General features: G+C 59.7%; 100 protein-coding genes, 9 tRNA genes and 7 pseudogenes (2 of these 116 cut by a window edge). 74 read left to right on the forward strand and 42 right to left on the reverse strand.

All coding sequences use genetic code 11. The features are described 5' to 3' along the window. The 7 genes from ACA062_RS08970 to ACA062_RS09000 all read left to right on the forward strand — a co-directional run. Positions 1-204, forward strand: the 3' end of a protein-coding gene (locus ACA062_RS08970; RefSeq protein ID WP_497456066.1) for a flavin reductase family protein. It extends 303 nt beyond the left edge of the window; only the last 204 of its 507 coding nucleotides appear in the window; the start codon falls outside the window, past its left edge; it ends in the stop codon at positions 202-204. 108 nt (positions 205-312) lie between these two features. Beyond that, positions 313-2,976, forward strand: a complete 2,664-nt coding sequence (gene mdeB / locus ACA062_RS08975; RefSeq protein WP_497456067.1) for an alpha-ketoglutarate dehydrogenase — start codon at positions 313-315, stop codon at positions 2,974-2,976. A gap of 23 nt (positions 2,977-2,999) precedes the next feature. Beyond that, complete coding sequence (locus tag ACA062_RS08980) at positions 3,000-4,292, forward strand: 2-oxo acid dehydrogenase subunit E2 (RefSeq protein ID WP_497456068.1); 1,293 nt, start codon at positions 3,000-3,002, stop codon at positions 4,290-4,292. 31 nt (positions 4,293-4,323) lie between these two features. Then, positions 4,324-4,920 carry a VOC family protein gene (locus ACA062_RS08985; protein ID WP_497456069.1) on the forward strand — a complete coding sequence of 199 codons (597 nt, stop codon included), beginning with the start codon at positions 4,324-4,326 and terminating at the stop codon, positions 4,918-4,920. Positions 4,921-4,925: 5 nt separating this feature from the next. After that, a complete protein-coding gene (locus ACA062_RS08990; protein ID WP_497456070.1) occupies positions 4,926-5,786 on the forward strand; it encodes a fumarylacetoacetate hydrolase family protein in 861 nt (286 codons plus the stop codon). A 69-nt stretch (positions 5,787-5,855) separates the two neighbouring features. Next, positions 5,856-6,233, forward strand: a complete 378-nt coding sequence (locus ACA062_RS08995) for a nuclear transport factor 2 family protein (RefSeq protein ID WP_497456071.1) — start codon at positions 5,856-5,858, stop codon at positions 6,231-6,233. A gap of 64 nt (positions 6,234-6,297) precedes the next feature. Next, positions 6,298-7,650 (forward strand): outer membrane beta-barrel protein, encoded by a 1,353-nt coding sequence (locus ACA062_RS09000; protein ID WP_497456072.1) that lies wholly within the window; start codon positions 6,298-6,300, stop codon positions 7,648-7,650. Positions 7,651-7,723: 73 nt separating this feature from the next. Here ACA062_RS09000 and ACA062_RS09005 read toward each other — a convergent pair whose 3' ends face one another. The 3 genes from ACA062_RS09005 to ACA062_RS09015 form a co-directional block, all read right to left on the reverse strand. Next, complete coding sequence (locus tag ACA062_RS09005) at positions 7,724-9,085, reverse strand: outer membrane beta-barrel protein (RefSeq protein ID WP_497457386.1); 1,362 nt, start codon at positions 9,083-9,085, stop codon at positions 7,724-7,726. Between the two features lie 58 nt (positions 9,086-9,143). Then, complete coding sequence (locus ACA062_RS09010; RefSeq protein WP_497456073.1) at positions 9,144-10,478, reverse strand: MFS transporter; 1,335 nt, start codon at positions 10,476-10,478, stop codon at positions 9,144-9,146. A 115-nt stretch (positions 10,479-10,593) separates the two neighbouring features. Next, positions 10,594-11,169, reverse strand: a complete 576-nt coding sequence (locus ACA062_RS09015) for a nuclear transport factor 2 family protein (RefSeq protein WP_497456074.1) — start codon at positions 11,167-11,169, stop codon at positions 10,594-10,596. 113 nt (positions 11,170-11,282) lie between these two features. On the opposite strand from ACA062_RS09015, the gene ACA062_RS09020 reads away from it, so the two are divergent. Further along, the gene (locus ACA062_RS09020; RefSeq protein WP_497456075.1) at positions 11,283-12,191 is read left to right on the forward strand and encodes a LysR substrate-binding domain-containing protein; all 909 of its coding nucleotides are present in this window, start codon (positions 11,283-11,285) and stop codon (positions 12,189-12,191) included. Positions 12,192-12,205: 14 nt separating this feature from the next. On the opposite strand, the gene ACA062_RS09025 is transcribed toward ACA062_RS09020, so the two are convergent. The 7 genes and pseudogenes from ACA062_RS09025 to ACA062_RS09055 form a co-directional block, all read right to left on the reverse strand. Further along, positions 12,206-12,979 (reverse strand): ABC transporter ATP-binding protein, encoded by a 774-nt coding sequence (locus ACA062_RS09025; protein ID WP_497456076.1) that lies wholly within the window; start codon positions 12,977-12,979, stop codon positions 12,206-12,208. A gap of 37 nt (positions 12,980-13,016) precedes the next feature. Next, positions 13,017-14,626 (reverse strand): annotated as a pseudogene (locus ACA062_RS09030) (methyl-accepting chemotaxis protein). Between the two features lie 282 nt (positions 14,627-14,908). Next, positions 14,909-16,165, reverse strand: coding sequence for an MFS transporter (locus tag ACA062_RS09035; protein ID WP_497456077.1), 1,257 nt, complete (start codon positions 16,163-16,165; stop codon positions 14,909-14,911). 60 nt (positions 16,166-16,225) lie between these two features. After that, on the reverse strand, positions 16,226-17,587 hold the full coding sequence (locus ACA062_RS09040; RefSeq protein ID WP_497456078.1) for an outer membrane beta-barrel protein: 1,362 nt from the start codon (positions 17,585-17,587) through the stop codon (positions 16,226-16,228). A 68-nt stretch (positions 17,588-17,655) separates the two neighbouring features. After that, positions 17,656-19,275, reverse strand: a complete 1,620-nt coding sequence (gene mhpA / locus ACA062_RS09045) for a bifunctional 3-(3-hydroxy-phenyl)propionate/3-hydroxycinnamic acid hydroxylase MhpA (protein ID WP_497456079.1) — start codon at positions 19,273-19,275, stop codon at positions 17,656-17,658. A 114-nt stretch (positions 19,276-19,389) separates the two neighbouring features. Then, positions 19,390-20,310, reverse strand: coding sequence for a VOC family protein (locus ACA062_RS09050; protein WP_497456080.1), 921 nt, complete (start codon positions 20,308-20,310; stop codon positions 19,390-19,392). Between the two features lie 78 nt (positions 20,311-20,388). Further along, entirely contained in the window at positions 20,389-21,225 is an 837-nt protein-coding gene (locus ACA062_RS09055; protein ID WP_497456081.1) for a fumarylacetoacetate hydrolase family protein, read from the reverse strand. Between the two features lie 180 nt (positions 21,226-21,405). Between ACA062_RS09055 and ACA062_RS09060 the strand changes: the two genes are divergently transcribed. Continuing rightward, a complete protein-coding gene (locus tag ACA062_RS09060; protein WP_497456082.1) occupies positions 21,406-22,107 on the forward strand; it encodes a GntR family transcriptional regulator in 702 nt (233 codons plus the stop codon). Between the two features lie 275 nt (positions 22,108-22,382). On the opposite strand, the pseudogene ACA062_RS09065 reads toward ACA062_RS09060, so the two are convergent. Continuing rightward, a pseudogene (locus ACA062_RS09065) lies at positions 22,383-22,793 on the reverse strand (conjugal transfer nickase/helicase domain-containing protein); the annotation flags it as partial. Next, positions 22,783-23,221 (reverse strand): annotated as a pseudogene (locus ACA062_RS09070) (SulP family inorganic anion transporter); the annotation flags it as partial. The pseudogenes ACA062_RS09065 and ACA062_RS09070, both read right to left, overlap by 11 nt. 116 nt (positions 23,222-23,337) lie before the next feature. Between ACA062_RS09070 and ACA062_RS09075 the strand changes: the two are divergent. Next, complete coding sequence (locus tag ACA062_RS09075; protein WP_497456083.1) at positions 23,338-23,568, forward strand: hypothetical protein; 231 nt, start codon at positions 23,338-23,340, stop codon at positions 23,566-23,568. 781 nt (positions 23,569-24,349) lie between these two features. Next, positions 24,350-25,555: pseudogene (locus ACA062_RS09080) on the forward strand (tyrosine-type recombinase/integrase). Positions 25,556-26,628: 1,073 nt separating this feature from the next. Here the strand turns inward: ACA062_RS09080 and ACA062_RS09085 are convergent. Together ACA062_RS09085 and ACA062_RS09090 are read right to left on the reverse strand one after the other, a co-directional pair. Next, a complete protein-coding gene (locus tag ACA062_RS09085) occupies positions 26,629-28,065 on the reverse strand; it encodes an IS1182 family transposase (RefSeq protein ID WP_497456084.1) in 1,437 nt (478 codons plus the stop codon). A gap of 319 nt (positions 28,066-28,384) precedes the next feature. Beyond that, on the reverse strand, positions 28,385-29,539 hold the full coding sequence (locus tag ACA062_RS09090) for a DUF4062 domain-containing protein (RefSeq protein WP_497456085.1): 1,155 nt from the start codon (positions 29,537-29,539) through the stop codon (positions 28,385-28,387). Positions 29,540-29,950: 411 nt separating this feature from the next. On the opposite strand from ACA062_RS09090, the pseudogene ACA062_RS09095 reads away from it, so the two are divergent. From ACA062_RS09095 to ACA062_RS09115, 5 genes and pseudogenes are all read left to right on the forward strand, one after another. Next, positions 29,951-30,104 (forward strand): annotated as a pseudogene (locus ACA062_RS09095) (GNAT family N-acetyltransferase); the annotation flags it as partial. A gap of 96 nt (positions 30,105-30,200) precedes the next feature. Then, complete coding sequence (relB, locus tag ACA062_RS09100; protein ID WP_497456086.1) at positions 30,201-30,428, forward strand: type II toxin-antitoxin system RelB family antitoxin; 228 nt, start codon at positions 30,201-30,203, stop codon at positions 30,426-30,428. A gap of 58 nt (positions 30,429-30,486) precedes the next feature. After that, complete coding sequence (locus ACA062_RS09105; protein ID WP_497457387.1) at positions 30,487-30,666, forward strand: type II toxin-antitoxin system RelE family toxin; 180 nt, start codon at positions 30,487-30,489, stop codon at positions 30,664-30,666. Between the two features lie 136 nt (positions 30,667-30,802). Further along, positions 30,803-31,276: a tetratricopeptide repeat protein gene (locus tag ACA062_RS09110; RefSeq protein ID WP_497456087.1), complete on the forward strand. Its 474-nt coding sequence runs from the start codon at positions 30,803-30,805 to the stop codon at positions 31,274-31,276. A 188-nt stretch (positions 31,277-31,464) separates the two neighbouring features. Next, positions 31,465-31,896: a pilin gene (locus tag ACA062_RS09115; RefSeq protein ID WP_497456088.1), complete on the forward strand. Its 432-nt coding sequence runs from the start codon at positions 31,465-31,467 to the stop codon at positions 31,894-31,896. Between the two features lie 541 nt (positions 31,897-32,437). Here the strand turns inward: ACA062_RS09115 and ACA062_RS09120 are convergent. Then, positions 32,438-32,863, reverse strand: coding sequence for a DUF2628 domain-containing protein (locus ACA062_RS09120; protein ID WP_497456089.1), 426 nt, complete (start codon positions 32,861-32,863; stop codon positions 32,438-32,440). Positions 32,864-33,244: 381 nt separating this feature from the next. Between ACA062_RS09120 and ACA062_RS09125 the strand changes: the two genes are divergently transcribed. Both ACA062_RS09125 and ACA062_RS09130 read left to right on the forward strand, forming a co-directional pair. After that, positions 33,245-33,652, forward strand: a complete 408-nt coding sequence (locus ACA062_RS09125) for a hypothetical protein (RefSeq protein WP_497456090.1) — start codon at positions 33,245-33,247, stop codon at positions 33,650-33,652. Between the two features lie 107 nt (positions 33,653-33,759). Continuing rightward, positions 33,760-33,996 (forward strand): hypothetical protein, encoded by a 237-nt coding sequence (locus tag ACA062_RS09130; RefSeq protein ID WP_497456091.1) that lies wholly within the window; start codon positions 33,760-33,762, stop codon positions 33,994-33,996. Positions 33,997-34,003: 7 nt separating this feature from the next. On the opposite strand, the gene ACA062_RS09135 is transcribed toward ACA062_RS09130, so the two are convergent. Together ACA062_RS09135 and ACA062_RS09140 are read right to left on the reverse strand one after the other, a co-directional pair. Further along, positions 34,004-34,786 carry a transporter substrate-binding domain-containing protein gene (locus ACA062_RS09135; RefSeq protein WP_497456092.1) on the reverse strand — a complete coding sequence of 261 codons (783 nt, stop codon included), beginning with the start codon at positions 34,784-34,786 and terminating at the stop codon, positions 34,004-34,006. A gap of 194 nt (positions 34,787-34,980) precedes the next feature. Next, a complete protein-coding gene (locus ACA062_RS09140) occupies positions 34,981-35,685 on the reverse strand; it encodes a murein L,D-transpeptidase catalytic domain family protein (protein ID WP_497456093.1) in 705 nt (234 codons plus the stop codon). Positions 35,686-35,765: 80 nt separating this feature from the next. Between ACA062_RS09140 and ACA062_RS09145 the strand changes: the two genes are divergently transcribed. The 3 genes from ACA062_RS09145 (at position 35,766) to ACA062_RS09155 (ending at position 38,892) form a co-directional block, all read left to right on the forward strand. Continuing rightward, entirely contained in the window at positions 35,766-37,517 is a 1,752-nt protein-coding gene (locus tag ACA062_RS09145) for a L,D-transpeptidase family protein (RefSeq protein ID WP_497456094.1), read from the forward strand. Between the two features lie 47 nt (positions 37,518-37,564). Continuing rightward, entirely contained in the window at positions 37,565-38,356 is a 792-nt protein-coding gene (locus tag ACA062_RS09150; RefSeq protein WP_497456095.1) for a WaaZ-like lipopolysaccharide core biosynthesis protein, read from the forward strand. 137 nt (positions 38,357-38,493) lie between these two features. Further along, the gene (locus tag ACA062_RS09155; protein WP_497456096.1) at positions 38,494-38,892 is read left to right on the forward strand and encodes a hypothetical protein; all 399 of its coding nucleotides are present in this window, start codon (positions 38,494-38,496) and stop codon (positions 38,890-38,892) included. A gap of 194 nt (positions 38,893-39,086) precedes the next feature. On the opposite strand, the gene ACA062_RS09160 is transcribed toward ACA062_RS09155, so the two are convergent. Beyond that, positions 39,087-39,386, reverse strand: coding sequence for a hypothetical protein (locus tag ACA062_RS09160; RefSeq protein WP_497456097.1), 300 nt, complete (start codon positions 39,384-39,386; stop codon positions 39,087-39,089). A 449-nt stretch (positions 39,387-39,835) separates the two neighbouring features. Here ACA062_RS09160 and xth point away from each other — a divergent pair, with 449 nt between their 5' ends. The 3 genes from xth (at position 39,836) to ACA062_RS09175 (ending at position 43,228) form a co-directional block, all read left to right on the forward strand. Then, on the forward strand, positions 39,836-40,630 hold the full coding sequence (xth, locus tag ACA062_RS09165; protein WP_497456098.1) for an exodeoxyribonuclease III: 795 nt from the start codon (positions 39,836-39,838) through the stop codon (positions 40,628-40,630). A 111-nt stretch (positions 40,631-40,741) separates the two neighbouring features. Then, positions 40,742-41,569, forward strand: a complete 828-nt coding sequence (locus ACA062_RS09170; RefSeq protein ID WP_497456099.1) for an arylamine N-acetyltransferase family protein — start codon at positions 40,742-40,744, stop codon at positions 41,567-41,569. Positions 41,570-41,710: 141 nt separating this feature from the next. After that, positions 41,711-43,228, forward strand: a complete 1,518-nt coding sequence (locus ACA062_RS09175; RefSeq protein ID WP_497456100.1) for a nucleobase:cation symporter-2 family protein — start codon at positions 41,711-41,713, stop codon at positions 43,226-43,228. Positions 43,229-43,400: 172 nt separating this feature from the next. On the opposite strand, the gene ACA062_RS09180 is transcribed toward ACA062_RS09175, so the two are convergent. Continuing rightward, positions 43,401-43,476: transfer RNA gene (locus ACA062_RS09180), tRNA-Asn, on the reverse strand. Positions 43,477-43,703: 227 nt separating this feature from the next. On the opposite strand from ACA062_RS09180, the gene ACA062_RS09185 reads away from it, so the two are divergent. Continuing rightward, positions 43,704-43,934: a hypothetical protein gene (locus ACA062_RS09185; protein WP_008007186.1), complete on the forward strand. Its 231-nt coding sequence runs from the start codon at positions 43,704-43,706 to the stop codon at positions 43,932-43,934. Here ACA062_RS09185 and ACA062_RS09190 read toward each other — a convergent pair. Together ACA062_RS09190 and ACA062_RS09195 are read right to left on the reverse strand one after the other, a co-directional pair. After that, on the reverse strand, positions 43,931-44,140 hold the full coding sequence (locus ACA062_RS09190; protein WP_128870954.1) for a hypothetical protein: 210 nt from the start codon (positions 44,138-44,140) through the stop codon (positions 43,931-43,933). The two genes, ACA062_RS09185 and ACA062_RS09190, sit on opposite strands and share 4 nt — an antisense overlap. Positions 44,141-44,370: 230 nt before the next feature. Further along, positions 44,371-45,567, reverse strand: coding sequence for an amino acid aminotransferase (locus tag ACA062_RS09195; RefSeq protein WP_497456101.1), 1,197 nt, complete (start codon positions 45,565-45,567; stop codon positions 44,371-44,373). 339 nt (positions 45,568-45,906) lie between these two features. Here ACA062_RS09195 and uvrB point away from each other — a divergent pair, with 339 nt between their 5' ends. From uvrB to ACA062_RS09250, 11 genes are all read left to right on the forward strand, one after another. Then, complete coding sequence (uvrB, locus tag ACA062_RS09200; protein WP_497456102.1) at positions 45,907-47,922, forward strand: excinuclease ABC subunit UvrB; 2,016 nt, start codon at positions 45,907-45,909, stop codon at positions 47,920-47,922. Between the two features lie 819 nt (positions 47,923-48,741). Further along, entirely contained in the window at positions 48,742-50,223 is a 1,482-nt protein-coding gene (gene gltX, locus ACA062_RS09205; RefSeq protein WP_497456103.1) for a glutamate--tRNA ligase, read from the forward strand. A gap of 255 nt (positions 50,224-50,478) precedes the next feature. Then, a tRNA-Ala gene (locus ACA062_RS09210) sits at positions 50,479-50,554 on the forward strand. Between the two features lie 79 nt (positions 50,555-50,633). After that, positions 50,634-50,709 (forward strand) — tRNA-Glu (locus tag ACA062_RS09215). Positions 50,710-50,762: 53 nt separating this feature from the next. Continuing rightward, positions 50,763-50,838: transfer RNA gene (locus tag ACA062_RS09220), tRNA-Ala, on the forward strand. A gap of 80 nt (positions 50,839-50,918) precedes the next feature. Then, a tRNA-Glu gene (locus tag ACA062_RS09225) sits at positions 50,919-50,994 on the forward strand. Positions 50,995-51,176: 182 nt separating this feature from the next. Beyond that, entirely contained in the window at positions 51,177-51,716 is a 540-nt protein-coding gene (locus tag ACA062_RS09230; protein WP_497456104.1) for a TetR/AcrR family transcriptional regulator, read from the forward strand. A gap of 31 nt (positions 51,717-51,747) precedes the next feature. Further along, the gene (locus tag ACA062_RS09235) at positions 51,748-52,581 is read left to right on the forward strand and encodes an alpha/beta fold hydrolase (protein ID WP_497456105.1); all 834 of its coding nucleotides are present in this window, start codon (positions 51,748-51,750) and stop codon (positions 52,579-52,581) included. Between the two features lie 48 nt (positions 52,582-52,629). Then, positions 52,630-53,079: an acyl-CoA thioesterase gene (locus ACA062_RS09240; RefSeq protein WP_497456106.1), complete on the forward strand. Its 450-nt coding sequence runs from the start codon at positions 52,630-52,632 to the stop codon at positions 53,077-53,079. Between the two features lie 208 nt (positions 53,080-53,287). Next, positions 53,288-54,247, forward strand: coding sequence for a tRNA dihydrouridine synthase (locus ACA062_RS09245; protein ID WP_150765169.1), 960 nt, complete (start codon positions 53,288-53,290; stop codon positions 54,245-54,247). A 122-nt stretch (positions 54,248-54,369) separates the two neighbouring features. Then, on the forward strand, positions 54,370-54,816 hold the full coding sequence (locus tag ACA062_RS09250) for an Hsp20 family protein (RefSeq protein ID WP_140893592.1): 447 nt from the start codon (positions 54,370-54,372) through the stop codon (positions 54,814-54,816). 101 nt (positions 54,817-54,917) lie between these two features. On the opposite strand, the gene ACA062_RS09255 is transcribed toward ACA062_RS09250, so the two are convergent. From ACA062_RS09255 to ACA062_RS09315, 13 genes are all read right to left on the reverse strand, one after another. Continuing rightward, on the reverse strand, positions 54,918-55,850 hold the full coding sequence (locus ACA062_RS09255; RefSeq protein ID WP_497456107.1) for a phosphatidate cytidylyltransferase: 933 nt from the start codon (positions 55,848-55,850) through the stop codon (positions 54,918-54,920). A 1-nt stretch (position 55,851) separates the two neighbouring features. Then, entirely contained in the window at positions 55,852-56,472 is a 621-nt protein-coding gene (locus ACA062_RS09260) for a lysophospholipid acyltransferase family protein (protein ID WP_497456108.1), read from the reverse strand. Positions 56,473-56,481: 9 nt separating this feature from the next. Further along, positions 56,482-56,937 (reverse strand): hypothetical protein, encoded by a 456-nt coding sequence (locus ACA062_RS09265; RefSeq protein WP_497456109.1) that lies wholly within the window; start codon positions 56,935-56,937, stop codon positions 56,482-56,484. Beyond that, a complete protein-coding gene (locus ACA062_RS09270) occupies positions 56,927-58,261 on the reverse strand; it encodes a phosphatase PAP2/dual specificity phosphatase family protein (RefSeq protein ID WP_497456110.1) in 1,335 nt (444 codons plus the stop codon). Before ACA062_RS09270 ends, ACA062_RS09265 begins: the two co-directional genes overlap by 11 nt. Then, positions 58,261-60,015, reverse strand: a complete 1,755-nt coding sequence (locus ACA062_RS09275) for a bifunctional alpha/beta hydrolase/class I SAM-dependent methyltransferase (protein WP_497456111.1) — start codon at positions 60,013-60,015, stop codon at positions 58,261-58,263. The genes ACA062_RS09270 and ACA062_RS09275 overlap by 1 nt, the downstream gene beginning before the upstream one ends. Positions 60,016-60,025: 10 nt before the next feature. Continuing rightward, entirely contained in the window at positions 60,026-60,649 is a 624-nt protein-coding gene (locus tag ACA062_RS09280; protein ID WP_497456112.1) for a CDP-alcohol phosphatidyltransferase family protein, read from the reverse strand. A gap of 137 nt (positions 60,650-60,786) precedes the next feature. Then, positions 60,787-61,392 (reverse strand): hypothetical protein, encoded by a 606-nt coding sequence (locus ACA062_RS09285; protein WP_497456113.1) that lies wholly within the window; start codon positions 61,390-61,392, stop codon positions 60,787-60,789. Then, positions 61,389-61,583, reverse strand: coding sequence for a hypothetical protein (locus ACA062_RS09290; protein ID WP_497456114.1), 195 nt, complete (start codon positions 61,581-61,583; stop codon positions 61,389-61,391). Before ACA062_RS09290 ends, ACA062_RS09285 begins: the two co-directional genes overlap by 4 nt. Then, a complete protein-coding gene (locus ACA062_RS09295) occupies positions 61,580-62,197 on the reverse strand; it encodes a hypothetical protein (RefSeq protein WP_497456115.1) in 618 nt (205 codons plus the stop codon). Before ACA062_RS09295 ends, ACA062_RS09290 begins: the two co-directional genes overlap by 4 nt. Next, positions 62,194-62,772 (reverse strand): DUF2515 family protein, encoded by a 579-nt coding sequence (locus ACA062_RS09300; protein ID WP_497456116.1) that lies wholly within the window; start codon positions 62,770-62,772, stop codon positions 62,194-62,196. The genes ACA062_RS09295 and ACA062_RS09300 overlap by 4 nt, the downstream gene beginning before the upstream one ends. Further along, positions 62,729-63,466 (reverse strand): PAAR domain-containing protein, encoded by a 738-nt coding sequence (locus tag ACA062_RS09305; protein WP_497456117.1) that lies wholly within the window; start codon positions 63,464-63,466, stop codon positions 62,729-62,731. Before ACA062_RS09305 ends, ACA062_RS09300 begins: the two co-directional genes overlap by 44 nt. A 704-nt stretch (positions 63,467-64,170) precedes the next feature. Continuing rightward, positions 64,171-67,449 (reverse strand): EAL domain-containing protein, encoded by a 3,279-nt coding sequence (locus ACA062_RS09310; protein ID WP_497456118.1) that lies wholly within the window; start codon positions 67,447-67,449, stop codon positions 64,171-64,173. A gap of 75 nt (positions 67,450-67,524) precedes the next feature. Beyond that, complete coding sequence (locus tag ACA062_RS09315) at positions 67,525-68,415, reverse strand: LysR family transcriptional regulator (RefSeq protein WP_128869748.1); 891 nt, start codon at positions 68,413-68,415, stop codon at positions 67,525-67,527. A 148-nt stretch (positions 68,416-68,563) separates the two neighbouring features. Between ACA062_RS09315 and leuC the strand changes: the two genes are divergently transcribed. From leuC to ACA062_RS09490, 35 genes are all read left to right on the forward strand, one after another. Beyond that, positions 68,564-69,982 (forward strand): 3-isopropylmalate dehydratase large subunit, encoded by a 1,419-nt coding sequence (gene leuC, locus ACA062_RS09320; RefSeq protein WP_064676826.1) that lies wholly within the window; start codon positions 68,564-68,566, stop codon positions 69,980-69,982. Between the two features lie 11 nt (positions 69,983-69,993). Next, positions 69,994-70,638, forward strand: coding sequence for a 3-isopropylmalate dehydratase small subunit (leuD, locus tag ACA062_RS09325; RefSeq protein ID WP_497456119.1), 645 nt, complete (start codon positions 69,994-69,996; stop codon positions 70,636-70,638). A 138-nt stretch (positions 70,639-70,776) separates the two neighbouring features. After that, positions 70,777-71,544, forward strand: coding sequence for a class I SAM-dependent methyltransferase (locus ACA062_RS09330; protein ID WP_497456120.1), 768 nt, complete (start codon positions 70,777-70,779; stop codon positions 71,542-71,544). Between the two features lie 136 nt (positions 71,545-71,680). After that, positions 71,681-72,763 (forward strand): 3-isopropylmalate dehydrogenase, encoded by a 1,083-nt coding sequence (gene leuB, locus ACA062_RS09335; protein ID WP_497456121.1) that lies wholly within the window; start codon positions 71,681-71,683, stop codon positions 72,761-72,763. Between the two features lie 69 nt (positions 72,764-72,832). Then, on the forward strand, positions 72,833-73,945 hold the full coding sequence (gene asd / locus ACA062_RS09340) for an aspartate-semialdehyde dehydrogenase (RefSeq protein ID WP_064676830.1): 1,113 nt from the start codon (positions 72,833-72,835) through the stop codon (positions 73,943-73,945). 273 nt (positions 73,946-74,218) lie between these two features. Beyond that, complete coding sequence (locus tag ACA062_RS09345) at positions 74,219-75,229, forward strand: aspartate-semialdehyde dehydrogenase (protein ID WP_497456122.1); 1,011 nt, start codon at positions 74,219-74,221, stop codon at positions 75,227-75,229. A gap of 208 nt (positions 75,230-75,437) precedes the next feature. Continuing rightward, positions 75,438-78,257 (forward strand): motility hub landmark protein FimV, encoded by a 2,820-nt coding sequence (locus tag ACA062_RS09350; protein ID WP_497456123.1) that lies wholly within the window; start codon positions 75,438-75,440, stop codon positions 78,255-78,257. A gap of 420 nt (positions 78,258-78,677) precedes the next feature. Further along, a complete protein-coding gene (gene truA, locus ACA062_RS09355) occupies positions 78,678-79,502 on the forward strand; it encodes a tRNA pseudouridine(38-40) synthase TruA (RefSeq protein WP_128870266.1) in 825 nt (274 codons plus the stop codon). A gap of 63 nt (positions 79,503-79,565) precedes the next feature. Then, complete coding sequence (locus ACA062_RS09360; protein WP_497456124.1) at positions 79,566-80,189, forward strand: phosphoribosylanthranilate isomerase; 624 nt, start codon at positions 79,566-79,568, stop codon at positions 80,187-80,189. Positions 80,190-80,402: 213 nt separating this feature from the next. After that, the gene (gene accD, locus ACA062_RS09365; protein ID WP_128870262.1) at positions 80,403-81,323 is read left to right on the forward strand and encodes an acetyl-CoA carboxylase, carboxyltransferase subunit beta; all 921 of its coding nucleotides are present in this window, start codon (positions 80,403-80,405) and stop codon (positions 81,321-81,323) included. Beyond that, positions 81,320-82,627 carry a bifunctional tetrahydrofolate synthase/dihydrofolate synthase gene (folC, locus tag ACA062_RS09370; protein ID WP_497456125.1) on the forward strand — a complete coding sequence of 436 codons (1,308 nt, stop codon included), beginning with the start codon at positions 81,320-81,322 and terminating at the stop codon, positions 82,625-82,627. The genes accD and folC overlap by 4 nt, the downstream gene beginning before the upstream one ends. Beyond that, entirely contained in the window at positions 82,611-83,285 is a 675-nt protein-coding gene (locus tag ACA062_RS09375; protein ID WP_497456126.1) for an SPOR domain-containing protein, read from the forward strand. Before folC ends, ACA062_RS09375 begins: the two co-directional genes overlap by 17 nt. A gap of 98 nt (positions 83,286-83,383) precedes the next feature. Continuing rightward, positions 83,384-83,944, forward strand: a complete 561-nt coding sequence (locus ACA062_RS09380) for a CvpA family protein (protein WP_064676838.1) — start codon at positions 83,384-83,386, stop codon at positions 83,942-83,944. Between the two features lie 41 nt (positions 83,945-83,985). After that, positions 83,986-85,491, forward strand: a complete 1,506-nt coding sequence (gene purF, locus ACA062_RS09385; protein WP_497456127.1) for an amidophosphoribosyltransferase — start codon at positions 83,986-83,988, stop codon at positions 85,489-85,491. Positions 85,492-85,666: 175 nt separating this feature from the next. After that, the gene (locus ACA062_RS09390) at positions 85,667-86,878 is read left to right on the forward strand and encodes an O-succinylhomoserine sulfhydrylase (protein ID WP_497456128.1); all 1,212 of its coding nucleotides are present in this window, start codon (positions 85,667-85,669) and stop codon (positions 86,876-86,878) included. Then, the gene (locus tag ACA062_RS09395; protein WP_497456129.1) at positions 86,875-87,651 is read left to right on the forward strand and encodes an SDR family oxidoreductase; all 777 of its coding nucleotides are present in this window, start codon (positions 86,875-86,877) and stop codon (positions 87,649-87,651) included. Before ACA062_RS09390 ends, ACA062_RS09395 begins: the two co-directional genes overlap by 4 nt. Before the next feature lie 287 nt (positions 87,652-87,938). Next, a tRNA-Val gene (locus tag ACA062_RS09400) sits at positions 87,939-88,014 on the forward strand. Between the two features lie 54 nt (positions 88,015-88,068). Then, positions 88,069-88,145 (forward strand) — tRNA-Asp (locus ACA062_RS09405). A 93-nt stretch (positions 88,146-88,238) separates the two neighbouring features. Next, positions 88,239-88,315, forward strand: a tRNA-Asp gene (locus ACA062_RS09410). A 388-nt stretch (positions 88,316-88,703) separates the two neighbouring features. Next, positions 88,704-89,213 (forward strand): sigma-70 family RNA polymerase sigma factor, encoded by a 510-nt coding sequence (locus ACA062_RS09415; protein WP_497456130.1) that lies wholly within the window; start codon positions 88,704-88,706, stop codon positions 89,211-89,213. Then, positions 89,207-90,160, forward strand: a complete 954-nt coding sequence (locus ACA062_RS09420; RefSeq protein WP_497456131.1) for a FecR domain-containing protein — start codon at positions 89,207-89,209, stop codon at positions 90,158-90,160. The genes ACA062_RS09415 and ACA062_RS09420 overlap by 7 nt, the downstream gene beginning before the upstream one ends. A 67-nt stretch (positions 90,161-90,227) precedes the next feature. Next, positions 90,228-92,651, forward strand: coding sequence for a TonB-dependent siderophore receptor (locus ACA062_RS09425; RefSeq protein WP_497456132.1), 2,424 nt, complete (start codon positions 90,228-90,230; stop codon positions 92,649-92,651). A 348-nt stretch (positions 92,652-92,999) separates the two neighbouring features. Further along, positions 93,000-94,376, forward strand: a complete 1,377-nt coding sequence (locus tag ACA062_RS09430; protein WP_497457388.1) for a diaminobutyrate--2-oxoglutarate transaminase — start codon at positions 93,000-93,002, stop codon at positions 94,374-94,376. A gap of 214 nt (positions 94,377-94,590) precedes the next feature. Continuing rightward, positions 94,591-96,372 (forward strand): IucA/IucC family protein, encoded by a 1,782-nt coding sequence (locus ACA062_RS09435; protein ID WP_497456133.1) that lies wholly within the window; start codon positions 94,591-94,593, stop codon positions 96,370-96,372. Continuing rightward, positions 96,365-97,576, forward strand: a complete 1,212-nt coding sequence (locus ACA062_RS09440) for a type III PLP-dependent enzyme (protein ID WP_497456134.1) — start codon at positions 96,365-96,367, stop codon at positions 97,574-97,576. The genes ACA062_RS09435 and ACA062_RS09440 overlap by 8 nt, the downstream gene beginning before the upstream one ends. Then, on the forward strand, positions 97,573-99,000 hold the full coding sequence (locus ACA062_RS09445) for a DHA2 family efflux MFS transporter permease subunit (RefSeq protein ID WP_497457389.1): 1,428 nt from the start codon (positions 97,573-97,575) through the stop codon (positions 98,998-99,000). The genes ACA062_RS09440 and ACA062_RS09445 overlap by 4 nt, the downstream gene beginning before the upstream one ends. A gap of 21 nt (positions 99,001-99,021) precedes the next feature. Continuing rightward, positions 99,022-100,893 (forward strand): IucA/IucC family protein, encoded by a 1,872-nt coding sequence (locus tag ACA062_RS09450; RefSeq protein ID WP_497456135.1) that lies wholly within the window; start codon positions 99,022-99,024, stop codon positions 100,891-100,893. Then, entirely contained in the window at positions 100,887-101,660 is a 774-nt protein-coding gene (locus ACA062_RS09455) for an HpcH/HpaI aldolase family protein (RefSeq protein ID WP_497456136.1), read from the forward strand. Before ACA062_RS09450 ends, ACA062_RS09455 begins: the two co-directional genes overlap by 7 nt. Before the next feature lie 4 nt (positions 101,661-101,664). After that, complete coding sequence (locus tag ACA062_RS09460) at positions 101,665-103,512, forward strand: IucA/IucC family protein (protein ID WP_497456137.1); 1,848 nt, start codon at positions 101,665-101,667, stop codon at positions 103,510-103,512. Beyond that, on the forward strand, positions 103,505-104,425 hold the full coding sequence (locus ACA062_RS09465; protein ID WP_497456138.1) for an ABC transporter substrate-binding protein: 921 nt from the start codon (positions 103,505-103,507) through the stop codon (positions 104,423-104,425). The genes ACA062_RS09460 and ACA062_RS09465 overlap by 8 nt, the downstream gene beginning before the upstream one ends. Then, a complete protein-coding gene (locus ACA062_RS09470) occupies positions 104,422-105,411 on the forward strand; it encodes a FecCD family ABC transporter permease (protein WP_497456139.1) in 990 nt (329 codons plus the stop codon). The genes ACA062_RS09465 and ACA062_RS09470 overlap by 4 nt, the downstream gene beginning before the upstream one ends. After that, the gene (locus ACA062_RS09475) at positions 105,404-106,435 is read left to right on the forward strand and encodes a FecCD family ABC transporter permease (RefSeq protein ID WP_497456140.1); all 1,032 of its coding nucleotides are present in this window, start codon (positions 105,404-105,406) and stop codon (positions 106,433-106,435) included. Before ACA062_RS09470 ends, ACA062_RS09475 begins: the two co-directional genes overlap by 8 nt. A 12-nt stretch (positions 106,436-106,447) precedes the next feature. Then, complete coding sequence (locus ACA062_RS09480) at positions 106,448-107,239, forward strand: ABC transporter ATP-binding protein (protein ID WP_128870248.1); 792 nt, start codon at positions 106,448-106,450, stop codon at positions 107,237-107,239. Continuing rightward, positions 107,236-108,021, forward strand: coding sequence for an IucA/IucC family C-terminal-domain containing protein (locus tag ACA062_RS09485; RefSeq protein WP_497456141.1), 786 nt, complete (start codon positions 107,236-107,238; stop codon positions 108,019-108,021). The genes ACA062_RS09480 and ACA062_RS09485 overlap by 4 nt, the downstream gene beginning before the upstream one ends. 156 nt (positions 108,022-108,177) lie before the next feature. Further along, positions 108,178-108,810 carry an RraA family protein gene (locus ACA062_RS09490; protein WP_497456142.1) on the forward strand — a complete coding sequence of 211 codons (633 nt, stop codon included), beginning with the start codon at positions 108,178-108,180 and terminating at the stop codon, positions 108,808-108,810. Between the two features lie 282 nt (positions 108,811-109,092). Here the strand turns inward: ACA062_RS09490 and ACA062_RS09495 are convergent, their stop codons facing one another. Next, complete coding sequence (locus ACA062_RS09495) at positions 109,093-110,376, reverse strand: NAD(P)/FAD-dependent oxidoreductase (RefSeq protein WP_497456143.1); 1,284 nt, start codon at positions 110,374-110,376, stop codon at positions 109,093-109,095. Between the two features lie 183 nt (positions 110,377-110,559). Here ACA062_RS09495 and ACA062_RS09500 point away from each other — a divergent pair. Then, positions 110,560-110,636, forward strand: a tRNA-Val gene (locus ACA062_RS09500). A 207-nt stretch (positions 110,637-110,843) separates the two neighbouring features. Here ACA062_RS09500 and ACA062_RS09505 read toward each other — a convergent pair. The 6 genes and pseudogenes from ACA062_RS09505 to ACA062_RS09530 form a co-directional block, all read right to left on the reverse strand. Continuing rightward, the gene (locus ACA062_RS09505) at positions 110,844-111,056 is read right to left on the reverse strand and encodes a hypothetical protein (RefSeq protein ID WP_497456144.1); all 213 of its coding nucleotides are present in this window, start codon (positions 111,054-111,056) and stop codon (positions 110,844-110,846) included. A gap of 108 nt (positions 111,057-111,164) precedes the next feature. Continuing rightward, positions 111,165-111,353, reverse strand: coding sequence for a hypothetical protein (locus ACA062_RS09510; protein WP_497456145.1), 189 nt, complete (start codon positions 111,351-111,353; stop codon positions 111,165-111,167). Between the two features lie 63 nt (positions 111,354-111,416). After that, positions 111,417-111,626, reverse strand: coding sequence for a hypothetical protein (locus ACA062_RS09515; RefSeq protein WP_497456146.1), 210 nt, complete (start codon positions 111,624-111,626; stop codon positions 111,417-111,419). Between the two features lie 302 nt (positions 111,627-111,928). Next, on the reverse strand, positions 111,929-112,438 hold the full coding sequence (locus ACA062_RS09520; protein ID WP_497456147.1) for a hypothetical protein: 510 nt from the start codon (positions 112,436-112,438) through the stop codon (positions 111,929-111,931). A gap of 458 nt (positions 112,439-112,896) precedes the next feature. After that, a pseudogene (locus ACA062_RS09525) lies at positions 112,897-113,043 on the reverse strand (Fis family transcriptional regulator); the annotation flags it as partial. A gap of 10 nt (positions 113,044-113,053) precedes the next feature. Beyond that, positions 113,054-113,167: pseudogene (locus ACA062_RS09530) on the reverse strand (type II toxin-antitoxin system RelE/ParE family toxin); the annotation flags it as partial. Between the two features lie 235 nt (positions 113,168-113,402). On the opposite strand from ACA062_RS09530, the gene ACA062_RS09535 reads away from it, so the two are divergent. Continuing rightward, positions 113,403-113,597: a hypothetical protein gene (locus tag ACA062_RS09535; protein WP_497456148.1), complete on the forward strand. Its 195-nt coding sequence runs from the start codon at positions 113,403-113,405 to the stop codon at positions 113,595-113,597. A gap of 47 nt (positions 113,598-113,644) precedes the next feature. On the opposite strand, the gene ACA062_RS09540 is transcribed toward ACA062_RS09535, so the two are convergent. After that, positions 113,645-114,397, reverse strand: coding sequence for a carbonic anhydrase (locus ACA062_RS09540; protein WP_497456149.1), 753 nt, complete (start codon positions 114,395-114,397; stop codon positions 113,645-113,647). A gap of 215 nt (positions 114,398-114,612) precedes the next feature. Here ACA062_RS09540 and ACA062_RS09545 point away from each other — a divergent pair, with 215 nt between their 5' ends. Beyond that, a protein-coding gene (locus ACA062_RS09545; RefSeq protein ID WP_497456150.1) for a DUF2214 family protein crosses the window boundary here: on the forward strand, positions 114,613-114,616 show its 5' portion. It continues 452 nt past the right edge of the window; the window shows 4 of its 456 coding nt (coding positions 1-4); the start codon lies at positions 114,613-114,615; its stop codon lies off the right edge, out of view.

Here is a 114,616-nt window from a genome sequence, read left to right on the forward strand (position 1 = left end):
TTGCTGGACGGCAGTCTCGTGCACCTCGTCGCACGTACGGTCGACGTGCACCCGGCCGGTGACCACCTGCTCTACATCGGCGAGATCGAGCATGTGCGCATCGGCGCACAACGTAAGCCGCTGCTTTTTTATAGTGGTCGCTACCACCAAATGCACGCCCGCGCGCCAAGCGCCGAGTGGAGTGGTTGCGTCGACGTCTGGTGACGTCCGTCCGTAGCAATAGATAGGCGCCTGAAACAGCCCAATGGGGTATTCCGCGAGGAGTGCCCAGGGGCAGCTCATGCCGATTAAATGTAAACCGAGTGATTTGCCATGACCGCTAACATCCAAGATTTGCCTGTGCAAACAGACAACGACATCGATAAGCAGGAAACCCTTGAGTGGCTCGACGCGCTGGAAAGCATCGCCCTCAATGTAGGTTCCGAACGTGTGGATTTCCTTCTGCAACGTCTCGATGAACATGCCAGCCACTTGGGTGTGCGGCGTTCCGCCCACCCATATTCGCAATATCAGAACAGCATCGCCCTAGAAAAACAGCCGGCGTATCCCGGTGATCTGGCGATGGAGGAACGCATCACTTCGATCATTCGCTGGAACGCTCTGGCGATGGTGGCTCGGGCCAACAAGGCTTATGGAGAATTGGGCGGCCATATCGCCAGTTACGCATCAGCTGCCGAGATTTTCGAAGTGGGGTTCAACCACTTCTTCCGTGCCGATAACGCCGAATCCAAAGGTGACCTGGTCTACTTTCAACCGCACTCCGCGCCTGGCGTTTATGCGCGCGCCTTTCTCGAAGGGCACCTTGATGAGGCGCAATTGAGTCGATACCGCCAGGAAGTCGATGGAGGCGGTTTGTGCTCCTATCCGCATCCTTGGTTGATGCCCGATTTCTGGCAGTTTCCGACCGGTTCAATGGGCATCGGCCCGATCAGTTCAATCTATCAGGCACGCTTTCTGCGCTACCTGGAACATCGCGGTATCGCTGACACCTCCAAGCGCCACGTCTGGGGTGTATTCGGCGATGGCGAGATGGACGAGCCGGAATCCATTGCTGCGTTATCGCTCGCGGCGCGCGAGAACCTCGACAACCTGACGTTTATCGTCAACTGCAACCTGCAACGTCTGGACGGACCCGTACGCGGCAACGGTCAGATTATTCAAGAGTTGGAGTCGCTGTTCAGTGGCGCCGGCTGGAACGTGATCAAGGTGGTCTGGGGCTCGGATTGGGATGCGCTGTTCGCGCGTGATCGTAACAACGTTTTGCTACGCCGCTTCGCACACACCGTCGATGGCCAGTACCAAACCCTGGGTGCCAATGACGGCGCTTACAACCTCGAGCATTTCTTCGATCTTGATCCAGAGTTGCAGGCGTTGGTGTCGCACATGACGCCGCAAGAAATCGACGGACTGCGCCGTGGCGGTCACGACTTCCGCAAGCTTTACGCCGCGTTTGCAGCCGCCAAACAGCATAACGGCCAGCCAACGGTGATCCTCGCCAAGACGAAAAAAGGCTATGGCATGGGACTGGCCGGCGAATCGCGTAACACGTCGCACATGCAGAAAAAGCTCGACGTCGAGGCACTCAGGGCGTTTCGTGACCGCTTTGCGCTTCCGATGGACGACGAAGCGCTGGAGGAAATGCGCTTCTACAAACCCGCTGAAGACAGTGCGGAAATGCGCTATCTGCATGCCCGTCGTTCGGAGCTGGGTGGTTATATGCCGCGTCGCCAAACCCGGGCCGAACCACTGCCGGTGCCAGCGCTGTCCAGTTATGCGCAGTTCGCGCTGACCCCAGACGAGCGCGAAACGTCGACCACGACAGCGGTCGTCCGGTTGTTCACCAACCTGCTCAAGGACAAACAATTGGGCCCGCGCATCGTGCCCATTGTCGCTGACGAGGCTCGCACCTTCGGTATGGCAAACCTGTTCCGTCAGATCGGTATCTACTCACCCGTCGGGCAGCTGTACGAACCGGAAGATGCCGGGGCGATGCTCTACTACAAAGAGTCCAAGGACGGTCAGCTGTTGGAAGAGGGCATCACCGAAGCCGGTGCTATCTCCTCCTGGGTGGCGGCGGCCACGTCCTACAGCGTGAATGGCATCACCATGTTGCCGTTTTACATCTACTACTCGATGTTTGGCTTTCAGCGCATCGGCGACTTGATCTGGGCTGCCGCCGATCAGCGTGCCCGCGGTTTCCTGATCGGCGCCACGGCCGGCCGCACCACGCTGTCCGGTGAAGGATTGCAGCACCAGGACGGCACCAGCCAACTGATCGCTTCCACGGTACCGAATTGCCGCGCCTACGATCCGGCGTTCGCCAGTGAGGTCGCGGTGATCATCGATCATGGCAGCCGACGCATGCTCGAAGAGCAGCATGACGAGTTCTACTACCTGACGGTCACCAACGAGAATTACACCCAGGCGCCACTCACTGAAATTGAGTACGACGCGGTGATCAAAGGCATGCGCCGTTTCGGTGGCCGCGGCGACGAGGGCGTTGCCCCCGCAGTGCGACTGCTCGGCTCGGGTTCGATCCTTCGCGAGGTGATCGCTGCTGCCGAATTGCTCGCCGAGGATTGGGGCGTCAGCAGCGAAATCTGGAGTGTCACCAGCTTCTCCGAGCTGGCGCGTGAAGCCCGCGAGGTAGAGCGCAGCTCGCTGTTTGGCGGCGAACTCAAGGCGCAGAGCTACGTGCAGCAATGCCTGTCCGGCGACATGCCGGTCGTGGCTGCCACCGATTATGTGCGCGGCTATGCGCAACTGATCGCCCCCTATATCCAGGCACCTTACATCGCCCTGGGTACGGATGGCTTTGGCCGCAGCGACACCCGCCCGGCATTGCGCCGTTTCTTCGAGATGGATTGTCAGCACATCGCGGTCGCCGCACTGGCTGCCATTGATCCACAAAAAGCGGCACAAGCCCGTGAGCGCTACGGCATTGACGTCGCCCTCGACGCCCCGTGGAACCGCTGAATCGAGAACAAGGAGACTGACTTATGCAACAACTCATGGTTCCCGATATTGGTGATTTTCAGGACCTGCCGGTGATCGATGTACTGATCAAGCCCGGTGACAAGGTCTCGGTCGAGCAGGCATTGATCACCCTTGAATCCGACAAGGCGGTGATGGATGTGCCCAGCACCCGTGATTGCACGATTCGTGAGGTACTGATCAAACCCGGCGACATCGTTTCCAGGGGCAGTGTGATTGCCCATGTCGATTTTGCCGATATCACCGAAGTCCAGCCAGCGATAACGGCAGCACCCGTGACCACCTCGACGCCCGTTGCGGTGGCTCCAGTGAGTGCTCCGGTGGTTGCCCCGGTGCCATCGGCAGTCACACCGACGGAAGAGGTCGTTGCCAACGCCAACAAGCCGCGCACTGCGTCGATGGCCCTAGCCGGTCCCGCCGTCCGCAAGCTGGCCCGTGAACTGGGTGTTGATCTGGATGAAGTAAAGGCCAGCGATCCCAGCGGTCGAATTCAGCGTGACGACGTCAAGGCTTTCGTCAAAGCCCAGCGAGCCATGCCCACACCGACGGCTGGCACAGGCTCTGGCCTTAGTGTGCTGCCGTGGCCGGTGGTCGACTTCGCCAAATTCGGCCCGATCGAGCGCCGTTCGATGTCGCGTCTTAAGCGCATCTCTGCGGCCAACCTGCATCGCAATTGGGTGAGCATTCCGCACGTCACCAATCACAGTCAAACCGATATCAGCGATCTCGAATTGTTGCGTGTTCAGCTCAATCAGGAGGCGAGGGAAGGGCAGGCCAAGATCACTTTGCTGGCGTTTTTGATCAAGGCGAGTGTGGCTGCGTTACAGCGGTTCCCGCAGTTCAATGTGAGCCTGGAAGGCGAGGAAGTGGTGCACAAGCAGTACTTCCACATCGGTTTCGCTGCCGATACGCCCAACGGCCTGGTGGTCCCGGTGATTCGCGATGCGGATCGAAAAGGTATCGCGGAGCTCGCCGCTGAAATGGCCGAACTCTCGCAATTGGCACGCAATGGCAAGCTTTCCGGAGATCAGATGCGCGGCGGCTGCTTCACCGTTTCGTCGTTGGGCGGCATTGGCGGGGGGCATTTCACCCCGATCATCAACGCACCGGAAGTGGCGATTCTGGGCGTCGGCAAGGCATCCATGCAGCCCACTTGGGACAGCTCGGCATTCCAGCCGCGGCTGCAATTGCCGTTATCGCTGTCGTGGGATCACCGCGCCGTGGACGGCGCTGAAGCCGGCCGGTTCCTCGCCTATCTGGTAACTCTGCTGGCGGACTTCCGCCGTGTCTCGATCTGACTCATCACAACAAGAACAAGGAGAACGAAAAATGACTGCTCTGCAAGCAACCAGCCTCGATACCGGCGCTCAACGCATTGCGCCCTTCAAAATGGCTCACCTGGTCTACCGCTGCGCCGATCGCAAATCCATGGTCGAGTGGTACCGCAAACTGTTCCAGGCCGACCTGGTGTTCGAGGACGACATACTGACCTTTATCACCTACGACGATGAGCACCACCGCCTGGCCTTTTTCAACATGCCGGAGTTGCCGGAAAAAACCGACAACATGGTCGGTGTTCATCACATTGCTTACAGCTATCAGAGCATTGGTGAGGTGTTGGCTACGTATGAACGTCTCAAGGGGCTCGACATCTTGCCGGTCTGGACTATCAACCACGGGCCAACCACGTCGGTTTACTACCGAGACCCGGAAGGCAACGACATCGAGTTGCAGGTCGACAACTTCGTTGATGCCGCCGATGCCGCTGCCTTCTTTCATTCCGAGACCTTTGCCGCTAACCCGATTGGCACCGAATTCGACGCCAATGAACTGGTCGCGATGTGGCGTGCAGGCGCCAGCGACGAGCAGCTTTGCGCATTGGGCACCGCCGCCACTGGCGTAAACCTTGGCCCTCAATACAGGTAAACAGCATGAAACTTTGTACGTTCCAGATCCAGGATGACGCCCCTTCTGTTGGCTTGGTTGTAGGTGAGAAGGTTATTCGCATCACTGACCATTTCAACGCGGCACCCGGCAGCATGATCGAGTTGATCACAGCGTGGGCCGATTGGCGCGAGCCTCTGCAACAGTTGGCCGGGAGCGGTGCGAGGGGCATTGCACTTGATCAGGTCACTCTGCTGGCACCGGTGCCGCGCCCGGGCAAAATCCTCGGCATCGGCCTCAATTATGCCGACCATGTCGAGGAGTCGGGCATGGATATGCCGGCGGACCAATTGTGGTTCGCCATGATGAGCACGGCGGCCAATGGTCCATTCGCTCCTGTCGATTTGCCGAAAGTGTCCGAGGCCCTCGACTACGAAGCTGAAATGGTCTTCATCGTCGGGCAGCGCTGTCGCCATCTCACCCCGGAAACTGCGCGAACGGCCATCTTCGGTTACTGCGTTGGCAATGACGTCAGCGTCCGTGACTGGCAGCTGCGTACTTCGCAATTCACCTTGGGCAAGTCGTTCGACACCCATGCGCCATTCGGCCCGTGGCTTGTCACTGCCGATGACATCGAGGATCCCCATCAATTGGGTATCCGATGCTTCGTCAACGACGAGAAACGGCAGGACTCAAACACCGACCAGCTGATTTTCGACTGCTTCCAGCAAATCGAGCATCTCTCCAAGGTCATGACGCTTGAGCCTGGTGACGTCATTTTTACTGGAACGCCGGGCGGTATAGGCGCGGCAACAAAACCACCGCGCTGGCTGCGAAAGGGCGATCGGGTTCGCGTCGAAATCGACGGGCTCGGCGCCATCGAAAACGTGGTGCGCACCGAAGTCTGATGTGTGTAGAGCCAGGGCCGCGAACACACCGCCAGCGGTCCCTGGAATGTCCATCCAGGAGAACCAACCATGAATGAGCAAGCGATCGTAGACACCATTACGGAGCTGGAAAGTGCGCGTTGTCGTGCGCTGGTGGAAGGCAACCTCGGCACGTTGGGCGAGCTGGTCGATGACCAGTTGGTGCATATCCATGCCACCGGCCAGGTCGATGATAAGACCGGTTATCTGCGGCTGGTCGAGGATGCCATCCGCTTCCTGCGTGTTGAACGGCATGACCTTCAAGTGCGTGTTTATACCGACGTGGCGGTCGCCACCGGTCGTCTGTTGCAGAGCATCGAACTTCGCAACAGCGGTGAGCGTCGCGAGATGGATGTGATCACCACGCAGATTTGGTTACGCCGCGATAACGCCTGGCGCCAGATCAGTTTCCAGGCCACCAACATCTAACCCCATCAACGTTCCAGCCCACCCGTGACGGTGGGTTTCTGACAATAAAAACAAGAGACAGAAGATGAAAAACATCAAGGTGAAAGCACTTGGTGCGGTTCTGGCCGCCCTCGCGATTGTGAACTGCTATGCCGATGAATCTGAAAAGCCCGGCGAAGGCACGTTGTTTCGCAGCATGTTCGGCGACAGCCTAGAGCGCGATTACGGCATCACCGTATCCAACCTGCTGGATATAAGTTATTCGCGTAATAACCGCTCTATCCGAAAAGAACGAGAGGACGGGCTGAGCAATTTACCAATCACTGGCATGTCTGATGAAGGGGTGGAATTGGGTAGCCTTCACCTTTTCGTTGATAAACAACTCAAAGGCAATTTCATCCCGCGCATCTCTCCGTTACCGGGCCCAAAATCAGAAGATTTTTCTTTCGGTTTTACCGCCGAACTCAACTATGGTCGTAACTCCCAGTTCGCCAGGACTTATGGCTGGGATATGGCTCTGGACATGAACGAGCAAGTCAATTCCAAAGCACAGCGTGACAAAGATTATTTCCTCTCGATTCCCAATTCAGCCGTAGAGATGTACGTCCCTTATGGCCCTGGTGTCAGTTTCATGGCTGGCGTATTCGGCCCCGCCATAGGTTATGAAATCCCGCCCAATGTTCGCTTCGCGCGAAACCCTTTTGCCAGCAAAACTTACGCCTTTGTCAGCGAGCCCGGCACAGTCGCCGGGGTGCTCGCGAGTAGCCGTGTCTATAACGGGGACTTGGGTATCCTGGGGCTCGAAATGGGTGTGGTGCAGGGTTGGAATAACCTTCGCGACAATAACGACGACAAATCGCTGATGGGCGCGATGCGCTGGCGCACACAGGATATGAATACCTGGATCGATTATGAATTCATTGTCGGTAATGAACAGAATGACGACTTTAGTGATGTGCAGGCACCGCCCTCGCGAGTTGTTTCGCCGTCGGGGCAATTCAAGCAGCAACACTCGTTGAATGGCTGGCACAAATTTGACCAGCACTGGTCGATGGGCGCCGAAGTTGTTTATGGCCGTCAGAATGGGGATGGAAAAGCCTCGACTGTAGATGTCGTCAATGGTCCTGGTTTCGACGGCGCCTCCTGGTGGGGGGCCAACGCGGTGGTTACCTATCAGATTCAACCGCAGCTGTCCTGGTCCCTGCGGGGTGACCACTTCAGTGATCCAGATGGTTTTATCCTCTTCCCGACAACGACTGCCCGAGGTGACTTCAACGCTGTCACCACGGGTTTTCGTTATGACGTCAACAAATATCTGTCGCTGCGTCCGGAACTGCGTTACGACTGGTTCGATGCGCGAGATCATGACCGTCCATACGGCAACGGTCGCGATCGCACGCAACTGAGCACTATGGTCGAGGCGCTCTATTATTTTTAGTACTGCTTCAACGCCATCGCTCGTTGTCAAACTCACCGAGCGATGGTTTTTTGCGCCTGCTATCTGTCCCGTTTCAAAAGTACACCAGCGCTTCCACGGTAGCGGTCACCTGGTTACGGGCATCGCCTTGACCAAACGGATGTGCATCGTCGCGACCATCGAACCAGTCGTAACGCAGTTCCGGGCGCAGTGACAGATATTTGTTGATGTCGTAACGCACCCCCGTGGTGACAGCGTTGAACGCGCCGCGAGAGGTGGAGGAGGGAAACAGAACATAGCCGTCCGGGTCGTCGAAATGCTCGGCGCGCACTGAGAACGACAAATCCTTGCGCTGCTGGTAGGTCAGCACGACGTTGGCACCCCACCAATGCGCGCCATCAAAACCGGGTCCGGTGACGATGTCGACGGTGGAAGCCTTGCCGTCGCCGTCCTGATGGCCGTAGACCATTTCCCCACCCATCGACCATTGCTCATTGAACCGATGCCAGCCATTGAGCGAGTGTTGCTGCTTGAACTGGCCGTCGCTGGAGATCAGCCGTCCCCGGGGCGTTTGAACGTCGCTGCGGCTGTCATTCTGCGAGTCGCCGACAAGAAACTCATAGTCGATCCAGGTGTTCATATCCGGTGTGCGCCAACGCAAAGCCCCCAGCATCGCCTTGCTATCGTTGTTGTCGCGCAGATTGCCCTGACCCTGAATCACCCCCAGTTCGGCACCGAGTAACATGCTGGAGTTGTTGATCAGACGTTTACCCAGCAGGAAGCCGGAAACAGCCCCGGATTCGGTCATGAAGGCATAGGAACGGCTGGCGAACGGGTTGCGTGCGGCCCGTACGTTGGGTGGTATTTCGTAACCCAGTCCTGAGCCGAAGATGCCGGCGATCGCGGTGAAGCCACCTGCATACGGCAGGTAAGCCGTGGCGGCAATGTTGGGGACGGCGAGAAAGTTCTGCTTATCGCGGCGGGCCTTGTCTGCATCGTTATCGCCGGGCGAATTGATGCCCCAATGCATATCCCAGCCATACGTGCGGGCCTGTTGAGCATTGCGGCCGTAGGCGGCCTCAAGCGTAAAGCCGAAGGAGGCTTCGGTGGGCGTTGGACCGGGCAGAGGTGTCACCCGCGGGATGAAGTTTGCCTTCAACGCTTTATCGGCAAACAGGTGAAGGGTCGCGAGTTCAAAACCTTCATCAGAAAAACCTGCGATCGGTGTGTTGGTTTGCCCTGACTTGCGATCATCGTGGGATGAGTTGTTGTTGTGCGAGTAACCGCCGTCCAGCAGGCCGGATACCTTGATGCCGTAATCGCGCTCCAGCGAGTCGCCGAAAATGCTACGAAACACGGTGCCTTCGCCGACGTCGGCAGGCTGGCCGGCAAGACAGTGGCTTGTTGCGAGTGCGAGCAGAACCGCACCAAACGATTTGACGTTGATGTTCTTCATGGGGCTTCTCTTATTTTTATCGGGGAAGCGGCCACCCACTGGCCACTAGCTGCGGCCGTCAGTTGGTAGCGGGTATTCCCACCACTCGGTTCAGGCGCCAGAAGCTGAAGATGCCGAGCGCCGCGATGCCGGCGGGAATGGCGGCCGCCACCAGCAGATCACTCGTTGACCATTGTAGGTGCAGCAATGTGGCGCCAATGAAAGGTCCACAGATGCCACCCAGGCGACCGACACCCAGCGTCCAGCCAGTACCGGTGGCGCGCAATGCGGTCGGATAAAAAGTGGCGGTCATGGCGTTCAATGCCGCCTGACCGCCGAGGATGCCAAAGCCTGCGACAGCGATTGTTAGGTAAGCGAGATTGATCGAAGCGTAGAAATGGCTGAACAAAAGGATGGCGATGGCAGACACGATAAACGTGGGCACCAGCACGGCGCCGAAACCACGGCGGTCGACAAACCAGCCCAGCAGCCAGCCGCCCGCCAAGCCACCCAGCCACATAGATGTGCCAGCAAGCACCGCTTGCGAAGGGGTATGGCCTGCGCCGCTCATCAGTACCGGCGTCCATGAGGCGAGGAAGTAAACGCAGAGCATGTTCATAAAGTTGATCAGCCACAACAACAGCGTGCCCGGCAGCCGACCCTCGGCGAACAACAGAGAGAACGACAGGCCTTTCTTGCGCGGTTCACCGAGCACCAGGACAGTCTGTGGATCGATCTGCAGGCTAGGCTCGATGCGTTTGAGGATGGTCCTGACACGGTCGAGCTGGCGTGCACGCAGTACGCACCATTGCAGTGATTCGGGTAGGGCGAAAAACATCAGCACACCCAAGCACAGCGGTGCGATGGCGCCCAGGTAGAACACCGCTTGCCAGCCATACTGTGGAATCAGCGCGGCTGCGACAGCGCCGCCGACCAGGCCGCCGACCACCATGCCTGACGACACCAGGGTCAACAGCATGACGCGGTTGTGCCTCGGCGCAAATTCCGTCACCAGGGTAGCAACGTTCGGCACGATGGCACCCATGGCGATACCGGTGAAAAACCGTAGCGTCATCAGACCATCCACCGTCGTCGCGTGGGCGGTGAAAAACATCAAGACCGCCATCACCAGCGAGGCGGCTACAAGCACTGGCCGCCGCCCCACGCGGTCGGCCACCGAGCCCAGCGCAAGCGACCCGATCAACATGCCGAGCATGCTGATGCTGAACACCGGACCCAGGTTTGCTTTGGGAATACCCCAATCGGCAATGAGGCTGGGGGCTGCATAGGCCATGGCTTGAATATCGAAGCCATCGACGACCATGCACAGGAAGCACTGAACGAGCACAAGCAGCTGAAAGGCGCCCAACCGGCTTCTTTCGACGATCGCGCAGATGTCGAGTTGATTGTTCACAAGCAAATACCTCTGTTGTAATTATTTTCGGTAATAGCGGTGTTTGGTTTGCAATATCGGAACGAGTGGAGGGTGCGGATAAGCGCTCGGTTAAAAGGTTGGTAATCGCGGCGTGTCAGTCAGCGAGCCATGCGCGAGCTTCAGCCCGCATGCCTTGTTCAAGCTCGCTGCCGCGAGTGGCAAACAGACGATTGAGTGGAAAACCGCTCTTATCCAACAGATAGGCCAGTGGCGCGTATTCACGCGGATAACGCGCTACGAGGTCACGATCAATCTCGACCAGGCCTTGTGGGAAAGTGAAGCTACCCATGTCATAGATGCTTTGGCGCTTGACCAGCTTCCACAGGCCTTCGCGTTTTTCGGCCAGGTCATAAAAACGGTTGTGCACGCTGCACCCCAGACCCAGCTTGACGTTTTCGGCCACGATTACCGCGTTGGTTTCGACAATGGCTTTATTGCCGTTGAAGGTCACCACCGGGGTGCCGATCAAGTGTTTGGTGCGCAGGTCGGAGTTGCCCATGCGCTTGGACCCTTCGACAAACTCGGCGAACGGCCCTTCAAACCAGGTGATTTCAATGGTCCCGTCAGGATGAGCGAGGTTGGCCAACTCTTCCCATTGGCCCAGGTCGCGGTGAATCCAGCCGGTGATCAGGTCAGTGATTTGGAGACGGTCTTCGAGGTAAGTCTGCATGAGGTGTCCTTGGCAGGTAACAGAGTGTCGGATTCAGCATCGCCCTCTGGACAGATAACTTCAAATAGATTGATATGAAGGATCGATCATTAAATCTGATGAGGCTTACGGCAATGGATCTGCGGCATTTACGTTATTTTCTGGCCGTTGCCGAGGAAGGCCATTTTGGTCGGGCCGCTCAGCGTCTGCACATCGTTCAGTCCGCCCTGAGCATGCAAATCCGTTCCCTGGAGGAAGAACTCGGCGGGCCTCTGTTCTTGCGTACCAGCCGTCGCGTAGAGCTCACGGAGGCGGGTGCCCTGCTGCGTGCCGAAGCACAACGCACCCTCGATCAGGCGGCGCACGCCCAACAAGTGGTGCAGCGGTCTCTGCGCGGCGAAATGGGCACCGTACGGATTGGCTTCGCCGGCAACGCCGTGTTCAGTGGTAGGTTAATGGCCGACGTTCGCGCCTTTCGTAAGGCGTTCCCGGACGCGGAGGTCGTCCTGCGCGAGTTGGCGCCGCACCTGCAGGTCGAAGCTATTCAGAACGGGCAGCTGGATTTGGGTTATGCCCCGAGTCATGGCGGACAGGCCCTAGACAACGCACTGCTGTTTGAGCGGATTGGAACGTGGCCCTTGGTCGTTGCGATGCCTGAGGACCATCCGTTGGCGAATCAGCAGCCTTTGCGCGTGCCGATGCTGGGTGCCGAGTCGTTGATCGTCTATGCCGCCCACGGCGCGGATGAACATATGCTTGCTGCGCTTCGTAAAGCACTGGGGCGTGAGCCCAAGGTTCAGCGCACCACCAGCACCTTGAGTGTGCTGGCATTGGTGGCCGCTGGAATGGGCGTAGCACTGGTGCCCGCGCCTTTGATACAAGTCATGATTCCCGGCGTGATCTATCGAACATTCGATGACGTAGAACCACAAGCCGACCTATTGCTCATCAGCCGCGTGAATGAAACTGCGGGTGCGGTACACGCGTTCCTGAAGGTTGCACGCCAAGGAGGAATGGCCGCTGCGACTCCAAGACAGTCCTGACTGGCAAGCTTCTCTTAGTCGTGCCAGCAGCGGTACCAGCCATTTTTCTCGCTGATGTGTAGCGGGGTCTGATACAGCTCCGACAATTTTTTACTCGTCAGAATGTCGGGTTTTGGGCCGTCAGCAATAATTTGTCCTCGGTTGATCAGCACCACGCGGTCAATTTCCGGAATGATCTCGTCAACGTGGTGAGTGGTGACTATCAATGACCGACCTTCACTGCAAAAGCTGCGCAACAGTGTCAGCATTGCCAGACTCGCTCCCATGTCCAGGCCATTGGCGGGCTCATCGAAAATCAACGCCTCGGGATGATGAACAAGCGCTCGGGCCAGCAGGAGGCGTCTTTTCTGGCCGGTTGAAAGACGTTGAAACATGCAGGACTCGTCCCACGAAATCCCCAATGTCGTCATCAGTCCTTGCGCACGAGCGATCTGCGATTGCGTCGGTTCAAGATGCTCGTGACTGCCAATGGTCCCAAAAAAGCCTGAAACAACAACTTCCAATGCCGTTGTGTAGGGGGTGTAACTCTCCTGCAGGTCGTGCGATACAAAGCCGATTTTCTCCCGCAGTTGCCAAAGGTGAATCGTCTCGCTGCCAAAGAGCTTGAGATAACTGCCCTCCTGCGCAACCGGATAGAGTTCTCGGCTTATCAGTTTGAGGAGGGTGCTTTTACCCGCGCCGTTGGGGCCCAGGATCGCAATACGCTCCTGCGGCTCAATCTTCAACGACAACCGATTGAGGACCTTCGTCTGCTGCTGATATGCGGTGACTTGATGAAATTCGATCATGTGTAAAACCTTGCAGAAAGATTGCTGAACGCCCGAACTAGATGCGGAACCTGTTGATGTGCCCGCGCAGGCCTGCGGCCAGACGCGAGAGTTCTTCGCTGGTCGCATCAATCTTTACTGCGCCGGCCGAGGTTTGTACGGATAGATCACGGATGCTGATCAAGCTCCGGTCAATTTCCCGAGAGACCTGGGCCTGTTCCTGCGAGGCACTAGCGATGACGACGTTCATTTGACTGATCGTCTCGACAGCAACTGTAACCTGTTGCAATGCCGAATCCGCTTCTTGAGCAATGCCCAAGGTCGAATGGACGCGTTTGGTGCTCAGTTGCATGGAGCAAAGCGTTTGAGTCGCCACGGTGCGCAACTCGATGATCATTTGCTCGATCTCGCCAGTCGATTGCTGCGTCCTGAATGCCAATGCCCGTACTTCCTCGGCGACGACGGCGAAACCACGACCTGCTTCGCCAGCCCGGGCAGCCTCGATCCCGCATTAAGCGCCAGAAGGTTAGTCTGCTCGGCAATCGACCGTATGACGTCAAGCACCCGGTTGATGCTGGACACGCTGTTTGCAAGCTCCTCCACGCGATCAGCGGTAATCGAGATGCCCTCTACTACTACCGAGAGCGACTGAAGGGTTTCCACGACGCGGTATTTCCCGGTTTGTGCCGCCACATCCGTCGTTCGTGAAACGTGTGCCATTGCCGACGCATTTCTCGCTACTTCATCGACCGCAGCGGTCATTTCATTCACGGCCGCGGCGGCTTGCTCGATTTCCCTGTTCTGTTCCTGAAGTCCGCTCGTGGCGGTCGCTATCACTGAATGAAACTGCTGCGAGGACGAAGCCAGCAGGGTGGAGGAGTCGGTGATACGCAGTACGGTATCGTGAAGATTGCCCTGCATGGCCTTCAATGCCTGAAGCAATAAGGCCGGCTCATCGTTTCCCGTATCGTCGATTGAAGAGGTCAAATCACCTCGTGCAATGTTCTCCGCTACCTTAAGAGCGTTCAGCAGTGGCTGGTTAATACTTCTGGTGTAGAGCGTCGCCAGCAGTACTGTCAGCAAGGAGGCCAGCGCCAGTGCCGCAATGACCCCGGTCACGACACGATCACGTGTCTGCTGTTCAGTTTCAGCAGCCTGGTGATAGTGCGTCAGATAAAAATCCAGCAGTTGACCCGCGCTTGCACCCAGCTCCATGGCAAATTTATCGATAGGCCCTTTGAGTATTTCTGTAGCTGCCTGCTGTTGACCCACTGCTGCCAGTCTGATCACTTCTAGCTGTTCATGCCGGAACGCTTTCGAGGCGATCAAATAGCGTTTGAAGATTTCCTGCTCCGACTTTTCGTGCAGGTGCGCGGCAAAATCATCTTGCTGCCGTTGAACGCTTTCGAGTACTTGCGTCAACGCAGCCTGATTGGCAGCCAAGGCAAGGGGATCCTGTAGAACAACCATTCGAAAGGTCATTATTCCGGCTCGATCCTCCGTTGTGTTCAAAGCGGCAAGCCGGATGATGGCGGGAACCCAGACCTCTCTGATGGCTTCGGACTGCTCGCTCATTTGCTTGACCATACTCAATGAGAACAGGCCAAGCAGCAGGACAACCAAGCCAATCGAGCCAAAGCCGAAAATTGAGCGCGGTGCCAACTTCATTTTTCTGAAAAACAACGGATGTGTCCTCAAAGAAGGGGATCGCAGCGTGCGCAATGATGGACGCTTGGTATTTGCGCGCTGTCAAAGCGAACATCAGTTAAGACGGCGCCGGCTTGTGGCCGGCGCCGTTACTTCAATGAAACGCTTAAGGAAAATCAGTGACCGGCGATCGTGGCGCCAGGCACTGGCACGCACATCGTGTGCGTGACGGGGAGCGTCGTGCTTGTGAACGCACACGCCCATTCCGACTTCCTGTCGCTCTCCTGATGAAGAGTGAATTTTTTACACGCTGTCTATGCCTTCAACCGCAGGTTCGGACACTCTGGCGGGGGCGGTCTCACGTAAACAGGTTGCGACCAGCAACCCGACCACTACAGCGCCAAGTGCCAGATACATCGTGTTTTCGATCCCGTGATGCTGTGCGATATAGCCCGCGATAGCAGGCGCTACGCCGCCGCCAAAAATCTCACCAATGCCCACGACCAATCCGGTAGCGGTCGACGTCAGGGCGGCTGGAACGGACTCACTCGTGAGTGGCCCGACCGTCATGCAGATCATGCTGAAGTTGAAAAAAATCATCAGAAACAACAACGCGAACAACTTAATCGGTTCGGCACCAGTGCCCATCAGCAGCCAAAGAAACACACCGGTGGCGACGAACGATATGAGTACCACCGGTTTACGACCGATGCGGTCCGACACAGCAGGCATGATCAATTGCCCGAGAAAACCACCCAGGCCAATGGCCGACATGACGAAGCCCATCTGCTGTACTTCCAGGTGCAAATAATCCATTAAGTAGTTAGGCATCATCACGCTGATCACGAACAGGCAGGTCAGCATGCAGAACATGCCGACGATGTTCAGTAACACGTTGCGATAGCGCAGTGCATCCAGCCAGCGCGGGTGATCCAAAGCGGCACTGGCTTCGGCTGTTTTCGGAGTGGCTGCACGGGTTTCCCGCAAGTAACGGTACATCGCCAATGCCAGCAAGAAACCCGGCAGCGAAACGATCACGAATACCCAGCGCCACGACGGAACGATCAGCAACAGTTGCGTGGCGAGGATGGGCGCGAGACCCAAGCCGAGGATCGGGAAAAACGCCTGCTGAATGCCAATGTTCATCCCGCGTCGGCGGGGATGCGATGACTCTGCCGTGGCCGCCAGAGCTGTCGGGGTGAAGGCGCCTTCAGATATGCCCATGATCGCGCGGATCAGCATCAACCCGCCGATGCCGGTCGCCAAACCGGAAAGGCCTGCGAGCAGCGAAAACACCAGCACGGCCGGAATCAGAACTTTGCGTCGACCGATATTATCGGACAGCCGCCCCATGAAGATCGAAGAAATCCCCCAGGCCAAACCCAGTACCGCTGTCACGTTGCCCAGATCCTGATAGTTAAGGCCCAGGTCTTTCATCATCACCGGGAATAGCGGCAGAATGATGAACCGGTCCAGGCCCACGAGGCCGAAGCCCAAGGCCAGCAGAGCTACCGCTGTGAACTCGTAACGCACATCCCACGCATGCTTATTGTTATTCATGGTTGTTACTCGGGTGGAGTTGAGGGTTAGCGGCCGTATGCAAGCCCGGTCGCCAAGGGCTTAGAAATAAAACAGCGCTTCAACCAGGCCGGTCAGCTGCGTGCTGTTGCGACCCGCGCCAAACGGGTGATCGTCGGCATTGCCATCGAACACGTCATAACGCACTTCAGGGCGCAACGAGACGTACTTGTTCAGGTCATAGCGCAGGCCCGCAGTGAGGGCATTGAAATTGCCGCGAGCGGTAGATACAGGCAGCAGGATGAAACCGTCGGGATCGGCAAAATGTTCGGCTCGCACCGAGTAGGAGAGGTCTGGGCGTTGCTGGTAGGTGAGCACCGCGTTGGCACCCCACCAATGGGCTCCATCGAAACCAGGACCGTTGATGATGTCGACGGTCGAGGCCTTGCCGTCACCGTCCTGACGGCCATAAACCAGCTCGGCGCCCATCGACCAGTTTGAGTCGAAACGATGCCAGCCGTTGAGCGAGTGTTGTTGTTTGAACTGACCTTCTGGCGACACCAGGCGCGACGTTGGAGCCTGCACATCGCTGAAGCTGTCGTTCTGTTCATCGCCCAGGATGAACTCATAGTCCACCCAAGTCTGCATGTCCGCAGTACGCCAACGCAAGGCCCCCATCATCGACTTCTGGTCGTTGTTATCGCGCAGGTTGTTCCAACCCTGGACGACGCCCAATTCGGCACCAAGGATCGACGATTCACCGTTGTACAATCGCGTGCCGAGAAGCACGCCACTTACGGTTCCCGGCTCGCTAACGAAGGCGTAAGTCTTGCTGGCAAACGGGTTACGCGCGACACGAATGTTGGGCGGAATTTCGTAGCCCAAGGCCGGGCCGAATACCCCAGCCATGGCAGTTATTCCAGGGCCGTAAGGCAGGTAGGCGGTTGCGGCGATGTTGGGGATGGCAAGGAATTTCTGCTTGTCGCGCTGGGCTTTGGCCAGATCGTTGTCGCCCGGTGAGTTGACGTCCCAGTGCATGTCCCAACCCGTGGTGCGGGCGAACTGGGCATTACGCCCGTAGTTCATTTCGAAGGTGAAACCGAAGGAGGCTTCGCTCGGCGCAGGACCTGGCAACGGCGTGATGCGTGGCACCATGGTGCCCTTCAGTGACTTGTCGACGAACAGATGCAAGCTACCCCATTCCAGGCCCTCGTCTGCGAAACCAACCACCGGGAGATTGCTCAAACCGTCCTGACGCTGATCATGCGTCGACCGATTATTGCGAGAGTAAGCGGCGTCAAAAAGGCCTGAGACCTGAATCCCATAATCCTTTTCCAGAGTGTCTCCAAAAACGCTACGAAACAGCGTGCCTTCACCCGATTCAGGGCCTTCGGATGCGTGTGTGTTGAGCGTTGCGAAGGCGGCCAGAACCGCACCAAGCGTTTTCACCTTGATGTTGATCATTATCTGTCTCTTGTTTTTGTTGTCAGAGTTTTAAAGGGAGGGGGCATCCATGCCACCAATAAATCGTGTCAGGCGTGACAGGCCTTTCCACCGTTTTCGACGTGAGGTTGGCTGCTTTTTTGCAGTTGCTCACGCAGGGAGTTGATCAATTTGGGCAGCGCAGACAGCTCTGCAACTCCGCCATAGCAGTAGTAGTCGGGGCGCACGATGAGGGCTTTGAGTCCGGCTTCGGCCATGAACTGCAGGTATTTTCCAGAGACGTCGCGATAAATGCCCTTGGCACTGTCAGCCGTTTCTGCGAATCGAACGACTTTCAGGTCGTAGTCACGAATGAACGCCAGGTGTTCAAGGTCGAGCGCTGCCAGAGGATCTTGGTCACCTCTGACCAACAAGTGGAAACCGCGTCCGATAACTTCGTCGTAACGGCTGACCTTGCCACCGATTTCGATCGAACCGTGTACCCCAAGAATGCCGCGCAATTGACCATCCTTCTGCAGTAGGCCATCGGTTAAACCCGGGAACGGCGGCAATGGCGCAACGTTGCCGCTCAAGTACGCTGCGTCGCGCTCGGCCGCTTTGACCGGGTCGGACACGCAGACGACTTTGCCCATGGCCATGGACGCTTCGATCACTGCGCGGATCTGCGGCTTGCGTTCCAGGGTGTAGCTGTCCAGCAGCGTATTGTCGGTCAGACCGCGAAGCAGCAAGTCCAGACGCCAGGACAGATTCCAGGCATCACGAATCCCCGAGCACATGCCTTGACCCATGAACGGTGGCATCACGTGGGCCGCATCGCCGGCCAGCATCACCCGGCCGCTGTGCCAGTTCGAGGCAATGCGCGAGCGGAACTGATAGACCGCGTGGCGTACCAGGTCAGCGGTGTCCGGTGTCACCCAGCGCGACAGCAGCGACCAGACCTTATCGGTGTCTTGCAGGTCTTCGATGGTTTCGTGGGGCAGGCGCATGAATTCCCAGCGACGATAACCGGGGCCGCCGGGGACCATGGTGGTGGGACGCTCGGGGTTGCACCACTGGCCGATGTCCGGCACATCCAGTTGCACACCGGGCTTGGGCTGCAGATCGACCACCAGCCAGTCTTCCTGAAAGCCCAGGTCTTGCCATTCAATGCCCAACGACTGACGCACGAAGCTGTTGGCGCCGTCAGCACCTATCACGTAGCGAGCGCGGACACTTTGCTGCTCGTCACCGAGTGAGAACTTGCCGTCTTCGCGAATGACCCGATTGAGAACCATGTCGCAGCCATTGGCGTCTTGCTTGAGCGCAGTGGCTTCCCAGCCCTGATGGATCTGCACGTTGTTACCGATGCTTTTGGCCTTGCGATCTAATGCGGCTTCCAGCAACGGCTGGTTGAACAGGTAGCCGAACGGTCCGTCACTGATCGATTCGGCGGACCAATCGATTTCTACCAAGACTTTCCAGTCAGCGTTGAACCACTGGTAGCGTGCCGACGGCTGGGAGATTTTGTCCAACTCATCACCAAGCCCCATGGCGAGGAAAATACGGCGAATCTCATGATCGTAGAAAACCGCACGTGGGAGCGGGTAAAGCGCTGGCCAACGTTCGAATACGGCCACCGAGTAACCCATTTGACCCAATAGAATGGCCAGGGTCTGGCCTACAGGACCGTAGCCGGCAATGGCTACATCGACTGTGGTTTGCTGATTCATGTTCTGTGCCTCGTGTACTTCGCAATGATTTCCGGGCATGGCCGGCCCCGTCGCGCGAGTGGGGACGCTCGCGCAGTGCAGGTATTCAGGCTTGTTAAAGCGGGATTGGACGACTCAGGCGGGTGCCGGGGTGTCCGCTTCAGTATTGAAAATGAAGTTGTCCGGCACGTCCGGGCCCCATAGGTACAGGGAGTTTTGCGGCGGGTAGTCGCCGGCGGGCCATTCGACACCTTCGCCGATGTAGTCCATGTCTGCCGAGTATTCGCAGAACGATCCCCACGGATCCTGCACGTAATGAAAGTAGTTCGAACCCAGGCAATGACGGCCGGTACCCCAACCTTTCACGTGTCCCGCCGCCGCCATTTGCGAAGCACCCGCGCCAACTTCATCGATGCTGTCGACTTCCCACGCAGCGTGGTGCCAGCCCTTGGCGCTGCTCTTGGCGAACGCCACCAGATGATGGTCGCAACCGTGGGGAGCGTGACTGAAGGCGATAATGTCCATCGACTTGTCGGAGAGTTTCAGGCCCAGGGCCTGTTCGTAAAAGTCCAGCGCACCGAGTACGTCGGGGGTGAACAACAGGACATGGGACAAGCGACGAGGGCGGACCTTCGCCATGGCATCGCGGGTCGTCGCGCCGCGGCTGTTGGGCGGGGTACTGCTGTTGTGGGGAGCTGATTTTTGGTCGGGCATGGTTTTATCGCCGACCTTCACCTGCAGCAGGTTGCCGTCCGGGTCACGGAACCAGATTCCGGCTTCGGGACGGTCTTCAAAACGCCCACCCGCGGCTTCGATCTGCTGGCGCAAGGCAGTGTAATCCTGCTCGTAGCAGTTGAAACTCAGATAAGCGAGCGACTTGGACGCGGCAGGGAAGACTTTGGCCCAGACGTGGCCGTCGGTTGCTCGCAAGAGGAGTTGATTCGGTTCACGTTGAACGTCGAGACCAAAGCTTTCGAAGAACTGGCAGGCTTCGTCCAGAGACGGAACGTTCAGCGCGTAATGATCGATTGAATGCACACCATGGGACACGCTCATGATTGCCTCCATTTAATTATTCTTGTTGTGAGACGCAGGGGCGGGTTCGGCCCTGCGCCGAGTTTGAAGCTGTGTTTGTTATAAGACTTCGTCGACAACCGGGTTGACCAGTTTGCCGATGCCCTCGATCGACACTTCGACCACATCACCCGCTTTCAGATAGACCTTTGGATTCATGCCAAAACCAACGCCGGCCGGGGTGCCGCTGACAATCACGTCGCCGGCTTCCAGCGTCACGGCTTCACTCAGCGTAGAGATGATAGTCGCGACGTCGAACAGCATGTCGTTGGTGTTGGCCGATTGTACGACCTTGCCGTTCACACGCGTCTCAAGCAGCAAACCTTTGCCACCCGCTGGCAACTCATCTGCCGTCACGAGGACCGGACCAAATGCGCCGGTGTCATCGAAGTTTTTGCCGACGGTCCACTGAGGCGAGATGAACTGGTAGTCACGTACCGAGCCTTCGTTGAACAGCGCGTAACCGGCGACGTGATTGAGCGCATCGTCCTTTTTGATGTGACGGCCACCGCTTTTCAAAACCACCGCCATTTCACCCTCATAGTCGAGTGTGTCGGAGATGCGTGGACGAATCAGCGGTTTGTTGTGGGCTGTCAGGCTCGAGTTGAAGCGAGGGAACAGGGTCGGGTAGCTCGGCTGAGCGTAAGGGGACTCTTTGGTGTGGTCGGCATAGTTCAAACCCACGCACACAATCTTGGTCGGGCGCTGCATTAGCGGTAGGTAAGCATTTTCGTCTATTTCGACCAACTCGCCGTTGGCGTCGGCACCGTGAGTAGTCAGATCGACTCCTCGTGCTAACAGCGACTCAAGAGATTCAGAACCCAGTACGCGTACGCCTTCGGCAGTGACGACACCCAGGACAGGTTGACCTTGATTGAGGAAGCGGACGTAACGCATGGCAGGTTTCTCTTGTTGATTTGAATGGGCGCCGGCTGTGTAGGGGGTACCGACTGCGTGCTCACAAAGCTAGAGTCAAAAAAATATGCCGTCAATAAAAAAATATATATTTTTATAGATGTGAGAAATTATTCACTCTGTGTATGATTTGCGCAGACAATGCGAAAAATGGAGTCGACCGTGAATTCCCCTCTGATCAACTGGCAATCGGCCGAGCCCACTGAAAAGCGCACCATGGCCTCGCAGCTAGAAGCCCTGATTCGCCAGGACATCATCAATGGCCGATTGGCCCCAGGCAGTCGCCTGCGCCTCAAAGAATTGGCCGAAGCCTACGACGTCGGCGTGATTCCGCTGCGCGAAGCGTTGTCGCGCTTGGCCAGCAGTGGCTTCGTCTCCGCAGCCGATCAGAAAGGTTTCAGTGTCGGTCGGATCTCGGCAGCAGAAATCGCCGACATCACCGCCGCTCGATTGCACATTGAATGCAAGGTGTTGGCCGATTCGATTCGCCAGGGCGATGTGGAGTGGGAGAGCCGCGTCCTTGCCGCCCACCACCGGCTGGATCGCCTGACCATCGTCGAAGGACCTGAGCGGCTGCTAAAACCGGAATGGGAAAACGCTCACGAAGTGTTCCATCAGGCGCTGATCTCTAGCTGCAATTCTCCGACACTGCTGCGCCTGTGCTCGTCCCTGCGCGACCAGACCGCGCGCTATCGGTTTCTATCGATGCACTATCTCGAAAGTGCCGTGCGTGATGTGCCCCACGAACACCGTCAGTTGATGGAGGCGGCGCTGGCCAAAGACATCGACATGGCGTGCGAATTGCTCTCATGCCACTATCAGACCACTACCGATTCGGTGCTCAAACACGCATTATTAGGCTAGTTTTGACGTTCTCTCGACCAGAGGTCGGGTCAATGATTCGACGGTCGTTGGAATCTGCTTGACTTCAATTTCGGCCTGATTGAGCAACCACTCGTAAATGGGGTCCTGCCGAGATAAGGAGAAAACTAAGACATTTGCGTCGCAAGCTGTTTATCTATAAAAGGTTTCCGCGTAAACCACTTAGGTTTCACTGAAGGATGGGCGCAAACCTCCACCCATCCTTGTATGCCTGTCGCGCGATCTCTGTGTAGCCTGCGAGAACCAACTTTTAATATTCAGCCCGTGTGCTGCGCTGCAGAGTTTGTCGTCGGCAACACAGTGAGGTAGGGGTTGCTCATAGGGACGTCATTGAACAGCCGCAGAGGATCATTCAGCAGGTAACCATGTAGCCTGCGTGATTTACGCGGCCCGGTAACTTCACAGGTCCAGATGTTCAGGCCGTTCTCCTGCTTTCGGTGCAAGTCCAGCTTCTCGAAGCGCTTTTGCACCCACTGCCAGTCTGTCACTTTGTCTTCTTTGGCGAAGACGGCTGACTGTGGGTGTTCCTGTGCGTAACGTTGAAACAGCCCAGGACTCACCAGGTACACGGTATCGGCCACGGTATGCACCAGAGCCTTCGCGTCATTGATGATCAGTTTGCGGGTATCAATATGCTGGCGCAGCCAGACCATGAAGTGTTCGCCTGATCGCCATCGTCGGATCAGTTTCGTCGTTCAGCAGGTTGGCTGTGCGATCAGGAATCTGGGGGTTCTGTTCCACCACCATTATGCGTTTGAAGTGCTTCAACTCACTCATGTTGTACGCGACCACGAACAGGGTCGCGGCCAGAGCGCACAGGGGGGATGTTCGAGGCCAAAGGTGCCATGAACAGAATAATCAGTATCAAGGTGACGGCGTGCGCGATGCCGGCCAGCGGGCTGGTGCCACCATCAGGGATATTGGTGGCAGTGCGGGCAATCGCACCAGTGACTGCGAAGCCGCCAAACAGTGGCGTTACCGGATTATCGATCTTCTGGCCGATTAGCCCCTGATTGGAGTCGTACTTGGTGACCGCCATGCCATCGGCCACCACAGCATGATGCAGCGACTCTGCTGCTCCGAGCATGGTGATAGCCTGATCAACTGCATGATGCCGCTGAGATGTCTATGTAGGCGTAGACTTGAATTGGGCTGAACGAGCGTGCACCGCACGTTAAGATGTTCGAAAACGCATGTAGTGTGGTGACTGACATGAACCGTGAAGCTGTGAAAAGCAACCATGCCGAAGGCATTACTTTTGACACCCATGTGATCGCCAACCCAACCAATCCAAAGGAGTGGATCGTGTTCTTCAAGAAAGAAGCTGGAACGAGTTTTTTCTTGGTTGATGGCAATGAAGAAGTCGAGTCTTTCGGGCAGTTGGATGACTTGGTAGCCGAGCTACGAGACTTGGGCCTCAAGACCGCTGAAATTCATTTTTAACTCCTGGCCTAGTCCCTGGAGGCATGATCGTGTCAGTGAAAGTCGAGCATTAGTACAGACATGGCGAAAAGCTCTGTACGTTTTTGCATCCAAGAGGGTGGATTGAGCATCAAGGAGTTTGGTCTGCCGAGCCAGGGCAGCTTCATACTCCTGCTGCGCTCTGAGCTTCCGGCTGTCAGTCACCTTGAGGACATAGGGAACACCAAATCCAGTAACGAGCGCTCCGAGCAGAAGAAGCACGAGACTCTGCTGGAAATCAGGATCGTCGAACATGTCGTCGCACTCCCTAGTAGGCGCACCGGGTTCCAGAGACGCCTAACGCTCAGCATCAGCAGCCGCCGTCCGCTGCATGCTGTTGTTAGGTGCCAGATCTTAATCACACCACCCCATCCTTACTCGACAAGCCATCCTGATAAAGAGCTCTTTTAGGACACCAAGGTACGACAGTGCCCGCAGCTGGCTACTGAAAGCGGTTGCTTAAGATTTGCTACATCGAAGGAAAGAGGCTTGGGATCTGAGGGGGAGGCGAACGGCATTGGTACGAAAGTGGTACAAGAAATTCAAGGCGACACTGGAAGCCTTTATTTATGGGGTTTTAGAGCTTAGTGCTGCCAATCCATCATTGGGGCCACGCTGAAGCGTCTCGACACTGAAGAGCCCGTATTTACTGGGTATATAGCTGTTTTGTGTACCATTGTGCTCTACGTGTTTTCGGTGTGTTTTACGGCGTTTTTGGGCGTATTTTGTATGTCGGTGGTGCGATGTGCGTACCACTTTCGATATGGCGACTATCAGGGCAAGAAAACTGGCAGATGGGATGGTGAACTACTCGGCTCAGATCCGCATCAAGCGCAACGGAGTGCAGTTTACCAAGAGAGCCAGACCTTCGCCCGAAAACAGGCCGCCCAAGCTTGGGTTCGAAAGCGAGAGGCCGAACTGGATCAGCCGGGCGCGATTGAGCGGGCAAACCGCCAAGGCGCCACGGTTAAGGAAATGATCGATCGCTACTTGATTGAGATGGAGAAAGTTAGGCCGTTGGGCAAAACCAAGCTCGGGACGCTCCAAGCTGTCCGTGAGTCGTACTTTGGTAAGTTGAACGACCAAAACATCACCAGTCAGCAGCTAGTGGAGTATGCGCTTTGGCGTATGGGCAAAGAGGGTGGAGGCGTCAAGCCACAGACGGCCGGTAACGATCTCGCGCACCTGGGCGCAGTGCTTTCGATTGCACGTCCTGCTTGGGGGTATGAGGTTGACCACCCACGCCATGAGCGATGCCCGACGGGTGTTGAAGAAGCTGGGGTACAACATGCGAAGTCGTGAGCGCGACCGACGTCCCACTCTAGATGAACTCAACAAGCTATTAACGCACTTTCGGGGTATCCAGGCCCGTCGCCCAACGTCAATCAACGTGCTCAAGATGGCTGGGTTTGTATTGTTCTCAACCCGCCGACAGGAAGAAATCACCCGGATTCAATGGGCAGATCTGGATGAGGTCGGCCAACGTGTGTTGGTACGCGACATGAAAAATCCCGGCCAAAAAATTGGTAATAATGTGTGGTGTCATTTACCACCAGAGGCGTGGGCCATTATTCAAACTATGCCGAAGGCGCTACCTGAGATATTTCCGTACAGCGCAGAGTCTGTATCCACTTCGTGGACCAGGGCTTGTCAGATACTTGGCATCGAGGATCTGCACTTTCATGACCTGCGCCACGATGGCGTTAGCCGGCTTTTCGAAATGGACTGGGACATTCCTCGGGTAGCGAGTGTGTCGGGGCATCGAGATTGGAACTCAATGCGGCGTTACACTCACCTACGCGGTCGAGGTGATGCATACGCAAAATGGGAGTGGCTGGAGAAGATCCACGAAGGCCAATACCGCAAAAAAAGCATTGGGGATTCGCAAGTACGGCCAAGTGAACGCGTTACGTCTGGCCTTGGAAGAGCGTTCAAAATTTCTGACGACGCTCTCTTCGACGCAGTATGAGGTGCTGGTACCGTTGCTCACTGAGGCGCAATACGAAATGATCAAACAATTGGCCAGCTATGTTCCTCTTCCAAAAGTATCTGGTTGACAGCTACTGGCGTAGCAGCGCCAACCAAAACCGGCTCCTCCGTAATCACCCGTTTGGGTGGCGGGGTGATTTTTTTTTGCCCTTCAGTCTGCTTGCTCCACCTCCTTCCCCTCGATTTCACGCATGATGCTACGAGTAACTCGTAGGGGCTTTTCAATCTGCGGGAAGTACGTTTGCATCTGTAATGAACACCTGCGAGTAGCTTCTAGGGGCTTTCAATCTGATTGAGGCACACGGAAACCTACGGCACGCACCTGTGAGTAACCTGTAGGTCGCGATAGATCCTTTGTTTCCACCTGCCAGACTCAAGGAGGGCACCTGTGAGTTACGCAGGGGTGCCAGACTTTTGACGTCCGTGCGCGATGGCGCAGCAAATGGTTTCCTACGATCAAAGCACAGGCGATATCATTTTAACGGCAGCCTAAAATGGAGGCGATTTTCCCAAAAGTTCTCGTAGCACGAACGAGATTTTTGGTCGCAGCAGCACTGTTTCGCGACATCTGGGAATATGTCTGAGGAGTAGAAGAAGTCTCGCATTTTTAGCCAATACACCCAACGTGATAAAGATGCCGGCGCAGGGAATTCAGAATCACCGAATAGCGTCCGGCGCATTTCTTCTTCCGTCAATTTTGTATTTATATCATTTCTCAGAGAGGCGTTATGTATAACTTGACCGATTCTATCAGCATGGCCGGACTCTGTAGTAAAGCGTCGCTGGGTCAGACCTGAAGCGGTTGAGGAGGGCCAGCAGATACCGGTGAGCGTCAGCGTCTCGCCATCTACTGCCTGTCGTGGCGGGCAGCTGTCGACCCAGGCTGTGTGAAAACGCACTGAATACGTCGAAAGCTGAGAGTTGTGTGCGTTACCTACGAAACCAGCAGGCGAAAGCGCGAATTGCCCTAGTCAGCTACATAGGCGTTCGTAATGCTGTTTGGGCCGCGTCAGCGGCACAAACAGCCACTCACGGACGATCAAGCAGCTGGATTCACGCCCTGATCGCCTCAAGCAGTCCTGCGATACCAAAGATGCTCATCATTCGCTTGAGGTTGTAGGCGAGCACATGAAGGCTCATCTCAGTGCTCACCCTCGGTAGGGTTTTGGTCAGGAAGTGGGTACTTCCCATCCAGTACTTGAGCGTTCCAAAAGAATGTTCAACGGTCTGTCGACGAACCCTCATCATCGCTGGATCATGTTCTAGCCGAACCTGCATCGCGTCGACTACAGCCTCATGTTCCCAGCGCTTCACACGGCGCTCCTTACCAGTCGTACATTGCTTTTGCATTGCGCAGGACTGGCAGCCCGAGTAGTAGTAACAATGCAATAACATGCCGTCTTCCATCGACGAATACCGCCTGGTTAGTAACTGCCCCGCAGGGCATCGATACTCGTCCGACGCAATAAGATAGATGAAATCCTGCTTGCCGAATCTGCCTTCGGCTTTGCTGCCAGATGTGAGGGGTTTCGGTACGAAGGCAGTGATGCCGGCTTGCTCGCAAGCAAGGATTTCCAGACCTTTGTAATAGCCTCGGTCGGCCACCACCGTTAGCGATTCAGCCTCGATTTCTTCACGCGCTTGGCTCGCCATATTGCTCAGTTGCCCACGATCATTACCAACGTTGGTCACTTCATGGGCAATGATCAGATGGTGTTTGTCGTCGACAGCTGTTTGTACGTTGTAGCCAACCGTTCCGGTGCCTCGGCCGCTCGTGGCCATTGAGCGTGCATCTGGGTCTGTGAGGGAGATCTGCTGGTCTGGACTTTCGTGGAGCTGCGCCTCGATTTCCTTGAGTTTCTGCATCTGCTTTTTCAGTGTTTCTATCTTTTCTTTAAGCCGCTCTGCTTTGGCCTCGGCCACTTCGGGCGTTGCCCGATCCGCCGAATCCATCGCCGCCAGATATCGATCAATGCTCTGCTCGATCTGCTGCATGCGTGCCTTCACCTTGCCCTGAGTGAAGTTGCGGTCGCGATTATTGACGGCTTTGAATTTGCTGCCGTCGATGGCGATGATCGATTGGGAGAAGAGATTGAGGTTGCGACAAAGAACTACGAACTGGCGGCATACGCTGCGAATGGCTTTGCCGTTGTCTTTGCGAAAGTCGGCAATGGTTTTGAAGTCCGGAGCCAAACGCCCCGTTAGCCACATCAACTCGACGTTGCGCTCGGCCTCTCGCTCAAGTCGGCGGCTGGATTGAATCCGATTGAGATAGCCGTAGATATAGATCTTCAGCAATGTCGCTGGGTGATAGGCCGGACGACCAGTTGCGGCAGGATGGACGCCCTCAAAACCAAGTGCGCCCAAGTCGAGTTCATCGACGAAAACATCGACCACGCGCACTGGATTTTCTTCGGCTACGTAATCGTCCAGACACTCCGGCAGCAAGGTGACTTGCGTCCGAGCCTCACCTTCAATAAATCGCTTCATGATCGCCCCCGCTACGATCTCGACGATCAGAAGATTAGACAATTGCGGGAGTTTTCACACAGCCTGGACCCGAAGCTGCCTGTCAGCACAGGCGGAAATCGGCCAATTGCACACATGCGATGTGTCTACAAAACGCAGGGCGATTCATAACTCTCAAGAACAACCGAACCCACATTCAAAATTTTGGTTGCAGATTTTTGTTGAAAACCCCTCAAGTCAATAAACCGTCAATATCCAACAATTGAAATAACTGAAGAGGCTTTGATTTGCGGAAAAATCGTAGGTGCATTCTTCCCTGAATAGCACCTAACTTTTACTTTCAAGCAGATTCGTTTACAAAGCTACCAAAGTCTTGGGCATCTTCAGAGTCAACAACATCCTCGAAGGGCCCCTCATTTAGCTTAAGCATTCTCGATCGGTCATTATCATCAACAAAAGCTTCAGATATAGCCTCCCTCACATCTTTTTTGAGATTAACGAACTCATTCCATTCATCTTCAAGTCTCTCATATAATCGAATACTGTACTGATATTCGTAATACGCACGATCAACACGCAGTAGGCATACAGTTTTACGTTGCCAAAGCCCCTTACCGGAACCTATAACCTTAACGTCGGTAATGCCCGCAGACTCAAGTACCTCGCTCCAAGTATTCGCCTCATTGAGAACCTTGATGTGATCCATAATTGGCAGGGCCCAGATAAAAGTCACCACCTGCCGAAACTGAACCGCAGCCTTAGCAATCTCCCGGGTATCCGGGGTTGCAATGGAGGCTAGCACAGCGGTCTTTAAGTCCTCCAGACGCTCTGAAAAATCTTGGTATCGTGTCACTTCGCTCAAGCGCTCTTTACTCTCGAACAGCAATCGCTGAAACAAGTGAGCCCACTGAGCAGTCAAATTACTACGAATATCCTCTAATCTAGAAAACGGTGCAATGCTATTGTTTTGTACCCTATGCCCCAAATAATTAATGAACTCGAAAATGTATTTTGCAGTCTCATTCTTTTGAATTGAAGGGAACTTAATCTTATCAATAATCTCTTTGTTACTTTTGTTTTTTTCATAAACAAGATGGTCATGGTACACCTTCTCATCGACAAAAGCATAAATAGGGATACCATTCTCAATCGCCTTCAAGACCTCAAGCTGCGTGATTGAGAATTTTGAGTCACCAGGTTCAAACAAGGTTGAACTATTACTTGTCTTTGCCAAGGCATCAAAGTCTAGACACTCAAGAGCTGCATCCACAGCAGCTCCGCCAAATCTCTGGCCCAAAATCAGGACCAAAACATCACAATTCACAACCGCATTAACGCAGCTAACATGAGTATGAGAGCGAGGATCATATAATATGTCCGAATATTCACTCATGATTGGCTCATAGCCGTACATCGAGATGAAAGGCCGCAACTCCGACCTCAGCAGCCCCAAATCAAAACATGTCGACGAAATAAAAACTCGAGGTCTGGCCATCTTTTCCTTGACATCCTTATAGACAATTCAAAAAACCTGATTGCAATTTGCCAGCAAACGGCTATCGAGTCCAGATGGGCTAGGCTCTGTACGAAAAGTAATGTCTTAGACACCGCCGTCAGCAGGCCAGGGTAAGTAATGTCACTGGCTTGTGGAGCCAGCGCGTTAGCGTGGAACCACAGCACATTGCTAGGCGCGCGGTTTCTGGCGGGCTTTGGGGCAGCCATAGAAGCTCCTTAGCGAGCGACCGCTCCTGGCCGTTTTTCAGCGGTCGCCACAGGCAAAAAACGGCCAGAAGCAGTCATTCATGCAATCTAAAAACGCACGACTGGATGTATTCACTGATTCACCTTGGGGGGACAGGATGGGATACCTTGTTGACCCCGTTACTCATTGCCCAGGGAGAGCACTGTGATCTCGGAAAATGCGACTGAAGCTGCGTGGCTAGGAATTGACACCGTTGCTGGCCCATAACTTGGCCAACGGTGGGGACGACGCCCATGAAACATTTGCTCTGTTTCATTGGCGAGCTGTACGGGAAAGTCGCAATGGCGAAACGTCAGGTTTTCGGGGCTGGAGAGGACGAGCCTTATCCGGTGCTGGTCCCTAATTAGGGACCTAAGTGATACAGTGAATACACGTATTCATAGGAGGCTCTGACATGGCCACTTCCATTCGCCTGGCTCCCGAAACCGAGCAACGCCTCGATTTTTTGGCCAGCAGCACCGGGCGCACCAAAGCGTATTACCTGCGCGAAATCATCGACCATCGCCTGACCGACCTGGAGGACTACTACCTTGCGGCGGAAGTCCTGGAGCAGGTTCGTAAAGGCCAAGAGGTCGTGCATTCAGCTGCAGGCGTAAGGAAGTCTCTTTGTCTGGACGATTGATTACGCCGACACGGCCAAGACCCTGCTGCGTAAGCTGGACAAGCAGGCGGCCAAGCGCATCCTCGATTTTATGGATGAGCGGGTGGTTGGGCGGGATGATCCGCGCAGTACGGGCAAGGCGCTCACTGGCCCATTGGGTGGGCTATGGCGTTATCGGGTCGGCGATTTTCGGATGATTTGCGACATCCCGGACGGCGCGCTGCGGATTCTAGTGGTGCAGATTGGAAATCTGCCGTGAGGTATACCGGTAAGCAAATAATTTGCCCTGCTCCTGACATTAATTTCATGGCGCCAGGACGCTGCCGACAAACCACGACTATCGTTAATGGTGAGTGTTTAGTTAAAACCCCACGTATTCAGTTGAGAGTAAGTGCATGCAGTCGATAAGTCTTGAGGCCGTTATTGCGATTACCGAGCAGAGTAAGCGCACGTGGTGGCGAAGAATGGCGGAACAGCAAGTGCAACGACTGGCTAAGGATGCTGCTGGCCGAACCACGGTGGTGTTCGACGACATATTGAAAGATGTGTGTATACCGCTGAATGTTGACGACAAAGAACTTATTCTGCGGGCGGACGCGGGTCATGCAGAAGCGCAAAGCGAAGTCGGCCAATTGTTCCTGGCGGCCGACAAGCCAGAAGCGGCGGTATATTGGCTACGCGCCGCTGCAGGGCAGGGATATGCCGATGCCATGCAGCTTCTGGGCGGGTGTTACTCGTCGGGTACAGGGGTGCCTAAGGATGTGTATCTGAGCCTCATGTGGATTGCCAAGGCGGCCGCCGCCGGCCATGTCGTGGCTTTGTCCCAGGTCGCCGGGCTTCTGGCTGTCCATAAGTCGATGGCACACTGATTCGTGTGTCATCGACCGAATGGCACACCTGCAGGTGTGCCAGCTTCCGATTAACGACTATTGTGCAATTGGCAGCCCCGATTAAAGCGGCCATTTCCCATGGCACAGAACTTGCTTTGATAAAAATTAAAGCTACGTTTTTGACGGCTACGTCTAACACTTTTGCTGTTCAATCCCAAGGAAATGATATGAAAAAGGTCCAACAAGGTTTTACCTTAATCGAACTGATGATCGTGGTGGCGATCATCGGTATTTTGGCGACTATAGCGATTCCTGCCTACAACTCTTACATAGCTAAGGCCCAAATTACAGCAGCTTTGGCGGAAACAAATCCGGGAAAAACCGCTGCTGAAGCGAAAATTCTTGAAGGATTTACGACCACACTTACATCTCCTGCTGATGTGAATTTGGTCGTGTCAGACCGCTGCACAGCGTATACCGTATCTGTGGCCGCCTCTGGTGTCTCTTCTATTGCCTGCACAATGGCTGGGGGTAAAGATGTATCGGGTCTGAAAATTACTTTGAGTCGTACTGCTGATGCTGCTGGAGTTCCTGGAGCTTGGAGCTGTGCTACAACGGCATCTAAGAGTTACGCACCCAAAGGCTGTCCAGGTGTGTGAATCGCCTAGCCCTCGTAGAGGTAGGTTGCCGTTAAGTGATTTTGGCGCGTAACCCGGTTACGCATAACGGGGTTTATGGTAAATCCTGAGATGATCCTCCCGCTTGGCTTTGCAAGCGGCAGGGCCTACGGTTGCTAGCTAGCCTTGCACAAGTGAATTCCAGGCCGCTTGTGCAAGCAAGGTACGTCGATGTAAGTGGGTACTCTCACTTAGCTCGTCGCCTGGCATTGAACCGCATTCGGTTACCGCGGGTCACCCTCGATCCGACCTTTGCGTGGCCAGAAGTACATTTCGGCATGAGAGGTGCGTCGGTGGGGAGGGGGTACTCGGGATTGCGTAGGTGCAACCAACGCGCCCTAGAAAGCGGCGATAGCCGCAGGGGAGAGGAACGCTAGCGGGCCCATCAGCGTCGAGGTGATTTCAGTTTTTTATGCGCGGTGTAGTTTGATCAGCATTTTTTGCTGATCCAGTAAAAAAAGCGCGCTCTAGAGGGCGCGCCTTCCTTTATCCCCGCAGGATACCTTTCGATCCCACGAGTCCTTCAGACTATCTTCAACCCTTCAAACGGGTTCCACCCTTGCGAGCCTTTTACCTGTTTCAGGTAATACGCATAGTTGGCGCTCAACCCATACATCAGTGCGAAGACGACGTTCAGGCCGCTGCCCAAGGCATTGGGCAATTCATGACCCAGGATTGTAAAGATCAACGACAGGCTGAAGCTGACGACAACGATGATCGCTAGCAGTGCCAGGTTCTTTTTCCACAGACCAAGCACGAAAAGGTAAATCGGTCCGAAGAAAATCGCGATGAAGTTTATATTGATCAGCATGCGCTTGCGGGTCGGTAGCTCTTTGAGCGCCGAACCGAAGGTGGGGTTTTTGGGGCTGCCGTGCTGATTGAAAAAAGCGAAACGCTCTTTCCATTTCGGGCTGGCATCGTGGGTTTGCAATTCATCCGTGTTGCTCATGTTCTGTCCTTTTTGGGGCGTTGCCCGGTCGAAACATCGACCAGGTTTTCCTTCAGTGTGTTTGGCAAGGCGTTTTTTTCAGGTTGCACGCCAGTGGCCGATGTGGCGACTTGAGTCTCCGGCAGCGTAGGAAATTTCACAAGCCATTATGTTCAGCCGCGAGGAGGCTTGGGATCAGAGGGGGGACACATAAGAATAAATCTGTCGCCGTTTCCGCACGATCAGAACGCAAAACCTACCAGCCATTGCTGGTGGTGCTGCTTTGACGTCGACTGCGTGGCAACAATGGATTGCCGACCGTCACAAACAGCAGTTATAAGGGTGAATGGTTAATGGCGGCCTGCTATTACCCTGTAACCACCTGAACGAAGGAGCGCTGACATGTCGACCACCAAGAAGCTGGCCCTGATGATCGCTGCGCTGTACTTCTCGAGCTTCGCCCAGGCCCGCGAGCTTGAGGTTGCCACGGGCGGCGCGACCGTGACCATCAATGGCATTACCTACACCGGGAAAAACATCAGCGTTGACGGCAACCGGGTGGTGGTCGATGGCGTTGAGCAGACTGTGCCAGTGACGGGGCCGGTCAGCGTCGTTGTGAACGGTAACGCCACCTCCGTTGAAACGGCCGCTGGCAGGGTTCAGGTCACCGGCAATGTCGGCAGCGTCCGCACCATGAGTGGCCATGTCGACAGTGGTGATATCAATGGCGATGTCACTACCATGTCGGGTGATGTGAGTTGCAAGGTTCATACGGGCGACACTAAAACAGTCTCCGGCAACATCAGATAGTCAGCCGATGGTGTCCGCATGAACAGGGTAAGGTGAGCAGTTGAACTAAAAATTGACCGTTTGGTCAGGATGGTTAGCTGCTCTTCTCCCAATACGAGGATCCTACCATGCGCACATACACCCTGGAATACCTGTTCAACGGCGAGCCCCGCACACAGCTGTTCGAATTAAAGCAGCCTCAGCTGCCCGTGCATGAGGCGGCGATGCACCTGCTGCAGCTGCATTTTGGCGATGCAGAGAACAGCCTGATCATGCCCACCGCGGACGCGACGCCGGAGGAGATTTTAGAGCAGGCTGAGCGGGTAGGGCTGACGCAGATCAAGGTCGTCGATCAGCCCGGTTGAGGCCAGCCTAAGGCACCGCCAACCACTGCCCCAACACCTTCTGATAATTCCCCGTCACCTTGGCCAGATGCAGCCACTGATCGACATACAACTTCCAGCTGATGTCATCCCGCGGCAGCAGATAGGCCTTTTCCCCATATTGCATGAACCGGGTTGGATTGACCGCGCACAAACCGGGTTTGAGTTTCTGCTGGTACAGCGCTTCTGACGCATCGGTAATCATCACGTCGGCTTTCTTGTCCAGCAGCTCCTGGAAGATGGTCACGTTGTCATGCAGCCGCAATTGCGCCTTGGGCAGGAAGGCGTGGACAAAGGCTTCGTTGGTGCCGCCGGCCGGTTCGACCAGGCGCACTGAAGGCTGGTTGATTTGCTCGATGGTCTGGTACGACGCCTGCTCTTCGCAGCGCACCAGTGGGATCTTGCCGTCGACATCCAGCGTGGTGCTGAAGAAGGCTTTTTTCTGGCGCTCCAGCGTGACCGAGATCCCGCCGACAGCGATGTCGCATTTGCCCGCCAGCATGTCGGGCATCAGGGTTTTCCAGGTGGTCTGCACCCACTCGACCTTGACGCCGAGGCTGTCGGCCAGCGAGCGGGCCATGGCGATGTCGATCCCCGAGTATTCGCCGTCATCGGCTTTGGAGGTATAGGGTTTGTAGTCGCCCGTGGTACAGACGCGCAGTTGGCCTTGTTGCATGACGGTGTCCAGGTGCGATGGGCTTGGTGCTGCCTGAACGCCGGTGGATAGGGCGAGCAGGCCACCGAGCATCATCGCGGTTTTGATTTTTTTCATTGTTATTGGGCTTTGGATTGGAATGTCGACGGAGTGTAGTGAATTGGTTTGTCGACTTGAAGGAGTGGATACTCCCGCTCGCGCTAAGGCAAGATCAAAAGATCGCAGCCTCGCTTCGCTCGACAGCTCCTACAGGGGGGCGTGAATATGGAGCCGGGCCTGCACGCCGGTGAGTCGAACAATCCACGGAGTGTTTATTGGCGGGTCGTCGACCTGGACGACGACGCGACAGTAGCGCCACCGCAATTGATATACGAAGAAGACTTCAGCCAGCGCTGGTCCGGATAGTAAGAGAACAGCAACTGCCCATCCTTCATCGAGTCGATCAGCTTGTGCGCAATGGCCGGTCGTACCGCCGGGCAACCCAGGCTTCGCCCGATTCGCCCGTTCGCCCGTGCAAGGACGGGGCTGACATAAGGTGCGCCGTGGATAACGATCGCCCGGTCAAACGCATTGTCATTGAAACCCGGCTCCAGTCCTTCCATGCGCAACGAGTAACCGTTCTGCCCGACATAGCTCGCCTGGGTGCGGTACAGGCCGAGGCTGGTGGCAAAACTTTCGTTCTGATTGGAGAACTTGACCGCCATGTTCTCGCCGCTGTTGCGACCGTGGGCCACCAGTTCGTGGAACAGCAACTTGCGCTTCTTCAGATCGAATACCCACAGCCGCTGTTCGGTGGAGGGCAGTGAATAATCGATCACTGCTAGTCTTTGCACCGGGGCTTTGCCTTGGGCGATGCTACATTGGGAAGCGCGTACCGCCAGTCCAATGACTTTGGCATTGGCCTGGGGAGCCGCTTTGATCAGCGCGGCTTCAAGCGAATCGGCGTAGGCTGCCGATACTGGGATGGAGGTCAGCATCAGGGCCGTGATTGCAATGCCAAAGCGGTCTAGCGCCATATTCGGGTCTCATTAGATAGTTTCGAGTCTAGCAGTGTGTGGGATGCTAGCTGTTGAATGCAGGAGATTAAGGATTATCCATGGTGCAGTTAACAAGGTTATTCGTCATAAGCCGCGTATTTTTTATGGTCTTTCTGATCAGCGGTGCAGCGCAGGCGCAAACGTCGCCGATTATGCTGTCAACTCCCGCTGGCGGCATGATCGAGGCGGCACCTGATGACATCGTCGCCCAGGCGATTCAGGCCGAGCTGGCGCCGCTGGCGACGGCGTTCCCGCCGCTGCTCACCTCGCCGCGTCATCAGCGGGTGGATGTGAACCGGGTGGTGATGGATTTTTATAGTCATCGCGGTTATCGCGCCGCCTGGTCCCGCGACAGTGACGTTGCCCAGTTGTTGAAAAGCCTGGGCGAAACCCAGGTCGACGGGCTCGACCCCGCGGATTTTCGCATTGCCGAGCTGGCCGGGGCGCAAACATTCATGCAGTCCATGGTGCCGACCCCGGCCCAACGCGCTGCGTTCGACATGGCGGCCACCCATACCTTCATTACGGCGTTGCTGCAGTTGCGGCGCGGCAAGGTCGACCCCTCGCGACTGGACATGCATTGGAACTTCGACCCTGTCGGCGTCGATCCGCGCGAGGACGTGAATCATTTCTTCGCCGCACTCGACAACCACGATGTGGCGCGGGCGTTTGCTCAAGCGCCGCCACAAGAGACGGTTTATGGCAGCTTGCGGATGGGCCTGGCGCAATTGCGCAAAGTGCGGGACAAGGGTGGCTGGCCGAAGGTTGCCGAAGGCCAGTCGCTCAAGCCCGGCATGGATAACGCTGCGGTGGCGCAGTTGCGAGCCCGTTTGGTCGCGGGTGGCTATCTGGCTGCGCAACACTCGCCGCGCACGATTTACGACGACGCCGTTATCGCTGCGGTGAAGAAGTATCAATCCGAGCAATACCTGGGGGCGGACGGTGTAGCGGGGGCGACGACGCTGGCGGCCTTGAACGTGCCTGTCGAGGCGCGGATCGATCAGGTCCGGGTGAATATGGAGCGCGCACGCTGGTTGCTGTACAAGCTGCAGGGCACGTTCGTCATCGTTGATATCGCCGGTTACAAAGTGGCGCTCTACCGCGACGGCAAGGCGATATGGCGTTCACGGGTACAGGTCGGCAAGCCGTTCCGCAGTACGCCGGTGTTTCAGTCCGAGATTACCTACGTCACCTTTAACCCGACCTGGACCGTGCCGCCGACGATCCTGGTCCAGGATATGTTGCCCAAGATCCGCAGCAATCCTGGCTACCTGGCCGCCAATCATATCAAGGTCCTGGATCGCGAAGGCAATGTGCTCGATCCGGCGGGCGTCGACTGGGACAACCCGCGCGGCCTCACCTTGCGCCAGGATGCCGGCGCGGAAAACTCGCTGGGCCAGGTGGTGATCCGGTTCCCCAACGACTATGCGATCTATCTCCACGACACGCCGCATCGGGAACTGTTTGCCAAAACTTTCCGGGCCACCAGTTCCGGCTGCATACGGGTGGAAAACCCGTTGCAGCTGGTTGAGCTACTGTTTAACGATCCGGTTCGCTGGAATGCCGACGGCATCCAGGCGCAGCTGGCCAAGGGCAAAACCGAAAACATCAAGCTTCCGGTCAAGGTGCCGGTGTTGTTGGCGTACTGGACGGTAGACCTGAGCAACGATGGTCGGGTCATTTTCAAACCCGACATTTACGGGTACGACTCGGCGGTACTTCGGGGATTGAACAGGCCTTCGCAGCTGCCCGTCCTGGATTGGCAGCGGGCAGGTAGCCCCGCGGTCGTGGCGGGGCAAAGCCAACAGTAACCAGGAAGGGTGCTGGATTCAATATCGTTACAGGAGGGAATCTGAAGATGGATGTTGCGCAAAAAAAACCGTCATTTTCTACACGTCAGCTTGATGTGCATGACTTCGATGAGTGTCGCAATATTCAAAAAGGTCCGGTGTTCATCATTGCATCGGGGGCCTCCGCGAAAGAGTTTCCGCTGGAGAAGTATGCCGACGTTCCGATGATTACCATGAACGGGGCTATTTCGATGTTCATCGAGCCTGACATCAAACCGTTCTTTTACGCCTGCACCGACGACGCCTTTTGCCGACAACAGCCTTATCTTTTTGCCCAGGCCATGCGCCTCAGCCAGCGGCTAGCCTTGTGGGAAGACCTCATCCGGTATGAAGCGCTGACGCCCGAGGGTGAGCTTTTTTTGCTGACGCGGGCCCCCAAGCTCACCTGGAGCGAACTGCTTTTGCGGCCGGATAAAGAACTCATCCGCCGACGAAAACTGGGGACTGGCCGCAATCGCAGCCTGGGTTTCAGCAAGAACCTCAAGCGAGGCTTCTTTGATGCGCGCACGGTGGCCTACCTGGCATTGCAGATTGCCTATCACGTGGGGTTCACCCGGGTGTTCCTGGTGGGCGTCGACCTGGATCAGTCGGCGGGTCGCTTTTATGAGAAAGCGGGCACCCTTGTTTCACCCTGCAACCTTGACGATCACTTTCATACGAGAATCCTGCCGTCGTTCGAGATAATGTCGAAGTACGTCATGAATGAAGATTTTCAGGTCTACAACCTCTCCGGATCGTCGCGGATTCCCGATGAACTCGTGCCCCGGGTGACGCTGGATCAGATCGACAGGATGATTTGAACAGGCCCACCGTCAACAGCACGCATCGGTCAAAGTGACCGTCAACCGTTCGGCACTTGCAGCCGGAGAGCAATGAAGCGTCGCCTAAGCTTTGATTTGACCGGAAATTTCTCCGGCGCTTGCAAGGAAGGTGTGGCATGACTTCATTAAAGTTCGGCGCGTCGATCCTGTTGGTCTGTCTGACAGGCTGTGCAACCAGCGGCAGTTCCTATGAACCGCCACCGGTGCCGGCATCGGCGGTGACGCTGGATGATGGGCAAATCCACAGCACCTTGGAGGGCAAGAAATTCTATGGGACTACCCGAGAGGGCAGGCATCCTTACTCCATGAGTTTTGCGCCTGGCGGCGTAGAAGTATTCGAGATGGCCCCCAACAAGCCCGAAAAGGAAAAATGGACGTTGAAAGACGGCGTGGTGTGTATCGAAGCCAAAGGCTACCCAACGGAATGCAGCCAGGTGAAGGTCGCCAATAACGAATATTGGTTTGTCGATCCGAAGAGCGGGAAAGTCAACGCTCACCTGAAACTCACGCCTTGAGGGTCATGCTGGTGCAGGAACGGGGGGGTGCAAGGCACGCCCGTTCCTCGCCTCAAGCCTTGCCCGGCCAAAGGAGAGTGCCGCCTCCCCACGGCGTAGACCGGTTCAGAAAATATAAGGGTTCCGGGCCTTCGCCCATGCCCTGACAGGACGAGCGTTGGCCAATCCCCCGCTCATTGGCTGCGTTTATTCGTTCAGCTGCCTGTCCCGCCACCCGCGCCACCGGTTCCACCCCCTGGTGCCCCCGTGCCGCCGCCCGCGCCGGAGCCCGAACCGCTGGTCCCGCCACTGGTGCCGGTGTCGCCACCCGAGTCCGTGCGATTACCGCTTGAAGGCTCGCCGGGGGTGTTATCCGGGGGCGTGGTCGGCCCGCTGGTGGCGCCGGATTGGGTTCCGGTGGCATCGGCACCATCGCCCGACCCTGCAAACGTGGCCGCTGACGCCACCGATAACAATCCGGCCAATAGCAACGAAGTGATTTTGCTGTTCATCATGGTGCGTCTCCAAAAGAAGAGTCGTTACCTGATGTTGGTGTGAGGGGGCGGGGAGTTGGTGCCGGTTGGATGACGAGTGGTGGGGGGGCGGCCATTCATCATCGATGAGAGGCTGCTGACGCAACCGCCGAAACGTGGAGATGTCACACGCTAGGGGGCGTTCTCAATTAGTTTCCCCTCCGCGCCGGGTCTGCTGTTGTGCAGGGCAAGGCGCGAGAAGCGTGGTTTGGTCATTCCAAATAAGCTTCGAGCAACGCAGCCCTGCACAACAGCAGGCCCGGCCCTTCGGGTTGTGCCTTAAAGCGGGCCAGGCTGCGTTGCAGGCCTTGGAAAGGGAACAACCATTCCCGGCGGCCTGCGCCTTGCCTGGCCCGCTTTAAGGCGACAACGCGGTGGGGAAACTAATTGAGAACGCCCCCTAGACACCCCGCCCTCAGGAGCGTTGGCCCATGAAGAATTTGCGAATCGCGACGTTCAACGTCAACGGCATGCGCGCCAGGCTGCCGAACCTGCTGGCCTGGCTGGAGCGAGAACAACCGGACATTGCCTGCTTGCAGGAGCTCAAGTCCGTGGACACTGCGTTCCCCGCCGCAGCGCTTGAGGCCGCTGGCTATGGCTCGGTCTGGCAAGGCCAGTCGTCGTGGAACGGGGTAGCGATTCTGGCGCGGGATGCGCAACCGCTGGAGAGTCGGCGCGGTTTGCCGGGCGATGACAGCGACAGCCACAGTCGCTATCTGGAGGCCGCCGTGCACGGCATTCTCGTGGGCTGCCTGTACTTGCCCAACGGCAATCCGCAGCCGGGGCCGAAGTTCGATTACAAGCTGGCGTGGTTCGAACGGCTGATCACCTATGCCAAGGACCTGCAAAGCAGCGAACACCCGGTGGTGCTGGCGGGTGACTACAACGTGGTGCCGACCGACCTGGACATCTACAACCCGCGATCCTGGCTCAAGGATGCGCTGCTGCAACCGGAAAGCCGCGAGTGTTACCAGCGGTTGCTGGATCAGGGCTGGACCGATTCCCTGCGTCACCTGTATCCGGAGGATCGGCTCTACACCTTCTGGGACTACTTCCGGCAGCACTGGCAGAAAAACTCGGGGCTGCGCATTGATCATCTGTTGCTCAACCCGGCATTGAGCCCCTATCTGCAAGAGGCGGGTGTCGACGCCTGGGTGCGCAACGAACCCCATGCCAGCGATCATGCGCCGACCTGGATTCGACTGGGTACGCGCAAACGGCGCTGACTTCTACCCGGGTGGCGATTGGCTAAATCAATTGTCAGTCGAAGCGGTTTTTCCCTTATACATGGCGACCAACAGCGCAGAGATCTGCGGCCCCTGCATAAGGATCGAGCAATGAGCGAGCCCCGCCTGACCCACCTGGCGTTGTACCTGCAACAGCTGGGCTTCGACGCCCCACCGGCACCGACCCTGGACACCCTGCGCCTGTTGCAATGGCGGCATACCGGCATCTTTGCGTTCGAAAACCTCACCACCCTGTCGGGCGAACCCGTGCTCATCGACTTGCCGTCCATGGAGCAAAAAGTCCTGCGAGAGGGTCGCGGCGGTTACTGCTATGAACTCAACAGCCTGTACCTGGCCCTGCTCCAGGCGCTGGGCTTCGACGCACGCGGCATCTCCGGCCGCGTAGTCATGGGCCAAGCCGAAGGCGCGTGGACCGCGCGCACGCACCGGTTGAGCCTGGTGATCCTGGACGGCGTGCGCTACATCACCGACGTCGGCTTCGGCGGCATGGTGCCCACCGCACCGCTGAGACTCGATTCCACGACCGAACAGCTCACCCCCCACGAACCCTATCGCATCGAGCGGCATGACGACGGCTACACCCTGCGCGCCAAGGTCGCCGGGGAGTGGAAGGCGATGTACATCTTCGACCTGCAACGCCAGGAAGACATCGACTACGCCGTCGGCAACTGGTACGTCTCGACCCATCCCGAATCGTCATTCAGAAAACAGCTGATGGTGGCGCGAACCGGGGACGGATGGCGGCGTACGCTGAACAACGGCAGCTTTGCGATTCACCGGGTCGGCAGCGAGAGCGAGCGGCGGCAGGTGGTGGATGTACAGGAACTGGTGGCGCTGCTGGAGCGCGAGTTCGGGATTCGCGTGCCGGAGCATGCAGGGTTGAAGAGGGTGCTTGGGCGGTTGATCGAGCCCGCATAGGAGGCTCATTGCAAGATTGCATGGGGCAATTTGGGCACATGTCGATAATCTGACCGATGAGTTGTATACAACTCTATAGACATTTGTCATAAGTATTGAATACAGTGTGCGCACAACAAAAACCAGGGAACCCCCCAAACCATGAAAACGCCCTCTGTTTCACACCAACGGCCCGAGGATGAAAATCTCGGGGTCGGCGCGAATATGGCTTACGGCCTGCAACATGTTCTGACCATGTACGGCGGCATCGTCGCGGTGCCTTTGATCATCGGCCAGGCGGCCGGGCTCTCGCCGGCGGACATCGGTTTGTTGATTGCTGCTTCATTGTTTGCGGGAGGCCTGGCGACGTTGCTGCAAACACTGGGTCTACCGTTTTTCGGTTGCCAGTTGCCGCTGGTGCAGGGCGTGTCGTTCTCTGGCGTCGCGACCATGGTGGCGATTGTCAGCAGTGGCGGGGAGGGTGGCTTCCAGTCGATTCTCGGGGCGGTGATTGCCGCGTCCCTGATCGGTTTACTGATAACGCCGGTGTTCTCGCGCATTACCAAATTCTTCCCGCCGCTGGTGACGGGGATCGTCATCACCACCATCGGCCTGACGCTGATGCCGGTGGCCGCGCGCTGGGCCATGGGCGGCAACAGTCATGCGCCGGACTTCGGCAGCATGGCCAACATCGGCCTGGCGGCGATGACGCTGGTGCTGGTCCTGTTGCTGAGCAAGATCGGCAGCGCGACCATCTCCCGGTTGTCGATTCTGCTGGCCATGGTCATCGGTACGGTGGTCGCGGTGTTCCTCGGTATGGCGGACTTCTCGTCGGTGACCCAAGGCCCGATGTTCGGCTTCCCGACCCCGTTCCACTTCGGCATGCCGACGTTCCACTTTGCGGCGATTCTGTCGATGTGCATCGTGGTCATGGTGACCCTGGTGGAGACGTCGGCGGACATTCTGGCGGTCGGTGAAATCATCGGCACCAAGGTTGATTCCAAACGCCTGGGCAACGGCCTGCGTGCCGACATGCTGTCGAGCATGATCGCGCCGATCTTTGGCTCGTTCACCCAAAGCGCCTTTGCCCAGAACGTCGGGCTGGTGGCCGTGACCGGGATCAAGAGCCGTTTTGTGGTGGCTACCGGCGGCTTGTTCCTGGTGATCCTCGGACTGCTGCCGTTCATGGGCCGGGTGATTGCCGCGGTACCGACCTCGGTGCTTGGCGGAGCCGGCATCGTGTTGTTCGGCACCGTGGCCGCCAGCGGCATTCGTACGCTGTCCAAGGTCGACTACCGCAACAACGTCAACCTGATCATTGTTGCCACGTCCATCGGCTTCGGCATGATCCCCATCGCCGCACCGAACTTCTACGACCACTTCCCAAGCTGGTTCGCCACGATCTTCCACTCGGGCATCAGCTCCTCGGCGATCATGGCCATCGCGCTGAACCTGACCTTCAACCACCTCACCGCCGGCAACTCCGACCAGCAATCGGTGTTTGCGGCAGGTACCGAGCGGGTGCTGCGTTACCAGGACCTGGCGGCCTTGCGCGAAGGGGATTATTTCAGCGAAGGCAAGCTGCACGACTGCGACGGCAAGGAGATTCCGGTGGTCGAGGCAGAGCATGGGCATGCAGAACCGCGGGCGGTGCAGGCGAAAAGCAGTGAGCATGTCTGACGGCACTACTTGGTAAAAGGCGGTAGATCAAAAGATCGCAGCCTGCGGCAGCTCCTACAGGCGTACGCCAATCCAATGTAGGAGCTGCCGCAGGCTGCGATCTTTTGACTTTATGACAGCCACAAAAAAGCCCCCGAACCTTTCGATTCGGGGGCTTTTCGATTTTGCTGTCTGGCTCCACGACCTGGACTCGAACCAGGGACCCAGTGATTAACAGTCACTTGCTCTACCAACTGAGCTATCGCGGAATGCCGTGTATGTTACTGATTCAAAAAGAGAAGTCAAGCATCTGTTGGCGATCGGACGGTTTCGATGAGACGGACGGTGGTTTATCGATCATTGACGGTTACCAGAATGGCCCCGGAGGTCTACCATGGCCGCCCGGAAGTGGTTACACGCGCTGCCGGCCATTCGCCGAAAAGGTACGCGCCATGAATCACCCAGTCTTCACGCCTCGCCACCACGAGGTGCTTGCATGAGTATCGCTCAGATCAGTCTGCCCAAAGGGGTTGGCCCTCACGCGGAGAAGTTGTTCGACGCGATCACTCAGGCCAGCACCGCTGACGAATTGAACCGCGCCGGTGGCAAGGCCGAAGGCTTTGTCCTCGGCCTGGAAAGCACCAAGGCGATCAAAAGTCAGGTCGCCGAATCGCTGTATGTGGCCTATGACGATGCCGCCAGCCAGCGAGCAACCGAACTGGCTTAACCGCCGAAGGTCAGGGTGCCGAGCATCAGTTTGGCGTACAGCATCGTCGCGGCCAGTTGCACCAGCCACAAGGCCAGGCCGCCGAGGAAGACGCCAGCGGCCACTTGCATTACCAGGTTGTTCCCGCGTTTGGCCGGGGTGCGCGGGACGAAGGCATCCAGGTCATCCAGGTCATCGCGCTCGGCGCGTAGGTCATCGTTTTTCATGTGGGTTCTCATCAAATTCTCGGGTGTACACAAAACCTGTAGGAGCCGGCTTGCTGGCGAAGGCGTTTTCATGGGCGATGCATGGCTTGAGGCCTTCGCTGGCAAGCCAGCTCCTACAGGGGGGGGCAGATGTGTGCAGTCTAGAGCGCTTGGTTGGCGGGTTGAAAATTATCTGAGCCAAATAAAAACGGGAAGCCCATAGGCTTCCCGTTTCACATCGCCAAGCTGGATCAAATCACCTGAACGATCGCATCCGTCACGACGTCGATGTTGCTCTGGTTCAACGCCGCAACACAGATACGGCCGGTGTCCAGGGCGTAGATGCCGAACTCGTTGCGCAGGCGGGTCACTTGCTCAACGGTCAGGCCGGAGTAGGAGAACATGCCGCGCTGGCGACCGACGAAGCTGAAATCACGCTGGGGCGCTTTCCGGGCCAGCAGGTCGACCATCTGGGTGCGCATGCCGCGAATCCGCAGGCGCATTTCGGCCAGTTCTTCTTCCCACTGTGCGCGCAATTGCGGGCTGTTCAGCACGGCGGCGACAATGCTGGCACCGTGGGTCGGCGGGTTGGAGTAGTTGGTGCGGATCACACGTTTGACCTGCGACAGCACGCGGGCGCTTTCTTCTTTCGATTCGCTGACGATCGACAGGGCGCCGACGCGCTCGCCGTACAACGAGAAGGATTTGGAGAACGAGCTGGAGACGAAGAAGGTCAGGCCCGATTCGGCGAACAGGCGCACGGCAGCGGCGTCTTCGTCGATGCCATCGCCAAAGCCCTGGTAGGCCATGTCGAGGAATGGCACGTGACCTTTGGCTTTCACCACCTCCAGTACGTTGTTCCAGTCTGCCGGGCTCAGGTCGACGCCGGTCGGGTTATGGCAGCACGCATGCAGCACCACGATCGAACCGGACGGCAGGGCGTTCAGGTCTTCCAGCAGGCCGGCACGGTTGACGTCGTGGGTCGCGGCGTCGTAGTAGCGGTAGTTCTGCACCGGAAAGCCGGCGGTTTCGAACAGCGCGCGGTGGTTTTCCCAGCTCGGGTCGCTGATCGCCACGACGGCGTTCGGCAGCAGTTGCTTGAGGAAGTCGGCGCCGATTTTCAGGGCGCCGGTACCGCCGACGGCCTGGGTGGTGATGACGCGACCGGCAGCGATCAGCGGCGAGTCATTGCCGAACAGCAGTTTCTGCACAGCCTGATCGTAGGCCGCGATGCCGTCGATCGGCAAATAGCCACGGGAAGCATGTTGAGCGACGCGAGTCGTCTCGGCTTCGACAACGGCGCGCAGGAGTGGAATTCGCCCCTCCTCGTTGCAATAAACACCGACCCCCAGGTTGACCTTGTTGGTACGGGTATCGGCGTTGAATGCTTCGTTGAGGCCCAGGATTGGATCGCGTGGTGCCATTTCGACAGCGGAGAACAGGCTCATTTTTGCGGCGGCTCTGAATGGAGAGTGGAGGGACGTGTCGCGCTCCAGCCGAATGCACTAGAGCGGTGCACAAACGGGGAGCTAGTATAGAGGCCATCACTGATTTAAGGCGACAGGCATTTCGGCTTTTAACCGAGGTTTTCTCGATTATTTTTCGATCGTTCGTCGATTGATTGCGTCAAAGACTTCAAGGGTTGTAGGACGTTTGCCTTGAAAGCGCGGGCATTCGGCGCCACATTGAGCACAATCCCAGTTTTTTCCTCGGGCGACATCGGTCGTTTGCGGTCTTTTTCGTTGCTGTCCGGTTTGACCGGCCAGGCGCGAACCCAGAGGTTTTGTATGTCTGAATTCCAGCTAGTCACCCGCTTCGAGCCCGCCGGCGATCAGCCGGAAGCCATCCGCCTGATGGTCGAGGGCATCGAAGCCGGGCTGGCGCACCAGACGTTGCTGGGTGTGACCGGCTCGGGCAAGACCTTCAGCATCGCCAACGTCATCGCCCAGGTGCAGCGCCCGACCCTGGTGCTGGCGCCGAACAAGACCCTGGCCGCGCAGTTATACGGCGAATTCAAGGCGTTCTTCCCGAACAACGCGGTGGAATACTTCGTTTCGTACTACGACTACTACCAGCCCGAAGCTTACGTGCCGTCCTCGGACACCTTCATCGAGAAAGATGCCTCGATCAACGACCACATCGAGCAGATGCGTCTGTCCGCCACCAAGGCGTTGCTCGAGCGCAAGGACGCGATCATCGTCACCACAGTGTCGTGCATCTACGGTCTGGGTAGCCCGGAAACCTATTTGAAGATGGTGCTGCATGTGGATCGTGGCGACAAACTCGATCAGCGTGCGCTGCTGCGCCGGCTCGCCGACCTGCAATACACCCGCAACGATATGGAGTTCGCCCGTGCGACCTTCCGGGTGCGCGGCGATGTGATCGATATCCATCCGGCAGAATCCGATTTCGAAGCGATTCGCATCGAGCTGTTCGATGACGAAGTCGAGAGCCTGTCAGCCTTCGATCCGCTGACCGGCGAAGTGATCCGCAAGCTGCCGCGGTTCACCTTCTACCCGAAAAGCCACTACGTGACGCCGCGGGAAACCCTGCTGGGTGCCGTGGAGGGGATCAAGGTCGAGCTGCAGGAGCGTCTGGACTACCTGCGCTCCAACAACAAGCTGGTGGAAGCCCAGCGCCTGGAACAGCGCACCCGTTTCGACCTGGAGATGATCCTCGAGCTGGGTTACTGCAACGGCATCGAAAACTACTCGCGCTACCTGTCGGGCCGTGAATCCGGCCAGGCGCCGCCGACCTTGTTCGACTACCTGCCGGCCGATGCCTTGCTGGTGATCGACGAGTCCCACGTCAGCGTGCCGCAGGTCGGCGCGATGTATAAGGGTGACCGCTCGCGCAAGGAAACGCTGGTGGAATACGGTTTCCGCCTGCCGTCGGCGCTGGATAACCGGCCGATGCGGTTCGACGAATTCGAAAACATCAGCCCGCAGACGATTTTTGTCTCGGCGACGCCGGGCAATTATGAGGCGGAACACGCCGGTCGCGTCGTCGAGCAACTGGTGCGTCCGACGGGCCTGGTGGACCCGCAAATCGAAATCCGCCCGGCACTGACTCAGGTCGACGATCTGCTCTCGGAAATCGGCAAACGCGTGGCGCTGGAAGAGCGGGTGCTGGTGACCACGCTGACCAAGCGCATGTCCGAGGACTTGACCGATTACCTGGCCGACCACGGCGTGCGCGTGCGCTATCTGCACTCGGACATCGACACTGTGGAGCGGGTCGAGATCATCCGTGATCTGCGCCTGGGCACCTTCGATGTGTTGGTGGGGATCAACCTGCTGCGGGAAGGCCTGGACATGCCGGAAGTGTCGCTGGTGGCGATTCTCGATGCGGACAAGGAAGGCTTTCTGCGTTCCGAGCGCTCGCTGATCCAGACCATCGGGCGCGCGGCGCGCAATCTCAATGGCCGGGCAATTCTGTATGCGGATCGGATCACCGGTTCCATGGAGCGGGCGATCGGCGAGACCGAACGGCGTCGCGACAAGCAGATCGCCTTCAACCTGGCCAACGGCATCACGCCCAAGGGGGTGTTCAAGGACGTGGCCGACATCATGGAAGGCGCCACCGTGCCGGGTTCGCGCAGCAAGAAGCGCAAGGGCATGGCCAAGGCCGCCGAGGAAAGTGCCAGGTACGAAGCCGAACTGCGTTCGCCGGGGGAAATCGCCAAACGCATTAAAGCCTTGGAAGAGAAGATGTACCAGCTCGCCCGCGACCTGGAATTCGAAGCGGCGGCGCAGCTGCGTGATGAAATCAGCAAGTTGCGGGAGCGGTTGATCACTGTTTGAGATGTGCGGTGAATGGGCCGGCCTCATCGCGAGCAAGCTCGCTCCCACAGGGATTGTGGGTGGGCACATAGTTGTGAACACCTTCAATCCTTGTTGGAGATGGACACAGAGTGTGTGAACACCTTCAACCCTTGTTGGAGATGGACACAGAGTGTGTGAACACCTTCAACCCTTGTTGGAGATGGACACAGAGTGTGTGAACACCTTCAATCCTTGTTGGAGATGGACACAGAGTGTGTGAACACCTTCAACCCTTGTTGGAGATGGACACAGAGTGTGTGAACACCTTCAACCCTTGTTGGAGATGGACACAGAGTGTGTGAACACCTTCAACCCTTGTTGGAGATGGACACAGAGTGTGTGAACACCTTCAATCCTTGTTGGAGATGGACACAGAGTGTGTGAACACCTTCAACCCTTGTTGGAGATGGACACAGAGTGTGTGAACACCTTCAATCCCTATGGGAGATGGACACAGAGTGTGTGAACACCTTCAATCCCTATGGGAGATGGACACAGAGTGTGTGAACACCTTCAATCCCTATGGGAGATGGACACAGAGTGTGTGAGCACCGACAACCCCTGTGGGAGCGAGCTTGCTCGCGATGAGGCCCGTCGGAGCGCTACACCTATCAATTGGTGCGCTTCCCCAGCCTTCAGTCCAGCCTGCCAGCGCCTGGCAGGCAACACCGCCACAAAGCTGACCCCCCCCAACGCAATAATGGCTTATATGCCCCACCGACTGGAGCCAGGCAGGCTACGCCTGTTACCATTCGCCCCCTGTTTTATCTTCGCTTTTCATTCTTTTCGAGACATGCCATGACCACCGTCCGCACTCGCATCGCGCCATCGCCTACCGGGGATCCCCACGTAGGTACCGCTTACATCGCTTTGTTCAACTACTGCTTTGCCAAGCAGCACGGCGGTGAGTTCATCCTGCGGATCGAGGACACCGATCAGTTGCGTTCGACCCGCGAGTCCGAACAGCAGATTTTCGACGCCCTGCGCTGGCTGGGCATCGACTGGAGCGAAGGCCCGGACGTCGGCGGTCCGCACGGTCCTTACCGGCAGAGCGAGCGCGGCGATATCTATCAGAAGTATTGCCAGCAGCTGGTCGAGATGGGCCACGCCTTCCCGTGCTTCTGCACCGCCGAAGAGCTGGACCAGATGCGCGCCGAACAAATGGCCCGTGGCGAAACCCCGCGTTACGACGGCCGTGCGCTGTTGCTGTCCAAGGAAGAAGTGGCTGCCCGCCTGGCCGCCGGCGAACCTCATGTGATCCGCATGAAGGTGCCGAGCGAAGGCGTCTGTGTGGTGCCGGACATGCTGCGTGGCGACGTCGAGATCCCGTGGGATCGCATGGACATGCAAGTGCTGATGAAGACCGACGGCCTGCCGACGTACTTCCTGGCCAACGTGGTCGACGACCATCTGATGGGCATCACTCACGTCCTGCGCGGTGAAGAATGGCTGCCATCGGCACCGAAACTCATTCTGCTGTACGAATACTTTGGCTGGGAACAGCCGGAGCTGTGCTACATGCCGCTGCTGCGTAACCCGGACAAGAGCAAGCTGTCCAAGCGCAAGAACCCGACCTCGGTCACGTTCTACGAGCGCATGGGTTTCATGCCGGAAGCCATGCTCAACTACCTCGGCCGCATGGGCTGGTCGATGCCGGACGAGCGCGAGAAGTTCTCGCTGCAGGAAATGGTCGACCACTTCGACCTGAGCCGCGTCTCCCTCGGCGGCCCGATTTTCGACATCGAGAAGCTATCGTGGCTCAACGGCCAGTGGCTGCGTGACCTGCCGGTGGAAGAGTTCGCTTCGCGCCTGCAAACCTGGGCGCTGAACCCTGAATACATGATGAAGATCGCGCCGCACGTGCAAGGCCGGGTTGAAACCTTCAGCCAGGTGGCACCACTGGCGGGTTTCTTCTTCGCCGGTGGGGTCAATCCGGATGCCAGGCTGTTCGAATCGAAAAAGCTCTCGAGCGATCAGGTTCGCCAGTTGATGCAGTTGATCCTGTGGAAACTCGAAAGCCTGCGTCAGTGGGAGAAGGACAACATCACCGCGACGATCCAGGCGGTGGTCGACTCCCTGGAGCTGAAGTTGCGTGACGCCATGCCACTGATGTTCGCCGCGATCACCGGCCAGGCCAGTTCGGTGTCGGTGCTCGATGCGATGGAGATCCTCGGTCCGGACCTGACCCGTTTCCGTCTGCGCCAGGCCATCGACCTGCTGGGCGGCGTGTCGAAGAAAGAAAACAAGGAGTGGGAAAAACTGCTGGGCAATATCGCCTGATCCTGCGCGCCTGACATTGTAGGAGCCGGCTTGCCGGCGAAGGCGGCCTCGAGCCTTGCGATGCCAGTGAAAACGCTTTCGCCAGCAAGCCGGCTCCTACAGCGATCATTCCTGAACCCCGGTGTTTTCGGGGGGGAGGGCGGTAAGTGATTGTTATGTCGGCAAAAAACTTTGAAATATTTCAAAAATAAATTTGACAGGCTTTCGATACGCCCTTAAGATTCGCCCCGTCCTCAGCGATGACATCAACGATGAGGGGCTATAGCTCAGCTGGGAGAGCGCTTGCATGGCATGCAAGAGGTCGACGGTTCGATCCCGTCTAGCTCCACCAATTTACACTTCAAGGCCTGGCCACACCGGCCTTGAAGCGATCAACACTCAGCGTTGATCTGTTGTATAGAAGGGTTTGCGTCCCCTTCGTCTAGTGGCCTAGGACACCGCCCTTTCACGGCGGTAACAGGGGTTCGAGTCCCCTAGGGGACGCCAGTTTTACAGAAGCGATGTTGCAAGATGTCGCTCCGCCGCGAGGCGAAAAATCCGGGGCTTTAGCTCAGCTGGGAGAGCGCCTGCATGGCATGCAGGAGGTCAGCGGTTCGATCCCGCTAAGCTCCACCAATTTTACAGTTCAAGGTCTGGCCACACCGGCCTTGAATCGATCAGCTCTCAGCACTGATCAGTTGTATAGAAGGTTTTGCGTCCCCTTCGTCTAGTGGCCTAGGACACCGCCCTTTCACGGCGGTAACAGGGGTTCGAGTCCCCTAGGGGACGCCACGATTACCCGCTCTGCGGGATTTATAGGGGTCATTCAATCATTGAATGGCCCTTTTGTTTGTCTGGCGTTTGGCCAAATCCCCCCTTTCTTTCAAACTGTTCTTCAGACCAGCGGTCACATCCACGACTTGCGGAAAATTATTATGAGAATAATATTCTAGTCGTAATATTCGGAGGCAACGATGAACGATAAAAAAGCTCAAACCCGCGAACGCATTCTCAAGGCCGCCAGCGCAGCGCTGATCCAGCGCGGCCCGGCCGAACCGAGCGTGGGCGAAGTGATGGGCGCAGCCGGCCTGACCGTCGGCGGTTTCTACGCCCACTTCGACAGCAAGGACGCGATGATGCTGGAAGCGTTCAAGCAATTGCTCAGTCATCGCCGTGGCTTGATCGCCGACATGGATGCCGAGTTGACCGGCGAAGAGCGTCGCGCCCTGGTCGCGGCGTTCTACCTGTCACGCAAGCACCGTGATTCCTCTGACTCAGCGTGCCCGATCCCGGCGTCTGTCGGCGAGCTGGGCCGGCTGCCGGACGAATTTCGAGTGGCCTTGAATGAGCATGTGGAAATGATGGTCGCGCAGTTGGCGGCCAGCCCCGAAGACACCGACAAAGCCCTGGCCGACATGGCCTTGATGGTCGGTGGCCTGGCCCTGGCACGCGCGCTGGGGCCGGGAGAGTTGTCCGATCGACTGCTGCGCGCCGCCAAGTCGGCGGTGCTGTGACCTGAAGGCGTCAGCCTGGGGAGTGAGAGCGATGAGCACGTTGAAGTGGGTTCGTGGCGTTAATGGCACCTTGGGCTGGTTCGCACCACAACTGGTCGCAAGCAAAATGCGACTGGCGTTCATGACGCCGCGGGACCTGCCGCCGCGTGACTGGGAATTGCCGCTGCTGGCCAAATCCGAACGGATCACCTTGCGCTTCGGCCTCTCGGCCTTGCGTTGGGGGCAGGGCCCGGCGGTGTTGCTGATGCACGGTTGGGAAGGTCGGCCGACGCAGTTTGCCAGCCTGATCACCGCGCTGGTCGATGCCGGTTACACCGTAGTGGCGCTGGACGGTCCCGCCCACGGTCGCTCACCCGGCCATGAAGCGAATCTGGTGCTGTTCGCCCGGGCCATGCTTGAGGCGGCTGCCGAGTTGCCGCCCCTGCAGGCGGTCATCGGCCACTCCATGGGCGGCGCCAGTGCCATGCTCGCCGTGCAGTTGGGCCTGCGTACCGAAACCCTGGTGACCATCGCTGCCCCGGCACGCATCCTCGGGGTGCTGCGCGGCTTCGCGCGTTACGTGCGGCTGCCGCCCAAAGCCCGTTCGGCGTTCATCCGTCAGGTCGAGCGAGACGTCGGCATGCGTGCCGCGACGCTGGATGTCGCGCACTATCAGCTCGACATGCCCGGCCTGATCGTGCATGCCGAAGACGACAACTATGTCTCGGTCAAGGAATCCCAGCTGATCCACGAAGCCTGGTTCGACAGCCGTCTGTTGCGCCTGGAAGAGGGCGGTCATCAACGGGTGCTGGCCGATCCCCGGGTGATCGATGGCGTGCTGGCACTGCTGTCCGGTCGTAGCCTGCAATCGCGCCAATCGGCTTGAGCATCCGTTACACTGCCCCGGTCGACATCATCTGACCGGGAGTGGGGCATGGGCTGGGATCGGGCAACGCCGTTTATCATTGATCTGCAAGTGGGCGCCGAGGACATCGACGGGCTGGGTCACGCCAATAACGCGGTGTATGTGACCTGGCTCGAACGCTGCGCCTGGCGCCACTCCCAGCGGCTCGGCCTGGACCTGGTCGAGTACCGGCGGCTGGACCGGGCGATGGCGGTGGTGCGGCACGAGATCGATTACCTGGCGGCCGCCTATGAAGACGATGAGTTGCAGTTGGCGACCTGGATCGTCGATTGGGACCAGCGCCTGAAAATGACCCGGCACTTCCAGTTGAAGCGCCCCAGCGACAACACCACGTTGCTGCGGGCGCAGACCACCTTTGTCTGTATCGAACTGTCGACTGGCAAGCCCAAGCGCATGCCGGTGGAGTTTATCGAGGGTTACGGCCCGGCGTTGCAGATGTTGGATACGACCAAGATCTAATCCTTGTAGGAGCGAGCTTGCTCCGGGCGGCGCTCCGACGAAAAACCTGAGAGCGCTGCGGGGAATCAGGCTTGTCGCGTTATCGTTGACGATTTTCGTCGGAACGCCGCCCGGAGCAAGCTCGCTCCTACAGGGGATCTGCGATGTTCTGCGGATTTCTTCTGAAACCCGGTAAACTGCCGCACGTTTTTCGTCGAGTGTGTTTTTCATGCAAATTGCTTTGGCGCCCATGGAGGGGTTGGTCGACAACATCCTGCGGGACGTGCTGACCCGTGTGGGCGGTATCGACTGGTGCGTGACCGAGTTCATCCGGATCAACGATCAGCTGCTCACCCCTGCCTATTACCACAAGTTCGGTCCGGAACTGCTGACCGGCGCCCGCACTGCGTCCGGCGTGCCGTTGCGGGTGCAGTTGCTCGGGTCCGATCCGGTGTGCCTGGCGGAAAACGCCGCGCTGGCCTGCGAGCTCGGTTCCGAGGTCATCGACCTGAACTTCGGCTGCCCGGCCAAGACCGTCAACAAGTCCCGTGGCGGTGCGGTATTGCTCAAGGAACCGGAACTGCTCAACGAAATCGTCGAACACGTGCGTCGCGCGGTACCGGCGCACATCCCGGTGACCGCCAAGATGCGCCTCGGGTTCGACAGCCCCGACGGCGCCCTGGTCTGCGCCACGGCCCTGGCTGAAGGCGGCGCGGCGCACATTGTGGTGCATGCGCGGACCAAGACTGACGGTTACAAGCCACCGGCCCATTGGGAGTGGATCCCGCGGGTGCAGGACGTGGTCAAGGTGCCGGTGTTTGCCAATGGCGATATCTGGAGCGTCGAGGACTGGCGCCGTTGCCGCGAGATCAGCGGTGTGGAAGACATCATGCTCGGTCGCGGCCTGGTCTCGCGCCCCGATCTGGCCCGGCAAATCGCTGCGGCACGTGCCGGTGAGGAAGTGGTCGAGATGACCTGGGCCGAACTGCTGCCGCTGATCCAGGACTTCTGGCTGCAGGCCAAGGCGCAGATGACCCCGCGTCAATCGCCCGGTCGCTTGAAGCAGTGGCTGGCGATGCTGACCCGCAATTATCCCGAAGCGGTAGAGCTGTTCACTGTCCTGCGCCGTGAAACCGAACTGGACCAGGTCTCGCGTTTACTGGGGCTGCAGGTGGCCGAAGCGGCCTGAAAAAAATCTGAAAATACCCTCTTGAAAACCAGTCAGCGGTCCCTATTTTGGAATTACGCGATGCCGAATCCGGGTCGCGGAGACAAAAAAACTTGCTGATCTGTTTTCAGGAGATTTGAATCATGAGTACTGCATTTTCCATGGCCCCGCTGTTCCGTTCCTCGGTGGGCTTCGACCGTTTCAATGACCTGTTCGAAACCGCCCTGCGCAACGAACCAGGCAGCACCTATCCACCCTACAACGTGGAAAAACACGGCGACGACCAATACCGCATCGTCGTGGCGGCCGCCGGCTTCCAGGAAGAAGACCTGGAGCTGCAAGTGGAAAAAGGTGTGCTGACCATCAGTGGCGGCAAACGTGACGCGAACGAAGACGTCACTTATCTGTACCAGGGCATCGCCCAGCGGGCCTTCAAACTGTCCTTCCGCCTGGCGGACCATATCGAAATCAAGGCCGCCGGCCTGAGCAACGGTCTGTTGAGCATCGACCTGTTGCGGGTGATTCCGGAAGAGGCGAAAGCCAAACGCATCCCGATCAACGGGACGCAAAAACCGGCTCTGCAGCATTGAGTCGGACCCCGCGCAGGGTCGTCTGAGTACGACGCTGCCGGCTGAAGCCAAAAGACCCCGACCTGTCGGGGTCTTTTTTTTTGCAGGGTGGGTCCATGCCATCAGGTCCACCCATACCGGACCAGGTGAAAGAAGATCGGCGCCGCAAAGCACACCGAATCCAGGCGGTCGAGCATGCCGCCGTGGCCTTCGATCATGTGCCCCCAATCCTTCACGCCACGGTCGCGCTTGATTGCCGACATCACAATGCCGCCGGCGAACCCCAGCAGGTTGATCAGCAGGGCGATGAGCAGTGACTGCCAGGGATTGAACGGCGTGATCCACCACAAGGCACAACCGATCAACGACGCCAGGAGGATGCCACCGACAAAGCCTTCCACCGTCTTGGACGGCGACAGCTTGGGGGCGATCTTGCGTTTGCCGAACAGTTTTCCGCAGACGTACTGCAGTACATCCGACATCTGCACCACGATCACCAGATAGGCGATCAACAGCAGGTTTCGCCCTTGATAGCCGGCGATATCGAGGGTCAGCAGGGCGGGCACGTGGGACACACAGAACACCGCGATCATCAAGCCCCATTGGACTTTCGAGGCGCGTTCGAGAAAGTGCGTGCTGTCGCCGCCCAGGGACGCGAGGATCGGCAGGAGCAGGAACACGTACACCGGGATGAAGATCGAAAACAGCCCGTACCAGTCGTAGTAGATGAGCAGGTACTGCAGCGGCAGTGCCAGGTAGAACGCCGCCACCAGTGCCGGGTAGTCGCTGCGGCGGGTCGGCGTGAGGGTCATGAATTCGCGCAGGGCGTAGAAAGACACGGTGTAGAACAACAGGATCACCGCCGTGGTGCCGAGCCAGAAGGCGATACCGATCACCAGCACCATGACCCACCAGGCATTGATCCGGGCGTTGAGGTTGTCGATCACCGGGTTCGCCGTGCCGCCAGCGCGCCGCTTGAGCATGAAACCGATCACCGAGGCCAGCAGCAGAAACGCGCCAATCCCGCCAAACAACATCAGGGTTTGTCTGTCCATGTCAGGCTTGCTCCTCGGCCAGGCTCAACAGCGCGTCGCGGCTGCGTTCAAGAAATTGCGCCTTGGTTTCTTCTTCGCCGAGGGCCAGGGCGGCGCCAAAGCTGATGGTGCATAACAGCGGCAGCGGCAGGACGCGGCCTTTGGGCATGACGCGGTTGAGGTTGGCGATCCACACCGGGATCAATTGAGCCTGGGGATAGGCTTTTGCCAGGTGGTACAGCCCGCTTTTGAACGGCAGCAGGCCGTCCTCGGGGTTGCGCGTGCCTTCAGGGAAAATGATCAGCGAATCGCCGTTTTCCAGGGCATCGAGCATCGGTTGCAAGGGGTTGTAGTCGCTCTCCTTGCGTTCACGGTCGATCATTACGCCATTGAACACCCGGTTGATGATGTAACGGCGCAGCGGGCTTTTGAGCCAGTAATCGGCGCCGGCCACCGGCCGGGTGATGCGGCGCAAGGTGGGCGGCAAGGAGGCCCACAACAACACGAAGTCGCCATGGCTGCTGTGGTTGGCAAAGTAGATGCGCTGCACCGCCTGCGGCGCACACCCGAGCCACAGGCTGCGGGCGCCGGTGAGCAGGCGGGCGCCCGAGATGATGAGGGTGGCAACCGCGGTTGCGAGCATGAAAACTCCTTATCCAGCAAAGGTCAGCCAGGGGCCGGCCACAATGAAAACCAGGGTCAGCAGCACTTGTGCCGCCACCAGCAATGCCTGGCGGCGTAACAACGTCAGAGCGCCAGAGATCCGTTCGTGCCAGGGACGACCGCCACGGTCGGCGGGCTGCAGGCCCAGCGCCGTCAGCGCATGGTCCAGGGCCTGGGTGCGTTCGGGAAGGTCTTGTGCACGGGCGGCCAGATGCTGGAACAGATCGGCATCGAACGCGACCCGCAGTGCCCAGTATTTTTGCCACAGGCCCAGCACCAGCAGCGCGCCGCTGCAGGTCAACCCCCAGGTTCCCGGGCTGGCCACGACATATTGGCCCAGGCCGAGCAAGGCCCCCAGCAGCGTCAGCCCGGTAGACAGCCGGTCCAGCGAACCACCACGGCGCAACAGGCTGGCGGTCGTTTGCAGCTGCATATCAGTGGACACAGGCGTGCTCCGGTAACTGCTGCAGCACCTGTCGGTGCGCAGTGCTCAGAACGATCCCCGGACGTGCACGCTGAATCAGCAGGATGGCGTCATCGACACTGGCTGCCCTGCCGCTGTGCAGCAGCCACGCGGCGACCGCGATGGCACTGCGTGAATAGCCCAGGGCGCAGCAGACCAGCAGCGGACCTTGCTGGCGCAGGCTTTCGATCGCCTCGGCCGCTGCCTGGCATTGCGCGGCGGTGGGTACCGTCAGGTCCAGTAGCGGCAGCGAGCGGTAAGTCACCGAATCCGCGTTCAGCGATAGCTCTACACACAGATCGAGTACCGCCCGAAAGGGCGAGTGCTGCAGTTCCTGTCGGCCTGGCAGGCGTCCGAGCCAAACGTGATCGATCACCCGGTCGGGCTGCGGGTGGTGGCGGGTCCACAGGCGCGAGTTGAGCCACGCCGCCGCCAGGTAGGGTGCCAGCAGCCAGCGTGCCGCGGGGGACAGACGTCCGTCGGCACGTTTCTGGAAACCGCGAGCATCCAGCACGGCGTAATTGAGCGCTACCAGCAACAGGGCCACTGCTGGCCAGATCAACCACAGCCACGCGCCCCTCATCGAAAAGGCCGGGATCATGAAGGCTGCGGCACCCAAGCTGTAATACAGCGCCAGTTGCCAGCGTTTTCTATCCACAGCCAGGCGAGCTCCGTGCAGAGGGTCGGGACCCTCCAGTGGCCACAGCCAGACGCACAGCCAGCCGAGCAGCGCACCGGTGGGCAGGTCGACGAAATGGTGCTGGTAAGTGGTCAGCACCGACAGCCCGATCAGGATGAACCAGCCATGCATCAACCCGCGCCACAGGCCCCGCAAGTGCCGCTGGTAGCAACTCCATAACACCACCAGCAGCGCGATGTGCAGGGAGGGAGCCTGATTGAACGGCTTGTCGAAACCTGCCAGGACATCGAACAGCCAGCCGAACACGCCGTCCAGTTCGGGCCGGGCAAAGGTGAAGCGCAACGGCCAGATCAGAAAACAACTGACTGCGATCAACTGGGCGGTGATCAGGCGCAGGGCATGGCGCCTGAGTTCCAGGCGACTGGCGGGCAGCAACAGCGACAGGCCGTAGAGCAGGTCGATGGACCAGTACGGGACGATGCTCCAGGCCCAGAACGGCATCCGGGTTTCCCAGTCGAACACCAGGCTGGCGACATCGTCCCGTTGAGTGGTGACCCAGGTGGCGAAGCCGTAGGTGGCGAAGAACAGCGGGGCCAACAGCAACAGCCAGAGCAGTGCCGGTTTCAACAGGCCCGGTTCGCGTGCGGATGTGGCATTCAGGGGCATCATTGCATCCGTTGCGCCAGGGATACGCTGAAAATGCCCCATTCATCGACCCGCATGCCGATCTTGCGAAAGCCGGCGGCGGCTACGAGTTGGTCCATTTCCGCCTGGGTACGCCGGCGCATGACCCAGGCCTGGCCTTCACGGTGACTGGTCAAGGCGCGGGCGATCAGTTCCAGCTGCGGGTGCCAGGGCTGGCCGGTGTAGACCAGATAGCCACCGGGTTCCACGGCGTCGGCCAGTCCGGCGAGCGAGCCACTGACCATCTGGTTGTCGGCGAACAGCTCGTACAGGCCGGACACCACCGCCAGGGTCGGCTTGGGATCGAGTGCGGCGAGGTCGGCGCGGTCGAAGGCATCGCCCTTGACGAATCGGGCGATGGCCTCCAGGCCTTTGTCGCGGATCAGCGCACCGCCGTCGCGCACGTTGATGTCGCTGTAGTCGCGCAACAGGATCGACTCGGGCAGCGGGTCGATGCCCTGCAAGGCTTCCAGAATGTAGCGCCCGTGCCCGGCGGCGATGTCGACGATGCGCACTTCGCGACCCTGATCACGCAATTGCGCCATGGCCAGGCGCAGCAGTTCCTCGACATGCAGCTTGCGTTGGCGAATGCCACGCCAACCGATAGAGTCCAGGTAGTTACGATCGATCAGGCGGCCAACGGCAGACGTGCCGGTGGGCGTGTTGCGATAGACGTAGTCCAGGGTACTGCCGGAGTCGAAACCGGTGTCGAAACCCAGCTTGAGCCCGGACGACAGCCGGCTGCCGAGGCCCATGCCGGCGCGGGTCATGCGCCAATACAGGTCACGCAGGGAATTGTGCGGCAATGGCGCGGCCAATGATTCTGATTCGGCGCAGGTCAGGCCCAGGCGGTCGGCGGCCAGCAGGGAAGGGCGGGCAGCCGGTTGTTCGAAGTTGTGCAGGATAAAACGACGTACGCTGGCGACGGCGATTTCGCGACGTTGCTCACCCAAGGTGTCGTGGAAGAATCCTGGCAGGACATGTTTTTCCTTGTGCAGGCTGCCGAGACGCTCGAAAAACTGTTCCTGAGGTCGGCGATGCACCACGAAATCGGCGCCGGAGATCAACAGCTGCGTCGGCACCTGGATGGCCTGGGCATCGGCCACCACTCGCTCGGCAGCGTCGTAGAGGCCGAGCAGGACATTGACCGAAATCGCCTTGGTGATCAGCGGGTCGTTGTCGTAGCTGGCGACCCTTTGCGGGTCATGGCTGAGAAAACGCGCTTTAACGTAGCTGTTGACGAAAAAGTTGCCTCGCCACCGGCGCATCAGCGCCAGCCCCTGACGCGCGAAGGGCACGTAGAGCTTGACCTTGAACGCCGGTGACGCCAGCACCAGGGAGCGTATGCGTGGCGCGTAGTCGTGGACCCAGGTGGCCACGATCACCGCACCGACGCTCTGGGCAATCACCGCGATATTTTCTTCATCGATACCGTAAGCCGCGCCCAGGTGATCGCAGAAGGTCTGCACGTCACGCACGCTGGTGGCAAAACCCGGGCTGTCGCCGCGGGCGCCGGGCGAGAGGCCATGACCGCGGGCGTCCCAGGCAAAGAAATCATGGTCGGGCAGATTCAGTTCATCCACCAGATGGGCAATACGCCCGGAGTGTTCATGGCCGCGGTGAAACAACAGCACGGCCTGGCGTGGTTCGCCCGGGGCCGTGGTACCAGGCCAGTAGCGGTAAAACAATTCCACGCCGTCATGGGTGGTGAACGTCTGATGTTGAGCTTCGCGCATTGCATTGTCCTTATGCTGAAGGGATGTCTTCCTGTACTTCCTTGAGGCCCTGGCGGACCCGGTTGATCAGCGTGTAAACCAACAATGCGGCGATGATCGCGAACACGGCATTGATCCACAGGGCGCTGATCCAGCCCAATGCAATAGCGACCGCCACGACCCCCAGCACAAAAGCCCGATCACTTTTGCCCATGGGCCCGTCATAGCGCCGCGAAGCGCCAACCATCGGCCCCAGCACGCCACTGTATTCGCTGAACAAGGCGAGCAGGGCGACCAGCAGCACCAACCACAGGCTGACGCCCGGGAGCAGGGCGAACGGCAGGATCAGCGCACAGTCGGCGGCGATATCGCACAGCTCATTGAGATAGGCCCCCAAATGCGACTGCTGGTTGAACTCCCGGGCGAGCATGCCATCGATGGCATTGAGCGCCATGCGCAGGATCATCCAGGCCGGCACCAGCAAAAATACCCACGGGTGCTGGACGAAACCGGCGATCACCGCACCCACCAGCACCGAGCCGATGCCTGCTGTCAGGGTGATCTGGTTGGCGGTCGTGCCCTGGTTGAACAGTCGTTGCACCAATGGTCGCAGGAGGTTTTGAAAGGCCGGTTTGATCTGGTAGATGCTGGGCACGTCGGTAGGATCTCAGGGGAAACAGTGTGGGTCGAGTTTGGGTCGAGGCGATTTTTCAGTGTAGATGGGTTCTTGGGGGGAGCTCGTTCGGTTGACTGAGGAGATGCTGGTGGTGTGTCTGTCATTGAGGTAGAGGGTCATGGCGTGGCAAGTTGCAGTGTGATGAGGTAGCGCTCCTCTTTTGGGCGCTTAATGTCCTTGAAACGATTGACCACCAACATCACTTGATACCTGTCGCTCGCTCGCCAATAAGCCTTGCCACCTTTGTTCACATCCCGCAGTCGGGCACGCCATTGTGGGGTGTCAGCGAAGGGAGGATCGTAGCTGACCCGGATCGGTATCCAGCCCGCTTGATGCCATTGCTGTTGCAAATCCAGCACGGTCTTGAGTGTATCGTCGAGCAACAACGGCTCAATCTGCGGCGACATCCGCACGCTGCTGACTGACTCATCTTTGTTGAAGCTGACCGTGAAGAAACGAGCCAGCGGGGTCACGAAGCCGTACTGAGGATCTATGAAACGGAGACGGGCATCCGATTTCGGTAATCGTCCCCAGTAGTGCCCGGGAATCGCTGGAGCAATGGCTGCGCTGGAGCGCTGGCGCATATCTTCCCAAGGCTCGCCAATCATCAGTGCAATTTCCGGGTCATCCGAAAGCATGCGAATCGCCGCCACTATCAGGAGAGCCACGACTGCCAGTGCCAAGATCCCGCTTCGCCAACCTATGCGCTGTAGCAGACTCATCGCACGCCCCGACCTGCGGCAATGTCGAGAATTGCGTGTTCAATCAGTTGGCGATCGGAGCGCCGTAGCAGGTTATCAAACTGCTCAGCAGCCTTGAGCACGAAAGGCATGCGCTGATCGATGTCGGCCAGGTTGGCAACGTAATCGTTGCTGAAGCTCACCGTGCGTCCGTCACCAAGATGGGAAGTCAAGGATTCACCCATGGCGCGCCGAGTGACAGCGTGATGAGATAGCGTTCCTCCGTAGGTCGCTTATCGTCCCTGAACCGATTGACCACCAACATCACCTGATACTGGTCGCCCGCATGCCAGTAGGCTTTTCCGCCTGTAGTCTCATCCATTAGCTGTGCCCGCCATTGCGGGGTGTCGGCGAACGAGGGAAATTCATTGACGCGGATGGGTGTCCAGCCTCCTTGATGCCATTGCTCCTGCAGATCCAGCACAACCTTGAGAGTGTCGTCGAGCAGCAGTGGCTCAAGCTGAGGGGACATGCGGACACTTGCCACTAACTCATCGCTATTGAAACTAACGGCGAAAAAGCGGGCCAGTGGGGTTACGAATCCGAATTGGGAATCCAGGAAACGAAGGCGAGCATCCGACTTGGGTAATCTCCCCCAAAATTGGCCAGGAATAACTGGATCTATGGTCGCAGTTGAGCGCTGGCGCATGTCTTCCCAAGGCTCGCCAATCATCAGTGCAATTTCCGGGTCATCCGAAAGCGCCCGACTCGCCGCCACTATCAGGATAGTCACGACTGCCAGAGCTAAGATGCCGCGTCGCCAACCTATGCGTTGCAGCAGGCTCATCGCACGCCACGACCTCCGACAATGTCCAGAATCGCCTGCTCAATCAGCTGGCGATCAGAGCGCTGCAGCAGCTTGTCAAATTGCTCAGCAGCCTTGAGCACGAAAGGCATACGCTGATCGATGTCGGCCAGGTTGGCGACATAATCATTGCTGAAGCCTACCGTACGTCCGTCCTCGCTGGAACGGCACTGGCTGGCCAGTGTCAGTTCAACGGCTGCAGCAGCGCCAGAGGGGAAATTGGTAACGTAGGCGAGATGATTTCCGAATAGCAGTTTTACCAACCACTGGTCGCTGTACATCGCCGGTTGCAAGATGTTTTGTTGTTCGTGCCAAGCCAAATGCACAATGCTTTCAGCGATGTTGCCTGCTTCAATGGCCTCGAAGGCTTGTAGTATTTGCTGATGGTCAGTACCGAACTTTAGAGTCTTCTGCTCAATTGGCCATAGCACTGGAGGCTTATCGGATCCATAGATACCGCTACGTGAAGGCAGGCAAGTCTTGAGCGACCACAGCCCCCGTTCCTTGTAAAACTCATGCAGCGGAAACACATCCAGAAAGAGTGTCGTGTTGCCCACTTATGAATGCGTCATCACTGCGAAGCCCCGCCTCATGCTGGCCCTGAATCTTCTCGATCGAATCCGCCGCATGCAGCAGTCCACAGCCAACCTGCTTGGAAGCGAACGCCGCAAGTCCCGCCCATTGAAAACGCTGATCTTCAATCCACAACTGCGCATAGGTGGCATTGATCGCACGATTTCGCGCCTTGGGGTCGGCAATCAGTACGCCGCCCGGCGCCACGATGGCTTCGGCGCGTTGTTGATACCCGCGCCAGAGGTTCTGACAGACCAGCCCTGGCAGTTCACTGAAAGACGGTGAGGGCGCCGTTCGCGCCGGCGCATGGCTGGATGGGTGTGGTACTGCCGGATCGCTGCGGGATGCTGGAGTGGCTGGCTGAGCTGCGGCACGGGTGCCTTGCGGCGCAACGGCCTCTCTGGAGGAGTAAGTGGCCGTTTTTAGCGAGGGGATCAACTCGGCTCTGCAAGGGCAAGTGCTGAGGCTGTCCAGCGTACCGGCCAAGAGCCGGCCCTTGCTTCGCATATGCGAAATCCCACCGGCGATCACGTAGGTCTTACCGGTTATTCCGCAGGAAACCCGATCCCCGTCGCGGGCATGGTTTTCGCCAAACATCGTAATGCAGGGTTCCGCATCCAGCACCGTGCCGCCGCAGGTGGTCTTGTCGCCTTGGCGAATGTAATAACCGACTGCCATTGATTGAGGTCCTTGTCTGCAGGCGACTTGAGCAAGGCGCTCTGGGGCGCCGGCTAACGATCAAAATGCACTGGCTCCCGAATGAATCGAGGCATGGCAACGTGCAGCGCGAAGGGTCGGTGAAGGGGGGGTGAAGGTAAATCGGACGTTTCCTGGAAACGTGTAGGAAATGGAGATTCAATCTTGGTCTTGCAGCGCCATAACCGGCGCGAAGATCAAAAGATCGCAGCCTCGCTTCGCTCAACAGCTCCTACAGGGTAATGCGTTCACGTTGAGCGAGGTCGGCTGGCAGGCCGCCTCGTTTTGGCTGTTGCGGTGTACGCCCCCTCGAGAGGCCGAGTGGAGGTTCTGTGCAGTGGGCAACCCGGCATGGATGCCGGGTTAGCCGCGCACGGCCATGGATGGCCGATCGCGGCGGGCCCACGGAGCAGGACCGGAGCGAGGGCATGCCGAGCATTAGCGAGGCACCGAACGAAAGGGGCAAGAGCCCTTGGTTACTTGGGGCTTTTCCAAGTGACCCGCCGTAAGGGCGGAACCCTAAGTCGCCGTGACCGCAGAAATGGATATGTACACGATCAAACAAACCCGCCGGCCATCAGGCCGCCTTCGCCGGCAAGCCGGTCTCGCTCCCACAGAAAGCGCCGCGGTTCCATGCGCGACAGCGCGGCGTCAAGGATGGGGCGGCCCAAGATACAAGAGCCGCGTTATTTCAGGAGTTTCTTGAACGCCTCCACCGGCAACGGCCGGCTGTGCAGATACCCCTGATAGAAATGGCAGCCCAGCCCCTGCAGAAAATCCAGCTGGTCCTGGGTTTCCACCCCTTCGGCAATCACCTTCAATTCCAGACTGCGGGCCATCGCGACAATAGCGCGGATGATCTCGGCATCGTTGGGATCGGTGGTGGCGTCGCGGATGAAGGACTGGTCGATTTTCAGGGTGTCGACCGGCAGGCGCTTGAGGTAGGTCAGCGAGGAGTAACCGGTGCCGAAGTCGTCCATGGCAAAGCTTACCCCGAGTTTTTTCAGGCGGCGCATTTTGCTGATGGTGTCTTCCAGGTTCTGGATGACGATGCCTTCGGTGATTTCCAGTTTCAGCAGCGAGCAGGGCAGGCCGTGACTGGCGAGGCTGCGTTCGATGCGTTCGACGAAGTCGTTCTGGCGGAATTGTCGCGGGCTGATGTTCACGCACAGGCTGAAGTCGAGCGGATCGACCAGGTTTTTGCGGATCAGTTGTTTGAAGGCGGCGCAGACCTCGTCGATGATCCAGCTGCCCACTTCGAGGATCAGCCCGCTGTCCTCCAGCACCTTGATGAACTCCGTGGGTGACTGTGCGCCGAATTCCGGATGGTCCCAGCGCACCAGCGCCTCGGCGCCGACGATGCGGCCGTCACGCGCGTCCACCTGCGGTTGGTAATGCACGCGAAACTCGCCGCGGGACAGGGCCTGGCGCAGGTCGGTTTCCATGCGCAGGCGTTCGCTCGCGGCCTTCTGCATGGTGTTGTGGTACATCTGCGTGGTGTTGCGGCCCGAATCCTTGGCCCGATAGAGCGCAATGTCGGCGCGCTTGAGCAGGTCGGTCGGGGTCGAGCCGTGATCGGGAATCAGCGCGATGCCGATGCTCGGGGTCACTTGCAGGCGCTGCCCGTCGAGGAACATCGGTTCGGACAGCAGTTCACGCAAGGTGTCGGCCAGATCCAGGACCTGATCGCTGACCTCGTTGCGCGAGCCTTCAAGGCCGCTGAGCAGCACCACGAACTCATCGCCCCCCAGCCGCGCAACGGTGTCCTCCATGCGCACGCTGGCTTCAAGGCGCGCGGTGATGATTTTCAGCACCGTATCGCCCACCGGATGGCCAAGCGAATCATTGATGTGCTTGAAGTGGTCGAGGTCGAGAAACATCAGGGCGCCGCGCAGGTTGTGGCGCTTGAGCAGGGCGATCTGCTGGCTCAGGCGATCCATCAGCAGCGCGCGGTTGGGCAGGTTGGTCAAGGGGTCGTGGTAGGCCAGGTGGCGGATCTGCGCTTCGGCATTTTTCAGCAGGCTGACGTCCCGCGCCGTCAGCAGCAGGCAAGCGGTTTCGTTCAGGGTGATGGGTTCCACCGAGACTTCGACGGTCAGCAGCTCGCCGCGTTTATTGCGCCCGAGCATCTCCAGGTGATGAACCCGGCCCTTGAGCTGTAGCTCGGCCAGCAGCGTCGAACGTTGTTTTTCCTCGGCCCAGATGCCGACCTGGTACACCGTGCGGCCGATCACTTCGTCGGCGCGATAGCCGGTCAGGCGACAGAAGCCATCGTTGACTTCCAGATAGCGTCCGGTGTCGCGCTCGGTGATGGTGATGGCGTCGGGGCTGGAGTGGAAGGCCTTGGCAAACTTCTCTTCGCTGGCCTTGAGCGCCGCTTCCGAGCGTTGCTGCTGGGTGATGTCGCGCAGGTTGGTGACAATGCACGGTTGGTCGCCGACGCTGATCTGGCGGCTGGAAATCACGCAGGTCAGGGGCTGCCCGTCTTTGTGCTGAACCAGGATCGCGACATTGTTCAGGCCTTGTTCGCGGATGACTTGTTCGATCCGCCGCAGGCTATTCGCCGAAGCGTCCCACAGGCCGATTTCGTCGGCACTGCGACCAATCACCTCGGCGGTGCTCCAGCCGAAGGTCTGGGTGAAGCTGGAGTTGATCTCGATGAACAGGCCGGTGTCCTGGTGGGTCACGCAGATCGGGTCCGGGCTGACCTGGAACAGGGTGGCGAATTTTTCTTCAGAGGCCACCAGCCGCTGTTCGCGTTCCACCTGATCGGTAATGTCGAGCAGCGTGCCGGCCATGCGCAGCGGCGCGCCCTTGTCGTCGCGGTAAAGGCGGGCGCGGCTTTCCAGGTAGCGCGAACTGCCGTCCGGCAGCTGCACGCGGTAGGTCAGCTGATAATTGCCGGCCGGCCCTTCGCGCAAGCTGCGATAGGCGTCGCGCATGCTGTCGCGTTCTTCGCCGGGCACGCCTTCGAAAAAATCGTCGAAGGCTTCATGGAAAGGTTTGGCCTCCAGCCCGTGCAGTTGCGCGGCCCGCGCCGAACCGTAGAGCATGCCGCTGGGAATGTGCCAGTCCCAGGTGCCCAGTTGCGCCGAATCCAGGGCCAGGTCGAGGCGTTCCTGGCTGTCTTTGAGGGCATGTTCGGCGGCTTTGCGTTCGGTGGTATCGAGGAAGGTGCTCAGCAGATAGGGCTGGCCTTCGAGCTCGACTTTCTGCGCGCTGAGGATGCCGTCGTGGACCTGGCCGTTGCTGGCGCGAAACTGCACCTCCATGCTGGTCAATTCGCCCTTGGCCTTGGTCGCCTTGACCAGTTGTGCCCGTTGTTCCGGGTGCACCCACAGGCCCAGTTCGAGGGTGGTGCGGCCGATCGCGTCTTGCACCGGCCAGCCGAACAGGCTTTCGAAATACTGGTTGGCTTCACTGATCAGGCCGTCTTCCTGGCGGGTCAGCAACACCATGTTCGGGCACAGGTGAAACAGCGTGGCGAAGCGTTTTTCCGAACTGCTCAGGGCCTGTTCACGCTGACGCTGGTGGGTGATTTCGCGGATGACGCCAATCATCCGTGGCCGGCCGTGCTTGTCCGGCAGCAGGCTGCCGTTGATCTCCAGCCAGTGCAGGCTGCCATCAGGCCATTGAATGCGGTGGTGCATCGCCTGTTCCAGCGGGGCGCCGGCGATCACCGCGTGGAAGGCGCGTATGGTTTTCGCCCGGTCCTCGGGTGGCAACAGGTCAAGGTATTCCAGATCGGCCGGCAGCGGTTGCCGGGGATCGAAGCCGAACAACGCCTGGGTGCCCCGCGACCAGCTGATCTGCCCGCGCTCGATGTCCCAATACCAGGCACCCAGGCGCGCGCCGTTGAGCGCGGCCAGTAATTGCGGCGCACTTTCCCAGCTCTGCTCGGACCGTTTCGGGTCCAGCGCCTGAATACGCGGCATCGGCGGAATTCGGTCAACAGATTTCGGCATTTTCAAGCCTTGGGCTGAATTGGGCGTTAGGCACGGACGTTCACGGCGAAATTGACTCTATGGACGTAGCACAGCTTAGCCCTGAATCCCTGGCCCATCGATTTGTGCATCCAGCAGGGCCATAAAGGCCCGTGCCGCATTCGAGAGCGTCCGTTCGGTGTGCAGGATATAGCCTAGCTGGCGAGTCAGTTGTATGCCCGGTAAAGGTATTCGTGCCACTTGCTCGTCGAGCATGGTGCGCGGCAACACGCTCCAGGCCAGGCCGATCGAGACCATCATCTTGATCGTTTCCAGATAGTTGGTGCTCATGGCGATGTTCGGCGTCAGGCCCCGGGCTTCGAACAGGCGCTGGACGATGTGGTGGGTAAAGGTGTTGCCGCCGGGGAATACCGCCGGGTGCAGGGCAATGTCCGCCAGGCTGACCGGGCCGTTGCTGATCAGCGAATGCTCCGGGGCGACCACGAAATCCAGCGGGTCGTCCCATACGGGCGTGGCCTTGACCAGGGCGTGGGGCTCCGGCGCCAGGGTGATGACCGCCAGCTCGGCGCGACCATGGAGAATTTCTTCGTAGGCCACTTCCGAGTCGAGGAACTGGATATCCAGCGCCACCTCCGGGTAGCGCCGGGTGAACTCCCTCAATAAAGGCGGCAGGCGGTGCAAGCCGATGTGGTGACTGGTGGCCAGGGTCAGGCGGCCGCTGACTTCGCCGGTCAGGTTGGTCAGGGCGCGGCGGGTGTCGTCCAGCACGTTCAGAATCTGATAGGCCCGCGGCAGCAAGGCGCGGCCGGCCTCGGTCAGGCCGACTTCACGACCCAGGCGGTCGAACAGGCGTACCTTCAGCTGCTGCTCCAGCCCGGCGATGCGCTTGCTGATGGCCGGTTGCGTGAGGTGCAGCCGTTCACCGGCGCCGGAGAAGCTGCCGGTCTCGGCAATCGCTATGAAAGCATTGAGGTTGGCCAGGTCCATTGCAGTATTCCAGTTGGTTATCCAAAGCATGAAAAATATGAATTTGAGTTATTTAATGTAACCCCCTAGGATCGACCTCACAAGCCAAAGGGTTATTGAACCGTTCAAAGCCCAGGGCATAGAAACAAAATGATGAGGAAACCGTCTGATGGCCGGCAAAACGCTCTACGACAAACTCTGGGATTCGCATTTGGTCAAGCAGCGCGACGATGGCTCTGCGCTGATCTACATCGATCGTCACATCATCCATGAAGTGACCTCGCCGCAAGCCTTCGAAGGCCTGCGTCTGGCCGGGCGCAAGCCTTGGCGCATCGATGCCAACATCGCGACCCCGGACCACAACGTACCGACCACGCCGGAGCGCAAGGGTGGCATCGAAGCCATTGCCGACGAGGTCTCGCGTCTGCAGGTTCAGACCCTCGACGATAACTGTGACGAATACGGCATCGTCGAATTCAAGATGAATGACGTCCGCCAGGGCATCGTCCACGTCATCGGCCCGGAGCAGGGTGCTACCTTGCCGGGCATGACCGTGGTCTGCGGCGACTCCCATACCTCGACCCATGGCGCCTTTGGTGCCCTGGCGCACGGTATCGGCACTTCCGAGGTCGAGCACGTGCTCGCCACCCAGTGCCTGGTCGCCAAGAAAATGAAGAATATGTTGGTGTCGGTCGAGGGCAAACTGCCATTCGGCGTGACTGCCAAGGACATCGTCCTCGCCGTGATCGGCAAGATCGGCACCGCCGGCGGTAACGGCCATGCCATCGAGTTCGCCGGCAGCGCGATTCGCGACTTGTCCGTTGAAGGCCGCATGACCATCTGCAACATGTCCATCGAAGCCGGTGCGCGTGTCGGCCTGGTGGCGGCGGACGAAAAGACCGTGGAATACGTCAAGGGCCGTCCATTTGCCCCGAAAGGCGCGGAATGGGACTTGGCTGTCGAAGCCTGGAAAGACCTGGTGACTGACAAGGACGCGAAGTTCGACACCGTCGTCGAACTCGACGCGACCCAGATCAAACCGCAAGTCAGCTGGGGCACGTCGCCCGAGATGGTGTTGGCCGTTGATCAGAACGTGCCGGACCCGGCCAAGGAAATGGACCTGGTCAAGCGTGGTTCCATCGAGCGCGCCTTGAAGTACATGGGGTTGACCGCCAACCAGGCGATCACCGACATCCAGCTGGACCGGGTGTTCATCGGTTCCTGCACCAACTCGCGGATCGAAGACCTGCGTGCGGCGGCAGTGATCGCCAAGGGCCGCAAAGTGGCGTCGACCATCAAGCAGGCCATCGTGGTGCCGGGCTCGGGCCTGGTCAAGGCTCAGGCCGAATCGGAAGGCCTGGACAAGATTTTCCTCGACGCCGGTTTCGAATGGCGTGAGCCGGGCTGCTCGATGTGCCTGGCAATGAACCCGGACCGTTTGGAAAGTGGCGAGCATTGCGCCTCGACCTCCAACCGTAACTTCGAAGGCCGTCAGGGTGCCGGTGGCCGTACCCACCTGGTGAGCCCGGCCATGGCCGCCGCCGCCGCTGTGAACGGGCGTTTCGTCGATGTCCGTGAATTGATCTGAAGGAGCGCAGCATGAAAGCTTTTACCCAGCACACCGGTCTTGTCGCGCCTCTGGATCGTGCCAACGTCGACACCGACCAGATCATTCCAAAGCAATTCTTGAAGTCGATCAAGCGCACGGGTTTCGGCCCGAACCTGTTCGATGAATGGCGCTACCTGGATGTGGGGCAGCCGTATCAGGACAACTCCAAGCGTCCGCTGAACAAGGACTTCGTGCTCAACGCCGAACGTTATCAAGGTGCCAGCGTGTTGCTGGCGCGTGAGAACTTCGGTTGCGGCTCCAGCCGCGAACATGCGCCGTGGGCGCTGGAAGAGTACGGTTTCCGCAGCATCATCGCGCCGAGCTATGCCGACATTTTCTTCAATAACAGCTTCAAGAACGGCTTGCTGCCGATCATCTTGAGCGACGCTGAAGTTGATGAGCTGTTCCAGCAGGTTGAGGCGACGCCGGGCTACCAGTTGCAGGTTGATCTGCAAGCTCAGACCGTGATGCGTCCGGATGGCAAGGTGTTGCGCTTTGAAATCGACGCGTTCCGTAAGCATTGCCTGCTCAACGGGCTGGACGATATCGGCCTGACGTTGATGGACCACGAGGCGATTGCGACGTTTGAAGCCAAGCACCGGGCCAGTCAGCCTTGGTTGTTTCGCGACGCTTGATTTGCGTAGGGCGGGATGACGCCTTCGCGGGCAAGCCTCGCTCCTACAATTGAAATGCATTCCCCTGTAGGAGCGAGGCTTGCCCGCGAAGAGGCCCGCCTAGACAACACCAGACTAACCCCCAAAAAGGAAGTCCCCATGACCAACACCCCCCAGCACAGCCAGGTAGTCCAAAAGCAATTCGGTGAACAGGCCGCCGCCTACCTGAGCAGCGCCGTTCACGCTCAAGGCACCGAATTCGCCCTGCTACAGGCTGAACTGGCAGGTCAGGGCGACGCCCGGGTGCTGGACCTCGGCTGCGGTGCCGGTCACGTGAGTTTTCACGTGGCCTCGCTGGTCAAGGAAGTGGTGGCCTACGACCTGTCCCGGCAAATGCTCGACGTGGTCGCAGCCGCCGCTGTCGACCGTGGCCTGAGCAACGTGACCACGGTCAACGGCGCCGCCGAGCGCCTGCCGTTCGCCGATGGCGAGTTCGACTTCGTGTTCAGCCGTTATTCGGCGCACCATTGGAGCGACCTCGGGCTGGCCCTGCGGGAAGTTCGCCGGGTGCTGAAGCCGGGCGGGGTGGCGGCGTTCGTCGACGTGATGTCACCGGGCAGTCCGCTGTTCGACACTTACCTGCAAAGCGTCGAAGTGCTGCGCGACACCAGCCACGTGCGCGATTATTGCGCCGGTGAGTGGTTGCGCCAGGTCAGTGAAGCGGGGTTGCATACCCGCAGCACCACCCGCCAACGCTTGCGCCTGGAGTACAACAGCTGGGTCGAGCGCATGCGCACGCCGCCCGTGATGCGCGCGGCGATCCGCGAGTTGCAGCAGTCGATGGGCAACGAAGTGCGCGAATATTTTGAGATTGAGGCCGATGGTTCGTTCAGTACCGATGTGCTGGTGTTGATGGCTGAACGATAAGCGCTGAATGATAAGCTTTGGACGATTAGCTCTAAACGATGAGCTCTAAACGATAAGCTCTGAACAATAGCCGCCGAGCGATAGACTTTTTCCGGGCGCGCCCTTGGGGCGCACCGACTGATGACATGAGGAAAGCATGAGCAAGCAGATTCTGATTCTCCCAGGTGACGGTATTGGCCCGGAAATCATGGCCGAAGCGGTCAAGGTGCTGGAACTGGCCAACACCAAGTACAGCCTGGGCTTCGAGCTGAGCCACGACGTGATCGGCGGCGCCGCCATCGACAAGCACGGCGTGCCCCTGGCCGACGAAACCCTGGATCGCGCACGTGCTGCCGATGCCGTACTGCTGGGCGCCGTGGGCGGCCCGAAATGGGACGCCATCGAGCGTGACATTCGCCCGGAGCGCGGCCTGCTGAAGATCCGTGCGCAACTGGGCCTGTTCGGCAACCTGCGTCCGGCGATCCTCTACCCGCAACTGGCCGAGGCGTCGAGCCTGAAGCCTGAAATCGTTGCAGGCCTGGACATCCTGATCGTTCGCGAGCTGACCGGCGGCATCTACTTCGGCGCGCCACGTGGCACCCGCACCCTGGAAAACGGCGAGCGTCAGTCCTACGACACCCTGCCGTACAGCGAAAGCGAAATCCGCCGCATCGCCCGTGTCGGTTTCGACATGGCCATGGTCCGCGGCAAGAAGCTGTGCTCGGTGGACAAGGCCAACGTATTGGCTTCCAGCCAGCTGTGGCGTGAAATCGTCGAGGAAGTGGCCAAGGATTACCCTGAAGTCGAACTGAGCCACATGTACGTCGACAACGCCGCCATGCAACTGGTGCGTGCACCGAAGCAATTCGACGTGATCGTCACCGACAACATGTTCGGCGACATCCTGTCCGACCAGGCATCGATGCTCACCGGCTCCATCGGCATGCTGCCGTCGGCCTCCCTGGACACCCACAACAAGGGCATGTACGAGCCGTGCCACGGTTCGGCGCCGGACATCGCGGGCCAGGGCATTGCCAACCCGTTGGCGACCATTTTGTCGGTGTCGATGATGTTGCGTTACAGCTTCAACCAAGCGGGCGCTGCAGACGCGATCGAGAAGGCTGTGAGCCTTGTTTTGGACCAGGGGCTGCGTACAGGCGACATCTGGTCGGCCGGTTGCACTAAAGTCGGTACGCAGGAAATGGGCGACGCAGTAGTCGCCGCGCTGCGGAATCTGTAATCTCTCGGGCCCGCTGCGATTTTCACTCTTGAAGGCAGCGGCCCACTTTTTAAAGAAGGTGTAGTTGCGATGAAACGTGTAGGTCTGATCGGTTGGCGCGGTATGGTCGGTTCCGTGCTCATGCAGCGGATGCTGGAAGAGCAGGATTTCGATCTTATCGAGCCGGTGTTTTTCACCACTTCCAATGTCGGTGGCCAAGGCCCGTCCGTGGGCAAGGACATTGCTCCGCTCAAGGACGCTTACAGCATTGAAGAGCTGAAAACCCTCGACGTGATTCTGACGTGCCAGGGTGGCGACTACACCAGCGAAGTCTTCCCGAAACTGCGTGAAGCCGGCTGGCAGGGCTACTGGATCGATGCCGCTTCCAGCCTGCGCATGCAGGATGACGCGGTGATCGTGCTGGACCCGGTGAACCGCAAGGTCATCGACCAGCAGCTCGACGCGGGCACCAAGAACTACATCGGCGGCAACTGCACCGTCAGCCTGATGCTGATGGGCCTGGGCGGTCTGTTCGAAGCCGGCCTGGTGGAGTGGATGAGCGCCATGACGTATCAGGCGGCCTCCGGTGCCGGCGCGCAGAACATGCGTGAACTGATCAAGCAGATGGGCGCGACCCACGCCGCTGTCGCCGATCAACTGGCCGACCCGGCCAGCGCGATCCTCGACATCGACCGTCGTGTCGCCGAAGCCATGCGCAGCGACGCCTACCCGACCGAAAACTTCGGCGTACCGCTGGCCGGCAGCCTGATCCCGTGGATCGACAAGGAACTGCCAAACGGCCAGAGCCGCGAAGAGTGGAAGGCCCAGGCCGAGACCAACAAGATCCTTGGTCGCTTCAAGAGCCCGATCCCGGTCGATGGTATCTGCGTGCGTATCGGCGCCATGCGCTGCCACAGCCAGGCGTTGACCATCAAACTGAACAAAGACGTGCCGATCGCCGACATCGAAGGGCTGATCAGCCAGCACAACCCTTGGGTCAAGCTGGTACCGAACAGCCGCGAAGCCAGCATTCAGGAACTGAGCCCGACGAAAGTCACCGGCACCCTGAACGTCCCGGTGGGCCGTCTGCGCAAGCTGAACATGGGCACGCAGTACGTGGGTGCCTTCACCGTCGGCGACCAGCTGCTGTGGGGCGCGGCCGAACCGCTGCGTCGCATGCTGCGGATTCTGCTCGAGCGTTGATCGGTTGAAGTAAACAAAAAACCCGTGCCTTGAAGGAGGTGCGGGTTTTTTTATTTTGGGCAGTCTGGGGTTGATGGGTTGCCCAGCAGGACGCCTTCGCTGGCAAGCCAGCTCCTACAGGGTCGTGCGCGGTTGCAAGGTGGGCGCATGACCTGTAGGAGCTGGCTTGCCAGCGAAGAGGCCGGCACAGGCACCACAAATCCCCAGCCGAATTGCCTGCACGCCACCCACCCGGTAAAGTGCCGCTCCCCCCGTTTCGCCAGAGGTAAAACCATGAGCCAGTCCTTTGATATTGCCGTGATCGGCGCCACCGGTACTGTCGGCGAAACGCTGGTGCAGATTCTCGAAGAGCGCGACTTCCCGGTCGGCAACCTGCACCTGCTGGCCAGCAGTGAATCGGCCGGGCATTCGGTGCCGTTCCGCGGCAAGAACGTGCGGGTGCGGGAAGTCGATGAGTTCGACTTCAGCAAGGTCCAGCTGGTGTTCTTCGCCGCCGGCCCGGCGGTCACCCTGAGTTTCGCCTCGCGCGCCACTGCCGCCGGCTGTTCGCTGATCGACCTGTCCGGCGCCTTGCCGGCCGATCAGGCGCCGCAAGTGGTGCCGGAAGCCAATGCACAGGTGCTCGCCGGTTTGCAAAAGCCGTTCCAGGTCAGCAGCCCAAGCCCGTCGGCCACCACGCTGGCCGTGGTGCTGGCGCCATTGCTCGGTTTGCTCGACCTGCAACGCATCCACCTGACCGCTGCCTTGGCGGTCTCTGCCCAAGGTCGCGAAGCCGTGACCGAACTGGCCCGGCAAACCGCCGAACTGCTCAACGTGCGCCCGCTGGAACCGACGTTCTTTGATCGGCAGATGGCCTTCAACCTGCTGGCGCAAGTCGGCAAGCCGGATGAGCAAGGCCATACGCTGCTGGAAAAACGCCTGGTGCGCGAACTGCGCCAGGTCATGGCCCTGCCTGCATTGAAGATTTCCGTCACTTGCATTCAAGCTCCGGTGTTTTTTGGCGATAGCTTTAGCGTGACCTTGCACTCGGCGAGCGACATCGACCTGGCGAACGTCAACGCCGCCCTGGAAGACGCCCCGGGTATCGAACTGGTGGAAGCCGGCGATTATCCGACGCCGGTCGGCGATGCGGTCGGGCAGGACGTGGTCTACGTTGGTCGGGTTCGCCATGGAATCGACGACCTGTCGGAACTAAATGTGTGGCTGACGTCAGATAACGTGCGCAAAGGCGCGGCGCTCAATGCTGTGCAGGTGGCTGAATTATTGATAAAACACCTTGTGTAAAAGATACTTGGCAACAATTTTTCCAAGGGCTCCAGCCAACGCTATGCTTGGTCCGGACTGCTGAAGGCGAGCCACCCTGCGGGTTCTTCCTCGGCATGAATGAAACGATCGCGCGCGACGACTCTTCGTCGCCGCGCGCAATGCCTTGCGGCAGCGACTATCAACACCTTCTCGCTGGCCGAGGAATGTTCAAACAAAGGATGAGGCTATGGTTCAAGTTCGCAAACTGGTGTTAGCAATAGCGGCCGCCTCGGCGCTGTCCTCCGGTATGGCGCATGCGCTCGGGCTTGGGGAGCTGACCCTGAAATCGACGCCGGACCAGCCGCTGGTGGCGGAAATCGAATTGCTCGACGTCAAGGAGCTCACCGCTGCCGACGTGGTGCCGAGCCTGGCTTCGCCGGAAGATTTCGCCAAGGCCGGTGTCGACCGCCAGGCGTTTCTCAACGACCTGAGCTTTACCCCCGTGCTCAACCCCAGCGGTAAAAGCGTCCTGCGGGTGACGTCCAGCAAGCCCCTGTCCGAACCGATGGTGAAATTCCTGGTTCAGGTCATGTGGCCCAACGGCCGTCTGCTGCGCGATTACAGCGTGCTGCTCGATCCGTCCAAATTCTCGCCGCAGACCGCCGATGCGGCGGCGCAGCCAGCGCCGACGCCAGCCGTCACCGCCGCCGTGACCGGTGCCACCGAGCCTGGCCAATACACCACCACGCCCCGGGATACCCTGTGGGAAATCGCGGCGAAGGCGCGCAATGGCGGCTCGGTCCAGCAAACCATGCTGGCCATCCAGGCGCTGAACCCGGATGCCTTCATCGGCGGCAACATCAATCGACTGAAAACCGGTCAGGTGCTGCGGCTGCCGGATCAGGCACAAAGCACCAACCTGCCGCAACACAAAGCCATTGCCGAAGTGGCCGCGCAGAACACTGCGTGGCGTCAGGGCCGGCGCTATGTGCCGAAGACCGGGGCAGGGCAGCAGCAACTCGATGCCACCAACCGTCCGCGTGGCGATGGCGCGGCTGTGCAACCGGCCAGGGACAATTTGAGCCTGGTGTCTGCCGAGTCCGGCAGGGCGGGTGGCAAAGGTGCCGCAGGCGACGCCAAGGCCTTGAACAACAAGCTGGCCATGACTCAGGAAAACCTCGACACGACCCGTCGTGACAACGAGGAACTGAAAAGCCGCATGACCGATCTGCAGAGTCAGCTGGACAAGCTGCAGCGCCTGATCGAACTGAAGAACAATCAACTGGCCAGGTTGCAGGCCGAAGGCGCCGCGGACGCTCCGGCTGATGCGCCAGCCACTGCGGCGATCTCCGCCGAACTGGCGGCCAATCCTGCTGCAGCGCCGGCGCCAGCGGATGCGGCCACACCTGCGCCTGCCTCCGAGGCCACGCCGGCTGCAACCGAGGCAACCCCGGCACCGGCCGAAACGCCAGTGGAGCCGACGCCGCTAGCGTCCGATGAGCAGAAATACAACGAGCTGCTGACCAATCCGGCACTGCTGGGGCTGGTGGGTGGCGGGGCCGTGGTGCTGCTGCTGTTGCTGTTGTTGCTGGCTCGTCGCCGCAAAGCCCGGCAGGAAGCCGAGAAACACGTGCGCATGGCCCGGGAACTGGCCGAAGAGCAGCAAAACCCTGCCCAACAGGATCCGTTGGAAGACAGCTTCGAAGGCCTGGAAGTGTCGCCGCCAAGCGTGAAGCTCGATACCGCGCCAGCTCCGTCGCCGTTTCCGGCTTCGGCTTCGGCTTCGGCCCCGGTGCCAGCTCCAGCGCCTGCCCGCGCTCCGGTGATTTCGCCGGTCGTGGTCACGCCGCCGATTGCCGCGCCACTGGTATCGCCGGCTGTCGATCGCCACGATGACGATGTGCTGCGCAAGGCGCATACGCATTTTGCCGCCGGTCGCCTGAATCAGGCTGCCGCACTGCTCGAAGACAGCATCAAGTACGAACCGCAACGCAGTGACCTGCGCCTGAAGCTGATGGAAGTCTATGGCCAGCAGGGCAACCGTGTCGCGTTTGTCGCCCAGGAACGCCAACTGGTGGCCAACGGCGAGAACTTTACCCGGGTGGAACAGCTGAAACACCGCTTCCCGGCCATGGCCCTCGCAGTCGGCGGTGGTATCGCCGCTGCCTCCATGGCTGCCGAACTGGACGCGCAATACGTCAGGGAGTTGCTGCTGGACGAACCCGAGGCGCCAGCGGTGCCCGATGACTTCGACACGGCCTTCGATCTGAGTCTGGATAAGTCACAAAGCCCTGCGGAGGCGCCAGCGGCGCCCGATGACTTCGACACGGCCTTCGATCTGAGTCTGGATGAACCACAAAGTCCTGCGGCGGCGCCAGCGGTGTCCGATGATTTCGACAGTGCCATCAATCTGAGTCTGGATGAACCACAAAGTCCTGCGGCGGCACCGGTTGCACCGGCACCGGACGCTGTGGCGCAACGGGATGATTTTCCGCTGGAAGACGACTTGAGCTTCGATTCGGTGTTGCAACAGCAGACTGAAGTCAGGGAAAACCTCGACGACCTGTCGGACTTCGATCTGGACATGGACCTCGGTGGCGATGCAACGCCTGCGATCCTGGCCGAAGACGACTTCCTGTTGAGCCTGGATGACGAGGTCAAGAATCCATCCGCTGCTCCAGCGCCGGCCGCTCCGGAAATGGCCCCGGACGATCTCGAGTTGCCGGACGACTTCGACCTGTCGCTGGCCGATGAAATGGACGCCGCTGCCGCTCCGGACACCTTTGCCACCGACCTGAGCGACGTCAATGCCGAACTCGACAGTCTGTCGCAGAGCCTTGGCGAGCCGACTTTCACCGCGGAAGATGCCTTGGCTTCAGCGGATGACGAGCCGGAATTCGACTTCCTTTCCGGCGCCGACGAAGTCGCCACCAAGCTCGACCTTGCCCAGGCCTACATCGACATGGGCGATGCCGACGGTGCACGGGATATCCTCAACGAGGTGGTGACCGAGGGTGACGCAGGCCAGAAGGACGAAGCCAAGGAACTGCTTTCGCGCCTGGCTTGATTGATCGGTAAGGCTTGAACAGAACGGCAGCCCATTGAGGCTGCCGTTTTTGTTTATGGAAATTGATGCGATGGCGTCTGCCAGGCCGCCTTCGTCGGAACGCCGCCCGGAGCAAGCTCGCTCCCACAGGGACTGGTGTCAGCCGCAAATGTTTGGGCAACCCCGATCCCTTGTGGGAGCGAGCCTGCTCGCGAAGAGGCCCTCCCATCCAGCACCCTCCCACAGGCATTGGTGCCAGCCACAAATGTTTAGGCAACCCCGATCACTGTGGGAGCGGGCTTGCCCGCGAAGGGGCCATCCCATTCAACACACTATCGACAGTTGCACTGGCGTCCCGGAGCCGCGGCCTTATAATGCCCGCCTTTGCGTACATCAGCAGGCTGTCACTCCTTGGCAAATATAGATAACCCGGCCGCCGAAATGGCGGCCGACGGCGTTTTCCGGATCGCGTTGGGCGTTGAATACAAGGGCTCGCGTTATCGCGGCTGGCAGCGCCAGGCCTCCGGCGTGCTCACCGTGCAGGAAACCCTCGAAAAGGCCCTGTCCAAAGTCGCCGATTCACCCGTGTCGCTGCTCTGCGCCGGACGCACCGATGCCGGTGTGCATGCGTGCGGGCAGGTGGTGCACTTCGACACGCCCGTCGAGCGCTCGATGAAAGCCTGGGTCATGGGCGCCAACATCAACTTGCCCCACGACGTCAGCGTCAGCTGGGCCAAGGTCATGCCGGCGCATTTTCATGCGCGCTTCAAGGCCATCGCCCGGCGCTACCGCTACGTGATCTACAACGATCAGATTCGTCCCGCGCACCTGAACGATGAAATCACCTGGAACCACCGCCCGCTCGACGTCGAGCGCATGGCCGAGGCGGCGCAGTACCTGGTCGGTACCCACGACTTCAGCGCTTTCCGCGCCGGTCAGTGCCAGGCCAAGTCGCCGATCAAGGAACTGCATCACCTGCGCGTCACCCGTCACGGCAAGATGATCGTGCTGGACATCCGCGCCAGTGCCTTCCTGCACCATATGGTGCGCAACATCGCCGGGGTGCTGATGACCATCGGTGCCGGCGAGCGGCCGGTGGAGTGGATGAAAGAAGTCCTGGAAAGCCGCATTCGCCGCTCCGGCGGGGTGACGGCGCACCCGTTCGGCTTGTACCTGGTGCAGGTCGAGTATCGCGACGAGTTCCAATTGCCCGAGCGTTACATCGGGCCGCACTTCTTGACCGGCTTCTCGGAACTTGACGGCTGACGCCTTCGAACGCTTTTGTTACCATCCGGGACTTTCTCGGATTTACCGTGGGGTTGTCTCGACATGTCGTCCGTTCGCAGCAAGATTTGCGGCATTACCCGCGCGGAAGACGCGTTGGCCGCGGTCGAGGCCGGGGCCGATGCCCTCGGCTTTGTGTTCTACGCCAACAGCCCGCGGGCCGTGACGTTTGAGCAGGCGCGCGCGATCATCAAGGCACTACCGCCGTTCGTGACCACCGTGGGCCTGTTCGTCAACGCCAGCCGCTGCGAGTTGGGGGAAATCCTCGACGCCGTGCCGCTGGATCTGTTGCAGTTCCATGGCGACGAAACCGCGGCCGACTGCGAAGGCTGGCACCGCCCGTATATCAAGGCGCTGCGGGTCAAGGCGGGTGACGACATCGCGGCGGCTTGCGATGCGTTTCCAAGTGCCAGCGGGATCCTGCTGGATGCCTACGTCGAAGGCGTACCCGGCGGAACCGGGGAAGCGTTCGACTGGTCTCTGATACCGCAAGGCCTGAGTAAACCGATTATCCTGGCGGGCGGCCTGACGCCGGACAACGTCGCCGAGGCCATTGCCCGGGTTCGGCCTTATGCGGTGGATGTCAGCGGCGGGGTAGAGGCGAGCAAGGGGATCAAGGATCACGCAAAGATACAAGCGTTCATCAAGGCTGTACGTAGGAACTGGTAGGAACTGGGTGATGTGACGGCTGGCAGACTGCCGCCGTCCATAACTGCACCTGCACAAAGCAGGCATGGCTGAGGATGTTTTGGGTTGTACGCAGGTCGCGTCTCGCTGACCCGGCAATCCATCGATCATCGCCGCACACATGAATTTAGCTCAAGGGCATACGCGGGGCTGCGAACCAGAGCGTTCGGGCCGCCGGTACTGGAGAAAGAAAGCATGAGCAACTGGTTAGTAGACAAACTGATCCCTTCGATCATGCGTTCCGAGGTCAAGAAGAGCTCGGTGCCTGAAGGTCTGTGGCACAAATGCCCGTCTTGCGAGGCTGTGTTGTATCGTCCGGAGCTGGAAAAGACCCTGGACGTTTGCCCCAAGTGCAACCACCACATGCGTATCGGCGCCCGCGCGCGCATCGACATCTTCCTCGACGTTGAAGGCCGTGCCGAACTGGGTGCGGACCTGGAGCCGGTCGACCGGCTGAAATTCCGTGACGGCAAGAAGTACAAGGACCGCCTGACCGCTGCGCAAAAGCAGACCGGCGAAAAAGACGCACTGATCTCCATGAGCGGCTCCCTGCTGGGCATGCCGGTGGTGGTGTCAGCGTTCGAATTCTCCTTCATGGGCGGTTCGATGGGCGCCATCGTCGGTGAGCGCTTCGTTCGCGCCGCCAACTACGCCCTGGAAAACCGTTGCCCGATGATCTGCTTCGCCGCCTCCGGTGGTGCGCGGATGCAGGAAGCCCTGATCTCGCTGATGCAAATGGCCAAGACCTCCGCGGTACTGGCGCGTCTGCGTGAAGAAGGCATTCCGTTCATCTCCGTACTGACCGACCCGGTCTACGGCGGCGTTTCCGCCAGCCTGGCGATGCTCGGCGACGTGATCGTCGGTGAGCCGAAAGCCCTGATCGGCTTTGCCGGCCCGCGCGTGATCGAGCAGACCGTGCGTGAAAAACTGCCGGAAGGCTTCCAGCGCAGCGAGTTCCTGCTGGAACACGGCGCGATCGACATGATCATCCACCGTCAGGAACTGCGTCCGCGCCTGGGCAACCTGCTGGCACAAATGATGGGCCTGCCGACGCCTAAATTCGTCGCCGCCCCCATCGAGCCGATCGTGGTTCCACCGGTGCCTGCCAACATATGACCCAACGTACCCTTGGCGAGTGGCTCGCCTACCTGGAACAGTTGCACCCTTCGGCCATCGACATGGGCCTTGCGCGCTCGCAACAGGTAGCGTCCCGCATGGGGCTGGGCAAGCCGGCGCCTCGGGTGATCACGGTCACCGGCACCAACGGCAAGGGTTCTACCTGTGCGTTCGTGGCCTCGTTGCTGCGGGCGCAAGGGCTGAAAGTGGGGGTCTACAATTCTCCGCACCTGCTGCGTTACAACGAGCGGGTGCAGGTCAATGGCGTCGAAGCCACTGACGCCGAGCTCTGCCAGGCTTTTGTGGCTGTCGAGGCCGGTCGTGGCGACACGTCCCTGACTTACTTCGAAATGGGCACCCTGGCGGCGTTCTGGCTGTTTCAACAGGCCGGCCTCGATGCGGTGGTGCTGGAAGTTGGGCTGGGCGGGCGCCTGGACACGGTCAACGTGGTGGATGCCGACATGGCGCTGGTCACCAGCATCGGCGTCGATCACACCGAATACCTGGGCGACACCCGTGAGACCGTGGCCTTCGAAAAAGCCGGTATCTTCCGCCAGGGCGCGCCTGCGCTCTGCGGCGATCTGAACCCTCCGCAAACGTTGCTGGACAAGGCGCGCGAACTCAGTTGCCCGTTTTTCCTGCGCGGCCGCGATTTTGATCTGGGTGTGACCGATCACGCCTGGCAATGGCGCGGTCTTGACGCGCAAGGGCGGGTAGTCGAACTGCGTGATCTGCCGTTGCTCGATCTGCCGATGGAAAACGCCGCGCTGGCGTTGCAAGCCTATTTGCTGCTCGACCTGCCTTGGGACGATGCGCAGATCAGGGCTGCCCTGCAAGCCACGCGGGTGGTCGGTCGTCTCGATCGTCGCCAGTTCGATTGGCAGGGCAAGCGTCTGAACCTGTTGCTGGACGTGGGGCACAACCCCCATGCGGCCGAGTACCTGGCCCGCCGTCTGGCCAGCCAGCCCCCGGCAGGCAAGCGTCTGGCGGTGTTCGGCCTGCTGGCGGACAAGGATCTGGATGGTGTTGTCGGCGAATTGAATGCTAGTGTCGAGCATTGGGCCGTCGCGCCGCTGGATTCGCCGCGGGCACGACCGGTCGGCGATTTGCACCGGGTGCTACAGAACCTCGGCGCGTCGGTAACGTCCTATGCCTGTGTGGCCGCCGCTCTGGAAGGGCAGTGTGCACGGGCGACGAGCGACGACGAGATTCTGTTGTTCGGATCATTTTATTGTGTCGCCGAGGCCCTGGAATGGCTGGCCCGGCGCTCCACGGAGGACGCGGCAAATGGCATTGCTGGATAAGGCATACAAACAGCGCATGGTCGGCGCCCTGGTTCTGGTGGCGCTGGCGGTGATTTTCCTGCCGATGCTGTTTTCCCGCCAGGACGAACAGCGTCAGGTGACGGTCGAGGCGCCAGCCGCCCCGCAAGCGCCTGCAGTGCCGCAAGTACAGGTCGAGCCGGTGGTGGTGCCCGAGCCGCAAGCCTTGCCGCAGGAGCCGGTGCCGAGCGACGACGAAATCGCTCAGCAGGAACAGCCGTCGACGCCGATTGCCCCGACTGCGCCCGTGGCGCCAGCACCGGCCGCCAAACCGGTCGCGCCGGCTCCGGCACCCGTGCCGATGAACAAGCCGACCACTGCGCCATCCCAGCCGATCACGGCCGCGCCGGGTGCGCCGGGCAAACCGGATACCACCCAGAGCCGGGTCGATGCCAACGGCCTGTCGGTCAGCTGGTCGGTGCAAGTGGCCAGCCTGGCGAACCGGGCCAGCGCCGAAAGCCTGCAGAAAAAACTGCGCAGCCAGGGCTACAACGCCTATATCCGCGCGGCCGACGGCAAGAACCGGGTGTTCGTCGGGCCGCTGATCGAGCGCGCGGAAGCCGATCGCCTGCGTGACTTGTTGAGTCGCCAGCAGAACCTCAAGGGCTTTGTGGTGCGTTTCCAGCCGGAACGCGGTTAAAACTATCGCGCCGATTTGTAATGCACGGACAATCGCAGCTTACCGATAAGCATGGGCTCTGCTAAAATGCGCCGCCTTATCCGTCTGTAGGCTGCACTGTGCCATTTACCTGGGTTGATTGGGCGATTGTTGCCATCGTCGCCATCTCCGCATTGATCAGTCTGAGCCGCGGCTTCGTCAAGGAAGCATTATCGCTGGTGACCTGGATCATCGCAGGAGTCGTCGCCTGGCTGTTCGGTGGTGCATTGTCCGAATACCTCGTCGGGTACATCGAAACGCCATCGGCTCGTGTGATCACGGGCTGTGCCATCATGTTTGTCGCCACGCTGATCGTAGGCGCAATGATCAATTATCTTATCGGCGAGTTGGTTCGCGTCACCGGGCTCTCCGGGACCGATCGATTCCTCGGCATGGCCTTCGGCGCCGCGCGTGGCGTGTTGCTGGTGGTCGTGGCGGTCGGGCTGTTGAGCCTGGGGCCGGTACAGCAGGACGAGTGGTGGAAACAATCGCAACTCGTGCCAAAGTTTTTATTGGTCGCAGACTGGTCCAAAAACCTGATTCTCGGGTGGAGCAGTCAGTGGCTGGCCAGCGGTATCAGCGTACCCGCTGAGATACCGTTCAAGGAACACCTCTTGCCGACGGCCAAAACGCCGCAGTGAGTTGTGTTCAGTTCAGATCCATTAAGTAGGGGTTGCGTCGCATGTGTGGCATCGTCGGTATCGTCGGTAAGTCGAACGTCAATCAGGCGCTGTATGACGCGCTAACCGTCCTCCAGCACCGCGGCCAGGACGCTGCCGGTATCGTGACCAGCCATGATGGCCGGTTATTCCTGCGCAAGGACAATGGCCTGGTACGTGACGTGTTCCATCAGCGTCACATGCAGCGCCTGGTCGGCCACATGGGCATTGGCCATGTGCGTTACCCGACCGCGGGCAGCTCGACTTCGGCCGAAGCCCAACCGTTTTACGTCAACTCGCCTTACGGCATCACCCTGGCGCACAACGGTAACCTGACCAACGTTGAACAGCTGGCCAAGGAGATTTACGAATCTGACCTGCGCCACGTCAACACCAACTCCGATTCGGAAGTGCTGCTCAACGTGTTCGCGCACGAGCTGGCCCAGCGCGGCAAGTTGCAGCCAACCGAAGAGGATGTCTTTGCGGCCGTCACCGACGTGCACAACCGTTGCGTCGGCGGTTACGCCGTGGTGGCGATGGTGACCGGTTACGGCATCGTCGGTTTCCGCGACCCGCATGGCATCCGCCCGATCGTGTTCGGCCAGCGTCACACCGACGAAGGCGTCGAGTACATGATCGCCTCCGAAAGCGTGTCCCTGGACGTGCTCGGTTTCACCCTGATTCGCGACCTCGCGCCGGGCGAAGCGGTCTACATCACTGAAGACGGCAAGCTGCACACCCGTCAGTGCGCGATCAACCCGTCCCTGACCCCGTGCATCTTCGAACACGTCTACCTGGCGCGTCCGGACTCGATCATCGACGGCGTCTCGGTGTACAAGGCGCGCCTGCGCATGGGCGAGAAGCTTGCCGACAAGATCCTGCGCGAGCGTCCGGATCACGACATCGACGTGGTCATCCCGATCCCGGACACCAGCCGCACCGCGGCCCTGGAGCTGGCGAACCACCTGGGCGTGAAGTTCCGCGAAGGCTTCGTGAAGAACCGCTACATCGGCCGGACCTTCATCATGCCGGGCCAGGCGGCACGGAAAAAATCCGTACGCCAGAAGCTCAACGCCATCGAGCTGGAATTCCGCGGCAAGAACGTGATGCTGGTGGACGACTCGATCGTGCGCGGCACAACCTGCAAGCAGATCATCCAGATGGCTCGCGAAGCCGGCGCCAAGAACGTCTACTTCTGCTCCGCGGCACCGGCCGTTCGCTACCCGAACGTCTACGGCATCGACATGCCGAGCGCCCACGAACTGATCGCCCACAACCGTTCGACCCAGGACGTGGCCGACCTGATCGGCGCCGACTGGTTGATCTATCAGGACCTGCCTGACTTGATCGAAGCGGTCGGTGGCGGCAAGATCAAGATCGACAAGTTCGATTGCGCAGTGTTCGACGGCCAGTACGTGACCGGCGACGTCGACGAGGCTTACCTGAACAAGATCGAGCAGGCACGTAACGATGCCTCCAAGGTCAAGACCCAGGCGGTCAGTGCGATCATCGATCTGTATAACAACTGAGTAACGACCGGCCTGTATCTGTAGGAGCGAGGCTTGCCCGCGAAGGCGGTGTCATAGGCAGCAGTGATGTTGAATGTGACGACCCCTTCGCGGGCAAGCCTCGCTCCTACAGTAGCGGGTGCTCCGCTCCAGGCCGGTTTCGTAATGACTATCGAATAAGGCAAGGAGTGACAGCATGAGTCAGGATTGGGATGCCGGTCGGCTGGACAGCGACCTCGAAGGCGTAGCGTTCGATACCCTGGCCGTCCGCGCCGGTCAGCACCGCACGCCGGAAGGCGAACACGGTGATCCGATGTTCTTCACCTCCAGCTACGTATTCCGTACCGCTGCCGACGCGGCGGCACGTTTTGCCGGGGAAGTGCCGGGCAACGTTTATTCGCGCTACACCAACCCGACCGTGCGCGCGTTCGAAGAGCGCATCGCCGCGCTGGAAAGCGCCGAGCAAGCGGTGGCCACGGCCACCGGCATGGCCGCGATCATGGCGGTGGTGATGAGCCTGTGCAGCGCCGGCGATCACGTGCTGGTATCGCGCAGCGTATTCGGCTCGACCATCAGCCTGTTCGAGAAGTACTTCAAGCGCTTCGGCATCGAAGTCGACTACGTGCCCCTGGCGGACCTGTCCGGTTGGGACGCAGCGATCAAGGCCAACACCAAATTGCTGTTCGTCGAATCGCCCTCCAACCCGCTGGCCGAGTTGGTGGACATCGCCGAACTGTCGAACATCGCTCACGCCAAAGGCGCGATGCTGGTGGTCGACAACTGCTTCTGCACCCCGGCGTTGCAGCAGCCATTGAAGCTGGGTGCGGACATCGTCGTGCACTCGGCGACCAAGTTCATCGACGGCCAGGGCCGTTGCATGGGCGGCGTGGTGGCCGGTCGTAGCGAACAGATGAAAGAAGTGGTCGGTTTCCTGCGTACGGCCGGGCCGACCCTGAGCCCGTTCAACGCCTGGATCTTCCTCAAGGGCCTGGAAACCCTGGGCCTGCGGATGAAGGCCCATTGTGCCAACGCCCAGCAGCTGGCCGAGTGGCTGGAGCAGCAGGACGGCATCGAGAAAGTCCATTACGCCGGCCTCGAGAGCCACCCGCAGCACCAACTGGCCTTGCGTCAGCAGAAGGGCTTCGGCGCGGTGGTGAGCTTCGAGGTCAAGGGCGGCAAAGAGGGCGCCTGGCGCTTTATCGATGCGACGCGCCTGATTTCCATCACCGCCAACCTCGGCGATACCAAGACCACCATCACTCACCCGAGCACCACCTCCCACGGCCGTCTGGCGCCCCAGGAGCGTGAAGCCGCGGGCATTCGTGACAGCCTGATCCGTATCGCGGTCGGCCTGGAAGACGTGGCAGACCTGCAAGCCGATCTGGCGCGCGGCCTGGCTGCGCTGTGATCCAATTGTCGACGCCGGGCACGGGCACCAACGGCCGCGTCGCCCTGGTCACCGGGGCTGCGCGCGGCATCGGCCTGGGCATTGCGGCGTGGCTGATCAGCGAAGGCTGGCAGGTGGTGCTGACCGACCTGGACCGGGTGCGGGGCTCGAAAGTGGCGAAGGTGCTGGGCGACAACGCCTGGTTCATCGCCATGGACGTCTCCAGCGAAGGGCAGGTGGCGCTGGGTGTCGCCGAAGTGCTGGGGCAATTCGGCCGACTGGATGCGCTGGTGTGCAACGCGGCGGTGGCCGATCCGCATAACATCACCCTCGAAAGCCTCGATCTGGCGTACTGGAACCGGGTGCTGGCGGTGAACCTCAGCGGGCCGATGCTGTTGGCCAAGCACTGTGCGCCTTACCTGCGCGCCCACAGCGGGGCGATCGTCAACCTGGCCTCGACCCGCGCCGGGCAGTCCGAACCCGACACCGAGGCCTACGCGGCGAGCAAGGGCGGCCTGTTGGCGCTGACGCACGCCCTGGCGATCAGCCTCGGGCCGGAAATCCGCGTCAATGCGGTCAGCCCGGGCTGGATCGATGCGCGGGACCCGTCGGTGCGACGTGCCGAGCCGCTGACCGATGCCGACCATGCCCAGCATCCGGCGGGCAGGGTAGGGACGGTCGAGGACGTGGCGGCGATGGTGGCGTGGTTGCTGTCGAAGAATGCCGGGTTTGTCACGGGGCAGGAGTTCGTGGTGGATGGTGGGATGACCAAGAAGATGATTTACAGCGAGTAGTGCAGGCTGCCGGCATTGGGTTGACTGTGCCACCGCCATCGCGAGCAAGCTCGCTCCCACAGGGTTCTCCTGTGTGTGAAAAAAAGTGTGCACACCGGAGATCCCTGTGGGAGCGGGCTTGCTCCGGGCGGCGTTCCGACGAAGGCGGTATTGCTGCAAAAGGTTGATTGTGGGTGATGCCGTTGCCTTGCGGTTTGACACGATTTTGTCTTTTTCAGAAAAACTTCAAGCAGGCTATTGACTTAGCTTCGTTAGGTGCGTAAATTTCGCGGCCTCAGAGAAGCAAAGGGTGATTAGCTCAGCTGGGAGAGCGTCTGCCTTACAAGCAGAATGTCGGCGGTTCGATCCCGTCATCACCCACCACTTCTTGAGAGTCTTGCGCAAGCAAGAAGGAAGCTGAAAAGCCTCCACCGACGCGCAGCGGTAGTTCAGTCGGTTAGAATACCGGCCTGTCACGCCGGGGGTCGCGGGTTCGAGTCCCGTCCGCTGCGCCATATTTGCGAGTCAGGTGTTACCTGGCTCGAGATTGAAAAGCCTCGAAGCTTTCCAGTCACACGAGTTACCTGGACGCAAGTCCACAGCGATACGCAGCGGTAGTTCAGTCGGTTAGAATACCGGCCTGTCACGCCGGGGGTCGCGGGTTCGAGTCCCGTCCGCTGCGCCATATCTGCATCAAGGCCCGCTGAACGCCTGGGTGCTACGAAGAAGATTGCTGGCAAGCCAGTGTCTGATTCGAGTCGATAGCAAAGACCCTGGTCGAAAGACCGGGGTTTTTTGTGCCTGCGATTTGGCTTCTCCTGCATTTCCCTCCTGCCGTCCACCTTTTCGTGCCCGTCGATCCGGTAGGCGCGCTGATCCTGCCTTATTCAACGCCGCTGCTCAACCGTGCCCAGCCCTGCTCAGTCGGGGCCTGTGCGGCCGATACTGCCTGTCTTTCGTTCAGCTCATCCCATTATTCCCCAGGGTAAACCGCATAAAAGGCTTGGTTTGAACTAACAACACTAATTAGAATGAGTCGCATTTAAAATATTTCCTGCGCAGGGTTCCTTGACATGAGTGAAGCAGCGATGCCGGCGGCGCAAAATTTCCACGACTTGTACCGCGACCATCGTGGCTGGCTGGAAAGCTGGCTGAGACGACGCATGAGTAATGGCAGCGACGCGGCGGACCTGAGCCAGGACACCTTCGTGCGGGTGCTCGCCAGCTCGCAGCGCATTGCCGACCTGCAGGAACCCCGGGCCTATCTGGCGACCGTCGGCAAGCGGCTGCTGGCCAACTTCTATCAGCGTCGCAGTCTCGAACAAGCCTACCTCGATGCCCTGGCGCTGCTGCCGGAGGCGTGTGTGCCGTCGCCCGAGCAACGCTGGTTGCTGTTGGAAACCCTGCAAGCCCTGGACGAATTGCTCGATGGATTGCCGGTCGCGGTGCGACGGGCCTTTCTCTGGAGCCAGCTGGAAGGCCTGGGTTATGCCGAGATCGCCGAGCGCCTGCAAGTCTCGGAGCGTACGATCAAGCGCTACATGGCCCAAGCCTACGAACATTGCCTGCTGGTGGAATGGTGATCGGTTCGCCCCCTTCGGCCGAAGCCCGCCAGGTCGTGCGAGCCGCCGCGCAATGGCTGGCACTCATGGAATCGGGCGCCGCCAATGACCGTGACCGGGCCAATCTGCAGCACTGGCGTGATAGCCATCCCAGTCACGAACAGGCCTGGCAGAAGGCCCAACTGTTGCGCCAACGTTTTGCCGACCTGCCGTCGACACTGGCCATGGCCAGTCTGGATCGACCGCAGGCCAGTCGGCGCCAGGTGCTCAAGCGCGCCGTGGGGGCGGTGGCGTTGGTGCCGACCGCCTGGCTGATCAGCCGGCAGCTACCGCTGGATGCCTGGCGCGCCGACCTGCGCACCGCCACCGGGGAGGGCAAAACAGTCCAGTTGGCCGATGGCAGCTCGCTGCAATTGAATACCGCGAGTGCCGTCGATATCGACTTGAAGCACCGGCGACTGACCCTGGTGGAAGGCGAAATAGCGCTGAACGTGCCCGGGACCTCGCCGCTGACGATCCAGACGCACTTCGGCCAAGTGGTCGTCAGTCAGAGCCAGGTCTGCGTGCGGCAGGGGCAGACGGGTTGCAGGGTGTCGGTGCTCAAAGGCGCGGTGCAGTTGCAGCCATTGCGCGGCCCGGTCTTTTCGTTGCGCGCCGGCCAGCAAGTCAGCTTGCTGGCGGCGGGTGCCGGTGCGGTGGAGCCATTCGATGTGCTCGCCCCCGGCTGGCGTGACGGCGTGCTGATGGCGCAGAACCAGCCCCTGGGGGATTTTCTGCGTGAACTCAGCAGTTATCGCCCGGGCGTGTTGCGCTGGGAGCCGGCGCTCGAATCCCTGCGCGTCACCGGCAGTTTCCGTCTGGAAGACACCGATCGCATCCTGTCGTTGCTGGCCGCCAGCTTGCCGCTGGAGGTGCAAATGCGCACCCGGTACTGGGTGACCTTGCGACCGCGCAAAAATATTGCATGAGGGCTGTCCCTTTTTTTCGCGCCGCTTGTCATTCAAGGCAAGTGAAACGAAATCAGAGAGATTCACAATGCCCGTAGTGATGCCCTGCAGTACGCGTCTGGCGCCTGCCAGGTTGCGCCCGTTGTTGCACCTGAGTCTGCTATTGAGTCTGAGTGCCAGTCCTTTATTTATCGCGGTCAGCCATGCCGAAGACAGTCCTCGTCGCAGTTACCAGGTGCCCGCCGGCAGCCTCAGCGCCGCGTTGACCCGCTTCGCCGGATTGGCCGGGGTCAACCTGTCGGTAGACCCGGCGCTGGTCAGCGGTCGCAACAGCCCCGGGCTGTCGGGGAACTACGCGGTCGAGGAGGGCTTTGCCCGGTTGCTGCAGGGGTCCGGTCTGCAACTGCAGCCAGTGGGCGAGCAGGCTTACATCCTCACCCCGGCGCCTGAAGGCGGCAGCCTGCAACTGGCCCCCACCTCGATTCTCGGGGCCACGGGCGGGGAGGGCGGCGATGTCTATGCGGGTGGGCAGGTCGCACGCCGCACTTCGCAAGGTTTGCTCGGCTCCAAAGACTTCATGGAAACGCCCTTCAGCGTGACCACCTACACCAGCGAGGCGGTCAAGAACCAGCAGGCGCGTACCTTGGGCGACCTGATCGCCAGCGACCCCTCGGTTCGCGCCACCAACCCGGCGGGCGGGCGCTATGAGCAGTTCACCATTCGCGGGTTGAGCCTGTTCAACAGTGATGTCGCCTACAACGGGCTGTACGGCATCCTGCCGACCTATACCATCGACATGGAGATGGCTGACCGCGTCGACGTGATCAAAGGCCCGACCCAGCTGATCAACGGCATCTCGCCGCGGGGCAGCGTGGGCGGCGGAATCAACGTGGTGCCCAAGCGCGCGACCGACAAGCCCATCACCTCGTTTACCGGTATGTACGCGTCCGACAGCCAGGTCGGTGGTGCCGTGGATGTCGGCCGGCGCTTTGGCGAAGACAACAAGTTCGGTCTGCGTTTCAACGGCGTGAAGCAGTCCGGCGACGCTGAATGGGACCACCAGAACGTCGACCGCGAGATGGCCGTGCTGGGTCTGGATTTCCGCGGTGAACGCCTGCGACTGTCGACGGACATCGGCCGTACCGAACGTGACACCGACGCCCCGCAGGAGCGGGTGCAGGTCGGCCCCAACGCGCAGGTCCCCCGTGCCAGCGATGTGCGCCGCAACTATGCGCAGCCCTGGAGCCAGGCGAGCACCAACGACACCTTCGGCACGGTGAACGCTGAATACGATGTCAACGATTCCGTCATGGTGTACGGCGGCGCGGGCGCGCGCAAAAGTAACCATGACTTCCTGCGCCATGCCGTTGCGGTCACCAACGACGCCGGCGATTTCAGCGTGCAACCGCGTGATTTCACCCGCGACGAAAATGTCCGCACGGCCACGGCAGGGGTGCGCAACTGGTTCCATACCGGCCCGGTGAGTCACGAAGTCAACCTGGCCGCCAGCTACTTCTACATGGACTTTGAAAACGGCGGCGCCCGTTATGGCGCGGCCCCAAGCAACATCTACAACCCGGTGCAAACGCCGACCCCGAACACCCCGACCCGACTCGATTCGAAGGTCTACACCGAGAACCGCTTCAGCGGCGTGGCGTTGTCCGACACCCTCGGCTTCTTCGATGACCGGCTGCTGCTGACCCTCGGCGCCCGCTGGCAGCGGGTCCAGGTTGACGACTGGACGGATAACGTCAAAGGCGCCACCGCCTACGATGAGGAAAAGGTTTCGCCGTCGGGCGGCATCCTGTTCAAGGCGACCGACAAGCTGTCGCTGTATGCCAACTACATGGAAGGCCTGAGCCAGGGCAAGATTGCGCCGTCGACTTCGGTGAACGAGGACGAGATTTTCCCGCCGTTCATCAGCCGCCAGGTCGAGGTCGGTGCCAAGTATGACGCCGGTGCATTCGCCGTGACCGCCGCGGTGTTCCGGATCAAGCAGCCGGCCTACGAGACCAACGCCACCACGCGGGTGTTCGGCCCCAACGGCAAGCGTGAGAACACGGGTGTGGAGCTGAGCGTGTTCGGCGAACCGCTCGACGGTTTCCGCCTGCTCGGCGGAGTCATGTACATCGACAGCGAGTTGAAGGAGACCACCAATGGCACCTTCGACGGCAACCGGGCGCCGGCCACGCCCAAATACAACGTCAACCTGGGCGCCGAGTGGGACGTGCCGACCGTCCAGGGCCTGACCCTGACCAGCCGTGGCATCTATTCCAGCTCGCAGTACCTGGACCAGTCCAACAACAAGGAAATCGATTCCTGGGAGCGTTTCGACGTGGGCGCACGCTATGCGTTCAAGGTCGAGCAAAAGAACATCACCCTGCGGGCCAATATCGAGAACGTGGCGGACAAGCGCTACTGGAGTTCGGCCGGCGCCTCGGATGACAGCGAGCCTGGCTTGACGCTGTCGACCCCGCGCACCTACCTCCTTTCGGCGACCGTCGACTTCTGATTTATCCGTTTCATACGCCCCAGGGAGCGGGGCGTCTTCGTTGGACGGATTCGTATAGAGGAAGATCATATGCACACCGTCAGTTAAATAACGATCAAGGCACTTGCGGATAAGTTGCTGTCTGTCGGCGACCTCTATCGAAGCTGTTATTGCATTACAAGATCATGGCTAGACCATGGCACTTTCCAGTGTTCATACCAGGTTCATCAACTTGGTCTTCGGCGTGTCTGATAGTTTTTAAAGTGGTTCTAATCGCTATAGATCAATATCCAAATAACGCCTAAGAATGAGTTGCAACAACTTGTTAATGAGAATAAGTTGCATATCGAATTTAACGAGGGTGAACCGATGTTGAATGATGGCGTATTGCACTCTAATCCACTGCAAAAAACCAATGCCGACTATCTGGCTCGACAAAGCAAGTTCGAATCCAACGTGCGCAGTTACCCACGCAAGTTGCCGCTGGCCATCGCCAAGGCACACGGACTCTGGGTCACTGATGTCGAGGGCCATACTTACCTCGATTGCCTGGCCGGTGCCGGCACCCTGGCCCTGGGTCACAATCACCCGGCCGTCATGGCCAGCCTCGACAGCTTCCTCGCTTCAGGCCTGCCGATGCACACGCTGGACCTGACCACCGCGGTCAAGGACGCCTTCAGCGAAACCCTGCTCAGCCTGCTGCCGAACCAGGGCCGTGATTACTGCCTGCAATTTTGCGGACCGTCCGGGGCGGATGCGGTGGAGGCTGCGCTGAAACTGGCCAAGACCTATACCGGTCGCAGCAACATCATCAGCTTCTGCGGGGCCTACCATGGCATGACCCACGGCGCCCTGGCGCTGACCGGCAACACCGCGCCGAAAAATGCCATCGCCAGCCTGATGCCCGGGGTGCAGTTCATGCCGTATCCCCACCAATACCGGTGCCCGCTGGGCATTGGCGGTGAGGCCGGGGTCGAGGCCTTGACCCACTATTTCACCCAGTTCATCGAAGACGTCGAAAGCGGCGTGTCACTGCCGGCGGCGGTGATCCTGGAAGCGGTGCAGGGCGAGGGCGGGGTCAACTGTGCCCCGGCCAGCTGGCTGCGGGCCATCCGCGAGGTGACGCGCAAGCACGGCATCCTGCTGATCCTCGACGAAGTGCAGACCGGTTTCGGCCGTACCGGCAAAATGTTTGCCTTCGAGCACGCCGGGATCGAGCCGGACCTGATCGTCATGTCCAAGGCGGTCGGCGGCGGGTTGCCCATGGCGGTGCTGGGCATCCGTCGGCAATTCGACGCCTGGGAGCCCGGCAACCACGCCGGCACCTTCCGCGGCAACCAGATGGCCATGGCCGCCGGGTTGGCGACGTTGCAGGTGCTGCAACAACAAAACCTCGCCGCCCAGGCCGAGCGCCAAGGTCAGTGGCTCAAGGACCGGCTGGTCGAGTTGCAGGCGCATTACCCGGCCCTGGGCCAGGTGCGCGGGCGTGGCCTGATGCTGGGCATCGAGATTGTCGACGAGCGCCAGCCGGCCGATCGCCACGGGCATTTCCCGATGGACCCGGCGCTGGCCGCGGCCATCCAGCAACAGTGCTTCAAACAAGGCTTGCTGCTGGAACGCGGGGGGCGCCAGGGCAATGTCATCCGGTTGTTGCCGCCGTTGATTATCGACGATGAACAATGCCGGCAAGTAATCCAGCGGTTTGATAACGCCGTGGCAGCGGCGGTCGTGCAATTACGCACTTGAATGAACTAATCGAAGTTGCATCAGTCGCCAGTCATATTGAAGGTTAATGACAGGGGGGCCAGTTACTTTGATCGTCGTCTTATTGTTTGAAAGGTTCAGTGAAGTGATCTCGTTACGTGGGGTTTTGTCGACTGTCCAATCCGTCGATCAATGACTCATTTTTTTTCGCCATATAACGTATCCAGTGACCTCACAGGGCTACTGTGGAGCACCCATGAATCATCCAGATCGCAAAGTTTTATCGAATATGGTCAGTGAATTGGCGACGACCTGCGCGTTGCTTAATTGTCTGATCAAAGAGTTCGCCTTGCCGGAGAACTGCCTGAGTTACAGTTGGCCGACGCAGATGCAAGGCATTGCCCCGGGCAGCTATCTTGAGGGCCTGGAATGGAAAGGCATTCCCCTGACCATCAAGCTGCCCAACCGGCAGCAGTTCTTTGTGATGGTGGACCGCCGTGATGGTCTCGGCAGCCATCGCTACCTGTCGGATGTCTATGCCCGGCGCGGTGAGGGCGACTGGTCGAGCCTGAGGTTTGCCGAGTTCGTCGAGCAGATGCTCGCGGCGTGCGAACACATGACCCGCGCCAGCAATGACGAGTTGCTGGATCAAGTGTTGCAAAGCCAGTTGCTGACCGCGGCCATCGTCGGCCACAACTCACCGATGGACGCGGACCCGCTCAGCGGCTACCTGGCCAGCGAGCAGGGCTTGTGGTTCGGGCATCCGAATCACCCGGCACCCAAGGCGCGCCTGTGGCCCGCGCACCTGGCCCAGGAAACCTATGCCCCGGAGTTCCAGGCCCGCACGCCGTTGCACCTGTTCGAGGTGCCACTGGAAGGGCTCAGCGTCGGCGCCAACGGCCTGAGCAAAGCCCAGGTGCTGGCCGGTTTTGCCGATCAGGCGCAGGCGCGGCCTGGGCACGCCGTGATCTGCATGCACCCGGTCCAGGCGCAGTTGTTCATGCAGGACGCCCGGGTGCAGCGGTTGCTGAAATCCGCGGCGATCGTCGATCTGGGCGCCACGGGCCTGATGGCCAATCCCACCGCGTCCATCCGCACCTGGTACATCGAGGGCCACGGGTTTTTCATCAAGGGCTCGCTAAACGTGCGCATCACCAATTGCGTCAGGAAAAACGCCTGGTACGAACTGGAAAGCACGCTGCTGATCGACCGGATCTTCCGCACCCTGCAACTGACCCAACCCGAGACCCTCGGCGGGCTGTCGGTGGTGGCCGAGCCGGGCCTGCTGAGCTGGGCGCCGCAACAGGCCAGCGAAGCCGACAGCCACTGGTTCCGCGAACAGACCGGGGCGATCCTGCGGGAAAACTTCTGCCTCGACACCGGCACCGACTGCAGCATCATGGCCGGCACACTGTTTGCCCGGGGCCTGCATCTGCGGCCGCTGGTGCACGAGTTCCTGAGCCGCTTCAACGGCGACGACCTCCTCGACCAACAGCTGTTGAGCTGGTTCGACGACTACCAGGCGCTGTTACTGCGGCCGGTGCTCGCGCTGTTTTTCAACCACGGCATCGTGATGGAGCCGCATTTGCAGAACAGCGTGCTGGTGCATGACAACGGGCGCCCGCAACGCCTGCTGCTGCGGGACTTCGAAGGGGTCAAGCTGACCGGTGAACTGGGGGCTTCGCGGATCGATGCCGAGGTTCATCCCCGGGTGCGCGAGTCGCTGCTCTATTCCCGTCAGCAAGGCTGGAACCGCATCGTCTATTGCCTGTTCGTCAACAACCTGTCCGAGGCGGTGCTGGCCCTGAGTTGGGAGCGGCCGCACCTGGCGCCGCTGATGTGGCAAAGCGTCGAACAGCAATTGATCAGCATCCGCGCCGAATTGACCCGCGCCGCGCCGGAGCTGGATGCGCTGATCGCCGGTCAGCCGATTGCCTGCAAGACCAATCTGAAAGTGCGCCTGGCTGCCAAGGCTGATCGCCAGGCCAGCTACGTCAACCTGGTGTCCCCGTGGGGCAAGGAGGTCCAGCATGGATAAGCTGCCCGCAACGGTCGTGGCCGCCATCGACCAGGCTCGTGTTCAGCAGGAAGATCCCCTGGCCCTGTTCATTTATGACCTGGACGCGCTGGCGCAGCACGTGACGCAGGTGATGGCGGCACTCCCTGCAGGCGTGGAGCTTTACTACGCGATCAAGGCCAACAGCGAACCGCAGATCCTCGCCACCGTGGCGCCCTTGGTGCACGGGTTCGAGATTTCCTCCGGGGGCGAGATCGATCGCCTCCAGGCCTGCCCGACACGCAAGCCGTTCATCTTCTCCGGCCCGGGCAAACTGGATTCCGATCTGCGTGCGGCGCTGCACCATCAGGTCGAAGCGATTCACATCGAAAGCCTGAATGAAATCGTCCGCCTGCAACGGTTGGCACTGGAAGCAGGACGGGTGCAGGACGTGCTGCTGCGGATCAATCCCGAGCTGCCGTCGCCGCTGTCGAGCAAACTGGCGATGGCCGGCACCGCCACGCCATTCGGGATCGATGAGTCGGAACTGGCCCGGGCCGTGAGTGGGGTCGATAACGCCAGCCACCTGCGGCTCAAGGGTTTTCATGTGCATGCGATGTCCCACCAGTCGCTGGTGGAACGCCATGAACAACTGCTCGACCTGTACCTGCAGCGCTGGCCGCAATGGAAGGCCTTGTCGGCGCTACCCGCGACCATCACCCACCTCAATGTGGGCGGTGGCCTGGGGGTCAATTACCTCGGCCCGCAGCAATTCGACTGGCAGCGCCTGTGTGCGCACCTGGGACGGAGCCTGGCCGCCTGTGCCGATGCGCCCGTCGTGCGCTTCGAACCCGGTCGTTTCATCAGCGCCTTCTGCGGCTATTACGCCATCGAAGTGCTGGACAGCAAAACCAGTCACGGCAAGCACTTCCTGGTCTGTCGTGGCGGCACCCACCAGTTCCGGCTGCCAGTGGCCCAGGGGCACGATCACCCGGTCATTCATCTGCCCCGGGATCGCGCGAAACCGACGGCGACTCAGCAGAACTGGACCGTCGTCGGGCAACTCTGTACGCCCAAGGATGTGCTCAGCCGTGACTGCCCGCTGACCGGGGTGGAGATCGGCGACATGCTGGTGCTGCCCCTGGCCGGTGCCTATGGCTACAACATTTCCCACGCCGATTTCCTCTGTCATCCGCGACCGCCGCAGGTGTTTGTGCAAGCAGCCGGAGTCGCCCCGTGGGATTGACCTTTACCGTTCCGCGCTGGCTGGTGGTGGTCAATGTGCTGTTGGGGACGCTGACGGTCAGCCTGAACAACAGTTCGCTGAACCCGGCGTTGCCAGCGTTCATGGAGGCCTTCGACATCGGCCCGTTGTTGGCCACCTGGATCGTGGCCGCGTTCATGGTGAGCATGGGCATGACCATGCCCCTGACCAGCTTTCTCAGCCAGCGCATGGGCCGAAAATCCCTGTATTTGTGGGGCGTGGCGTTGTTTGTCTGCGGTTCGCTGCTGGGGGCGCTGGCCAATTCCATCGCCCTGGTGATCACCGCGCGGGTGGTGCAAGGCATTGCCAGCGGGCTGATGATTCCGCTGTCCCTGGCGATCATTTTTTCGGTGTACGCCAAGGGCGAGCGGGGCCGGGTCACCGGCCTGTGGGGCGCGGCGGTGATGCTGGCGCCGGCCTTGGGGCCGTTGTGCGGCAGCCTGATGCTGGAGTGGTTCAGCTGGCGTTCGCTGTTCCTGATGAACGTGCCCATCGGCCTGCTGGCGTTGATCCTCGGCGTCGGCGTGCTGCCGGCGTCGCAAGCGACGGAACGCAAACCTTTCGACCTGGCGGGTTACCTGCTGATCGCGACGGGCATCGGCCTGCTGATGGTCGCCGTGGGACGCCTGCGTCACGCCGAGGCCCTGACCGATCCTTTCAACCTCGGCCTGTTGCTGGTGGCGATCCTGTGCCTGGTGGCGTTCGTGCGCCTGGAACTGAACCGCACGGCGCCGCTGCTCAACCTGCGCATCTTTGCCCTGCGCGGTTATCGCCTGAGCGTGATCATCGCCGTGGTGCAGTCGGTCGGCATGTTCGAGTGCCTGGTGCTGCTGCCCCTGCTGGTGCAGATGGTGATGGGCTACAGCGCGATCTGGACCGGCCTGTCGCTGCTGTGCACGGCGCTGTTCGCCAGCCTGTTCGGCCATCTCGGCGGCAAGTGGCTGGACCGTCACGGCCCGCGCGGCGTGGTGTTCTGGGGGTTGCTGTTGACCGGTGGCGCCACGTTGGGCCTGGGCCTGCTGGATGCCAGCGCTTCAATCGCCGTGGTGTTTGTGTTGATGATGGTCCGCGGCGCCGGACTGGGCCTGTCCTATCTCCCCATCACCACCGCCGGGCTCGATGCCCTGCCTGAACCGATGGTCACCCAGGGCGCGGCGATGAACAACATCTCCCGCCGCCTCGTGTCGTCATTGGCCATCGTGGTCGCTTCGCTGTGGCTGGAGTTCCGCCTGGCGGGCGAGGCCGGGGGCGGGGTGGTTTCGATGGCCAGCCCCGGGGCGATCAGCGAAGTGTTCATGGCCACCGGCATCCTGATTCTGCTCGCGTTGCCCTGTGCCTGGCGTTTCCCGCTTCCCGTCTCCGACGAGCCGGCCGAGGCACTGCCTTCGGCCCTCGAACAGCGTTAATTCTTTTTACCGACAAGGTTCATGACTATGGCGACTTCTTCACAGGCAACACAGCAGGCGACAGGTTCTGCGCCAGGCGTCTGGCTGGCGACGGCCGAGCCCCGCCACTATCGGCAAGTGGAACAGCGCGTGGTGGGTCAACTGCTGCAAACGCTGCTGTATGAAAACGTCCTGGCGTATCGCCATTCGCCTCTGGAGGATGGCCAGCAGCGTTTTATCGTCAGCGGCGTCGATGCCCGGCAACAGCCGGTGGAGTACCGTTGCAACGGCTTGCTCAGCGCCAGCTTCGAGCTGATCCGCCTCGACTATGCCAGCCTCGAGCGCGTGGATGCCTCGGGCGAGCACCGCCGGCCGCATTTGCACCAGGCCTTGGCGGAGTTGTTGGGCGAACTGCAGGACAGCCCGCACCTGCCACGCTTCACCCATGAGCTGGAGCAGACCCTGCTCAAGGACCTGCAATCGCGCAGCCAGGGTTATCAAGCGGCCCGGCCCAGCCATCAGCTGGACGTCGATGCGCTGGAACAGCACTTCATGGACGCCCACAGCTATCACCCTTGCTACAAGTCGCGCATCGGCTTCTCGCTCAAGGACAACGCCAGCTACGGGCCGGAATTTGCCGCGCCCATCGCGATCGTCTGGCTGGCGGTGGCCAAGACTTGCGGGGCGATGAACAGCTCGCAGCACCTGGATTACCACGGATTCATCCAGCAGGAATTCGGGCTGCAGCGCTGGCAGCAGCTCGCTGCGAATCTGCAAGATCAGGGCAAGGCGATGGACGATTACTGGTTGATGCCGGTGCACCCGTGGCAGTGGGGAAACGTCATCGTTCCGGTGTTCTACCCGGAACTGGTCAGCGGTGAAGTGATCCATCTGGGCACCACGGATGATCGCTATCAGGCGCAGCAGTCGATCCGCACCCTGGCCAACGTCACGCAAAAACAGCGGCCTTACGTCAAGCTCGCCCTGAGCATGACCAACACCTCCAGCACCCGCATCCTGGCGCGGCACACGGTGATGAACGGCCCGATCATCACCGACTGGCTGCACCAGCTGATCCGCAGCGACAGCACCGCCCGTGATCTTGGCTTGGTGATTCTTGGCGAAGTGGTCGGGGTCAGCTTTGACTACGACCACCTGCCCGCCACGCGGATGTCCCAGGCCTACGGCACCCTGGGCACCCTGTGGCGCGAAAGCATTCATCAGTACCTTGAAGACGATGAGCAAGCGGTGCCGTTCAATGGCTTGAGCTCGGTGGACAATCGCTACGGCAACGGTGAACAAACGCCGTTCATCGATGCCTGGATCACGCAATACGGCCTGCAGGCCTGGACGCGCCAACTGTTGCAGGTGGCGGTGTCGCCGATCATCCACATGCTCTATGCCGAAGGCATCGGCATGGAATCCCATGGGCAGAACATCGTCCTGATCGTCAAGCAGGGCTGGCCGCAACGGATTGCCCTGAAAGACTTCCACGACGGCGTGCGCTATTCACCGCAGCACCTGGGCCGCCCCGAGCTGTGCCCGACCCTGGTGCCGCTGCCTGCCAGCCACGCCAGGCTCAACCGCAACTCGTTCATCCTCACCGATGACCTGGATGCGGTGCGGGATTTCTCCTGTGATTCGTTCTTTTTCATCGCCCTGGCCGAGATGGCGATCTTCCTGCACCAGCACTACCAGCTGGAAGAAAGCCTGTTCTGGCAGATGACCGCTGAAGTGATCAGCGGCTACCAGGCCGAGCATCCGCAACACCGTGTGCGTTATGCGGCGTTTGATGTGTTCGCGCCGTTCTATGAAGTCGAAGAACTGACCAAGCGCCGCCTGCTGGGCGACGGCGAGCGTCGCTTCAAATCGGTGCCCAATCCGCTGCACGCCTTTGGGCCGCAATCATGCTGAGGACCAATCTGCTCAAGCAGAAACTCAGTGCGAGGGAGCCGGTCTACGGCTTGATCAGCTCGATTCCGGCGCCAGCGGCTATCGAGCTGATTGCCGAAGCCGGTTTCGATTTCGTGATCATCGACATGGAGCACGTGCTGATCAACCCCGAAACCGTGGAGAACATGATCCGCACCGCCGAGAGTTATGCGATCACGCCGCTGGTGCGGGTGGCGGACCTCAACCCGAAAACCTTGCTGCGCCTGCTCGATGGCGGCGCCCAGGGCATCGTGTTGCCGATGATCGAAAGCGCCGAATCCCTGGCCGACAGCATTCGGGCCTGCAAGTACCACCCCCAGGGCAATCGCAGCCTGAACGCCGGGCGCCCCGGGGCCTTTGGCAAGCACAGCCTGGCCGACTACATCGGGCTGGCCAACGAGCAAATCATGGTGGTGGCGATGATCGAAAGTGCCGCAGGCGTACGCCGGGCGGCCGAGATTGCCGCGGTACCGGGCCTGGACATGATCCTCGAAGGCGCTGCCGACTTGTCGCAATCGATGGGCACGCCCTGGCAGATCGACCGGCCCGAGGTGCAGCAGGCGCTGCTCGCCAGCTGGCAGGCGGCCAGTGCCGCCGGTGTGCCGTATTGCGCGATTCCACGCCAGCCGGGCGACCACGAACGGTGGTTGGCCCGCGGGGTAAACAGTTTTGTTTTGGGTGATGAGCGTGGCATCGCTTTTCGTGCCCTCCAGGCCAGATTGGCCGCCACTTCAGCAGAAGGAAAATAATCGGATGAATTTCACCGCAATGGCCGCCGACAAAGTGATGCAGGATCTGGTCGACTGTTTGCTGGCCGAACATTTTTTCGGCACCGAGCCGCTGAACCTGGTGGCGCCCTCGGCAGCGGCCGATCAACCCTTTACCGGGGTGAGCGCCGGGCACCGGATCTGGGAATGGCCCGGCGAGCCCCAGGGCTGCCTCGTCATTGCCCTGCGTCCCGGCATTACCCAGCAATGGGAAAAAGTACCGGGCACGCCGGTATGGGCGCGACAGGATGAGCAGTTGACCGAGCTGTCGCCCGAGGCCTTCACCACCCAAGTGCTGGCCGGGATGACCGGTCGCTACCCGGACAATGAAAAAGGCTTTGCCCTGTTCCTCGATGTGCTGCGCACCAGCGTGCGGCAAACCGAGTTGTCCCTGAACCATGGGGTCGACAGCGAGCGCTTGCTGGAAAAAAACAACGCGGACTTCTTCCTGACCATGGAGCAGTGGGCGTCGCTGCGTGATCGTCCTTATCACCCGCTGGCCAAGGCCAAGCAAGGGTTGAGCGACACGGAATATCAACAGTATCAGGCCGAGTTCGCGCGCCCGGTGGCGTTGCATTGGGTGGCGGTCGATCGCACCCTACTGCAGTGCGGCGACGGGGTGACGGACCTGGCGCAGAATTACCCGGCCCAGTACCTGTTGCCGCCGCTGTTGCAGGCCGACTTGCAGCAAGAGTTGCAACAGCGAGGCATTGCCCAAAGCCATGTCGCGCTGCCGGTGCACCCATGGCAGTTCGAGCATGTGCTGCAAGCGCAGCTCGGCGACGCCTTTGCCCGCGGCGACTGTCAGCGACTGGACTTCACCGACGGTGACTTCTTCGCCACCTCGTCGTTGCGCTCGATGACCCCGTGCTTCAACAGTGCCGATTACCTCAAGCTGCCGATGGCGATCTATTCCCTTGGCGCCTCGCGTTACCTGCCTGCGGTGAAGATGATCAACGGCGGCCTCAGTGAAGCCTTGCTGCGCCAGGCGCTGGCCAAGGACGAAACCCTCCGACAGTCCCTGCACCTGTGCGATGAAACCAAGTGGTGGGCATTCATGCCGCCGGACGCGACGCTGTTCGACGAAGCGCCGCGCCACCTCTCGGCCATGGTCCGTGGCTATCCGCCGGCGCTGCTGGAAGATCCGGACACCCGCCTGGTGCCCATGGCGGCGCTCGGTACGCCGCTGCCCGGCAGCAACCAGCACTTTTTCGATGACTGGATGGCTTACCGCCAACTGCCGGCCAGTGCCGCGTCGGTGATGACCCTGTTCCGCGAGCTGTGCCACAGCTTTTTCGACATCAACCTGCGGATGTTGCGCATCGGCATGCTCGGGGAAATCCACGGGCAGAACGCGGTGCTGGTGTGGAAGGCCGGCTACGCCCAGGGCCTGCTGTTGCGCGATCACGATTCGTTGCGCATCTACGTACCCTGGCTGGAACGCAATGGCCTGGCCGACCCGGCCTACCGGCTGAAGAAGGGGCACGCCAACACGCTGTACCACGATCGCCCCGAAGACTTGCTGTTCTGGTTGCAGACCCTGGGTATTCAGGTCAACCTCCGCGCCATTATCGATACCCTGGCTGAGGTCTACGCGTTGCCGCCGACCCGGTTGTGGAAGGCCATGGGCGAGGCGCTCAACGAGCTGATCGACACCATTGAGTTTGATGCCGAGGCGCGAACCATGATCAAGCACCAGTTGTTCGAAGCGCCACACTGGCCACAGAAATTGCTGCTGACCCCGATGATCGAACGGGCGGGCGGCCCTGGCAGCATGCCGTTTGGCAAAGGCCAGGTGGTCAACCCGTTCCACAGGCTCGATCACGATGCCTGAACCGCGACATCATCCTTCCAGGCGCACGCTGCTGCGCCTGTCCCTGGGGGCGCTGGCCCTCAGGTTTTGTTCGCCGGCGTGGGCCGAAACCGGCGCCGCGCCGTTGCGGGTGATCACCCTGTTTCAGGGCGCCACCGACTGCGCCGTGGTGTTGGGCGTGACGCCTTGTGGCGTGGTGGATTCCTGGAGCGAGAAACCGACCTATCGCTATTTGCGCGAAGCCCTGGGCGCCGTGCCCCATGTCGGGCTGGAAACCCAGCCCAGCCTCGAGGACATCGCGCTGCTCAAGCCGGACCTGATCGTGGCCTCGCGCTTTCGCCATGAACGCATCGCACCCTTGCTCCGGCAGATCGCCCCGGTGCTGATGCTGGAGGAAGTGTTTGAATTCAAAAAGACCCTCGCCCTGATGGGCGCTGCATTGCAGCGGCAACAGCAGGCCGACGAGATTCTCGACCGTTGGCAGCAGCGTGTGGTGCAACTGCGTCAGCAATTGCAGCAGACCTTTGCCGGTCGCTGGCCGCCGACGGTGTCGATCCTGGATATCCGCGAAGACCATATCCGCAGCTACCTGCCGGCCAGCTTCCCCGGTTCCGTGCTCAGCGAACTGGGCTTCAACTGGAGCGACAGCAGCCGGGAGGCGAGCGGGGTGTCGATCAAGCTCACCAGCAAGGAGAGCCTTGCGGTGGTGAATGCCGATATCTTCTTCGTGTTTCTGCGCGCGCAGAACGCGGCGGTGCAGCGCAACTACCAGAGCCTGGTGCAACACCCGCTGTGGAAGCAGATGCGTGCCCCGCAGCAAGGGCAGGTGTGGCAGGTCGATGGCATCGCCTGGAGCCTGTCGGGCGGCATGCTGGGGGCGAACCTGATGCTAGACGACGTGGCCCGCGTGGCTGCGGCGCAGGTGGCCTCATGAGTCCTGGTGCAAAGCTGTGCTGCGCCGGAGTCGTATTGCTGTTGTGCTGCGTGTTGAGCCTGGCGGTCGGCGCCACCTGGATTCCGCTGCCGCAGATTGCCGCGGCCTTGGTCCACCCCGACCCGCTGAGTATCGATCATGTGCTGGTCACCACCACGCGGCTGTCGCGGACCCTGATGGCGATTTCCGTCGGCGCCAGCCTGGCGGTCGCGGGCGCCCTGATGCAGGCACTGACGCGTAATCCGCTGGCGTCACCCGGCTTGTTCGGGATCAATGCCGGTGCGACTTTTTTCATCATCCTGTTTTCCTCGATCTTCTCCCTGGCCTCGCCGGATGCCTGGCTGTGGTGTGCTTTTCTTGGCGCTGCCGTGGCGGGGTGCCTGGTGTGGCTGATCGGCAACATGGGGCAGGGCAGTCTCAGTCCACTGCGCATCGTGCTGGCGGGGGCGGCGATGGCTGCGCTGTTTTCCGCCTTCAGCCAGGCGTTGCTCGTGGTCAACCAGGATGGCCTGGACACGGTGCTGTTCTGGATGGCCGGTTCCTTGACCGAACGCAGCCTGTCGACCGCCGCCCCCTTGTTGCTGTGCGCGGTGCTTGGTTTGTCGGGGGCGCTGTTGCTGGGCGGGCAGGTCAACGTACTGAACGCCGGGGAAGAGATTGCCACCGGGCTCGGGCAGCGTACCGGACTGATCCGGCTGCTGATGAGCGTGCTGGTGATCTGTCTGGCGGGCAGCGCCGTGGCGTTGGCCGGCAGCATCGGTTTTATCGGCCTGCTGGTGCCGCACATGGTGCGCAAGGGATTGTCCATCGACCATCGCTGGCTGTTGCCCGGTTGTGCACTGCTGGGGGCCATTCTCCTGCTGTTGGCGGACACCCTGTCGCGGGTGGTGATCCTGCCGCAAGAGGTGCCGGTGGGCGTCATGACGGCGCTGTTCGGCGCGCCGTTCTTCATCATGCTGGCGCGGCGTGGAGGTCGTTATGGATAAGGTGGTGACCTGGCGCCGGGGCGGGTATTCCCGGCAGGTCAACCTTGGCACCTGGTGGCGATTGGCGGCGGCGCTGCTGGCCACCTCGCTGGTGATGCTCGGCTCGTTGGCGCTGGGCAAAGTCATCCTGTCGCCCTTCGAGGTGCTGCGCATCCTGTTTTCCAGCCAGGACCCCAGCCTGACCTTGATCGTCGAGCAACTGCGTTTTCCGCGCATTGTCCTGGCGGCATTGGTGGGGGCGGCGTTGTCGGTGTCCGGGCTGATCCTGCAAAGCATCATCCGCAACCCGCTGGCGTCGCCTGACCTGCTGGGCATCACCAGCGGTGCCAGCGCCGCCGCCGTGCTGTACCTGTCGTTCCTGTCGGTGACCCTGGGGCAACAGTTTCTGCCCCTGGCCGCGATGCTCGGAGCGGCCCTGGCGACACTGGCCATTTATCTGCTGGCCTGGAAGCAGGGGGCCTCGCCGTTGCGCCTGGTGCTGATCGGCGTCGGCGTGTCGGCGATGTTGACGGCGGCGACCACCTTCATCCTGGTCTTCAGTCCGCTGACCACCACCCTGTCGGCCTATGTCTGGTTGACCGGCAGCGTCTATGGCGCCAGTTGGCCCGAACCCCTGGCACTGGCGGGCTGGCTGTTGGGCATTTGCCCGTTGCTGGTGCTATTGGCCCGGCAGGTGATGGTGCAACAGCTGGACGACCACCTGGCCCAGGGCATTGGCGTGCGTGTGCAATGGCTGCGGGCCGGTCTGTTGCTGGTGAGTGTGGCATTGGCCGGTGCGGCCGTGGCCTGGGGCGGCGCAATCGCCTTTGTCGGGTTGATTGCGCCGCACATTGCCAAGCGCTTGGTGGCCCCCGGTTTCGCGGGTCAGGCGGTGATGGCAGCGCTGGTGGGGGCCAACCTGGTGATGCTGGCGGACCTGGCCGGGCGCACGCTGTTCTTGCCCCTGGATCTGCCGGCGGGGATCTTTGTCGCGGTCCTGGGCACGCCCTTTTTTCTCTATCTGTTGATTAAACAACGTCATTAAGGAACTCAACGCATGACGTCGATTGCAAGTCGCGGCCTGACCCTGAGCTATCAGCGCCAGGTGATTATTGACGCACTGGACATGCAACTGCCCAAGGGCAAGATCTCGGTGCTGATCGGCAGTAACGGCTGCGGAAAAAGCACCCTGCTCAAATCCTTTGCCCGACTGCTCAAGCCGCAGCAAGGCTCGGTGATTCTCAACGGCGTGGATATCCAGCAAAAATCCACGGCGGCGGTGGCGCGTGAGCTGGCCATCCTGCCCCAGACCCCGACGGCGCCGGAGGGCATTACCGTGCGCCAGCTCGTGGCCCTGGGCCGATACCCTTATCAGAGCTGGATGCAGCAGTGGTCGGTCGAGGATGAAGCCATGGTCAATCGCGCACTGGAGCAGACCAGCCTGCAGGCGCTGGCCGATCGACCGGTGGATGCCCTGTCCGGCGGGCAGCGCCAGCGGGCGTGGATCGCCATGACCCTGGCTCAGGACACCGGCATCGTGCTGCTGGACGAGCCGACGACCTTTCTCGACCTGGCGCACCAGATCGAGGTCCTGGACCTGCTGCGCGACCTCAACCGGCTCGAGAACAAAACCATCATCATGGTGCTGCACGACCTCAACCTGGCCTGTCGTTATGCCGATCACATGGTCGCGGTGCACGAACGAACGGCCTTTGCCCAGGGCCGGCCCGAGGACGTCTTGACCCAGGCGCTGGTCAAGACCGTGTTCGACCTCAACTGTCGAATCATTCCCGACCCGTTCTTTGGTACGCCGATGTGCATCCCGTTCGGTCGGGAACTGCCGCAATGAGTCTGGCTGGTTATTTCACGGCGCCAGAGTGGGCGGTGTTGTCCGGTGGATTGCGGCTCAAAGACATTGAAGCGCGCTACCCGTTACGCTCGCTGATGGCCCGGGACTTGTTGCAGGAGGCGGTGTGCGAGCAACTGCTGGACGCCTTGGGCCCGGTGATCGGCTCGCCGAGCCGGGCGATCACCGCCTCGCTGCTGGGCAAGCGTTTATCGTTTCTGGCGACCGGTGCCTGTCTGTATGCGATGTCGGTGTATGACAAGGGGCTGCTGCTGTCTCTCGACAACACGGTGATCGAGTACGGCCACGATGACGGGTTGTGGACGTCGTCGCTGCCGCTGCATCACGGCCAGCCGCTGACCTATGGGACCAATGAGCGCGAGGCCTGGCGGGAAGCCGTGGTGCAGGCGCTGTTTGCCGGGCTGTTGAAACCGCTGTGGCAAACTTTCAACCGGGTCACCGGCGTTACTCGGCGCATCCTCTGGGAGAACACCGCCGTACGCGTGTATTCGTTGTATGAAAAACGCATGGCAAAAATCGACGATCCGTCGGTGCGCGAACGCTGCGAAGCGGACTTCCAATGGTTGCTGACTCAGGCCGACCCTGCGCTGTTCGGCCTCGACTACAACCCGCTGAGCCATTTCCGCCGACCGCCGACACTGGTCGACGACGGCCAACGCAGCATTCGCTTCCGCCGCACCTGTTGTTTCTACTACCTGGCCACCGAGCCTGCCGAATACTGCTCGACCTGTCCATTGCTACGCCCGGGGAAAAAATGCCGATGAGTGATCAGATTACCCCTCGGCAGCAGGTCGTCAGCCGGGAGCTGCCAGATCAGTCCATTGCCACGCCCAGGGAATGCCGATGAGCTATCAGATCAACCCTCGCCAGCAGGTCGTCAACCGGGAGCTGGCAGACCAGTCCATTGCCACGCCGGGGAAATGCCGATGAGCTATCAGATCAACCCTCGCCAGCCAGTCGTTAGCCAGGAACTGCTCGCCGCTTACCGATCGATCCCTTCGTCGACCGTCGGCCATTTTTCCGACCGCGGCTTCCTGCGCGGGATCAAGCCGTTGTTCAACGATATCCGCATGGTCGGCCAGGTCGTCACCGTCAAAGTCTTCCCGCCCGATGGCAGCATTCTGCGTGAGGCCCTGTTGCTGAGCGAGCCAGGCGACGTGCTGGTGATCGAATGCGTGGGCGACGAGGAATGTGGTTGCTGGGGTGAGCTGCGCACCTTGGCGGGATTGATCAAAGGCCTGGCCGGGGTGGTGGTGTCGGGTGCCGTCACCGACGTCAGTGCCTTGCGTCGTCATGGTCTGCCGGTGTTTTGCCGGGACGTCAGTGCCTACACCACGCGCGGCATCGGCGCCCGCGGTGAAGTCAATCAGGCGATCACGGTAGGCGGCGTTCAAGTACAGCCGGGCGACCTGGCCATCGGTGACGATGACGGTGTCTTCATCCTCGATCCCGGCCGGGCCGCCGAGCTGCTTCCCGAGCTATTACGCAAAGAGGAAACGGACCAGAAGCGCAGAGCCGAATTCCTGCAGCGGCTTCACGCCCGTCCTGCTTAAATCGGCGCAATCGCCGTTTGCCCTTGTAGGAGCGAGCTTGCTCCGGGCGGCGTTCCGACGAAAAACGTTAACGATAACGCAGATCTTCTGGTTGCCCGCGTCGCCGATACGTCCTTCGCGAGCAAGCTCGCTCCTACAGGGTTTGGAGTTCTTCACAGTCCTGCGGTATGCAGGTGATCGTGTAGGAGCTGGCTTGCCAGCGAAGGCGGCCTCAAGCCATGCAGCGCCCATGAAGACGCCTTCGCCAGCAAGCCGGCTCCTGCACAGGGGTTTGGCGGTCGCTCAGAACCCGAACTTGTCGCGCAACCCGTAATACCACGCCCCCAACGCCGCAAACGGTGTCCGCAGCATCTGCCCACCGGGAAACGGATAATGCGGCAAGTCGGCAAACGCGTCGAACCGCTCCGCCTGGCCACGCAATGCCTCAGCCAGGACCTTGCCCGCCAGGTGCGTATAGGTCACCCCATGGCCGCTGCAACCCTGGGAATAGTAGATGTTGTCGCCCAGACGTCCAACCTGAGGCAGGCGCGACAGGGTCAGCAGGAAATTGCCGGTCCAGGCGTAATCGATCTTCACGTCCTTGAGCTGGGGAAAGGCCTTGAGCATCTTCGGCCGGATGATCGCTTCAATGTTCGCCGGATCCCGCGCGCCATACACCACGCCGCCGCCAAAAATCAGACGCTTGTCACCACTCAGGCGGTAGTAGTCGAGCAGGTAATTGCAGTCTTCGACGCAATAATCCTGAGGCAGCATGGCCCTGGCCAGTTCCTCGCCCAGCGGCTCGGTGGTAATGACCTGAGTCCCGCAGGGCATCGACTTGGCCGCCAGCTCCGGCACCAGATTGCCCAGGTAGGCGTTGCCGGCAACGATGATGAACTTGGCCCTGACCTTGCCCTGTGGCGTATGCACCAGCGGATTCGCCCCGCGCTCGATTCGCACCGCTGGCGACTGCTCATAAATAGTGCCGCCCAACGACTCGACGGCCGCGGCTTCGCCCAGCGCCAGGTTCAGCGGATGAATGTGCCCGCCACTCATGTCGAGCATGCCGCCGATGTATTGATCGCAAGCCACCACTTCACGGATCCGGCGTTGATCCATCAGCTCCAGCTGGGTGTGACCGAAACGCTCCCACAGCCGCTTCTGGGATTCCAGGTGTCCCATCTGCTTGGCGGTGATGGCCGCGAACACGCCGCCGTCCTTCAGGTCGCACTGGATATTATATTTGGCAACCCGCTCGCGAATGATCCGCCCGCCCTCGAACGCCATCTGCCCCAGCAACTGAGCCTGCTTGGGCCCGACACTGCGCTCGATCACATCGATGTCACGGCTATAGCTGTTGACGATCTGTCCGCCATTACGCCCCGACGCGCCAAAGCCCACCTTCGCCGCTTCCAGGACCGTCACCCGAAAACCGTTCTCCAACAGAAACAGGGCCGCGGACAGGCCGGTGTAACCGGCGCCGATCACACAGACATCAGTCTCTACGTCATCCTGCAGGGCCGGGCGCGGCGGAACCGCATTGGCCGAAGCGGCGTAGTAGGACTCGGGGTAGGGTGTGTGCGCCATCCTGCAGCCTCTGTTTAATATATTTTACGAGTGCATCGATCCTACCCGAGTTAAAAATCGACCGCCAGCCACCGCAAACCCTTCTTTGCCGCAGCAAAATTAAATATTTTGCATATTCATAGGGTTAGCTCGAAAAAAGGTGTTGACACCCCTCCGGAATTCCGTAGAATGCCGCCACACAGCAGGCACGTAGCTCAGTTGGTTAGAGCACCACCTTGACATGGTGGGGGTCGTTGGTTCGAGTCCAATCGCGCCTACCAAACAAAATCCGCTCTGCTGGGCGGTCTGGAAGGGCTCACCGAAAGGTGGGCCCTTTTTTGTGGTCGATTGAAAAATCTCATGAGCGCTGAGGCTCGATACGATTAGGGGGGTAGGGCGCGGTGTCAGTCCGCGCCTTGCGCCTCCAGCTTTGCCTGACGGTCCCTGCTTGATATGCCCGGCGTTCTCAGTGATCGAGGACCGGGATGTCATCGATCATTCAGCAGTTCGGCAACCCCGCGCGTGATGAATTCCAGGTTCTCATCGAGCTTGGACAGAGAGCTGCGGATCCTGACGGCATCCTCGGCGGGGCCATGCAGTTGCTCGATCCAGATGGAGAGCGCCTCGACGGACTCCGCAATGGCGAGCTGGTTTTCGTTGAGCTTGAATATCAGCGAAGGGATGAGGTCGTGGGTAGGCATGGCTGATTCCTCCTTTGCGTGAGGAAAGCGTAGCAGGCAAAAAAATCTGCAGTCCGCACGATCCTTTCCGCCTTCACTCGGCGTAAGTTGTCAGCCGAGTCCATGACTTCAGCTGGCCATCGCGATTCTCAGTGCTACCGCGGCTTCAAGAAGCTTATTCGCCTGGCTCGAGACAGCGGTTGCCAAGGCATCATTTCCAGCGGCCTTCAGCATGGCTGCCAAATCGAGCAGCTTCCCCACCTCGATCTCAACGATGCGAACGGATTCGGTTATCTGGTATTGAAGTGAGTGCGCCATGCCTAAGCCCTCGTTCCGGATCGGCCAGGGCACCCGTGTGCCAGGTAGTCCGCTGTACCTCTTTCAATGAAGAGTCTTGGCCCTGCGACTTTCGCCGATCCTGATCCGGTCCAGTGCCCGGTTCAGAGCATCCAGGGCATCAAGGAGGGCTTTCGCCTCGGTCTCTCGACCCTCTCCCCAAAGACGTTCAGCCATTTTATTCAGGGCCTGGATGGCGCTCTCTATTTCAGCAGCGGTTGCTGTACGGGTGTCTGTCGGCCGTTTCTTGGTCATTGTCAGAATTTTTGCAGTGCCTGCACGAAAAAAGGGGGCGCGAAAAAAGCGAAAAAAAAAGGGGGCGGGGTGATTTCCAGAAAGTAACCGAAAAATAAAACCGTCCTTTTTTGGGCTCTGCCGGGCGGTCTGGAAGGGCTCACCGAAAAGTGGGCCCTTATTTGTCTGGCTTGAGTTTATACAGAGCGTTCAAAAAGTATCGGGTTGGTTCACGCGGGGTACTGTGAACACCGGGAGCGTCCTGTTTCTGGCTGCGATTCTCTCTCTGTAGCCCGATCCTTGTCACCAACTGTCTTCTCCCGCTATTGAATAATTGCAACTGATCCTCCACCGCCACCTATGGTGCCACCGCCACCGCCACCGCCACCGCCACCTACGGTTCCACCACCAGAGCCACCGCCAGACCCGCCACCGGTTCCGGTTCCTGACTGGGATCCCCCTGATGAGCCGAGTGACGAGGTGCTGGCCGAGTCCCCATCGGAATCATCGTCATCACGGGTGCTGGCGTAACCGCCGGCAATAGCGAATCGTTTAAGCAGGAGGTCATAACTGAAGATAGCCGCTGCATTTTTGCCTTGGTAGCCGACACCCACGGGGATCCCGAACATTGGGGTAACGGCAAAGGGGTAGTAGCTGATACCTGCCGACGCGATGGCGCTATTTTCATCACGGCTAGACGTTGCATGAAGAGTAAAGCCTATACCGGTATTGGCGCCAAAGGCATACGTCAAGCCAGCAAAAGCGCCTATATCAGCAAGTGCGATCGGTGCCGCACAGGAGACAAGTGCAGCAGCTAAAATAATGTTTTTCATCTCTATTACCCCAAGGAAGCTCTGGAAAAGTCCTCTTTCTCGCAGCCCACAAAAAGCAATAACTCATGAGTTATGTAGTTGTTATTTTTAGAGCGGCTCCTTCGAGCCGGATGGGGATTTTCCAGGGCCCCAACGTCGTTGCGACATGACGTGAGCTTAGGCTTGCAGGGGGGACTTTCAACACCGTTCGTCGGCAGGTTTCTGCGAGAGGTGCTGCGCTCGATGGCCCCGGATTGAGGCCGCCGGGCTTTGCGCCACTCATGCAACACAACCTGCCAAGGAGGGCGAATGGGCTATGCGCAAATTCAACCTGAAGTTCCTGAGCGACGCCGATGACGCGCGCCCGAAGTACTAAGGGAGCGACAAACCCATCAAGGTCGAAGATGCAATTTTAGTTGAAAACGGCTTTTGGCATGGTGTTACAGATATTCGAATTCTGAACAAATATATTCGACTAACTCTTTCGAAATCCTCTCAGTCTCCAGGTTCATCGCCTCGGCTATCTGCCAAGAGATGACGCGCTTGAGTGCGGCGGCGCCGACTTCCTCGACAAGGCCTTGTTCGGCGAGGAATTCGTCAAAGTCAGATCCGATATTCTTGTTCATGCGCTCTGCCTCATAATTTTGCTTGGCGCTGCGGGGCAGTGGCCATGTCAGACGCTGGTGTCTTTTGGCTCTTCTTGATGAAACCGTGGAGCAGAACCATGTCGGAGCCTACGACGGTGAAGAGATCAAGGGAGAGTGGCGATGATCACGTGTAGGCGCAATCAGGCGGTTCTGAAGAGGGCGTAAGAAATTTCCCGGAGAGTGAGCGGTAAACCGATCATTCATCAGCCTTGCGTAATTGACGCTCATCAAGCTATCGAAGCCGGCCTTTTTTATCGGTCGGATTCTTGTTCAGGAACACGGGTTGTCGGCAATTCGGGCGTAAACTAGCCGGGCTACCTCATCAAAAGGAGCCGCATATGATCGCCGATCAAACGAACAAACAGGCCGCTGATACCCGATCTGTCTGGGATCAGTACTTCTGCGCTGCGTTGATTGCGGAAAGCAACCTGACGGCACCCGTTGTCGGAGGGGCTACGCACGAGGACAGGCAGAACCTGTTGATTGAAAGGGCCAAAGCCCTCGCCGACAAGATGATGGAAAACCGAAAATAACCGGAGCCCAGCCATCGCGCTGGGCTCTTTGCGTCCGGCGTGTCGACTCAGGTGATCAAGTCTACGGTGCCACTCGCCAGGCGATAGACGCCGCCCACTATCTTCAACGTGCCCTTGCCCAAGGCATCGGTCAGCAAGGGCGAGGCATGTTTCAGGCGCTCCACCGAGTCTTTGACGTTTTGCTCGGTGGCGTTTTCCATAAGGCTCCCGGGTTGACTGAGCACTTTCTCGATGGAGGGCTTGAGTGCGTCAGTCAGTTTCGGAATATGGCCAGGGAACACGGTGCGATCCTTGACGGCTTTGATGCCTGCATCGATGGCGCCGCAGCTTTCGTGCCCGAGCACGAGGATCAAGGGGGCGCCGAGCACCGCGACGGCGTATTCGAGGCTGGCCAAACCCTCGTCCGTGACGAAGTTGCCCGCGACACGTATGGCGAAAAGATCGCCTCGAGCGGTGTCGAACGCGTACTCGGGGGCAATGCGCGAGTCGGAGCAACCCAATACCGCCACGAACGGGTTCTGGCCGGAAACCAGGGCTTCTCGCTCATCCTTGAAATCGTGGGTCTTGGAATCGCCGGCAACATAACGTTGATTGCCTTCCATCAGTCTTTTCAGGGCATTGTCGGGGCTGATCGAGTTTTGCGGTTTTGGAGGAGGGGCGGTTTTCTCGGCAGCCCGGGCGATCTTGTCGGGCAGTGCGCCGGCCAGTAGCAGGGCGCCTGCGCCCAGACCGGCAAGCCGAAGAAACCTACGACGACCACTCGCGATTTGCATAGCGTTTGAATCACATGATTCACACATGATCTTGTGTACTCGGGTCAGTTGGGGTGGGAACGACTTCGCATCAAGAACTGGTGCAGCGACGAGCTGTCAGCGCTTGTGGGGTGGAGTCTAGCCGCGATCCGCCTGCCGATTGACGCTTTGAGTGTTTGATGATTTTGCTGCGCGATGCACGCCCTCATTACATGCGCTACTACTGAAAAGCTGATTCATTTCGTCCTGACAGGAGTACTTCGATGC

The organism is Pseudomonas sp. LBUM1679, from assembly GCF_059695565.1.

Bases quoted from the DNA above. Each gene is read 5' to 3' on its own strand.
- mdeB (WP_497456067.1), top strand. From the start codon at position 313: ATGACCGCTAACATCCAAGATTTGCCTGTGCAAACAGACAACGACATC.
- ACA062_RS08980 (WP_497456068.1), top strand. From the start codon at position 3,000: ATGCAACAACTCATGGTTCCCGATATTGGTGATTTTCAGGACCTGCCG.
- ACA062_RS08985 (WP_497456069.1), top strand. From the start codon at position 4,324: ATGACTGCTCTGCAAGCAACCAGCCTCGATACCGGCGCTCAACGCATT.
- ACA062_RS08990 (WP_497456070.1), top strand. From the start codon at position 4,926: ATGAAACTTTGTACGTTCCAGATCCAGGATGACGCCCCTTCTGTTGGC.
- ACA062_RS08995 (WP_497456071.1), top strand. From the start codon at position 5,856: ATGAATGAGCAAGCGATCGTAGACACCATTACGGAGCTGGAAAGTGCG.
- ACA062_RS09000 (WP_497456072.1), top strand. From the start codon at position 6,298: ATGAAAAACATCAAGGTGAAAGCACTTGGTGCGGTTCTGGCCGCCCTC.
- ACA062_RS09005 (WP_497457386.1), bottom strand. From the start codon at position 9,085: ATGAAGAACATCAACGTCAAATCGTTTGGTGCGGTTCTGCTCGCACTC.
- ACA062_RS09015 (WP_497456074.1), bottom strand. From the start codon at position 11,169: ATGCAGACTTACCTCGAAGACCGTCTCCAAATCACTGACCTGATCACC.
- ACA062_RS09020 (WP_497456075.1), top strand. From the start codon at position 11,283: ATGGATCTGCGGCATTTACGTTATTTTCTGGCCGTTGCCGAGGAAGGC.
- ACA062_RS09025 (WP_497456076.1), bottom strand. From the start codon at position 12,979: ATGATCGAATTTCATCAAGTCACCGCATATCAGCAGCAGACGAAGGTC.
- ACA062_RS09035 (WP_497456077.1), bottom strand. From the start codon at position 16,165: ATGAATAACAATAAGCATGCGTGGGATGTGCGTTACGAGTTCACAGCG.
- ACA062_RS09040 (WP_497456078.1), bottom strand. From the start codon at position 17,587: ATGATCAACATCAAGGTGAAAACGCTTGGTGCGGTTCTGGCCGCCTTC.
- mhpA (WP_497456079.1), bottom strand. From the start codon at position 19,275: ATGAATCAGCAAACCACAGTCGATGTAGCCATTGCCGGCTACGGTCCT.
- ACA062_RS09050 (WP_497456080.1), bottom strand. From the start codon at position 20,310: ATGAGCGTGTCCCATGGTGTGCATTCAATCGATCATTACGCGCTGAAC.
- ACA062_RS09055 (WP_497456081.1), bottom strand. From the start codon at position 21,225: ATGCGTTACGTCCGCTTCCTCAATCAAGGTCAACCTGTCCTGGGTGTC.
- ACA062_RS09075 (WP_497456083.1), top strand. From the start codon at position 23,338: ATGAACCGTGAAGCTGTGAAAAGCAACCATGCCGAAGGCATTACTTTT.
- ACA062_RS09085 (WP_497456084.1), bottom strand. From the start codon at position 28,065: ATGAAGCGATTTATTGAAGGTGAGGCTCGGACGCAAGTCACCTTGCTG.
- ACA062_RS09090 (WP_497456085.1), bottom strand. From the start codon at position 29,539: ATGGCCAGACCTCGAGTTTTTATTTCGTCGACATGTTTTGATTTGGGG.
- relB (WP_497456086.1), top strand. From the start codon at position 30,201: ATGGCCACTTCCATTCGCCTGGCTCCCGAAACCGAGCAACGCCTCGAT.
- ACA062_RS09110 (WP_497456087.1), top strand. From the start codon at position 30,803: ATGCAGTCGATAAGTCTTGAGGCCGTTATTGCGATTACCGAGCAGAGT.
- ACA062_RS09115 (WP_497456088.1), top strand. From the start codon at position 31,465: ATGAAAAAGGTCCAACAAGGTTTTACCTTAATCGAACTGATGATCGTG.
- ACA062_RS09120 (WP_497456089.1), bottom strand. From the start codon at position 32,863: ATGAGCAACACGGATGAATTGCAAACCCACGATGCCAGCCCGAAATGG.
- ACA062_RS09125 (WP_497456090.1), top strand. From the start codon at position 33,245: ATGTCGACCACCAAGAAGCTGGCCCTGATGATCGCTGCGCTGTACTTC.
- ACA062_RS09130 (WP_497456091.1), top strand. From the start codon at position 33,760: ATGCGCACATACACCCTGGAATACCTGTTCAACGGCGAGCCCCGCACA.
- ACA062_RS09135 (WP_497456092.1), bottom strand. From the start codon at position 34,786: ATGAAAAAAATCAAAACCGCGATGATGCTCGGTGGCCTGCTCGCCCTA.
- ACA062_RS09140 (WP_497456093.1), bottom strand. From the start codon at position 35,685: ATGGCGCTAGACCGCTTTGGCATTGCAATCACGGCCCTGATGCTGACC.
- ACA062_RS09145 (WP_497456094.1), top strand. From the start codon at position 35,766: ATGGTGCAGTTAACAAGGTTATTCGTCATAAGCCGCGTATTTTTTATG.
- ACA062_RS09150 (WP_497456095.1), top strand. From the start codon at position 37,565: ATGGATGTTGCGCAAAAAAAACCGTCATTTTCTACACGTCAGCTTGAT.
- ACA062_RS09155 (WP_497456096.1), top strand. From the start codon at position 38,494: ATGACTTCATTAAAGTTCGGCGCGTCGATCCTGTTGGTCTGTCTGACA.
- ACA062_RS09160 (WP_497456097.1), bottom strand. From the start codon at position 39,386: ATGATGAACAGCAAAATCACTTCGTTGCTATTGGCCGGATTGTTATCG.
- xth (WP_497456098.1), top strand. From the start codon at position 39,836: ATGAAGAATTTGCGAATCGCGACGTTCAACGTCAACGGCATGCGCGCC.
- ACA062_RS09170 (WP_497456099.1), top strand. From the start codon at position 40,742: ATGAGCGAGCCCCGCCTGACCCACCTGGCGTTGTACCTGCAACAGCTG.
- ACA062_RS09175 (WP_497456100.1), top strand. From the start codon at position 41,711: ATGAAAACGCCCTCTGTTTCACACCAACGGCCCGAGGATGAAAATCTC.
- ACA062_RS09185 (WP_008007186.1), top strand. From the start codon at position 43,704: ATGAGTATCGCTCAGATCAGTCTGCCCAAAGGGGTTGGCCCTCACGCG.
- ACA062_RS09190 (WP_128870954.1), bottom strand. From the start codon at position 44,140: ATGAAAAACGATGACCTACGCGCCGAGCGCGATGACCTGGATGACCTG.
- ACA062_RS09195 (WP_497456101.1), bottom strand. From the start codon at position 45,567: ATGAGCCTGTTCTCCGCTGTCGAAATGGCACCACGCGATCCAATCCTG.
- uvrB (WP_497456102.1), top strand. From the start codon at position 45,907: ATGTCTGAATTCCAGCTAGTCACCCGCTTCGAGCCCGCCGGCGATCAG.
- gltX (WP_497456103.1), top strand. From the start codon at position 48,742: ATGACCACCGTCCGCACTCGCATCGCGCCATCGCCTACCGGGGATCCC.
- ACA062_RS09230 (WP_497456104.1), top strand. From the start codon at position 51,177: ATGAACGATAAAAAAGCTCAAACCCGCGAACGCATTCTCAAGGCCGCC.
- ACA062_RS09235 (WP_497456105.1), top strand. From the start codon at position 51,748: ATGAGCACGTTGAAGTGGGTTCGTGGCGTTAATGGCACCTTGGGCTGG.
- ACA062_RS09240 (WP_497456106.1), top strand. From the start codon at position 52,630: ATGGGCTGGGATCGGGCAACGCCGTTTATCATTGATCTGCAAGTGGGC.
- ACA062_RS09245 (WP_150765169.1), top strand. From the start codon at position 53,288: ATGCAAATTGCTTTGGCGCCCATGGAGGGGTTGGTCGACAACATCCTG.
- ACA062_RS09250 (WP_140893592.1), top strand. From the start codon at position 54,370: ATGAGTACTGCATTTTCCATGGCCCCGCTGTTCCGTTCCTCGGTGGGC.
- ACA062_RS09255 (WP_497456107.1), bottom strand. From the start codon at position 55,850: ATGGACAGACAAACCCTGATGTTGTTTGGCGGGATTGGCGCGTTTCTG.
- ACA062_RS09260 (WP_497456108.1), bottom strand. From the start codon at position 56,472: ATGCTCGCAACCGCGGTTGCCACCCTCATCATCTCGGGCGCCCGCCTG.
- ACA062_RS09270 (WP_497456110.1), bottom strand. From the start codon at position 58,261: ATGCCCCTGAATGCCACATCCGCACGCGAACCGGGCCTGTTGAAACCG.
- ACA062_RS09275 (WP_497456111.1), bottom strand. From the start codon at position 60,015: ATGCGCGAAGCTCAACATCAGACGTTCACCACCCATGACGGCGTGGAA.
- ACA062_RS09285 (WP_497456113.1), bottom strand. From the start codon at position 61,392: ATGAGTCTGCTACAGCGCATAGGTTGGCGAAGCGGGATCTTGGCACTG.
- ACA062_RS09295 (WP_497456115.1), bottom strand. From the start codon at position 62,197: ATGAGCCTGCTGCAACGCATAGGTTGGCGACGCGGCATCTTAGCTCTG.
- ACA062_RS09305 (WP_497456117.1), bottom strand. From the start codon at position 63,466: ATGGCAGTCGGTTATTACATTCGCCAAGGCGACAAGACCACCTGCGGC.
- ACA062_RS09310 (WP_497456118.1), bottom strand. From the start codon at position 67,449: ATGCCGAAATCTGTTGACCGAATTCCGCCGATGCCGCGTATTCAGGCG.
- ACA062_RS09315 (WP_128869748.1), bottom strand. From the start codon at position 68,415: ATGGACCTGGCCAACCTCAATGCTTTCATAGCGATTGCCGAGACCGGC.
- leuC (WP_064676826.1), top strand. From the start codon at position 68,564: ATGGCCGGCAAAACGCTCTACGACAAACTCTGGGATTCGCATTTGGTC.
- leuD (WP_497456119.1), top strand. From the start codon at position 69,994: ATGAAAGCTTTTACCCAGCACACCGGTCTTGTCGCGCCTCTGGATCGT.
- ACA062_RS09330 (WP_497456120.1), top strand. From the start codon at position 70,777: ATGACCAACACCCCCCAGCACAGCCAGGTAGTCCAAAAGCAATTCGGT.
- leuB (WP_497456121.1), top strand. From the start codon at position 71,681: ATGAGCAAGCAGATTCTGATTCTCCCAGGTGACGGTATTGGCCCGGAA.
- asd (WP_064676830.1), top strand. From the start codon at position 72,833: ATGAAACGTGTAGGTCTGATCGGTTGGCGCGGTATGGTCGGTTCCGTG.
- ACA062_RS09345 (WP_497456122.1), top strand. From the start codon at position 74,219: ATGAGCCAGTCCTTTGATATTGCCGTGATCGGCGCCACCGGTACTGTC.
- ACA062_RS09350 (WP_497456123.1), top strand. From the start codon at position 75,438: ATGGTTCAAGTTCGCAAACTGGTGTTAGCAATAGCGGCCGCCTCGGCG.
- truA (WP_128870266.1), top strand. From the start codon at position 78,678: ATGGCGGCCGACGGCGTTTTCCGGATCGCGTTGGGCGTTGAATACAAG.
- ACA062_RS09360 (WP_497456124.1), top strand. From the start codon at position 79,566: ATGTCGTCCGTTCGCAGCAAGATTTGCGGCATTACCCGCGCGGAAGAC.
- accD (WP_128870262.1), top strand. From the start codon at position 80,403: ATGAGCAACTGGTTAGTAGACAAACTGATCCCTTCGATCATGCGTTCC.
- folC (WP_497456125.1), top strand. From the start codon at position 81,320: ATGACCCAACGTACCCTTGGCGAGTGGCTCGCCTACCTGGAACAGTTG.
- ACA062_RS09375 (WP_497456126.1), top strand. From the start codon at position 82,611: ATGGCATTGCTGGATAAGGCATACAAACAGCGCATGGTCGGCGCCCTG.
- purF (WP_497456127.1), top strand. From the start codon at position 83,986: ATGTGTGGCATCGTCGGTATCGTCGGTAAGTCGAACGTCAATCAGGCG.
- ACA062_RS09390 (WP_497456128.1), top strand. From the start codon at position 85,667: ATGAGTCAGGATTGGGATGCCGGTCGGCTGGACAGCGACCTCGAAGGC.
- ACA062_RS09415 (WP_497456130.1), top strand. From the start codon at position 88,704: ATGAGTGAAGCAGCGATGCCGGCGGCGCAAAATTTCCACGACTTGTAC.
- ACA062_RS09420 (WP_497456131.1), top strand. From the start codon at position 89,207: ATGGTGATCGGTTCGCCCCCTTCGGCCGAAGCCCGCCAGGTCGTGCGA.
- ACA062_RS09425 (WP_497456132.1), top strand. From the start codon at position 90,228: ATGCCCGTAGTGATGCCCTGCAGTACGCGTCTGGCGCCTGCCAGGTTG.
- ACA062_RS09430 (WP_497457388.1), top strand. From the start codon at position 93,000: ATGTTGAATGATGGCGTATTGCACTCTAATCCACTGCAAAAAACCAAT.
- ACA062_RS09435 (WP_497456133.1), top strand. From the start codon at position 94,591: ATGAATCATCCAGATCGCAAAGTTTTATCGAATATGGTCAGTGAATTG.
- ACA062_RS09440 (WP_497456134.1), top strand. From the start codon at position 96,365: ATGGATAAGCTGCCCGCAACGGTCGTGGCCGCCATCGACCAGGCTCGT.
- ACA062_RS09450 (WP_497456135.1), top strand. From the start codon at position 99,022: ATGACTATGGCGACTTCTTCACAGGCAACACAGCAGGCGACAGGTTCT.
- ACA062_RS09455 (WP_497456136.1), top strand. From the start codon at position 100,887: ATGCTGAGGACCAATCTGCTCAAGCAGAAACTCAGTGCGAGGGAGCCG.
- ACA062_RS09460 (WP_497456137.1), top strand. From the start codon at position 101,665: ATGAATTTCACCGCAATGGCCGCCGACAAAGTGATGCAGGATCTGGTC.
- ACA062_RS09465 (WP_497456138.1), top strand. From the start codon at position 103,505: ATGCCTGAACCGCGACATCATCCTTCCAGGCGCACGCTGCTGCGCCTG.
- ACA062_RS09470 (WP_497456139.1), top strand. From the start codon at position 104,422: ATGAGTCCTGGTGCAAAGCTGTGCTGCGCCGGAGTCGTATTGCTGTTG.
- ACA062_RS09475 (WP_497456140.1), top strand. From the start codon at position 105,404: ATGGATAAGGTGGTGACCTGGCGCCGGGGCGGGTATTCCCGGCAGGTC.
- ACA062_RS09480 (WP_128870248.1), top strand. From the start codon at position 106,448: ATGACGTCGATTGCAAGTCGCGGCCTGACCCTGAGCTATCAGCGCCAG.
- ACA062_RS09485 (WP_497456141.1), top strand. From the start codon at position 107,236: ATGAGTCTGGCTGGTTATTTCACGGCGCCAGAGTGGGCGGTGTTGTCC.
- ACA062_RS09490 (WP_497456142.1), top strand. From the start codon at position 108,178: ATGCCGATGAGCTATCAGATCAACCCTCGCCAGCCAGTCGTTAGCCAG.
- ACA062_RS09495 (WP_497456143.1), bottom strand. From the start codon at position 110,376: ATGGCGCACACACCCTACCCCGAGTCCTACTACGCCGCTTCGGCCAAT.
- ACA062_RS09505 (WP_497456144.1), bottom strand. From the start codon at position 111,056: ATGCCTACCCACGACCTCATCCCTTCGCTGATATTCAAGCTCAACGAA.
- ACA062_RS09510 (WP_497456145.1), bottom strand. From the start codon at position 111,353: ATGGCGCACTCACTTCAATACCAGATAACCGAATCCGTTCGCATCGTT.
- ACA062_RS09515 (WP_497456146.1), bottom strand. From the start codon at position 111,626: ATGACCAAGAAACGGCCGACAGACACCCGTACAGCAACCGCTGCTGAA.
- ACA062_RS09520 (WP_497456147.1), bottom strand. From the start codon at position 112,438: ATGAAAAACATTATTTTAGCTGCTGCACTTGTCTCCTGTGCGGCACCG.
- ACA062_RS09535 (WP_497456148.1), top strand. From the start codon at position 113,403: ATGATCGCCGATCAAACGAACAAACAGGCCGCTGATACCCGATCTGTC.
- ACA062_RS09540 (WP_497456149.1), bottom strand. From the start codon at position 114,397: ATGTGTGAATCATGTGATTCAAACGCTATGCAAATCGCGAGTGGTCGT.